This window comes from Bradyrhizobium sp. cf659 (genome assembly GCF_900113725.1).
GTDB lineage: Bacteria > Pseudomonadota > Alphaproteobacteria > Rhizobiales > Xanthobacteraceae > Bradyrhizobium.
Genome location: NZ_FOQJ01000012.1, coordinates 168,867 through 262,015 on the forward strand (window position 1 = coordinate 168,867; position 93,149 = coordinate 262,015).

Annotated in this window: 91 protein-coding genes and 1 tRNA gene (1 of these 92 only partly in view); 53 read left to right on the forward strand and 39 right to left on the reverse strand. The window is 64.8% G+C overall.

The window, feature by feature from the left end:
* The 3 genes from thrS to BM118_RS33885 all read left to right on the forward strand — a co-directional run.
* Positions 1-1,360 carry the 3' portion of a threonine--tRNA ligase gene (gene thrS, locus BM118_RS33875; RefSeq protein WP_177234934.1) on the forward strand. It extends 683 nt beyond the left edge of the window, so the window shows 1,360 of its 2,043 coding nt (coding positions 684-2,043); its start codon lies off the left edge, out of view; its stop codon occupies positions 1,358-1,360.
* A gap of 93 nt (positions 1,361-1,453) precedes the next feature.
* On the forward strand, positions 1,454-2,017 hold the full coding sequence (locus BM118_RS33880) for a nitroreductase family protein (protein WP_177234935.1): 564 nt from the start codon (positions 1,454-1,456) through the stop codon (positions 2,015-2,017).
* 63 nt (positions 2,018-2,080) lie between these two features.
* The gene (locus BM118_RS33885; protein ID WP_092191440.1) at positions 2,081-3,349 is read left to right on the forward strand and encodes a serine hydrolase domain-containing protein; all 1,269 of its coding nucleotides are present in this window, start codon (positions 2,081-2,083) and stop codon (positions 3,347-3,349) included.
* Here the strand turns inward: BM118_RS33885 and BM118_RS33890 are convergent.
* Complete coding sequence (locus tag BM118_RS33890) at positions 3,335-5,797, reverse strand: putative bifunctional diguanylate cyclase/phosphodiesterase (RefSeq protein WP_092191442.1); 2,463 nt, start codon at positions 5,795-5,797, stop codon at positions 3,335-3,337. The two genes, BM118_RS33885 and BM118_RS33890, sit on opposite strands and share 15 nt — an antisense overlap.
* A gap of 727 nt (positions 5,798-6,524) precedes the next feature.
* Between BM118_RS33890 and BM118_RS41900 the strand changes: the two genes are divergently transcribed.
* Complete coding sequence (locus BM118_RS41900; protein ID WP_177234936.1) at positions 6,525-6,866, forward strand: hypothetical protein; 342 nt, start codon at positions 6,525-6,527, stop codon at positions 6,864-6,866.
* 81 nt (positions 6,867-6,947) lie between these two features.
* On the opposite strand, the gene BM118_RS33900 is transcribed toward BM118_RS41900, so the two are convergent.
* Positions 6,948-7,796: a LysR family transcriptional regulator gene (locus tag BM118_RS33900; protein ID WP_092191444.1), complete on the reverse strand. Its 849-nt coding sequence runs from the start codon at positions 7,794-7,796 to the stop codon at positions 6,948-6,950.
* A 102-nt stretch (positions 7,797-7,898) separates the two neighbouring features.
* Between BM118_RS33900 and BM118_RS33905 the strand changes: the two genes are divergently transcribed.
* On the forward strand, positions 7,899-8,891 hold the full coding sequence (locus BM118_RS33905) for a zinc-dependent alcohol dehydrogenase family protein (protein WP_244550296.1): 993 nt from the start codon (positions 7,899-7,901) through the stop codon (positions 8,889-8,891).
* Between the two features lie 96 nt (positions 8,892-8,987).
* Here the strand turns inward: BM118_RS33905 and BM118_RS41905 are convergent, their stop codons facing one another.
* Positions 8,988-9,221: a hypothetical protein gene (locus BM118_RS41905; protein ID WP_244550297.1), complete on the reverse strand. Its 234-nt coding sequence runs from the start codon at positions 9,219-9,221 to the stop codon at positions 8,988-8,990.
* Between the two features lie 254 nt (positions 9,222-9,475).
* Entirely contained in the window at positions 9,476-10,459 is a 984-nt protein-coding gene (locus tag BM118_RS33915; RefSeq protein ID WP_092191448.1) for an aldo/keto reductase, read from the reverse strand.
* 101 nt (positions 10,460-10,560) lie between these two features.
* On the opposite strand from BM118_RS33915, the gene BM118_RS33920 reads away from it, so the two are divergent.
* Entirely contained in the window at positions 10,561-11,454 is an 894-nt protein-coding gene (locus tag BM118_RS33920) for a LysR family transcriptional regulator (protein WP_092191450.1), read from the forward strand.
* A 149-nt stretch (positions 11,455-11,603) separates the two neighbouring features.
* Here the strand turns inward: BM118_RS33920 and BM118_RS33930 are convergent, their stop codons facing one another.
* A complete protein-coding gene (locus tag BM118_RS33930; protein ID WP_092191454.1) occupies positions 11,604-12,677 on the reverse strand; it encodes a hypothetical protein in 1,074 nt (357 codons plus the stop codon).
* Between the two features lie 249 nt (positions 12,678-12,926).
* On the opposite strand from BM118_RS33930, the gene BM118_RS33935 reads away from it, so the two are divergent.
* Positions 12,927-13,946 carry a patatin-like phospholipase family protein gene (locus BM118_RS33935; protein ID WP_092191617.1) on the forward strand — a complete coding sequence of 340 codons (1,020 nt, stop codon included), beginning with the start codon at positions 12,927-12,929 and terminating at the stop codon, positions 13,944-13,946.
* 6 nt (positions 13,947-13,952) lie between these two features.
* On the opposite strand, the gene BM118_RS33940 is transcribed toward BM118_RS33935, so the two are convergent.
* Both BM118_RS33940 and BM118_RS33945 read right to left on the reverse strand, forming a co-directional pair.
* Positions 13,953-14,381, reverse strand: coding sequence for a CBS domain-containing protein (locus BM118_RS33940; RefSeq protein ID WP_092191456.1), 429 nt, complete (start codon positions 14,379-14,381; stop codon positions 13,953-13,955).
* Between the two features lie 191 nt (positions 14,382-14,572).
* Positions 14,573-15,394 carry a rhomboid family intramembrane serine protease gene (locus BM118_RS33945; protein WP_092191458.1) on the reverse strand — a complete coding sequence of 274 codons (822 nt, stop codon included), beginning with the start codon at positions 15,392-15,394 and terminating at the stop codon, positions 14,573-14,575.
* 308 nt (positions 15,395-15,702) lie between these two features.
* Between BM118_RS33945 and BM118_RS33950 the strand changes: the two genes are divergently transcribed.
* The 3 genes from BM118_RS33950 to BM118_RS33960 all read left to right on the forward strand — a co-directional run bounded on the left by BM118_RS33950 (position 15,703) and on the right by BM118_RS33960 (position 18,210).
* Positions 15,703-16,005: a GIY-YIG nuclease family protein gene (locus BM118_RS33950; RefSeq protein WP_092191460.1), complete on the forward strand. Its 303-nt coding sequence runs from the start codon at positions 15,703-15,705 to the stop codon at positions 16,003-16,005.
* Positions 16,006-16,630: 625 nt separating this feature from the next.
* Positions 16,631-17,185 carry a PAS domain-containing protein gene (locus BM118_RS33955; protein WP_177234937.1) on the forward strand — a complete coding sequence of 185 codons (555 nt, stop codon included), beginning with the start codon at positions 16,631-16,633 and terminating at the stop codon, positions 17,183-17,185.
* A 236-nt stretch (positions 17,186-17,421) separates the two neighbouring features.
* On the forward strand, positions 17,422-18,210 hold the full coding sequence (locus tag BM118_RS33960) for a Crp/Fnr family transcriptional regulator (RefSeq protein ID WP_441299772.1): 789 nt from the start codon (positions 17,422-17,424) through the stop codon (positions 18,208-18,210).
* 278 nt (positions 18,211-18,488) lie between these two features.
* On the opposite strand, the gene BM118_RS33970 is transcribed toward BM118_RS33960, so the two are convergent.
* Positions 18,489-18,986 (reverse strand): phasin, encoded by a 498-nt coding sequence (locus tag BM118_RS33970; RefSeq protein ID WP_244550298.1) that lies wholly within the window; start codon positions 18,984-18,986, stop codon positions 18,489-18,491.
* Between the two features lie 506 nt (positions 18,987-19,492).
* Between BM118_RS33970 and BM118_RS33975 the strand changes: the two genes are divergently transcribed.
* Positions 19,493-19,921 carry a cupin domain-containing protein gene (locus BM118_RS33975; RefSeq protein WP_092191621.1) on the forward strand — a complete coding sequence of 143 codons (429 nt, stop codon included), beginning with the start codon at positions 19,493-19,495 and terminating at the stop codon, positions 19,919-19,921.
* 43 nt (positions 19,922-19,964) lie between these two features.
* Here the strand turns inward: BM118_RS33975 and BM118_RS33980 are convergent, their stop codons facing one another.
* Positions 19,965-20,771 (reverse strand): transglutaminase-like domain-containing protein, encoded by an 807-nt coding sequence (locus tag BM118_RS33980; protein WP_092191468.1) that lies wholly within the window; start codon positions 20,769-20,771, stop codon positions 19,965-19,967.
* 174 nt (positions 20,772-20,945) lie between these two features.
* Here BM118_RS33980 and BM118_RS33985 point away from each other — a divergent pair, with 174 nt between their 5' ends.
* Positions 20,946-21,386: a GFA family protein gene (locus BM118_RS33985; RefSeq protein ID WP_244550299.1), complete on the forward strand. Its 441-nt coding sequence runs from the start codon at positions 20,946-20,948 to the stop codon at positions 21,384-21,386.
* 82 nt (positions 21,387-21,468) lie between these two features.
* Here the strand turns inward: BM118_RS33985 and BM118_RS33990 are convergent, their stop codons facing one another.
* A complete protein-coding gene (locus tag BM118_RS33990; protein WP_177234938.1) occupies positions 21,469-21,858 on the reverse strand; it encodes a COG4315 family predicted lipoprotein in 390 nt (129 codons plus the stop codon).
* Positions 21,859-22,004: 146 nt separating this feature from the next.
* Here BM118_RS33990 and BM118_RS33995 point away from each other — a divergent pair, with 146 nt between their 5' ends.
* Positions 22,005-22,511 carry a GNAT family N-acetyltransferase gene (locus BM118_RS33995; protein ID WP_092191472.1) on the forward strand — a complete coding sequence of 169 codons (507 nt, stop codon included), beginning with the start codon at positions 22,005-22,007 and terminating at the stop codon, positions 22,509-22,511.
* Between the two features lie 11 nt (positions 22,512-22,522).
* Here the strand turns inward: BM118_RS33995 and BM118_RS34000 are convergent, their stop codons facing one another.
* Positions 22,523-24,460 (reverse strand): DEAD/DEAH box helicase, encoded by a 1,938-nt coding sequence (locus BM118_RS34000; RefSeq protein ID WP_177234949.1) that lies wholly within the window; start codon positions 24,458-24,460, stop codon positions 22,523-22,525.
* Positions 24,461-24,787: 327 nt separating this feature from the next.
* Between BM118_RS34000 and BM118_RS34005 the strand changes: the two genes are divergently transcribed.
* Both BM118_RS34005 and BM118_RS34010 read left to right on the forward strand, forming a co-directional pair.
* Positions 24,788-25,318 carry a hypothetical protein gene (locus BM118_RS34005; RefSeq protein WP_092191476.1) on the forward strand — a complete coding sequence of 177 codons (531 nt, stop codon included), beginning with the start codon at positions 24,788-24,790 and terminating at the stop codon, positions 25,316-25,318.
* Between the two features lie 333 nt (positions 25,319-25,651).
* Positions 25,652-26,005 (forward strand): cupin domain-containing protein, encoded by a 354-nt coding sequence (locus BM118_RS34010; protein WP_092191478.1) that lies wholly within the window; start codon positions 25,652-25,654, stop codon positions 26,003-26,005.
* Position 26,006: 1 nt separating this feature from the next.
* Here the strand turns inward: BM118_RS34010 and BM118_RS34015 are convergent, their stop codons facing one another.
* From BM118_RS34015 to BM118_RS34025, 3 genes are all read right to left on the reverse strand, one after another.
* A complete protein-coding gene (locus BM118_RS34015) occupies positions 26,007-26,435 on the reverse strand; it encodes a VOC family protein (RefSeq protein WP_092191480.1) in 429 nt (142 codons plus the stop codon).
* A 113-nt stretch (positions 26,436-26,548) separates the two neighbouring features.
* The gene (locus BM118_RS34020) at positions 26,549-27,031 is read right to left on the reverse strand and encodes a DUF5680 domain-containing protein (protein WP_092191482.1); all 483 of its coding nucleotides are present in this window, start codon (positions 27,029-27,031) and stop codon (positions 26,549-26,551) included.
* Between the two features lie 3 nt (positions 27,032-27,034).
* Positions 27,035-28,186 (reverse strand): zinc-binding dehydrogenase, encoded by a 1,152-nt coding sequence (locus BM118_RS34025; protein ID WP_092191484.1) that lies wholly within the window; start codon positions 28,184-28,186, stop codon positions 27,035-27,037.
* Between the two features lie 103 nt (positions 28,187-28,289).
* On the opposite strand from BM118_RS34025, the gene BM118_RS34030 reads away from it, so the two are divergent.
* From BM118_RS34030 to BM118_RS34045, 4 genes are all read left to right on the forward strand, one after another.
* The gene (locus BM118_RS34030) at positions 28,290-28,769 is read left to right on the forward strand and encodes a GNAT family N-acetyltransferase (protein ID WP_092191623.1); all 480 of its coding nucleotides are present in this window, start codon (positions 28,290-28,292) and stop codon (positions 28,767-28,769) included.
* A gap of 363 nt (positions 28,770-29,132) precedes the next feature.
* Positions 29,133-30,374: an MFS transporter gene (locus BM118_RS34035; RefSeq protein WP_283806387.1), complete on the forward strand. Its 1,242-nt coding sequence runs from the start codon at positions 29,133-29,135 to the stop codon at positions 30,372-30,374.
* Between the two features lie 175 nt (positions 30,375-30,549).
* A complete protein-coding gene (locus tag BM118_RS34040; RefSeq protein ID WP_025575880.1) occupies positions 30,550-31,161 on the forward strand; it encodes a PilZ domain-containing protein in 612 nt (203 codons plus the stop codon).
* A 329-nt stretch (positions 31,162-31,490) separates the two neighbouring features.
* The gene (locus BM118_RS34045; RefSeq protein ID WP_177234940.1) at positions 31,491-32,114 is read left to right on the forward strand and encodes a transglutaminase-like cysteine peptidase; all 624 of its coding nucleotides are present in this window, start codon (positions 31,491-31,493) and stop codon (positions 32,112-32,114) included.
* A 120-nt stretch (positions 32,115-32,234) separates the two neighbouring features.
* Here BM118_RS34045 and BM118_RS34050 read toward each other — a convergent pair whose 3' ends face one another.
* From BM118_RS34050 to BM118_RS34060, 3 genes are all read right to left on the reverse strand, one after another.
* On the reverse strand, positions 32,235-34,001 hold the full coding sequence (locus BM118_RS34050) for a CYTH and CHAD domain-containing protein (protein WP_092191490.1): 1,767 nt from the start codon (positions 33,999-34,001) through the stop codon (positions 32,235-32,237).
* A 448-nt stretch (positions 34,002-34,449) separates the two neighbouring features.
* The gene (locus tag BM118_RS34055; protein WP_177234941.1) at positions 34,450-35,787 is read right to left on the reverse strand and encodes a metal-dependent hydrolase family protein; all 1,338 of its coding nucleotides are present in this window, start codon (positions 35,785-35,787) and stop codon (positions 34,450-34,452) included.
* A gap of 233 nt (positions 35,788-36,020) precedes the next feature.
* A complete protein-coding gene (locus tag BM118_RS34060) occupies positions 36,021-36,728 on the reverse strand; it encodes a GntR family transcriptional regulator (protein WP_092191494.1) in 708 nt (235 codons plus the stop codon).
* Between the two features lie 269 nt (positions 36,729-36,997).
* On the opposite strand from BM118_RS34060, the gene BM118_RS34065 reads away from it, so the two are divergent.
* The 6 genes from BM118_RS34065 to BM118_RS34090 all read left to right on the forward strand — a co-directional run bounded on the left by BM118_RS34065 (position 36,998) and on the right by BM118_RS34090 (position 42,586).
* Positions 36,998-37,984: an ABC transporter ATP-binding protein gene (locus tag BM118_RS34065; protein ID WP_092191496.1), complete on the forward strand. Its 987-nt coding sequence runs from the start codon at positions 36,998-37,000 to the stop codon at positions 37,982-37,984.
* Between the two features lie 42 nt (positions 37,985-38,026).
* Positions 38,027-39,316 (forward strand): ABC transporter substrate-binding protein, encoded by a 1,290-nt coding sequence (locus tag BM118_RS34070; RefSeq protein ID WP_092191498.1) that lies wholly within the window; start codon positions 38,027-38,029, stop codon positions 39,314-39,316.
* 4 nt (positions 39,317-39,320) lie between these two features.
* On the forward strand, positions 39,321-40,280 hold the full coding sequence (locus BM118_RS34075; RefSeq protein ID WP_092191500.1) for an ABC transporter permease: 960 nt from the start codon (positions 39,321-39,323) through the stop codon (positions 40,278-40,280).
* A gap of 3 nt (positions 40,281-40,283) precedes the next feature.
* Positions 40,284-41,162 carry an ABC transporter permease gene (locus tag BM118_RS34080; RefSeq protein WP_092191502.1) on the forward strand — a complete coding sequence of 293 codons (879 nt, stop codon included), beginning with the start codon at positions 40,284-40,286 and terminating at the stop codon, positions 41,160-41,162.
* A gap of 20 nt (positions 41,163-41,182) precedes the next feature.
* Complete coding sequence (locus BM118_RS34085; RefSeq protein ID WP_092191504.1) at positions 41,183-41,914, forward strand: aspartate/glutamate racemase family protein; 732 nt, start codon at positions 41,183-41,185, stop codon at positions 41,912-41,914.
* A 177-nt stretch (positions 41,915-42,091) separates the two neighbouring features.
* Positions 42,092-42,586 (forward strand): hypothetical protein, encoded by a 495-nt coding sequence (locus BM118_RS34090; protein ID WP_092191506.1) that lies wholly within the window; start codon positions 42,092-42,094, stop codon positions 42,584-42,586.
* A 188-nt stretch (positions 42,587-42,774) separates the two neighbouring features.
* Here BM118_RS34090 and BM118_RS34095 read toward each other — a convergent pair whose 3' ends face one another.
* Positions 42,775-43,128, reverse strand: coding sequence for a hypothetical protein (locus tag BM118_RS34095; protein WP_092191508.1), 354 nt, complete (start codon positions 43,126-43,128; stop codon positions 42,775-42,777).
* Between the two features lie 104 nt (positions 43,129-43,232).
* Positions 43,233-43,559, reverse strand: coding sequence for a hypothetical protein (locus BM118_RS34100; protein ID WP_092191510.1), 327 nt, complete (start codon positions 43,557-43,559; stop codon positions 43,233-43,235).
* A 95-nt stretch (positions 43,560-43,654) separates the two neighbouring features.
* Between BM118_RS34100 and BM118_RS34105 the strand changes: the two genes are divergently transcribed.
* Complete coding sequence (locus BM118_RS34105; protein WP_092191512.1) at positions 43,655-43,885, forward strand: hypothetical protein; 231 nt, start codon at positions 43,655-43,657, stop codon at positions 43,883-43,885.
* Positions 43,886-43,993: 108 nt separating this feature from the next.
* Here the strand turns inward: BM118_RS34105 and BM118_RS34110 are convergent, their stop codons facing one another.
* Both BM118_RS34110 and BM118_RS34115 read right to left on the reverse strand, forming a co-directional pair.
* The gene (locus tag BM118_RS34110; RefSeq protein ID WP_092191514.1) at positions 43,994-44,524 is read right to left on the reverse strand and encodes a gamma carbonic anhydrase family protein; all 531 of its coding nucleotides are present in this window, start codon (positions 44,522-44,524) and stop codon (positions 43,994-43,996) included.
* 91 nt (positions 44,525-44,615) lie between these two features.
* The gene (locus BM118_RS34115; RefSeq protein WP_092191516.1) at positions 44,616-44,945 is read right to left on the reverse strand and encodes a DUF6949 family protein; all 330 of its coding nucleotides are present in this window, start codon (positions 44,943-44,945) and stop codon (positions 44,616-44,618) included.
* A 222-nt stretch (positions 44,946-45,167) separates the two neighbouring features.
* Here BM118_RS34115 and BM118_RS34120 point away from each other — a divergent pair, with 222 nt between their 5' ends.
* Together BM118_RS34120 and BM118_RS34125 are read left to right on the forward strand one after the other, a co-directional pair.
* Positions 45,168-45,875 (forward strand): hypothetical protein, encoded by a 708-nt coding sequence (locus BM118_RS34120; RefSeq protein WP_092191518.1) that lies wholly within the window; start codon positions 45,168-45,170, stop codon positions 45,873-45,875.
* A gap of 319 nt (positions 45,876-46,194) precedes the next feature.
* Positions 46,195-48,024, forward strand: a complete 1,830-nt coding sequence (locus BM118_RS34125) for a caspase family protein (RefSeq protein ID WP_092191520.1) — start codon at positions 46,195-46,197, stop codon at positions 48,022-48,024.
* A gap of 135 nt (positions 48,025-48,159) precedes the next feature.
* Here BM118_RS34125 and BM118_RS34130 read toward each other — a convergent pair whose 3' ends face one another.
* Positions 48,160-49,059, reverse strand: a complete 900-nt coding sequence (locus BM118_RS34130) for a helix-turn-helix domain-containing protein (protein ID WP_244550300.1) — start codon at positions 49,057-49,059, stop codon at positions 48,160-48,162.
* Between the two features lie 195 nt (positions 49,060-49,254).
* Here BM118_RS34130 and BM118_RS34135 point away from each other — a divergent pair, with 195 nt between their 5' ends.
* Genes BM118_RS34135 through BM118_RS34145 form a run of 3 tightly spaced genes read left to right on the forward strand, consistent with a single transcriptional unit; the run spans position 49,255 to position 53,002 of the window.
* Positions 49,255-51,381, forward strand: coding sequence for a molybdopterin-containing oxidoreductase family protein (locus tag BM118_RS34135; protein ID WP_092191521.1), 2,127 nt, complete (start codon positions 49,255-49,257; stop codon positions 51,379-51,381).
* Positions 51,382-51,383: 2 nt separating this feature from the next.
* Positions 51,384-51,689: a ferredoxin family protein gene (locus BM118_RS34140; RefSeq protein ID WP_092191523.1), complete on the forward strand. Its 306-nt coding sequence runs from the start codon at positions 51,384-51,386 to the stop codon at positions 51,687-51,689.
* Positions 51,686-53,002: an FAD-dependent oxidoreductase gene (locus BM118_RS34145; protein ID WP_092191525.1), complete on the forward strand. Its 1,317-nt coding sequence runs from the start codon at positions 51,686-51,688 to the stop codon at positions 53,000-53,002. Before BM118_RS34140 ends, BM118_RS34145 begins: the two co-directional genes overlap by 4 nt.
* Before the next feature lie 19 nt (positions 53,003-53,021).
* Here BM118_RS34145 and BM118_RS34150 read toward each other — a convergent pair whose 3' ends face one another.
* Positions 53,022-53,240 (reverse strand): DUF3126 family protein, encoded by a 219-nt coding sequence (locus tag BM118_RS34150; RefSeq protein WP_007602550.1) that lies wholly within the window; start codon positions 53,238-53,240, stop codon positions 53,022-53,024.
* A gap of 125 nt (positions 53,241-53,365) precedes the next feature.
* Entirely contained in the window at positions 53,366-54,190 is an 825-nt protein-coding gene (gene cysE, locus BM118_RS34155) for a serine O-acetyltransferase (protein ID WP_092191527.1), read from the reverse strand.
* Positions 54,191-54,467: 277 nt separating this feature from the next.
* On the opposite strand from cysE, the gene BM118_RS34160 reads away from it, so the two are divergent.
* Positions 54,468-55,832: a hypothetical protein gene (locus BM118_RS34160; protein ID WP_177234942.1), complete on the forward strand. Its 1,365-nt coding sequence runs from the start codon at positions 54,468-54,470 to the stop codon at positions 55,830-55,832.
* Here BM118_RS34160 and BM118_RS34165 read toward each other — a convergent pair.
* Positions 55,818-56,573 carry an alpha/beta fold hydrolase gene (locus BM118_RS34165; RefSeq protein WP_177234943.1) on the reverse strand — a complete coding sequence of 252 codons (756 nt, stop codon included), beginning with the start codon at positions 56,571-56,573 and terminating at the stop codon, positions 55,818-55,820. The genes BM118_RS34160 and BM118_RS34165 overlap by 15 nt on opposite strands.
* Before the next feature lie 35 nt (positions 56,574-56,608).
* A complete protein-coding gene (locus tag BM118_RS34170) occupies positions 56,609-57,745 on the reverse strand; it encodes a hypothetical protein (RefSeq protein ID WP_092191531.1) in 1,137 nt (378 codons plus the stop codon).
* Between the two features lie 317 nt (positions 57,746-58,062).
* On the opposite strand from BM118_RS34170, the gene BM118_RS34175 reads away from it, so the two are divergent.
* A complete protein-coding gene (locus BM118_RS34175; RefSeq protein WP_007602543.1) occupies positions 58,063-58,308 on the forward strand; it encodes a zinc-finger domain-containing protein in 246 nt (81 codons plus the stop codon).
* A gap of 20 nt (positions 58,309-58,328) precedes the next feature.
* Positions 58,329-59,531, forward strand: a complete 1,203-nt coding sequence (locus BM118_RS34180) for an FAD-dependent monooxygenase (RefSeq protein ID WP_092191532.1) — start codon at positions 58,329-58,331, stop codon at positions 59,529-59,531.
* A gap of 10 nt (positions 59,532-59,541) precedes the next feature.
* Here BM118_RS34180 and BM118_RS34185 read toward each other — a convergent pair whose 3' ends face one another.
* A complete protein-coding gene (locus BM118_RS34185; RefSeq protein WP_092191534.1) occupies positions 59,542-59,985 on the reverse strand; it encodes a twin-arginine translocation pathway signal in 444 nt (147 codons plus the stop codon).
* A gap of 173 nt (positions 59,986-60,158) precedes the next feature.
* On the opposite strand from BM118_RS34185, the gene BM118_RS34190 reads away from it, so the two are divergent.
* Positions 60,159-60,247: transfer RNA gene (locus tag BM118_RS34190), tRNA-Leu, on the forward strand.
* 189 nt (positions 60,248-60,436) lie between these two features.
* On the opposite strand, the gene BM118_RS34195 is transcribed toward BM118_RS34190, so the two are convergent.
* From BM118_RS34195 to BM118_RS34210, 4 genes are all read right to left on the reverse strand, one after another.
* Positions 60,437-62,719: a KAP family P-loop NTPase fold protein gene (locus BM118_RS34195; protein WP_092191536.1), complete on the reverse strand. Its 2,283-nt coding sequence runs from the start codon at positions 62,717-62,719 to the stop codon at positions 60,437-60,439.
* Between the two features lie 121 nt (positions 62,720-62,840).
* Positions 62,841-63,413: a Fic/DOC family protein gene (locus BM118_RS34200; protein ID WP_092191538.1), complete on the reverse strand. Its 573-nt coding sequence runs from the start codon at positions 63,411-63,413 to the stop codon at positions 62,841-62,843.
* 7 nt (positions 63,414-63,420) lie between these two features.
* The gene (locus tag BM118_RS34205; protein WP_092191540.1) at positions 63,421-63,621 is read right to left on the reverse strand and encodes a hypothetical protein; all 201 of its coding nucleotides are present in this window, start codon (positions 63,619-63,621) and stop codon (positions 63,421-63,423) included.
* Between the two features lie 490 nt (positions 63,622-64,111).
* Complete coding sequence (locus BM118_RS34210; RefSeq protein ID WP_177234944.1) at positions 64,112-65,068, reverse strand: hypothetical protein; 957 nt, start codon at positions 65,066-65,068, stop codon at positions 64,112-64,114.
* Positions 65,069-65,345: 277 nt separating this feature from the next.
* On the opposite strand from BM118_RS34210, the gene BM118_RS34215 reads away from it, so the two are divergent.
* Positions 65,346-66,596, forward strand: coding sequence for a multidrug effflux MFS transporter (locus BM118_RS34215; protein ID WP_092191629.1), 1,251 nt, complete (start codon positions 65,346-65,348; stop codon positions 66,594-66,596).
* Between the two features lie 201 nt (positions 66,597-66,797).
* On the opposite strand, the gene BM118_RS34220 is transcribed toward BM118_RS34215, so the two are convergent.
* The gene (locus BM118_RS34220; protein WP_244550301.1) at positions 66,798-68,393 is read right to left on the reverse strand and encodes a glycosyltransferase family 39 protein; all 1,596 of its coding nucleotides are present in this window, start codon (positions 68,391-68,393) and stop codon (positions 66,798-66,800) included.
* 231 nt (positions 68,394-68,624) lie between these two features.
* Positions 68,625-70,232, reverse strand: coding sequence for an ABC transporter substrate-binding protein (locus BM118_RS34225; protein WP_092191546.1), 1,608 nt, complete (start codon positions 70,230-70,232; stop codon positions 68,625-68,627).
* Between the two features lie 270 nt (positions 70,233-70,502).
* Here BM118_RS34225 and BM118_RS34230 point away from each other — a divergent pair, with 270 nt between their 5' ends.
* The 8 genes from BM118_RS34230 to BM118_RS34265 all read left to right on the forward strand — a co-directional run bounded on the left by BM118_RS34230 (position 70,503) and on the right by BM118_RS34265 (position 80,930).
* The gene (locus BM118_RS34230; RefSeq protein WP_092191548.1) at positions 70,503-71,633 is read left to right on the forward strand and encodes a M20/M25/M40 family metallo-hydrolase; all 1,131 of its coding nucleotides are present in this window, start codon (positions 70,503-70,505) and stop codon (positions 71,631-71,633) included.
* 225 nt (positions 71,634-71,858) lie between these two features.
* Positions 71,859-72,800 (forward strand): ABC transporter permease, encoded by a 942-nt coding sequence (locus BM118_RS34235; RefSeq protein ID WP_177234945.1) that lies wholly within the window; start codon positions 71,859-71,861, stop codon positions 72,798-72,800.
* 18 nt (positions 72,801-72,818) lie between these two features.
* Entirely contained in the window at positions 72,819-73,706 is an 888-nt protein-coding gene (locus BM118_RS34240) for an ABC transporter permease (RefSeq protein ID WP_092191550.1), read from the forward strand.
* 129 nt (positions 73,707-73,835) lie between these two features.
* On the forward strand, positions 73,836-75,485 hold the full coding sequence (locus BM118_RS34245) for an ABC transporter ATP-binding protein (protein ID WP_092191633.1): 1,650 nt from the start codon (positions 73,836-73,838) through the stop codon (positions 75,483-75,485).
* Positions 75,486-75,783: 298 nt separating this feature from the next.
* The gene (locus BM118_RS34250; protein WP_092191552.1) at positions 75,784-77,289 is read left to right on the forward strand and encodes a M81 family metallopeptidase; all 1,506 of its coding nucleotides are present in this window, start codon (positions 75,784-75,786) and stop codon (positions 77,287-77,289) included.
* Between the two features lie 13 nt (positions 77,290-77,302).
* On the forward strand, positions 77,303-78,475 hold the full coding sequence (locus BM118_RS34255) for a M20 aminoacylase family protein (RefSeq protein ID WP_092191554.1): 1,173 nt from the start codon (positions 77,303-77,305) through the stop codon (positions 78,473-78,475).
* On the forward strand, positions 78,468-79,889 hold the full coding sequence (locus BM118_RS34260; RefSeq protein ID WP_092191556.1) for an amidase: 1,422 nt from the start codon (positions 78,468-78,470) through the stop codon (positions 79,887-79,889). Before BM118_RS34255 ends, BM118_RS34260 begins: the two co-directional genes overlap by 8 nt.
* Positions 79,890-80,039: 150 nt before the next feature.
* The gene (locus tag BM118_RS34265; protein ID WP_074122485.1) at positions 80,040-80,930 is read left to right on the forward strand and encodes a crotonase/enoyl-CoA hydratase family protein; all 891 of its coding nucleotides are present in this window, start codon (positions 80,040-80,042) and stop codon (positions 80,928-80,930) included.
* Positions 80,931-81,027: 97 nt separating this feature from the next.
* On the opposite strand, the gene BM118_RS34270 is transcribed toward BM118_RS34265, so the two are convergent.
* The 3 genes from BM118_RS34270 to BM118_RS34280 all read right to left on the reverse strand — a co-directional run bounded on the left by BM118_RS34270 (position 81,028) and on the right by BM118_RS34280 (position 83,446).
* The gene (locus tag BM118_RS34270) at positions 81,028-82,005 is read right to left on the reverse strand and encodes an NADPH:quinone oxidoreductase family protein (RefSeq protein ID WP_092191558.1); all 978 of its coding nucleotides are present in this window, start codon (positions 82,003-82,005) and stop codon (positions 81,028-81,030) included.
* Positions 82,005-82,613 carry a 2-hydroxychromene-2-carboxylate isomerase gene (locus tag BM118_RS34275; RefSeq protein ID WP_092191560.1) on the reverse strand — a complete coding sequence of 203 codons (609 nt, stop codon included), beginning with the start codon at positions 82,611-82,613 and terminating at the stop codon, positions 82,005-82,007. The genes BM118_RS34270 and BM118_RS34275 overlap by 1 nt, the downstream gene beginning before the upstream one ends.
* A gap of 131 nt (positions 82,614-82,744) precedes the next feature.
* Positions 82,745-83,446 carry a glutathione S-transferase N-terminal domain-containing protein gene (locus BM118_RS34280; RefSeq protein ID WP_092191635.1) on the reverse strand — a complete coding sequence of 234 codons (702 nt, stop codon included), beginning with the start codon at positions 83,444-83,446 and terminating at the stop codon, positions 82,745-82,747.
* 121 nt (positions 83,447-83,567) lie between these two features.
* Between BM118_RS34280 and BM118_RS34285 the strand changes: the two genes are divergently transcribed.
* Both BM118_RS34285 and BM118_RS34290 read left to right on the forward strand, forming a co-directional pair.
* A complete protein-coding gene (locus tag BM118_RS34285) occupies positions 83,568-84,590 on the forward strand; it encodes a methionine synthase (protein WP_092191562.1) in 1,023 nt (340 codons plus the stop codon).
* A gap of 5 nt (positions 84,591-84,595) precedes the next feature.
* Positions 84,596-84,823 carry a hypothetical protein gene (locus BM118_RS34290; RefSeq protein WP_092191564.1) on the forward strand — a complete coding sequence of 76 codons (228 nt, stop codon included), beginning with the start codon at positions 84,596-84,598 and terminating at the stop codon, positions 84,821-84,823.
* Here the strand turns inward: BM118_RS34290 and BM118_RS34295 are convergent.
* The 3 genes from BM118_RS34295 to BM118_RS34305 form a co-directional block, all read right to left on the reverse strand.
* Positions 84,820-85,437 (reverse strand): hypothetical protein, encoded by a 618-nt coding sequence (locus BM118_RS34295; protein WP_092191566.1) that lies wholly within the window; start codon positions 85,435-85,437, stop codon positions 84,820-84,822. The two genes, BM118_RS34290 and BM118_RS34295, sit on opposite strands and share 4 nt — an antisense overlap.
* Before the next feature lie 152 nt (positions 85,438-85,589).
* Entirely contained in the window at positions 85,590-86,117 is a 528-nt protein-coding gene (gene gpt / locus BM118_RS34300) for a xanthine phosphoribosyltransferase (protein WP_092191568.1), read from the reverse strand.
* Between the two features lie 38 nt (positions 86,118-86,155).
* Positions 86,156-86,893 carry a competence/damage-inducible protein A gene (locus BM118_RS34305; protein WP_092191570.1) on the reverse strand — a complete coding sequence of 246 codons (738 nt, stop codon included), beginning with the start codon at positions 86,891-86,893 and terminating at the stop codon, positions 86,156-86,158.
* 277 nt (positions 86,894-87,170) lie between these two features.
* Here BM118_RS34305 and BM118_RS34310 point away from each other — a divergent pair, with 277 nt between their 5' ends.
* From BM118_RS34310 to BM118_RS34340, 7 genes are all read left to right on the forward strand, one after another.
* The gene (locus tag BM118_RS34310) at positions 87,171-88,589 is read left to right on the forward strand and encodes a circularly permuted type 2 ATP-grasp protein (protein WP_092191572.1); all 1,419 of its coding nucleotides are present in this window, start codon (positions 87,171-87,173) and stop codon (positions 88,587-88,589) included.
* Between the two features lie 4 nt (positions 88,590-88,593).
* The gene (locus tag BM118_RS34315) at positions 88,594-89,538 is read left to right on the forward strand and encodes an alpha-E domain-containing protein (RefSeq protein WP_092191574.1); all 945 of its coding nucleotides are present in this window, start codon (positions 88,594-88,596) and stop codon (positions 89,536-89,538) included.
* A gap of 131 nt (positions 89,539-89,669) precedes the next feature.
* Positions 89,670-90,512: a transglutaminase family protein gene (locus BM118_RS34320; RefSeq protein ID WP_092191576.1), complete on the forward strand. Its 843-nt coding sequence runs from the start codon at positions 89,670-89,672 to the stop codon at positions 90,510-90,512.
* A gap of 90 nt (positions 90,513-90,602) precedes the next feature.
* Positions 90,603-91,010 carry a carboxymuconolactone decarboxylase family protein gene (locus tag BM118_RS34325; protein ID WP_092191578.1) on the forward strand — a complete coding sequence of 136 codons (408 nt, stop codon included), beginning with the start codon at positions 90,603-90,605 and terminating at the stop codon, positions 91,008-91,010.
* Positions 91,011-91,117: 107 nt separating this feature from the next.
* On the forward strand, positions 91,118-91,876 hold the full coding sequence (locus BM118_RS34330) for a proteasome-type protease (RefSeq protein ID WP_011088363.1): 759 nt from the start codon (positions 91,118-91,120) through the stop codon (positions 91,874-91,876).
* Between the two features lie 26 nt (positions 91,877-91,902).
* Complete coding sequence (locus BM118_RS34335) at positions 91,903-92,661, forward strand: SDR family oxidoreductase (protein WP_092191580.1); 759 nt, start codon at positions 91,903-91,905, stop codon at positions 92,659-92,661.
* A 260-nt stretch (positions 92,662-92,921) separates the two neighbouring features.
* A partial coding sequence (locus BM118_RS34340) for a DUF4372 domain-containing protein (protein WP_143099567.1) occupies positions 92,922-93,149 on the forward strand: 228 nt, incomplete at its 3' end.

Below are 93,149 nucleotides of genomic sequence, written 5' to 3' on the forward strand. Positions count from 1 at the left end.
CGCCTATTGGCGCGGCGATTCCAACAATCCGATGCTGACCCGCATCTACGGCACGGCCTTCGCCAAGCAGGACGATCTCGACGCCTACCTCAAGCAGATCGAGGAGGCCGAAAAGCGCGACCATCGCAAGCTCGGGCGCGAGCTCGACCTCTTCCACTTCCAGGAGGAAGGTCCGGGCGTCGTGTTCTGGCATCCGAAGGGCTGGACCATCTTCCAGCAGCTGATCGCCTATATGCGCCGCCGCCTGACCGGCGATTACAGCGAGGTCAACGCGCCGCAGATCCTCGACAAGGTCTTGTGGGAGACCTCGGGCCATTGGGGCTGGTACCGCGAAAACATGTTCGCGGCACAGTCGGCCGGCGACGAGGCCGAGGACAAGCGCTGGTTCGCGCTGAAGCCGATGAACTGCCCGGGCCATGTCCAGATCTTCAAGCACGGCCTGAAGAGCTACCGCGACCTGCCCTTGCGGCTTGCCGAGTTCGGCGTGGTGCATCGCTATGAGCCGTCCGGCGCCATGCATGGCCTGATGCGCGTGCGCGGCTTCACCCAGGACGACGCGCACATCTTCTGCACCGAGAACCAGCTCGCCGAGGAATGCCTGAAGATCAACGATCTCATCCTGTCGACCTACGCGGATTTCGGCTTCACCGGCGATCTCACCGTGAAACTGTCGACCCGGCCCGACAAGCGCGTCGGCACGGATGCGATGTGGGATCACGCCGAGCGCGTGATGGCGACGGTGCTGCGCGAGATCCAGTCGCAGAACAACCACATCAAGACCGAGATCAATCCGGGCGAAGGTGCCTTCTACGGCCCGAAGTTCGAATACGTGCTGCGCGATGCCATCGGCCGCGACTGGCAGTGCGGCACCACGCAGGTCGACTTCAACCTGCCGGAGCGGTTCGGTGCGTTCTACATCGACCACGACGGCGGCAAGAAGCCGCCGGTGATGGTGCATCGCGCGATCTGCGGCTCGATGGAGCGCTATATCGGCATCCTGATCGAGCACTATGCCGGCAACTTCCCGCTCTGGCTGTCGCCGGTGCAGGCCGTGGTGACGACCATCACCTCCGAAGGCGACGAGTACGCCAAGCAGGTCCTGGAGCAGGCCCGGCGCGCTGGGCTTCGGGTCGAGATCGACCTGCGCAACGAAAAGATCAACTACAAGGTCCGCGAGCACTCGCTGGCCAAGATCCCGGCACTGCTCGTGGTCGGCAAGAAGGAGGCCGAGACGCATTCGGTCTCCGTCCGCCGCCTCGGCAGCGACGGCCAGAAGGTGATGACGACGGCGGAGGCGATCGCCGCGCTGGTCGAGGAAGCCACCCCGCCGGACGTCGTCCGGGCACGGGGCGCGGCCTGATCCCTGAAATCGATCTAAATTCGCTTCCGGTTGCGGGCGTGCATGCTTATCTCCGCATGGCACGCCCGACGACCAGCTGAAGAGGATATCGCAGTGCCCGACGCCATCGAACTCCTGAAGACCCGCCGCTCGGTCAAGCCGCGCGAGATGACCGGGCCCGGCCCTTCGGCGGCCGAGCTCGAGACGATCCTCACCATCGGCGCGCGCGTGCCCGACCACGGCAAGCTCGCCCCCTGGCGCTTCATCATTTTCGAAGGCGATGCGCGCCAGCGCGCCGGCGAGGTGATCGCAAAGGTCTTTGCGCGGAAGAACCCCGGTGCACCGGCGGCCGATGTCGAGATCGAGCGGAAGCGGCTCACCGATGCCCCGCTCGTGATCGGCATCGTCAGCTTCACCAGGCCGCATCCGAAGGTGCCGGCCTTCGAGCAGGAATTGTCGGCGGGTGCCAGCGCCATGAACATCGTCACGGCCGCGACCGCACTCGGCTACGGCGCCTGCTGGCTGACCGGCTGGTTCGCCTTCGATCGCGACGTGCTCGACGGCCTCGGCCTCAAGCCGGACGAAAAGCTCGCCGGCTTCATCCATATCGGCAAGCCGACCAAGCCGAGCGAGGACCGTCCGCGACCGTTCCTTTCGGAAATCGTGACGCGTTTTTAATCGATGTCTTGTTGACGCCTTCGACGTCTTGCGGCTTTGTTCCCGGTGAGGGAGGAAGCCCGGATGAAGCGTCGCGAATTTCTGGTCGGGGCCGCGCTGCTCGCCGGCACCGCGGCGCGGGGCCGCGCCGCCGACATCCCTGCCCCGTCGGCGGATGGACTCGACCGCATCACGGCGTTTTTTGACAACGAGGTGGGAAGCGGCCGGTTGCCGGGCGCGGTCATCCTGGTCCAGCAGCACGGCAAGCCGGTCTACCTCAAGACGTTCGGCGTGCGCGATGTCCGGACCGGCCTCGCCATGACGCCGGACACGATCTTCGCCATCCACTCGATGACCAAGCCGATCACGTGCCTTGGCGCGATGATGCTGATCGACGAGGGCAAGCTTGCGCTCGCCGACCCCGTGTCGAAATACATCCCGCTCTTTGCCGACACCAAGGTGGGCCTCGAGATCACCAAGCCGGACGGCAAGCTGGAGCTCGACCTCGTGCCGCCGGTCCGCCCTGTCAACATCGAGGATCTGCTGCGGCACACTTCGGGCATCAGCTACGACTATATCGGCGGCAAATGGGTCGAGCAGGCCTACAAGGCGGCCAACATCTTCGAAGGCCAATTCAACAACAGGGAATTTGCCGACCGGATCGCGAAGCTGCCGCTGGCGCGGCAGCCGGGAACGCTGTGGCGCTACGGCCATTCCACCGACGTGCTCGGCGCCATCATCGAGATCATCTCGGGCCAGACGCTGTACGATTTCCTGAAGCAGCGCATCCTCGACCCGCTCGGAATGAGCAGCACCAAATTCACGCTGGCGACGGAGGACGAGCTTGCGCGGATGGCGCGGCCGCTGCCGAACGATTTCATCCTGCTCGCCGCCGAGCGTGACCGCCTCGATCATCCCGAATGGCAGTCCGGCGGCGGCGGCCTGCTCTCGACCGTCACCGACTATCAGCGCTTCTCGCAGATGCTGCTCAACGGCGGCGAGTTCGAGGGCAAGCGCTACCTCAGCCCCGCCGCGTTCAAGGCCATGACGACCGATCACATCGGGCCCGGCTCCGGCGTCGGTCGCGACTATTTCTATTTCCCGGGCGACGGCTTCGGTTATGGCTACGGCCTTGCGGTGCGTACCGATCCCGGCAATGCGAAGCCGCCGCCGCCGGGCTCGATCGGCGAGTTGAAATGGGACAGTGGCAGCGGCACCTATTTCGGCGTCGATCCCAAGCTCGACATGGTCTACCTGATGATGCAGCAGACCCAGAACGAGCGCAGCCGCATCACGCCTGCCTTCAGGGAACTGATCTACGGCACCTTTCCGCCGGAGCTACGCCGCCCGTGAGGCGCGCTGGCCGAAATCGGCCAGCAGCTTTGCGATCTCGGCGGCGGGCCGCGCCGCGCTGAACAGAAAGCCCTGCACCTCGTTGCAGCCCTCGGCGCGGAGCCAGTCGAGCTGGTCCTCGGTCTCGACGCCTTCCGCGGTCGTGGTGATGTTGAGGCTGCGGCCGAGGCCGGAGATCGCGCGCACGATCGCGACGCAATCGGGCCGCTGCGCCAGGTCCTTGACGAAGGAGCGGTCGATCTTGATCTTGTCGAAGGGGAAGCTGCGGAGATAGCTGAGGCTGGAATAGCCGGTGCCGAAATCGTCCATGGAGATGCCGACGCCGAGCTCGCGCAGCTGATGCAGGATCGCGAGATTGGCATCGGTCTCGGCCAGGAAGATCGACTCGGTGATCTCCAGTTCGAGTCGCTTCGGCGACAGGCCGGACTGGGCCAGCGCCGAGATCACGACCTGGACCAGGTTGCGGCTGCGGAATTGCGCCGGCGACAGATTGACCGCGACCTTGACGTCGACGGGCCATTTCACCGCCTCGGCACAAGCCTCGCGCAGCACCCATTCGCCGAGCTGGGTGATCAGGCCGATGTCCTCGGCGACCGGGATGAACTCCGCCGGCGAGATCATGCCCTTGTCGGGATGACGCCAGCGCAGCAGCGACTCGAAGCCGGAGATGCGATCGGAGGCGATCGACACCAGCGGCTGATAGTGCAGCTCGAACTCGCCATTGGCAAAGGCGCGGCGCAGATCGAGCTCCATGTCGCGGCGCTTCTGCGCCTGGAGATCCATCTCGCGCTCGAAGAAATGGTGCACGCCGCCGCCGTCGGATTTGGCGCGGTACAGTGCCATGTCGGCGTTGCGCATCAACTCCTCCGACGTCACGCCGTCGCCGGGCGAGAGCGCGATGCCGATGCTGGCGCCGATCACCATCTCCTGGCCGTCGATCTCGTATGGCGACTTCAGCATGTCGATCAGCAGGGTCGCGCAGGCGCTGGCCTCGTTCGGCGAGACGTCGGCCGCCAGAATCACGGCGAACTCGTCGCCGCCGAGCCGGGCCGCGAGATTGGCGCCGCGGACCGCGGTGGTCAGGCGCTCGGCGACCTCCTTCAACAGGCGGTCGCCCGCCGGATGCCCGAAGGAATCGTTGATGTTCTTGAACAGGTCGAGATCGATGTAGAGCACCCCGACCCGCTTTCCGCCGGCCTGGTCGAGCGCCTGCCTGAGGCGCTCCTGGAAATATTCGCGGTTCGGCAGGTCGGTGAGCCCGTCATGGTGCGCCATGTGGGCGATGCGTGCCTCGGCCTTGCGCCGTTCGGTGATGTCGACCACCGCGACCAGATAGCCGTCGCGGTCGTCGAAGGCGACGCGGCGGCCGAAGGTGAGCACCTCGATCTCGCTGCCGTCGGCACGCAGGTGCCGCCAGTTGCGCGAGGAGTGATAGGTGTCGCCGACGCGATCGAGCGCTTCGGCGTGGCTGTCCCACTCGTCCTCCGGCCAGATCTCGTGCAGCTTCATGCGCAGGAAGACGGCGCGGCTGTAGCCGTAATGCTGGACCGCGGCATCGTTGACGCCGAGGAACTGCTTGGTCTCGGCGTCGAACACCCACATCGGCATCGGGTTGTTGTCGAACAGCAGGCGGAACGAGGCGTCGCGCCGTTTCAACGCGGTGACGTCGGAGATCGTCAGCGAGAGCACGTCGGCGAAGGCGGTGGCGCTGAGCCGGAGATGCCGGCCATCGTGCTCGATCTCGAGCTGTTCGCCGCGGCCGCCGCAGACGGCCTTGAGCAGGAATTCCATGATGTCGGGCGCGGCCAGCAGCGTGCTGCCCTCGCCGATCCGGCGCCACAGCAGGCCGGCACTTGCGACCTTCAGCAGCGTGGCGGCGCTCTGGTTGTGATGCACGATCTGGAGATCGAACGGCTTGCCGCCGGCATCGCGCAGCGTCGCCAGCGAGATCACCGCGTCGTCGGTCGAGGCGAAAATCGCATCCAGCAGATTGTATTGCGCGCCGCGCTCGTTGACATAGGCGCCGACCAGCGTCGCGCCCCAGCGCGAGGCGGTCGGCAGCGCCAGCACATCGTAGGTCCTGACCATGCCATCGCGCACGCAATGCGCGCTCGCCTGGTGCGGCCGTCCGTTCGCAAGCGCGCTCGCCGCCGCTTCCGACAGCGCCGTGGCGCAATCGGGCGAGAGCTCGGCGACGGGGATGTCCCAGCGCTCCTCGCCCAGCCATTTCTGCACGTAGCGCCCGCTGCGCGACAGTTCGAGCGCGCCGTCGTTCTTGAGCAGCGCGATATGGTCGGCGAGCCGGCCGAGGCTGCCGAGCATCACGTCCTCGTAGCGCGGCAGCCGTTCGCCCGGCTTCAACGCGGCGCGCCATTTGCGCTGAAGCACCGGGATGTCGTCAAACATTTCGGCGGCCGGTTTTCCCGGCATCTTCTTCGCGGCACTCATCGCAGTCCCCAACGCACTTTCCGAGGGGCATCCAATGCAGGTGCACTTAATGGCGTGTAAAGAGCGCGCGGGCGCAGGTTCCATTCGGCGATTATGACAGTTTTAAGTCAGGCGTTGGTTAGTAGCCGTTAGAGACTATGACGGTTTTGTTTTTGCGGGCTGCGCGAAGTCATCGCGCTGTTGCCTGTCGTCCTGGCGAAAGCCAGGACCCAGAACCACCGAACTTGGTTGCTGCGAACGGTATTGCCACATCGCGCTTCGACAACGCTGACCGGGGTCATGGGTCCTGGCTTTCGCCAGGACGACGTTGGAGATAGCAGGCGCAAACTGCATCAACACCGTCATTGCGAGCGCAGCGAAGCAATCCAGAGTCCCTCCGCGGAAAGATTCTGGATTGCTTCGCTGCGCTCGCAATGACGGAGTATGTGGTGATAGCGTCGCTCAATTCGTATTCCCATCGCAGACACACCTTCGCATCCTCGCGGCTTGTCTCGCCCGAGCTTTGCTTCGTCGCTCCACCCTCAGATGAAAGAGGGCGCAGGGAAGGCCGGGAGCCGGTTGGCTCCCATTGGCCGCCATGCCAAACGCGGATTGCGCTACGATGCACAGCGGGAAACAGGGCAACCGGGGACATCCCGGCCTTCCCTGCGCGATGGTTGGAACGGCTTATATCGTGCTCTCCCCGGGGAGCGATGCACTATTGCCCCCGTCGCCCTGCGGATGGCTGATGCGCGCGGTCCGGTCGGACCACACCCATCACCGCAAGACTTGGCGCACAGACCCCGGGCGCCAGGACGACACGATTTGGCCGTACGCCGATCACACCGGTCGTGCGCGCGATGGTCTCGCTCACGGTTGCCCGCCCTGCGATGCGTTTCGCGCCGATGTGACCCACGTCCACCGCCGCCCGGCCCGCGTTCGTGACGATCGCGATACGCCCCTCTTCCTTGGGCCGGAGTGCGCGCACTATCCGCCAATTCCGAATTTCGGTAAAGTGGAATATTTTCGCCGCCGCGCGTTGACCGGCATCTTGCGTGTCTTGCCCGTCGGGCAACGCAAGGTGTTGTAGCCCGGATGAGCGAAGCGACATCCGGGACTCGCGGCACGAATGGTCCCGGGTGTCGCTTCGCTCACCCGGGCTACGAAACCGTCATGCCAACTTCTCAATCACGAGATCGAGCAGCGCGCGCAAGCGCGCCAGGCGCCTCAGGTCGCGGTGATAGCCAACAAAAGTGTCGCGGCCGGGCGGGACCATGCCGATGTCGAGCGCGACGAGGCGGCGGTCGCGGTCGCCGAGCGGACGCGGCAGCACGGCCAATCCGCCGCCGCCGGCGCAGAGTTCGGCCTGCGCCTGGCGGTTATTGCTGCGCGAGGCGATTTCCGCCCTCGGCAGCACGCGCTTCAGCCACACTGCATCGGGCATGTCGGCGAATTCGGCGTTCATGGTGACGACGCGGACGCCGCTGCCGTCGCCGGCGCGCGGCGGCTTGCTGCCTTTCTTGCCGTAGAGCGCGTAGGGAATGTGAAGCAGCTTTCGCGAGATCACCTCGGGCTCACTGAACGGCTTGATGCGGAAGACGAGATCGGCCTCGCGGCGCGGCAGGCTGTAGAGGCGCGCGTCGGTCAGGAGCTCGACAGTCACCTTGGGGTGACGCTTGCCGAAGGCCGCGATCACCGGCGAGAGTATCACCGTCCCGAACCAGTCCGACGACGACAGGCGCAGCAAGCCGTCGAGCTGCGTCTCCGCGCCGGTCGCATGCCGCTCCAGCGCCAGCGCCTCCTCCTCGATCCGCTCCGCATGACGCAGCACGGCGGTGCCCTCGTCGGTCAGGACAAAGCCGTCGGCAGTGCGCTGGAACAGCGTCTGGCCGAGCGCGGCCTCGAGCGCACGAAGCCGCCGGCCCATCGTCGGCTGGGTCTGGCCGATTTTTCGCGCGGCCGCCCCCAGCGTGCCTTCGCGCGCAATCGCCAGGAAGACGCGCAGATCGCTCCAGTCCATCGGAGGCCCTCATACAAAAATGCACGACGATCGTACATCCTCGTTTCTTCCCATGCAAAAAATCATGGGCATATTGGAGGCCGACAACGGAGCAAGACAATCATGACGAGACCATCGACGATGCGCGCGGCCATTCTGGAAGCCCACAACGCGCCGCTGCGGCTCTCAACCATCTCCACGCCCGCGATCGGCCCGCGCGAGGTGCTGGTCCGGGTGCGCACGAGCGGCGTCAATCCGCTCGACACCAAGATCCATGCAGGCTCCGCGGCGCATGCGCGCCATCCGCTGCCTGCCATTCTCGGCCTCGATCTCGCCGGCGTGATCGAACAGATCGGGCGCGACGTCTCGCGGTTCAAACCGGGCGATGAAGTGTATGGCATGACTGGCGGCGTCGGTGGCGTGCCGGGATCGCTCGCCGAATACGCAGCCGTAGATGCCGACCTGCTGGCACCCAAGCCTGCCAATCTCAGCATGCGCGAGGCGGCAGCGCTGCCGCTGATCTTCATCACGGCCTGGGAAGGCCTGATCGACCGCGCGTCCCTGAAGGCCGGCCAGAAGGTGTTGATCCATGGCGGCGCCGGCGGCGTCGGCCATGTCGCGATCCAGATCGCGCGCGCGTTCAGAGCAGATGTGTTCGCGACGGGCTCAGCGTCGCAGCGCGCCACGATCGAAGGCTTTGGCGCTGTCTTCATCGACCGCGACACCTCGGTCGAGGCTTACGTTGCGGAGCACACCGGCGGCCGCGGCTTCGACATCGTCTACGACACCGTCGGCGGCAAGGTGCTCGACGCCTCCTTCGCGGCCGTGCGCCGCTTCGGTCATGTCGTGAGCGCACTCGGCTGGGGCACGCATGCGCTGGCGCCACTGTCGTTCCGCGCCGCCACCTATTCCGGCGTGTTCACGCTGCTGCCGCTGCTGACGGGCGAAGGCCGCGCGCATCACGGAGAGATCATGAGCGAGGCGACGCGCCTGGTTGAAGACGGCAAGCTCGTGCCGCTGGTCGATGCCAGGCGCTTCACGCTCGAGAGCGTTGGCGAGGCCTATGCGCTGATCAGGGATCATGCGGCGAAGGGCAAGCTGGTGGTCGATGTCTGATCTTGTCGTCCGGATCAGCGAAGCGACATCCGGGATCTTGCCGACGCTGTCCCGGGCATCGCTTCGCTCACCCGGGCTACGGAACGACGGACGCGGCTAATCCTCGCTGGATGCCGCCGAGCGGTTGCGCAAGTAGGCCTGCGACAACAGGAAGAACAATGCGCGCTCGCCATGATACTTGGCGGACGGCCGGGTGCGCTCGAACCCGTCGGCAAATATCTTGCCGGACTGGTCGCACACCTGCCATCGCCAGCCAAACCGCTTACGCCTGGTGAGGATCACTTCGAACATGCCGACGGGCTTGGTCCCCTGCTCCTGCCGGTCTCGCAAGCGCGCACGCCTGCTCCGGCCTCCCCCGTTAGACGGATGCCCGACATATAACGCAGCGGGATGGAAAGAGAATAAAATTGATTATCGGAAACACGTATCTTGCACCGGCTGTGACGAAGTCGCGACGCCTGTGGAATAAGCCGATGTTTCCGGTGTTCTGCGGACGCATGATAGCGCTGACAGAGGTATTCAAATCCGAACACAGGACGAGAACGCCCGGTAAGCGAACGCTCACCGGGCGTTGATGCGAGATGTCAGCGGCCGACTCGCGCCTGGAGATGCGCAGGATAGCGATCGCCCTGCACCGCGACCTTGGCCAGCACCGCCGCAATGGCAGCAAGATCCGCCTCCGACAGCGTCACCGCGGCGGCGCCGACATTCTCCTCGAGCCGGTGCAGCTTGGTGGTGCCGGGGATCGGCACGATCCACGGCTTCTGCGCCAGCAACCAGGCCAGCGCGATCTGCGCCGGCGTCACTTTCTTCGCCGCGGCGATCTCGCCGAGCAGATCGACCAGGGTCTGGTTCGATTTTCGTGCGCTGGATGAGAAGCGCGGTACGATGTTGCGGAAGTCGCTCTTGTCGAACGTCGTGCTTTCGGTGATCGCACCGGTCAGGAAGCCCTTGCCGAGCGGGCTGAAGGGAACGAAGCCGATGCCGAGTTCTTCCAGCGTCGGCAGGATCTCCTGCTCCGGCTCGCGCCACCACAGCGAATATTCGCTTTGCAATGCGGTCACGGGCTGCACCGCATGGGCGCGGCGGATGGTTTGCGCGCCCGCCTCCGACAGGCCGAAATGCAGGACCTTGCCGTCGCGGATCAGGTCCTTCACCGCGCCCGCGGTGTCCTCGACCGGCACGTCGGGATCGACGCGGTGCTGATAGAACAGGTCGATGCGGTCGGTCTTCAGCCGCTTCAAGGCGGCCTCCGCCACCGCCTTGACGTTGGCTGGCCGGCTGTCGAGCCCGTCTTCGACCTTGCCGCCCTTGAAGCCGAACTTGGTGGCGATCACGACCTTGTCGCGGAATGGCGCCAGCGCTTCGCCCAAAAGCTCCTCATTGACGAAGGGGCCATAGGCCTCGGCGGTGTCGAAGAAGGTGACGCCGCGCGCGAAGGCGGTCCTGATCAGCGCGATCGCCTGCGAGGTCTCCGTCGCCGGGCCATAGCCATAGCTCAGTCCCATGCAGCCGAGGCCAAGCGCCGAGACCTCCAGACCACTCTTGCCCAGTTTGCGCATCTGCATCGCAGTTCTCCTTGAAATCTCGTCCGGCTGCGAATTTAGGTCGCGCGCGAGCCTGCGATTAGGTGATAAAACCGGCATGTACTCATGATCCGGATTCATGAATGGCGCGCAGCAACGTCAACGACCTCCTCGCCTTCCTCGCGGTCGCCCGCGAGCGCAGCTTCACCCGCGCGGCCGCCCAGCTCGGCGTGTCGCAATCCGCGCTCAGCCACACCGTGCGCGCGCTGGAGGAGCGGCTCGGCCTGCGGCTGCTCACCCGCACCACCCGCAGCGTCGCGCCGACGGAAGCCGGCGAGCGCCTGCTGCGCAATATCGGGCCACGCTTTGCGGAGATCGATGCGGAGCTGTCGGCGCTGACCGCGCTGCGCGAGACGCCGGCCGGCACCGTCCGCATCACCAGCGGCGAACATTCGGCGCAGACCATCCTGTGGCCGGCGCTCGCCAAGCTGCTGCCGCGCTACCCTGATATCAAGGTCGAGCTCGTCGTCGACTACGGCCTCACCGATATCGTCGCCGAGCGTTACGATGCCGGCGTGCGGCTCGGCGAGCAGGTCGCCAAGGACATGATCGCAGTGCGGATCGGGCCGGAGATGCGCATGGCGGTCGTGGGCTCACCTGCCTATTTCGCCGCACGGGGCAAGCCGAAGCGGCCGCAGGATCTCACCGAGCACAATTGCATCAACCTGCGCCTGCCGACCTATGGCGGACTCTATGCCTGGGAGTTCGAGAAGCGCGGCCGCACCATGAAGGTGCGGGTCGACGGCCAGCTCGTGTTCAACACCGGCCTGCTCAGGATGAATGCGGTGCTGGCGGGGCTTGGCCTTGCCTATATCCCGGACGATCTGGTGAAGCGGGAGATCGCTGACGGCCAACTGGTCCGCGTGCTCTCCGACTGGTGCGCACCGTTCGCGGGCTATCACCTCTATTACCCGAGCCGGCGGCAGCCGACCCCGGCGTTTGCCGTGCTGGTGGAGGCGCTGCGGTATCGGAAGTGACGTCCCCTCCTCGTCATTGCGAGCGCAGCGAAGCAATCCAGAATCGATCCGCGGAGGGACTCTGGATTGCTTCGCTGCGCTCGCAATGACGATGTGGAGAGATCTAACGCGATATCGGCAGGGCGACTCGCGGCCCCCCTCACCCGGGATCAGCGCGCGACGACTTCGACCTCGCCGTCGACGCCGTTGACGACGTTGAAGCCGCGCTCGTAGACCTTGCCCTCGTTCTTGGCGATGGCGCGGTATTCGCCCTCGGAGAGCACGACGCGCGGGAAGGCGCCGATCGACTCCTTGATGACGTCGCCGCCGGGGGTCAGCACCGACCAGGCGGTGTTGGCGAGCGCCTCGCCGCCCCTGTCGCTGACGAGCTTGAGCGTGATGACGGCGGCGCGATGGGTGATGGTGACGTCGGTGAGCTTGCCGGCCTGGACGCGGATGTCCGAGCGCACCACCGAGTTCGCATCGCCATAGTTGGAGATGATGTAGTAGGTGCCCTCCGGCAGCAGCACGACGTCGCCGGCCGCGACGTTCGGCACCAGCGAGGCGCGCTCGCCGGATTCGAACTGGCTGCCCTTGTAGATCGCGAACGAGATCTGGTTCTGCGGAATGCGGCTGGTGCCGACGCGGCCCTCGATGCGCAGGCCGCCCGCCGGCAGCACGAAGGATTCGCGGTCGGTCTCGGCCTTCAGGCTGACGGTGCGCACCGCGCTGACGAGCCCGAACGCGACGTGCACGACGTAGTTGCCGGGCGGCAGCACGATGTTGGGCGTGGCGTTGCGGTCCTCACGGATCAGCTTGAACGTGCCGTTCTCGTCGGGACGGTCGGCGAAGACACGCCAGACCAGGCCGCTGGTGATCGGGGCCGAGTCCTTGCCGTATTTCGCGGTCAGCGACAGCACACCCTGTCCCGGCACCGCCGCATTGAGCGGCGCGGCCGGCGGCACGGTCGTGACCGCCGGTGGCGGCATGCTGGGGGACAGCGGCTGCGTCAGGGTCGGCGGCAGGCTGGGGGGAGCCGCCCCCGGCCCGGAGGGCGGCGCCAGGCTGACGGCGCCGCCGGGATCGGGCACCGATGCGGGGGGCACCGGCGGCGGACGATCGGAGAAAAGCTGCGCCTGGGCAACACCTTGACCCAGGGTAAAAAGGCACACGGCAAGGATCAGTGCCGGCAGCAGCGATACGCTGCGCCGCCATCCGATGATGCCGTCACCCCCGAGAGTCATGCCACCTGCCTTTCACCGAAAACGCGGCAAATTCAAGCCTCTGATACCCCAGGAAATACGGTCCCGCCATGGGTTGATGGAACCCGGTTGACGCCTGCGTGATTAGACAGGAGGCAACCGCCCATCGCCATACTCCTGCCCAGCGCCCTCTCCAAAGCGGCATAAACCATGCTTCGCCCCCGATATGGCGGAGAGCGAGTGCGAAGCCTAGTCTAGTGGTGCGGGCTGGCCACGCGTAGGAGAGTTTTGGTGCTGGACAGATTGAAGGGCCGCGGCTCGAACGGCGAGAAGATCGGCCTCGGCAGCATCCGCCGGCCGGTCATTGGTGTCGCCCTTGGCGGCGGCGCCGCGCGCGGCTTCGCCCATATCGGCATCATCAGGACCCTGCTCGCCAACGGTATCGTGCCCGACGTCGTGGTCGGCACCTCGATTGGCGCCGTGGTCGGCGGCCTCTACGCGTCCGGCAAGCTCGATACGCTGGAGGAGTGGGGCCGCGGTCTGCAAGGCATGCGCAATATCCTTGGTTATCTCGACATCCGCCTCAACGGCTCCGGTTTGATCGGCGGCGAGAAGCTGGCGACCCGGCTCGAGGCAGCGTGCGGCCACACCTTGATCGAGGACCTTCCGATCAAGTTCGCCGCCGTCGCGACCGAGGTTCGCACCGGCCACGAGATCTGGCTGACACGCGGCCGCGTGGTCGACGCGATGCGCGCCTCCTACGCCCTGCCCGGCATCTTCTCACCCGTGCTGATCGGCGATCGCTGGCTGGTCGATGGCGCGCTGGTGAATCCGGTGCCGGTCTCGGCCGCGCGGGCGCTGGGCGCTGAAATCGTCATCGCCGCAAATCTTTCCAGCGACATCTTCACCTATTCGACGACGGTCTATTCGCACGGCGCGGCGCCTGAACCGGTCGCCCCTGCGGCCGGAGAGACGACGTCAAAACGGCGCTTCCCGAGATTCTTCTCGCCTGAGAAGACGGTGAAGCGCGAGTTCTTCGGCGGCGGGGACCGGCCCGGCCTCTCCTCGGTGATGGTCGATGCCTTCAACATCATGCAGGACCGCATCACCCGCGCCCGCCTCGCCGGCGATCCTCCGGACCTGCTGATCACGCCGCGGGTCGGCCAGTTCGGCTGGTTCGACTTCCACCGCGCCGACGACCTCATCGGATTCGGCACCCGCGCCGCCGAGCGCGCGCTGGACTCGATCCAGGAGGCGATCCACGTGCTGGCGCCGCCGCCCGAGGGCGCGGCGCCCAAGGCCAGCGAGTGACGCCGCTCAGGCCGTCTTGATGTAGTCGCGCAGGGCTTCCTGCTCGGCCTCGTATTCCTGGACGCGGCGCTTGACGATGTCGCCGATCGAGATCAGGCCGACCACCTTGCCGTTGTCGATCACGGGCAGATGGCGGAACTTGCCCGTCGTCATCGTCTCCATGAGCTCGGCGACGGTATCGGTCTCCTTGCAGGTCACGACCTTGCGGGTCATGACCTGGGAGACCGGCTCGTCCAGCGCGCCGGCGCCGCGCTCGCCGATCACGCGCACGATGTCGCGCTCGGACAGGATGCCTTCCAGCCGGCTCTCGTCCATCACCAGCACCGCGCCGATCTTCTTCTCACCGAGCAGTTTGGCCGCAGCAGCCAGCTTGGCGTCGGGCCCGACGCTCATGATCTGGTGGCCCTTGGTATTGAGAATGGAACGTACCGTCATTGTCGCCTCCCTGAATCCGAGCCGTCCGCCTTTCGGCAGTCCGGGCTTGTTCTTCGAGTCTTCAACTAACAGTTTAGGCGCCGGTTGCACGCTTCAGGCGCTTTGCGAAGCATCGCCGCTAGCGGCTTGTCGCTTCGGAACATTCTTCGCGCGAATGATGGATGAATTCGGGCCGCGCCGCAAGCGCCGCTTCAAATTCGGTCGGAAACGTCCCGTGATGACGCATCCGCAGCATCGTTTCGCACGCGCGGCACCGGATCGAACAGCGCGAACAGCAATAGGCCGGCGAAGAAGCCGCCGATATGCGCCTGCCAGGCGACGCTCGTGGTTTCGGCATCGATGCCAATCGCACCGACGCCGAAGATGATGTTGACGCCGAACCACACCGCGAGGAAGCCGACCACCCGCCCGTCGCGCAGCGCGCGCGACAGCGGCAGGGCCGGAACCTTGGCGGCGGTATCGGCGTCCGAACGGCTGAACGACAGGAAGCTGCCGCGGACGAAGGCAAAGCGGATCGCCGCCGCCATCGCGCCCGACACCGAGGCCGAAGCGCCGATCATCGGCGCCACCGCATGCTCATGGGTGACGAGATGGGCAAGCGCGCCGGCCGCCGCCGTCACCGCGAGAAAGAGGAAGAACCTGATCGTGCCAAAACGCCGCGCCAGCGCGCTGCCGAACGGCAGCAGCCAAAGCACGTTGAAGCCGAGATGGGTCAGATTGGCGTGCAGCAGCGAATAGGTGACGAAGCTCCAGACCTTGGCGCCGGCGCCGCCCGGGATCTGGAGATTGAGCAGCGAGGAATCGTAGCGCTTCGGGATGAAGCCGAAGACGTCGATGGTCCAGTTCTCCAGTTCCGGCGGCAGCAGCACCCGCAGATGGATCAGCGCCAGCAGGACGATATAGGCGGTCAGCGCGAACGGCAGCGTCAGGATCGGCTCGCGCGGAGCCGCCTCGACGACGGCCGGCACGTCCGGCTGAGGATCGTGCGGCGGAGAATCTTGCGGGGAATCCAAGGCAGCTCGCTTTCAGGCGCGATCGGAGCGATACGCTTGGAGATAGTCGCCTTTGCCGGCCTTGCGCAAGTGCGCAAAAGGAAATCGTGAAAGTGGGGCTCGCCCTGAACCGAGCGAGGCGCTGGGCTCTGCAGCGCATCGCCAAGGCGCTGCGCTGCGTCCGGGACACGGAGACCTTGCCGGTCCGGACGATCTCGTGTCCCGGACAAGGCACGGCACGAAGTGACGCGCCGCCGAGCCGGGACCCAGATTGGCAGCAGGCGCGAACCATGCAATTTTAGGTAGCCATCACCTTCTGCCTCACGCCCATGCAAACCGCCTTCTTCGTCTACATCCTCGCGAACAAGCGAAACGGCACGTTATATGTCGGCGTTACCAACGACCTTGCCCGCCGGATGGCCGCACATAAGGCCAAGCTCGTGCCCGGGTTAACGAAGCAATATGGGGTAACCCTGCTGGTTTACTTCGAAACTTACGCTTCCATCATAGAAGCAAGGGCACGTGAGCGCTCGCTGAAGCGATGGCGACGCGCCTGGAAGTTGAAGCTGATTGAAGACCTCAATCCGGACTGGCGCGACCTGACGGACGAGCTGAATTCGCTTGCGACCTGACTGGGTCCCGGCTCTGCACTGCATCGCTGGCGCTGCAGTGCGTCCGGGACAGGGAGACCTTGCGGGTCTGCACAGGTCTCGTGTCCCGGACAAGGTGCGGCACGAAGTGACGCACCGCCGAGCCGGGACCCAGCTCTTCTTCGGTCGCGTTCGCGACATGGGCCTTCGCGACATGGGCCCCGGCTCTGCAGCGCATCACTGAAGAAGTGCTGCGCTGCGTCCGGGGCACGAGCGAGAGTGTGCCTGAGAAAAGGAAAAGGCAGGGCCCTGGGAAAGCCCTGCCTGTCCGTGTCGGCCTTCCGGTTGCCAGAGGAATAAGGTGTATCCCCACCCCTCCCCGCGGCCCGTGACCAAACTGTTTGACGCCTGTGTACAGGCCCCGCCGAGAACCTGGAGAAAAGCGGCGAGGCTTGCGACCGCGGTCACCATAGCAGGGCCGCGGGACACGCAAAGCGCATAGTTAATTTAACGTTAACGACGCAAAGACACCGCCGGGAGCTGCGAAAACGCCCCCGCGGCATGGACGCTGCAAATCCCCTCCTGCACAACAACACAGGGATCGCGGGTGCACTGAAGCGGGACAGGTCTGTCCCACATGGTGTGGCCCCGGGGTAAGCGTTCAGTCATGAAACATCCGTCGAGCCGCGCATTCTTCGCGTATTGGGACAAGAAGCGCGGCACTGCGCGGGCCCCTGACCGGGCCGACATCGACCCGGCCGCCGTCCGCGGCCTGCTCAGCGACATCTTCGTGCTGTCCTGCGAACAAAACCTCGGCTTCCCGTTCCGCGTCGCCGGCACCCGCGTCTGCGCGCTTGCCGGGCTCGACCTCAAGGACCAGAGCTTTGCGGCGCTGTTCACTGAGGCGAGCCGCAGCGAGATCGGGGAGATCACGACTGTCGTCGCCGACGAGACGTTAGGTGCGATCGCCGGCGTCACCGCCGCGCGCGAGGACGGCAGCAAGGCGCATCTGGAGCTGTTGCTGCTGCCCTTCAACGCCCGGCCGCACACGCCTGTCAGCGTTACCGGCGTGCTGGCACCGTTCGACGACGAATGCGGTGCGCTTGGCCCGTTCACCCTCACCTCCTGGCGCTATCTGCACCAGCCGGAGAAGCTGCTGCCGCGCGCGATCCGCAAATTGCAGATCGCCCGCGGGCTGATGGTGTATGAGGGGTTGCGGTAGGAGCACTCCTCGTGTCGGGCGCGCAGTTTTTGCAAACGGCCGCCCCGGACTTCCTCGCGCGCGTCGGATGGACGTCAGACCGCGTCGGCGCGCGGGCGCCCGATCCGTCATTGGAACCTTGCCTGTTGAAGTGCGTTTTCCCACTTGCCGTGGCAAGGGTCGGCGCGGCAACGCGGCTCGGTCGTTGACGATGCGTTTGCTCGCCGCCGAGCCTCCGTCGAGGGGTGCTTCCCGTGATGGAGCACGCGAGAAGAGTTGGTAATCGCCTGTTAGCTGCGTTACCGCCGGCCGACTTCGCTTTGCTTGCACCGCATTTACGGAAAGTGCCGCTGCTGCACGACGCAGTCCTCGTTCGATCGGGCGACCGGATCGAGCACCTTTACTTCCCCTGCAGCGGCGCGATCGCCCTCATCATGGAATTGCCGAACGGACAGACGGCCGCAACCGCTGTGATCGGCAACGAGGGCGCCGTCGGAATCATGACGGCGCTCGGCCCCGTCCGATCTCCCCTGACGGCGGTTGTCCGCGTGGCCGGGACCGCACTGCAGATCTCACCGGCGCGATTTCAAGCGACGCTCGAACGCAGTCCCGCCATCGCAGGCGCGGTTCAGATCGTCACCAGGGCGATGATGACGCAATTCCTGCACGTCGCGGCCTGCAACGCGCTGCACTCCGTCGAAGCGCGCCTCGCCCGCTGGCTGCTTCACATTCACGACCGGACGGATGGCGGTGACATCCTGCCCCTGACCCAGGAGACGCTGTCGGAATTGCTCGGCGTCCGGCGCACCACGGTCACGCACGTCGTGAGTGCACTCCGAGCATCAAGGGCCATCAAATCCAATCGGCGCGGCCAGCTCGAAATCGACAGGCAACGGCTCGAGGCCGTCGCTTGCGAGTGCTACAAGGTGATGAGCCGCAGGATCGATCGGATCGTGTCGCAGGATGCGTCAAGGCTCCTTCACGCCGCACCGGCGCGGAATGGCTGCCCGCCCCCGGACTTCCCGTTCGCCAAGACCGACTCGTAGACCCAGGCCTCCTTGGCGAACCACTCGTGCGTCGCCGCGCATATCCGGCAATAGGTGCGCGAAAAAAAGACCGCACTGCAGCGAAACCTGTCGCTATCCATCTCGATGCCCGTCGGAATAGCGCTCCCCGTTTCCGGGCACTTGATCATCACCATACCCATCCTGATTTCCCTCCAGCTTGGCATCACCTCACGGCGAGGCTGGCCGCCATCGGCTGGACGGCGTCTCTTCTCGCGAAGACGCTCGTCCAGCCGATCCACGTGGCCGGTAGCTTCGATTCAAGCAGCCCTATGCAGAACCCGGTTGAAGCTGTTCTTGATCGGCTCGGCCGTCTCGGTCGCGACCTTCTGGGCCAGGTCCCAAAGCTCCCGATTCTGGGCGGAAGCCGCTTCAAAGGTCTTGCGACCGTGGGCGGTGGAGAGGTTCACGAGGTCCGCAAACGACCTCGCATCCGCAAGCTGGGAGAAGAATTCCAGCGCGGAGCTGGTATTGGCGTTGGATATTTCGATGACCTTGGTGCCGTACTCGGCGGAACGCCTGGCATTGGTCGCACAGGCGTCGCAGAGAGCCGTGGTGATCTCTTCGGACGTCACCTTCATCTGCTCGAAATTTGCCTTGGCCCGTGTCGCGGCCGGCGCGGCGAGATCGCCGAAGATCGCCTGGATGTTGAAAAACGGCATGTCGAACTTGAGCTTTGCATTTCCGTTCGCCGCCCCATTCAGCGGAGCGGCATTCGTCTCGGCTTTCATATCGGCTTTCATATCGGCATCACTCACGGGCTTTCATCCTTTCAAGCGAAACTAGATAATGGATTGAAGACTCCCCGACGCGTCCAGATGCGTACTGCACCGGGACACCACTGCCCCTACTTTCACGACGGTGGGATGCTGCTGCGGCCATGCCGCTCTCGCCCCCTGCCGGAGCCAACTATGGCCGACGACAGCCGACGCTTCGGTTCGCTTTCGGACTCTCGATTTGAATTAATTCAAGTATTGCGACGAAGCGGCGCAGCGAGAATTCTGCGTCTTTAAAGTTGCTGCAATTGCATGCGCCAACTTCAGATCAGCGCCGGCGAGCTATTCAGAGGCGTCGATCCCCGGAGCCGTTTGAGCCGGAATGTTCTGCCGCCTGCGCAACCGGCAAGTCGGCCTGCAACGGTCCTGTGCGACAAATTGGCCGGTCGCACGCAGGCTGATGGTGTATGAGGGACTGCGGCAGCTTTCGTTTCGATCTGGGCGAGCGCCGCGACCTCGATGCAGCCTCTCACCGGGATGACCAGGCCATGTCCGACAACATCAATTTCGGCACGCTTCAGCTCCGCTTCCTGCACAGCAAGGACGACACCGGCGGCAGCGTCGACATCTTCGAAATGACGCTGCAGCCGAATGCGCGGATGCCGATCCCGCACTATCACGACCGCTGGGACGAAACGATTTACGGGCTGTCCGGCGTCTCGACCTGGACGATCGACGGCCAGCAGACCGATCTCGGGCCCGGACAATCCGTTTTCATCAAGCGCGGCATCGTGCACGGCTTTGCCAACCGTTCGGCGGAGCCTGCGACATGCCTCTGCATCCTGAGCCCCGGGGTGCTGGGACCGCAATATTTCACCGAGATGGCGGCGCTCCTGTCGACCGGCGCGCCACCCGATCCCGCGAAGATGAAGGAGACGATGCTGCGCTATGGACTGGTGCCGGCGCCGGCTGCGTGAGCCAAGCTCGCCGCGTCGCTGCTGAGCGGGGGACGAGCGGCCATCACGCGATCTCGTCGGTCCAGACCTTGAAGCTGACCAGCTCGTTCGGGCCGAAGGTCTGCGTGATCGGAACGTCGCAGGCATCGCGCCCCTGAGCGATCAGGATGCGGCCCTGCCGCGGCACGTTGTTGCGCGGATCGAAAGTGTGCCAGCGTCCGCCGATGAAGGCCTCGAACCAGCCGGCGAAATCGCCCACCGCCCAAGGCTGCGGCGTACCGACGTCGCTCAGGTACCCAGTGCAGTAGCGCGCGGGAATATTCATGCAGCGGCAGAACGCAATGGCGAGGTGGGCATAGTCGCGGCAGACGCCCTTGCCTTCCTGGTACGCCTCCCACGCCGTCTTGGTGGCACGCGCATGCTCGTAGCCGAAAGCGATGTGACGGTGAACGAAATCGCAGATCGCCTGCACCCGCGCCCACCCCGGAGGTGTCTTGTCGAACAACTGCCACGCGATCTCCGAAAGCCGGTCGGTCTCGCAGTAACGGCTGCCGAGCAGATAGACTAGCGTGTCCGCAGGGAGCTCTTCGATTGCGTGCTGAGCGGCCGAGGCAACCACCGGATCCGGCAGGCCGCTGTCGCGAACCACGCCATCGGCAGCAAGGCGCATGCGACCGGCCGGCGCGACCATGCGGCTGCACCAATTGCCGAACATGTCCCGATAGGGCGTGATCTCGACCGCAGGCGTGGTGGTCAGGAAATCCGGCACGATGACATCGGAGGCACGCGTGAAATGCGTGCCCAACACCATGATCATCGGCGTTGGCTGCGGGAAATCGTAGAGCATTTCGAATCCGACACGGAACTTCATTCGAAACGCCCTTTCGGCTGGATGTCAGCCCGAAATGGCTACGAAACCATGGATTACAAGGCGCGCGGCCCGACTTACGCGTGCCCGGCGCCGTTTGTGCACTGTAAATCGTACGCATAAGGCGATCGTTTTCGCTGCTTCACCGCCGCCGTCTCCGCGACTAGACTGGCTTGCGTGAACGAACTGACCTGCGGGGAGAGCATGCTGACCGGAAGTTGCCTGTGCGGCGCTGTTGCGTATGAAGTGGATGCGGAGCCCGCGCCCTTCGTGCATTGCCATTGCCAGACTTGCCGCAAGGCGCACGGCTCGGCGTTTTCCAGCGTGATGCCGGTGCCGCGCGCGGCGTTCCGGTGGGTGCGCGGCGACGAGCTGCTCGCCGCGTTCGAGTCCTCGCCCGGCAAATTCCGCCGCTTCTGCACCCGCTGCGGCTCGCACATCATGGCGGAACGGATCGCGCAGCCGAACGTGCTGCTGCGCATGGGATGCCTCGATACGCCGGTCGCGGGCCCCGCGCGCTCTCACATCTGGCGCTCGGACGCGGCAAGCTGGTACGACCCCAAGGACGCGACGCCGGAACTGCCGGAAGCGGCCGCCAGCCCTCCCCCGGCGCGATAGAATCCCTCGCCCGAGACGCCGCCTGCGCGATCGGGCCGGACATCGCCTGCCACGGCGATACCCGGCCCGTGCTGTCAATCGCTCACGGCATCGCCAGATGCCAGGCGCCGTTCAGAAATCCGTCGCCGGTGATATCGCCGGGCTTGGTGTCCTTGGCGAAAGTATAGAGCGGCTTGCCCTTGTAGGCCCACTGCTTCGAGCCGTCGTCGCGCGTGATGATGGTGTAGCCGTCGCCGGCGGCATCGCTGGCCTCGGCCTTCAGCACCGGCCAGTTCGTCGCGCATGGGCCGTTGCAGGCCGACTTGCCGTCCGCGTCCTTGTCGAAGGTGTAGAGCGTCATGCCCTTGGCGTCGGTGAGCACGTTGCCCTTGTCGGTCTTGCCGGTCTTCGTCGGCGGCGCGGCGAACGCGGCGGGAATGATTGCGAGCGACACGGCGAGCGTGAGCGCAAGGCGGATCGGGGATGTCGTCATGGTCTCTCCTGTCATGCAATTGGCTTGCATGGGTAGGACGCCGCGCGAGCCGCCGTATTCCTTTGCGCGCGGCAAAGAAATTTTTCGCTGCACGCATCATCGTGCCGGAATAAACTGGAATGAGTGAGACGGAACGACGGACCGACATGAGCAAGCCGCATTGGCGTCCCGCGCGCATCTCCGACCTGCCCGCGATCGGCACGATCGCAGCGCGCATCCATCCTGATCTGCCTGAACGCCCCGAGGTGTTCGCGGAGAAGATGCGGCTCTATCCCGATGGCTGCCGCGTGCTCATTGCGGACGACGAGACCGCCGGCTACGGACTTGCGCATCCCTGGCGGCGGCACCGGATTCCACCGCTCGATGGATTCCTCGAACGACTGCCCGATGATGCGGACTGCCTCTATGTGCACGACGTCGCCGTGCTGCCGGATCATCGTGGCGGCGCAGCGCGTGCTTATGTCGCGAAGATGGAGGAACTTGCGCGCGCGTCGGGCATCGCAGCTCTCGCGCTGGTCTCGGTCTACGCCACACGGCCGCTGTGGGAACGTTTCGGCTTTCGGCCCGTCACGGCGGACGCGGAGCTGCGCGCAAAGCTCGCAGGCTACGGCGAAAGCGCGACCTACATGCTCCGCGACCTCGCCGCGACGTGACGCGCCTCGGCTCAGCCCCGATGCTTCTTCTTTGTCTTCTTTCCGGGCGCGCCCTTCACGGGCCACGCTGTGACCGCAGGCGGCGCTCCGGCGTGACCGGGCTTGTTCTTATGCTTCTTTTTCTTCCCGAAAGCAGGAGCATCGTCGAATTTCGGCCCGCGATCGCCGAAAGCCTTGCTGCGCGGCTTGAATCCCGCCTCGCGCGGGCGATCGTCGCGACGTTCACGATGATCGCTGTCGCCGCTCTCGCGCCGGGGCGGCTTTGACCGCTCTTCCGAAGGCGCTTGCCGCTGCGGCGCATCCGCCATCGGTTCAAGGCGGATATTGTCTTCCTTGTCCGGACGCTTGATCTTGGCAGCGAAGGAGTCCGCGACCCGCTCGGAGATCTCGAACTCGGTCGTCGTGTCCATGATCTTGATGGCGCCGATGTCGCCCTTGTCGATGCCGCCACGACGGCAGATCATCGGCAAGAGCCAGCGTGCTTCCGCGTTCTTTCTTCGTCCGATATTGGCCCGGAACCAGACGCTGCCCTCCGCCATGCCGTGCTTCGACGACGATTTCCCCGATTTGGGTCGAGCCCTTTCGGGGCGATCATCGCCGCCAGGCGCCCGGACATTGTCGCGACCGCGATCGTCGCGCGGCCGGCCAGTTCGCTCGCCGGGATCGATGATGTCTTCGGGCGACGGCAGCCGCGCGCGATAGAGCCGCGCCAGCGCGGCGGCAATATCTTCAGCCGAGCGCTCGGCCAACAACGCCTGCGCCAGCGCCAGATCGTCGGGCGTCGTCTCCTCGGTGAACAGCACGTCCTTCATGCGCTCGTGATCGAGCTTGCGGATCTCGTCCGCCTGCGGCGCCGTCCCCCAGACCGCATCGATGCCTGAGAGATTGAGCAGCAGCTCCGCACGCCGCCGCCGCGCGGGCGGCACCAGCAGGACGCTCGTCCCCTTTCGGCCCGCACGTCCGGTGCGGCCCGAACGATGCTGCATGACTTCGGCGTCGTTGGGCAGGTCGGCTTGAATGACGAGGTCGAGGCTCGGCAGGTCGATGCCGCGGGCGGCGACGTCGGTCGCCACGCAGACGCGGGCACGCCCGTCGCGCAGCGACTGGAGCGCCAGGGTGCGCTCGTTCTGCGTCAATTCGCCTGATAGCGCGACGACGGAGAAGCCGCGCTCCAGCAGCGCCGCCTGCAGATGCCTGACGGCATCGCGCGTGCTGCAGAACACCAGGGCGCTCGGCGCCTCGAAGAAGCGCAGCACGTTGACGACCGCGTGCTCGACATCGGCGGGCGCGATCCGGATGGCGCGATACTCGATATCGGCGTGACCGCCTTCGTCGCCCGCGACCTCGATCCGGAACGCCTGCTGCTGATACTGCTTGGCCAGCGCGACGATGCCGCGCGGAAACGTCGCCGAGAACAACAGGGTGCGGCGCGTTTCCGGCGTGGTCTCGAGGATGAACTCCATGTCCTCGCGAAAGCCGAGATTGAGCATCTCGTCGGCCTCGTCGAGGACGACGGCCTTCAATTCGGAGATGTCGAGGCGGCCGCGGCGCAAATGATCGCACAGCCGGCCCGGCGTGCCGACGACGATGTGCGCGCCGGCCGCAAGCTCGCGCTGCTCGCGCCGCGGATCCATGCCGCCGACACAGGAGACGACGCGCCCGTCTGCGTGCTCGTACAGCCAGGCCAGCTCGCGCTGAACCTGCAAGGCGAGCTCGCGGGTCGGCGCCACGATCAAGGCGAGCGGCGCGCCCGCCCGTTCGAACCGCTCGATGCCATCAAGCAGATCCTTGGCGAGGGCCAGTCCGTAAGCGAGGGTCTTGCCGGAGCCGGTCTGGGCCGAAACCAGGAGGTCGCGGCCCGCGGCCTCCTCGGTGAGCACGGCGAGCTGAACGGGGGTCGGACGGTCGTAGTTGCGCTCGGCCAAAGCTCGGGCGAGCGGCGGACTCATGGTCGGGAATGACACGGGATAAACCTTGGTTGGTCCAGGCGCGGAACGTCGAGCCGCGCGACCTGAAGCTGCATGCTCGGCAAATGGTCCGGCCGCACGCGTGGTGATTTGATTTGGACGCTCTTTACGCCAAGCGCGGGCAAATCACCATGCCTATGACGCATGGCTTTGGCGACATCGCGAATAAGCTTACCGACCGCTCGACCTACTAGATGCAGCGTTTCCGGGCCGTTTTGCTGCATATAGTGAGCTTTTGCCCCAAAGCAGCTGATTTTCGCAGCCGCCTCGCTTAAATTGTGCGCGATTGGACGTGCCGGGAATGCGCGCATGACCTCTTCCGTCAAACGCACCTGCGGCGATTGCACGCTCTGCTGCAAGGTGATGGCCATCGAGGCGCTGGCCAAGCCCGCGAATGCCTGGTGCCGGCATTGCAAGCCCGGCCGCGGCTGCGCGATCTACGCCGAGCGGCCGGCCGAATGTGAGAACTTCGCCTGCTTGTGGCTGGTCAACGATCTCCTCGACGAGCGCTGGAAGCCGAGCCGGTCGAAGCTGGTCCTGACCACGTCGGAGGATGGCATCGAAGTCCGATGCGACCCGGGCTCTCCCGACGCCTGGCGCAAGCAGCCCTACGCCGACGACATCCGCGCATGGACCGTCGAAGGCGAGACCAGTGACATGACGGTGGTCGTGATCGTCGGCCAGCGCGTGGTCCTCGTCACGCCGGATCGCGAATTCGATCTCGGTGTCGTGGGGCCGGATGATCGGATCGTGCGGGAGCTGGAGGGCACGAAGGTGGTGGGAGCGGCGGTGGTGAAGGAGAGCGAGATCGATACAGGGAGCATCGCCCCGCCAACCTAAAGCGGGATGAATTTTGGTTGAATCGACGTGGCTCAGGGCTCGATTCACCTCTCCCGTAGGGAGAGGTCGGAGCGCATCGAAGATGCGATCCGGGTGAGGGGATCTGGTCTCGCTGAGTGCCGCAGCCCCTCACCCGGATTGCTGCGCAATCCGACCTCTCCCCGTCGGGGAGAGGTGAATCACCGACAGCCCGCCGAACCTAATTTCATCATGCTTTAGTCGGCGCCCTTGGATCCCAAAGACAGGATCACGCGATCGACCGGATACAAGTCTTGTCGCGTCGGCTATTCGATCCCAAATCGTGCTTCACGGAAAAATAGTGCAGGAGGGCCCATGGCCGACGGGATATCGCTTGCCGACAAACTCGCGACCTTTCAGGACCATTGGTCGCCGCGCACGATCACGACCTTCAACGATTGCGACGTGATGGTGGTGAAGGTGAAGGGCGAATTCACCTGGCACAAGCACGACGACACCGACGATTTCTTTCTCGTCCTGAAAGGCAATCTGGACATCGAATTGCGGGATCGCACGGTGACGCTCGGTCCGGGCGAACTCTACGTCGTGCCCAAAGGCGTCGAACATCGCCCGGTGGCACGCGAGGAGGTTCATCTCCTGCTCATCGAGCCGACCGGCACGCCGAACACGGGCAACGAGGCAACCGCCGCGGCGCGCAAGCTGGCATAGATCAGATCTCCGCGTAGACCTCCAATAAATTGCCGTCGGGGTCGCGGAAGAACAGCGTCCGATGTCCAAAGGACTGGTTCGTCGGCGGCGACAGCAGCTCAACGCCCTGCCGAACCAGCTCGTCGGCGCACTGGTCGACCTCGGCCGCGGACACCCTGAAAGCCAGTTGCAGCGATGCAGCGCCGGGCGGGACCGGCGCATCCGCAGCGGTTCGGCCCGGCCTTGCCAAAGCGAGCGTATTGCCGCCCAAGCCGTACTCGATCCAGTTCGGCGAGAGCTCGCGCAGCAGCGGAAAGGCGAGGATGTCTTCGTAGAAGCGGCGCATCGCCACCATGTCGCGCACGAAGATGACGGTGTAGTCGATCGCGCGAATGGCATGGAAGGGGGAGCGGGTGCGCCGGTTTGGTTCGGGTGTCTGTTCGTTTGTCATCTCGTCTTCATTCCAGACTCCGCCTCGTGGCCCGCATGAGCGAAGCGATATGCGGGAAAGCCTCGTCAACAAAGGTCCCGGATGTCGCTGCGCTCATCCGGGCTACGGACCATTTATCGCAACAAGCCGCCACTGTAGCGCAGCTCGTACAACGGCGTGCCGTCATGCCGTGCGATCATCTCGACGCCGTGGAAGCAATCGAGCGCGCCTTCGGCCTCGTTGCGGTAGACCATGCCGGCCTGCTCGAACAGGCGCGGTCCGCGATAGGGCTGTTCGACGGATACGGCCAGCAGCGCCTGACGCAGGAATTTGTAGATCGCGAGGAAGCTGTCGCGATCCCCGATCTCCGCACGCACACCGCCGCTGTAGCTCATCGACCAGATGACGCGTTCGTCCCGCGACACGGTCTCCTGCCCGACGAAGAATCCCATCCCGAAATAGATATCGCGATATGCATAAGGCGGCGCGCGATGCTCGAGCTGTTTCGAGCCGGCGAGCAGCGGCGCGGCCACGGTCGCGTCGTCGTCGAGGCCCGCATAGGTCCGCCGCTTGGCTTCGACCAGAAACGTCGCGAGATCGCGGGGGATGGACGACATCGGCTATTCCACCAGCTCCGGCCACGGCACGATCGTCGACTTCACCGTCTTCATCGCCATCGCGTCCCTCACCGCCTGCGCGACGCCCTCTTCCGTGAACGGATAGATCGTCTGCATCTTCAGCCACGGATATTTGTCGCGCGTGCGGTAGAGCATGTCGACGCCGAGCGGCAGATCGTTGGCCGTGAATCCCCAGGAGCCGAGCACGTTGAGGTCCTTGGTGCAGATGCGGTGCCAGGACGTGTCGATCGAGCCGGCGTCGGTGAACTGGCCCATCTCGACATAGGTGCCGCCGTCGCGCAGCATCTCGATGCCTTCCGGGCCGGCGGTCGGATGTCCGGAGCAATCCATCACGAGATCGGCGCCGAAGCCACCGACGATCTCGCGCACGCGCGCGATGCGATCTTGAGGTGATTTCAGTTCCTCGATGTTCACCGTCGCCTCCGCACCGAACTCGCGCGCCAGCTTGAGCCGCGGCTCCTCCGGCGCGCCGACGCAGATCACGCGCCCTGCCCCCATCTCCTGCGCGGCCGCGACCGCCAGGATGCCGATCGGGCCGGAGCCCTGGATCACCACCGTGTCGCCCCAGGAAAAACCGCCGGCGCGGGTCGCGCGGTTGAAGGCGCGGATGCAGGACGTGAGCGGCTCCGACAGCGCGCCCAGCCGCAACGACATGTCGTCGGGCAGCTTGTAGATCTTGGTGCCCGGCAGCATGTCGAGATCGACATAGACATATTCGGCCCAGCCGCCCCACATGTGCGGCGCCTTGTCGAAGCCGAGATAGCGGCCGTAATAGACCGGCGTCAGGCACTTGTTGGCGGTCTGCGGATAATGGATGCAGTAATAGCAGCGGCCGCACGGCATCAGCGGCGGGATCATCACCTTCGAGCCGACGGCCAGCGGCTTGCTCATGAAGTCCTCGGAAAACTCCTCGCCGCATTCGACGATGATGCCGCCGAGCTCATGGCCCAGCGTGAACGGCCAGGGCAGCGGCTTCGGCCAGTGGCCTTTGAGGATGTGCAGGTCGGTGCCGCAAACCCCGCAGGCGCCGATCTTGATCAGCGCGGCCTTGCGGCCGACCTTCGGCCACGGCACGGTGCGGATGACAGGCTCCGAGCCCGGTCCTGCGTGCGTGCAGACGCGGATGTGCTCCATGGTGTGTCCTCGCTGCCCGTCTGTTATGATTGATTGGTGCGGGCGTGGGACGAAGCGTATGTGAGATGCGCGGTCGTGCCAAGCGCGATCGAGGATGACGCCGATGCTGCGTGACTATCAGCCAGTGGATGCGGAAGCGATCAGGCGCGTCGCTCTGGCGGCCTTCGCGCAATTCGAGCAGGACTTTTCCGACTGGCCGTTGTTTACCACCAATGTCGCGAAGATGCCGGAGCTTGCCAAGACCGGCGAGATCATCGTTGCCGAAGATAGCGGCCAGATCGTCGGCGCCGTGGCCTATGTCGGTCCGCAAGCCCCGAAGCCGGCGTTCTTCGATCCGGCCTGGCCGATCATCCGCATGCTGGTGGTCGATCCCGCCGCGCGCGGCAAAGGCATCGGCCGGCGATTGACCGAAGAATGCCTGCGCCGCGCCGAGCGCGACCAGTCGCCGGTCATCGCGCTGCACACGACGCCGATCATGACGGTCGCGCTGCCGATGTATTTGCGGATGGGATTTGCCAGGGTTCGCGAGGCGCCGGACATTCTTGGCGTGCCGTATGCGGTTTACGTGAAGTCGCTGGGGTAGGAGCAGGTTCGTAGCCCGCATGAAGCGAAGCGCAATGCGGGGCCGGCGTTCCCGGATTGCGCCGCGCTCCACCCGGGCTACGTCGCCTGCCTGCCACAAGCTCAGCCGTCATCCTGAGGTGCGAGCCTTGCGACGCATCCGCGTCGCAAGGAGAAGCCTCGAAGGATGGGCCACAGGCGCTTGCAGCCCATCCTTCGAGGCGCGCAAGAGCGCGCACCTCCAGCGACAACCGCTTTGCGGTTGCGCGGGGATGACGGCGGTGTTTGTGGCTACAGTGCACGGCAGATGCCCAAGCACACCCAAGTGTCTTGAGCGTCCCGCGTCGAACGTGTAAGGCCCGATCAATCCCACCCAGGTGATCGCTTGAACCCCCTTCCCCAAAATCCCGTGGTCGCGTCCGGCTCGTTCGCGGCGATGAAGTCGGTGCCCTACCGCCTCCAGTTCGTGGCCTACGTGCTGGCGATGATGGCCGACAATATCGAGCACGTGATCAGCTACTGGGTGGTGTTCCAGAAATTCCATTCGCCGGCGCTGGCAGGCTTTGCCGTGCTGTCGCACTGGCTGCCGTTTCTGTTGTTCTCCGTCGCCGTCGGCGGGCTCGCCGACCGGTTCGATCCGCGCCGCATCATCCAGTGCGGCATGCTGCTGTTCATCGTGGCCTCGAGCGGCTGGGGCTTCTTCTTCATCACCGACAGCATCCAGATGTGGCACGCGATGCTGCTGCTGGTGATCCACGGCTGCGCCGGCGTGTTGTGGCAGACGCCGAACCAGCTGCTGCTCTATGACCTCGTCGGCCCGGCCGATCTTCCGAGCGCGGTGCGGCTGAACGCGATGGCGCGCTATCTCGGCATCCTGGTCGGTCCCGCCGTCGGCGGCGTCATCATGCTGACGCTCGGCCCCTCGCACGGCATCATCTTCAACACGCTGTTCTACCTCCCCATGCTGCTCTGGCTGTTCTGGGCGCCGATGCGCGACAAGAGCATTGCGGTGCGGCGCTTCGCCGTGCGCGGCCTTGCCGACATCGCGCTGACCATCCGCGCCATCGGCACCCAGCCGGTACTGACCGCAATGACGTGGCTCGCCGGCCTCACCTCCTTCATGATCGGGAACGCCTATCACGCCCAGATGCCCGGCTTTGCCGGCGATCTCGGCCACGGCGACCCCGGCGTGTCCTACAGCGTGCTGCTCGCGGCCGACGCCGCCGGAGCGCTGCTCGCCGGCATCGCGCTGGAATCCTGGGGGCGGCTGAAGGGCACGCCGCGCACCGCGATCCTGCTGGCGATGCTGTGGAGCGCCGCGCTGCTCGGCTTCGCCGCGGTGCGGATCTATCCCGTCGCGATCGTACTGCTGTTCTTCGCGGGCTTCTTCGAACTGTCGTTCAACACCATGGCGCAGGCGCTGGTGCAGCTGAACGCGCCGTCCGACATCCGCGGCCGCGTCGTCGGTCTTTATAATATGGCCGGGCTCGGGATGCGGGCCTTCAGCGGCATCACCGTCGGGCTAGCAGGCGCGGCGATCGGCATTCACTGGTCGCTCGGGCTCTCGGCCGCGGTGCTGCTGGCGCTGCTGCTGTGGTTGTATCGGCGGGGAACAAGACAGGCCTGACCGGTCGCCCTCGACCCCGGACGCGCTGACGGTGGCCGGCCTGCCCGCCGCTGATGTGGCGTTCCAGCGTATTGTGTCCGTCCGTCATCGATGCGTCCCATCCTAACGCGGCATTAACCCTATGCACCTTAGGGTCGTGCCGGACTCCGCCCGGGCGGGGGGTCGGGTGTTGAAAATGGCGTTGGCGAACAAAAAACTTCTTCCGGCCGCCGAGGAACGTCGGCGTTTCCAGCGGGTCAAGGTGCACCTGCTCGGCCGTTACATGCTGCCGGACCGCCGGGAATTCCCCTGCCAGGTGATCAACATGTCGCCGGGCGGATTGGCCCTGCTCGCCCCCGGCATCGGCAATGTCGGCGACCGCGTGGTCGCCTATCTCGACCATATCGGCCGCGTCGAGGGCAAGATCACCCGGATCATCGACAATGGCTTTGCCATGACGATCGGGGCAACGCCCAGGAAGCGCGACAAGCTCGCCGCCCAGCTCACCTGGCTCGCCAACCGCGACATCCTCAACCTGCCGGAGGACCGCCGCCACGACCGTATCGTGCCGCGCAACCCGATCGCGGTGCTCACGCTCGAGGACGGCACCAAGATGACCTGCCGCATCATCGACCTGTCGCTGTCCGGCGCCGCCATCGCCGCCGAGAACCGCCCGCCGCTGAAATCGATCGTGCTGCTCGGCCGGGTCCAGGGCCGCGTGGTCCGAAACCTCGAAGACGGCTTCGCGCTGGAGTTCATGCACGAGCAGCCGGTCGAGACACTCGAAGAGAGCGTTACCGCGCGGTAAAGCGAAAGCGCGCCAAAACCACTGATTTTCCAGCCCTGAAGGCGGCCTCCGCGATGCGGACGCCGCTTTTTCGCGCGCGGCGACGGGACTGTGCGGGTTAACGCGGGACCTGTTTGCGCCTCGGAACAGCAGTTCCGCCAGCGTTCCCGCGTTAATCGATAAAATTTGAATCAATTACAGTCATCTCAAATTTTATTCGAATTCGATTCAAGTATAGATCGAATTCGCCGCGCGTTTTACTTGTATTCGTCTCGACTTGACTTGGCTGACTTAGCGGCAACTCAAAAGCTCCGTGCGAAATGTGGTCCCAACAAGAAACGGGGGCCGCAATGTTTGATTTCACGGGACAGGGGAAGAGGCTGGCGATCGCCGCCATGCTCTTCGGGATCAGCGCGACAGTGCAGGCCGGTGAGAACCGTCTGCTCTACGCGAGCCTCGGCGACACCACGCGCGCGCCGATCGGCTGGGTCGAGTTCTGTGCGGACAATGCCGCTCAGTGCCAGGGCGGGCCGACGCAGCCGCGCGACATCGTGATGTCGCAGGCCGCATGGCGCGACCTCGTCAAGGTCAATCGCTGGGTCAACGAGACCGTCAAGCCTTTGACCGACCAGGAGCACTGGGGCGTGGTCGAGAGGTGGTCGCTGCCGTCGGACGGCTATGGCGACTGTGAAGACTACGTGCTGTTGAAGCGCAAGATGCTGATGGATGCCGGCTGGCCTCGCGAGGCCCTGCTCATCACCGTCGTGCGCGACAAGAAGGGCGAAGGGCACGCGGTGCTGACGGTGAAGACCGACAAGGGCGAGTTCGTTCTCGACAATCAGAACGAGAACGTCGTTGCCTGGACGGAGACCGGCTACCGCTTCGTCAAGCGCCAGTCGCAGGGCGATCCCAATGTCTGGGTCTCGCTCGGCGACACCAAGCCGGCGGTCTCCACCGCCAGCGCCAGGGACTAGCAGTCAGGAACAAACGAGTTACGCGACCCGGTCACATCCCCACCCCTCCCCGTCCCAGACCGGTTCGCGCGCGGCCAGCCATCCCCCAATGGCTGGCCGCAACTTTTTGGGGATGCACGATCAGTCCTGCGAGGCCTGGCGAGACCACGGCACCCGCGCGGCGGTGAAATCCCGCCACGCGCCCTGCAACGACGGCTGCACGCCGATCGATGCACGCGCCTGCCAGCCGGCGATCGCCGCCGCGGCGATGGCGCCGTCGGGCTCCGCATCAAGTCCATCGAGCAATGAGGCCGTGACCGCCATGTCGTTGAAGGCGCCGAGCTCCTCCTGCAGACCGGCGAGCCGGCGCGAGAACCGTCGCACGGACTTGCGATCCGCAAACAGCGGCAGCAGGAACTCGCTGAGATAGCGCAGCCGCTTGGTCGCAAGCCGCACCCGGTGCAGCTCTTCGATCGTGAGCGACTTGAAGCGACGGCCACGCTTGAGCACCTTGGCATATTGCTCCGACAAAATGCGCTGCGCGAAATCGACGGCGGGCTCGGCGAGCTGACCGAGATCTTCGGCGGCAACGTCGTTGCGCCAGCCCCGCGTCTCGATCCAGTGACCGAGGCCGATCAGGAAAACCGCGCAGCGGCGATCGTCGAGCGCCTGATGCGCCTTGCGATAGGCCTCCGACTGGCACTTGGCCGCAGCCCGGCCCAAGGCATCGAAGCCGGTAACCGAAGCACAGGCTTTCGCGATCGTCGGCAAGGTCTCGAGCTGGAACACGTCCCAGTCACGCGCGGCAGACAGGTCCTGCGCCAGCCATCTTGCTTCCGACCGCAGCGCGTCGAGATTGCTGAGTGCGCCGACCGATCGCATCAGGTCCAGCGCCGATCGCAGCCGGCGCAGCGAGACGCGCAGCTGATGGACGCCTTCCGGATTGCGCCCGTCCTCGGCCGCCGGCAACGACTGAAGCAGGTGAAGGAAGCAGGAGCGCAGAATCGTCGCGAAGGCTTCGTCGAGCGTGACCGACGGATCGAGGCGAAGCTTGCGAGGCCTGCGTGCCGAGGGCGGCGCGCCCGCGGCAAGGTCGAAGCCGCGCGCCGACTTGGCACGGATGGACGGCTTCACCGCCCCCTGCTCCGCAAGCCGCAGCGCGACCTCGTAGATCGTGCTCGCGCTGCCGCTCTTGAGTTCCAGCTCGATCTCGCTCACGGGGATCGACCGGTCGCCGGCCGTCAGCACGCCCCGGTCGAAGGCGATCTCGACCGTCCCGGACGGCAGATCGACGATCCTCGCATGCCGATGAACGTCGGCGGTGAAGACGGCTTCGAGCGGCTGCGCTTCGAGGTGGGAGCGAAGCTTCTCCGGAATGAACGGCATCGCCAGAGCGACATCCGGCGCCAGCGACGGCACGCTCGCCTCCCATTCGCCACGGCGCAGCGGATCGTCCGCGGCGTCGGTCTTCACGGTCTGCACGAAGCGCGCGCCGCTCTGGCGTACGCGCAAGCTCAGGCCGCTGCGCCGGAGCGCACGCTCGGCCGTGTCGTAATAGACGGATTTGAGATGCTTGCGCGTGCCCTTGTTGCGCGCGTTGGCCGCAATGACCGGGGCGGCGTTGAAATGCGCCATGCGATCGGCATCGACGAGAAGCTTGAGCTCGATTTCTCCGGCGTGAAGCGCGCCGACGTTCGACTGAGCCGGCTCCGGCGCAGGCGTCGTGTCCTGCAACGGCGTCTGGTCAATCACGGCGCCCTCGATCGCAGGTTCCGCGCCGGTCTCGGCCGGTTCAGCGTGCCTGAGGAAGCCGGCGGTGTATTGCGTTCTCTTGTTATCCTTCGGGACAGGATTCCCATCCGGCGCGCCCGGAGTCTTGCGAGCCGGTGTTGCGTCTGACTTTAACATTTGGGGTGACATGACAGTTGGATGACAGTGCGTCAGCATATAGCCGGTGTGGCCCGCGAGGAATAGTAACGTCACCTCGTCGCGCACAATCGTCCACACGACGCGTCAGAGGCAACAACCCGGCAAGGTCTGTCACAATCCGGCGTGATGTCATGAATTAGATTGCTGCCGAGCGCGGCAAGTGATCGAATTGACAGCGAATCTCGTCGTTCTCGAAACCGAGATGAACGCGTCAGCGAGCTTGACTCATGCTAGCCGAGAAATTCTTCCTGGTCCTGGAGACACTTAGAAGTCACGCGTCCGATGACAGGCCCGAGATTGTGACAAGCCCTGCGCGGTCTCCCGCGGTGCAGGAGACCGCAAACGGTTCGCTGCGCAAAAAGCCGGTTCCCGATCATCGGGACTAGAAGCGCTTCTATGTCGCAGGTCCCGCCCGCACATGCGCGCATCAGTGCGCAAGACTGTTCTTGTAGATCTTGCCGCCCTTCATGATCACGACGAAATTCTTCGCGGGATCTTCGACGAGAGCGATGTTGTCGAGCGGATTGCCGTCGACGAGCAGGAGATCGGCCAGCGCGCCCTCCTCGACCACGCCGAGCTTGCCGGGATAGGGATTGCGCAGGCCCGACAGGCTCAGCAATTCGGCATTGGCCGACGTCGCCATGGCCAGCGCTTCGGCCGGCGTGTACCAGCGCGTGAGCGCGGCCAGCATCGAGCCCTGTCTGTCCGCCAATGCCTTCGAGAACAGGACGTCGGTGCCGAACGCGGTTTTGATGCCGTACTTTTTCGCCAGCGCATAGACGCGGTCGGTGCCGGTGACCACCTGCCGCATCTTGTCCTGCTCCGCAGGTCCGAGCGCGCTTGCGGCGGCGGCATCCAGGAACGGCTGCGTGCTCAACCAGATCCCCTTCTCCGCGATCAGCTTCGCGCTCGCCTCGTCCATGAGATGACCGTGCTCGATGCATCTCACGCCGGCTGCGATCGAGCGCTGGATCGCGACCGGTGTATAGGCGTGCGTGGCGACATAGGTGCCCCAATTGTCGGCGGCTTCGACCGCCGCGCGCAGCTCGGGCTCGGTGAAGGTGGAGACGTCGAGCGGGCTGAAGGGCGACGCCACGCCGCCGCCCGCCGTGAGCTTGACCTGCGAAGCGCCCTGCATCAGCTGCTCGCGCGCGCGGACGCGCACCTCGTCGGGACTGTCGGCGACCATGCTGCCGCCGACCTGCTCCATGCGGCTGAGCATGCCGCCGATGGTTCGCGGCAGATCGGAGAGCTGCCGGAAGTCGCCATGACCGCTGGTGATGGTGATGATGGCACCGGAGGGATAGATGCGCGGACCGGCGACGAGGTCCTCGTCGATCGCCCGCTTGAGGCCGAAACTGGGCCCGCCCATGTCACGCACCGTGGTGAAGCCGCGCATCAGCGTCGCGGTCGCCTCGCTCGCGGCCAGCAGATTGTTGTAACCGACGTCGCCGAGGGCCGCGGCCGGCGTCGGACGCACCAGCATCGCGTGCCAATGCGCATCGATCAGCCCCGGCATCAACACCCGCCCACCACCGGCGATGACCTCAGCGGTGATCGTGAGGTCCGCCGTCGAAATCTTCGCGATGACTCCGTTTCTGACGAGGACGTTGGATGGCGCCGAGAGCGCGCTGCCCTTGCCGTCGAATATCCGGACATTCCGGAAAAGGACCGCCGTCTCCTGAGCCGGTGCGGATGATAGGCTGCCGAGCACCATTGCAGTGCCGGCAAGCAAGGCAGCGACGGCGAAGACTTTGGCCGACATCCTCAAACCCGACATATCAGCCTTCCGCACAGATTCAGGCTACGCGAGGGGTGATGGCAGGCACGCAACGTCTGGCTTCAGTTGACGCCGACGTTCAGCTTCCGTCAACTTACAACCGTGGCGGCGATATACAGTTCTGCCATCTGCTTTGATGAGGGATCTGCTCGTCCGACGGCAATTGAATTAAAGCAGGTAAATCAAAGAGGTCGCGTGTGACGTCAGGCCGCGGGCACTCAGGCGCCCAGCACGTCGGCGAGCCGCAATTCGTCGGCGGCAGTATCTTTCAGGAACAGTTCGGCCTCGATCTCGCGAAGATGCGACAGCATCTGCGCGCGGGCGGCCTGCTTGTCGCGCTTGCGGATCGCGGCGACGATGCCGGCGTGATGATCAGTGCCGCAGGCCGGCGTGTCGTGGCGGCGATAGAGCAGGATGATCAGCGAGGAGCGCGCGATCAGCTCCTTGAGGAAGCCGAGATAGATGCTGTGTCCGCTCATCTCGGCGACGAGCTTGTGAAATTCGCCGGAGAGCCGGACCGAGGCGCGTGCGTCGCCGCGCAGCTCCGCCTCACGCTCCTCAGCAAGATGTTGGCCGAGGCGGTCGAGCCAGGCCGGCGAGACCGCGTCGATCGCGTGGTCGACGATCGTGGGCTCGATCAGGCGGCGCGCCTCGAACACTTCGCGGGCATCGCCGGGCGTCGGGTGCGCGACGAAGGCGCCGCGGTTCTTCTCGATGTTGACGATGCCCTCATGCGCGAGCTGCTGGAGCGCGGTGCGGACCAGTGTGCGGCTTGCGCCGTAGATCTCGCCGATCTCGTCCTCGCCGAGCTTCGTGCCTGGCAGCAGACGATGCTCGAGGATCGCGGCGGTCACGCCTTCCCTGATCCGGCTGACGCGATCGCTCGCGTCTGGCGCATCAGATTTCTGGCGGGTCTTGGCGGCCATCAGTTTGAGGGGGTTGGGTTGAGGGCTCGATCGGCGACGTTCGGCCCTCAATGTTAGTCGACCAGCTGTATCCAATCACAGGCGAAACTTTATACAATCCGAGCACATTTTGTGTGCATATTACTGTCCACCCGGCGAGCCGCGCCGCTGCGCCGGATTCGATCTAACGACCTGACTCCACTGCACAGTTTTGGAATCCGGCAGTCTCCGGGCGGTTGGCACGGACCTTGCGGAGAAAGCCGGAGCATCGCCCTCCCAGCGGACACGCCATGGCCACTCCTGCCGCTCTCGAACTGGTCGCCGTCACCAAGCGCTACGACACGACGCTGGCGGTCGACGACGTCAACCTCAAGATCCCGGCGGGCACCTATTGCTGCCTGCTCGGCCCCTCCGGCTGCGGCAAGACCTCGACCCTGCGCATGATCGCGGGCCACGAGGCGGTCAGCGAGGGCGACATCATTTTGGGCGCGCAGAACGTCACCGACCTCGAGCCGGCCAAGCGCGGCACCGCGATGATGTTTCAGTCCTACGCGCTGTTTCCGCATTTGACCGTGCTCGACAACGTGGCATTCGCCCTGAAAATGCGCGGGATCGACCGGACGACGCGGCACAAGCGTGCTGGCGAACTGCTCGAACTGGTGGCCATGACCCCCTATGCGGCCCGGCTGCCGGCGCAGCTCTCCGGCGGCCAGCAGCAGCGCGTCGCGCTCGCCCGCGCGCTGATCACCGAGCCGCAGATCCTGCTGCTCGACGAGCCGCTCTCCGCGCTCGATCCGTTCCTGCGGGTGAGGATGCGGGGCGAGCTGAAGCGGCTGCAGCGCGAGCTCGGCATCAGCTTCATCCAGGTCACCCACGGCCAGGAAGAGGCGATGGCGCTGGCCGACCACATCGTGGTGATGAACCACGGCAAGATCGAGCAGCAGGGCACCGCCCGCGACATCTTCCACCATCCCCGCACCGAATTCGTGGCGCGCTTCATCGGCGGCCACAACGTCCTCAGCGACGCCGGCAAACTCATCGCCGTGCGCGCCGATCAGCTCGGCATCGTGCCGTTCGCCGACGGTGCGTACGGCGCGCCAGCGCTGCTGACCCAGACCGAGTACCAGGGCTCCTACATCGCCGTCTCGCTCACGCTCGACGACGGCACCGCCCTGTTCTCCCACCTCCCCGAGGCCGCCTTCGACGTTCACCCGTTCCGACCGGGCGATCGCGTGCTGGCCACCTGGGACCCCGCCAAGGCGCAGCGCCTGCAATAGCGCCTTCATCCAGAAAATGCGCAACACAGAGGAGTGAGCGAAATGACCGAGACGACCAAGAAGACCGGCGTCAGCCGCCGTACCCTATTGAAGAGCACCGCGGGTCTCGCCGGCCTTGCCGCCGGCTCCGGCGCCATCACCGGCTTTCCCTATGTGAAGTCGGCCGATGCGAAGGTGCTGCGCTATCTCGGCACCGCCGTGAACGAAGGCGACGACATCTCCAAGCAGTGCCTCAAGGACACCGGCATCAAGATCGAATACATCACCGCGACCACCGACGACGTCACCAAGCGCGTGATGACCCAGCCGAACTCCTTCGACGTGCTGGACACCGAATATTTCTCGCTGAAGAAGCTGGTGCCGTCGGGCAACATCCTTGCCCTCGACGCCAGGAAGATCAAGGAATTCGACAACATCACGCCCGTCTTCACCAAGGGCGAGACGCCCGGCGGCAAGAAGATCGGCAACCAGGGCACCGCGCCCTGGAAGGTGCTCTATCTCGAAGGCAAGGACTCCAAGAAGTTTGCGACGTCGGCGACCGAGTTCGTCACGCTGATCCCGACCGTCTACAACGCCGACACGCTCGGCATCCGTCCCGACCTGATCAAGCGCCCGATCAGCACGTGGGCCGAACTGCTCAACCCCGAATTCAAGGGCAAGGCGTCGATCCTCAACATCCCCTCGATCGGCATCATGGATGCCGCGATGGTCGTGGAAGCCACCGGCAAGTACAAATATGCCGACAAGGGCAACATGACCAAGGAAGAGATCGATCTCACCATGAAGGTGATGACCGAGGCGAAGAAGGCCGGCCAGTTCCGCGCGTTCTGGAAGGACTTCAACGAGAGCGTCAACCTGATGGCCTCGGGCGAGACCGTGATCCAGTCGATGTGGTCGCCGGCGGTGACGAAAGTGCGCTCGATGGGCATCGCCTGCACTTTCCAGCCGCTCAAGGAAGGCTATCGCTCCTGGGCCTCGGGCTTCTGCGTCTCCAAGGGCGTGTCGGGTGCCAAGCTCGAATGGGCCTACGAGTTCGTCAACTGGTTCCTGTCCGGCTATGCCGGCGCCTATCTCAACCGTCAGGGCTACTACTCTGCCGTGCTCTCCACCGCGAAGGCGCATATGGAGCCCTACGAGTGGGCCTACTGGATGGAAGGCAAGCCGGCCGAGAAGGACATCAAGGCGCCCGACGGCTCGCTGCTGGAGAAGGCCGGCGCGGTGCGCGACGGCGGCTCCTACGAGGACCGCATGGGCGGCGTCGCCTGCTGGAACGCGGTGATGGACGAGAACGACTACATGGTCCGCAAGTGGAACGAGTTCATCGCGGCGTAATTTGATGGACACGTCAGAGGACCTCCTGCAACAGGCGTCCCCGGGATTGATCCCGGGGGCGGGCACGGCGCGCGCCGCGAAAGTGACGCGCCTGTCGCCGTCCCTCATCTCCTGGCTCCAGGCCGGGCCGATGATGCTGGTGTTTCTCGCCTTCTTCCTGATCCCGCTGGTGTTCGTCGTCATCGTCTCGTTCTGGGACTACAACGAATACCAGCTGCTGCCGGCGTTCTCCGGCCGCGGCTACACCGACACGTTCGAAGGCTGCATCGCGCAGCTCCCCGATCTCTGCACGATCGGCAAGACCTATCTGATGACCCTGAAGCTGTGCTTCCTGGTCTGGGCCCTCACGCTCTTCATCGGCTTCTGGGTCGCCTACTTCCTCGCCTTCCACGTCAAGTCCAAGACCTGGCAGATGGGATTGTCGCTGCTCTGCACGATCCCGTTCTGGACCTCCAACGTGATCCGCATGATCGCGTGGATTCCGCTGCTCGGCCGCAACGGCCTCGTCAATTCCGGCCTCGTCAAGACAGGGCTGATCAACCATCCGCTGGAATGGCTGCTGTTCTCCGAATTCTCCGTCGTGCTGGCGCTGGTGCACCTCTTCACCTTCTTCATGGTGGTGCCGATCTTCAATTCGATGGTGCGCATCGACAAGTCGCTGATCGAGGCCGCCTATGACGCCGGCGCCACCGGCTTCCAGACGCTCGTGAACGTCATCATTCCGCTCGCCAAGCCCGGCATCGTGATCGGCTCGATCTTCGTCATCACCATCGTGATGGGCGATTTCATCACCATCGGCGTGATGGGCGGCCAGCAGATTGCGGCGGCCGGCAAGATCATCGAGACGCGGGTGAACGCGCTACAGTTCCCCGCAGCAGCGGCCAACGCCGTGATCCTGCTCGCGATCACCTTCCTGATCATCACCATGATGTCGCGCATCGTCGACATCAAGAAGGAGCTCTGAGCGATGAAGGAAGGACGCCCGCGCTCTTTCTACGTGCTCGCGATCTTCTTCGCAGCCTATGTGCTGTTTCTCTACGGTCCGATGATCGCGATCTACGTGCTGTCGTTTCAGGGGCCGCAGGGCGGCCTCACCTTCCCGATGAATGGCGTGTCCACCTTCTGGATCGCAAAACTGTTCCAGGGCACCGGCATCGTCGATCTTGGCGCGGCCTTCCGCCGCTCGCTGCTGCTCGGCGTGATCGTCATGATTGTCACCGTCGTGCTGTCGGTCGCCGCCGGCATGGCCTTCCGCCGCAAGTTCAGGGCGCAGAGCATCCTGTTCTACTCCGCGATCGCGAGCCTCATCGTTCCCTCGATCATCACCTCGCTCGGCATCTCGCTTGAATTCCGCATCATCGACGATCTGATCAAGGCACACTGGAACGAGAATTTCGAGACCTCGATGGGCCTGCTCACCTCGGGCCTCGGCGCGCATCTGACCTGGACGCTGCCGTTCGGGCTTCTGATCATGTTCGCGATCTTCAACCGCTTCGATCCCAGGCTCGAGGAAGCCGCGCGCGATCTCGGTGCGACGCCGTGGCAGGCGTTCCGTCATGTCGTGCTGCCGATCATCCTGCCCTCCGTGATCGGCATCGGGCTGTTCGGCTTCACGCTGTCCTGGGACGAGCTCGCGCGCTCCAGCCAGGCGATCGGGGCGGTGAACACGTTGCCGCTCGATCTCCAGGGCCTCACCACCACCGTGACGAACCCCGACATCTACGCGCTCGGCACCGTGATCTCCGCCGTCTCGTTCACGGTGATCACGCTTGCGCTCGGCACCATCCACGTGCTGAACAAGCGGCAGGCGGCCAAGGGCTCGGACGCCGGCAAAGGACTTGTCTGAGAAGGGGCTTGTCTGATCCGATGCGACTTCACGTCGTCAATCCCAACACCACCGCATCGATGACGGCGAAGATCGCCGCTGCGGCGCGCAGCGTCGCCCTGCCCGGCGCCGAAATCGACGCGCGTCAGCCGACGATGGGCCCGGTCTCGATCGAGGGCTTTTACGACGAGGCCTTCGCCGTCCCCGGCATGCTCGGCTGCATCCGCGAGGCCGACCGCGACGGCGCGGACGCCCACATCATCGCCTGTTTCGACGACACCGGCCTCGACGCGGCACGCGCGGCGGCGAAAGCGCCGGTGATCGGCATTGGCGAAGCGGGCTTTCACATGGCGAGCCTGATCGCGGCGCGCTTTGCCGTGGTGACGACGCTCGGTGTGTCCATCGTGCCGATCGAGCATAATCTGACGAAGTACGGCCTCGCCGGGCGCTGCGCCCGCGTCCGCGCCGCCGAGGTCCCGGTGCTCGCGCTGGAAGAGCGCAACGCCGATGCGCTCGCAAAAATCTCCGCGGAGATCACGGCCGCGATCCGAAACGACCGCGCGGAGGCCATCGTGCTCGGCTGCGCCGGCATGGCCGATCTCGCCACCGAGCTCGCCGCCATGCACGGCCTGCCCGTGATCGACGGCGTCGCCGCCGCCGTGACACTGGCGGAATCGCTGGTGCGACTCGGTCTGAAGACGTCCCGGCTGGGCCCCTACGCTGCGCCACGATCGAAGACCTATTCCGGGCCGTTTTCGCCGTTTCAGCCCTGATCGCTGCTTCCGGCGGAGGCCTTTGGAGGCCTCAAGGCCAGAAGATTGCTGGTTTTTCGCCTTCAGCCTCTTTTTGGTCCCATTTGTTGCCGAACTGTTGCGTTTTCGGGACGTCCCGGCGGCCCCTGGGTTGCCGGTCTTCGCACTCACCAAGTTTCAATTTGGGTTTTGTCAGCGATGATCGATCTCGCAGAGGACACACCGTCCAACCCCCTGTTTCGCCTCGGCGCCCAGCCCATCGCGCTGACCGCCGCCGCCCTTCTCCTGCTGATCGCCGGCGTGACCTCGATTGCGATCTGGCGCGCCTATACCGGCGCTGCGCCGGAGGCCGACCGGGTGGTCGCGTCACGGCAGCTCCAGGCCCGCACGGCCCAGGCCTCCGAGCAACTGGTCGAGAAGACCAAGGGGCTTGAGGCGACCCAGCAGGAATCGATCGACCAGCTCCAAGTCGTGCAGGACCAGCTCCAGACCGTGAAGCGGCTGCTCGCGGCCCAGCAGGCCGATACCAAGCGCCTGTCGGAGCAGGTGGCGAGCCTGAACGAGTCCATCGACGGCCTGCGCCAGTCCTTTGCCAGTGCCCGGGCCACCGAGGCCGAGACGCCGTCGGTTACCCGCAGGAAACCGGCACGCCACCGCGTCCATGCCAGCGCGCGCAAGCGCTCGCGCGGCTGAGCCGGTCACCCACGCGGACATAATTTTCGCCACTTGTGAACTGGATCACATTCGCCCGTGTGATTCCGCGCGATGCTCGCCGTCACCGGATGGCGTGAGCCGATTTCAATGTCCGGGGCTGGCAAGGTCGTTGACGGTATACTGCGTCAACGGCCTTGTTTTTTAGCAGGCCGTCAGGTCTTCCCGCCTCACTCGCAGACGTCGACGCGCCGGAATCGCCATCCCGAAGGCGTCATCACGCGCTTGCGCACGACATAGCATCCGCCATAACCGTCGTCGTAGCCGGTACCATAATAGTAGGAGTCACCGTAATACGGGGAGCCGTAGCCGTAATAGCCACCGTAGTAGCCGGCGCCGGCAATGCCCGCGCCGATGGCGACGCCGGGCCAGAAGCCGCCGCCATGCCAGTGGCCGCCATGACCCCAGCCACCATGGCCCCAGCCGCCGCCATGTCCAAAACCGCCCCGCGCCTGGGCCGCCTGTGGCGCCGAGAGCCCGACCGCTGCGACGGCCAGCGCCGCCAAGATCATCTTGCGTAACATTTACTCGATCCTCTGCGTGGATACGCTCCACGCTTCAAAGCCAGACCAAGCTAATGCTATCGGGGCACTCCTGACAGCCACACTGTCTCACTTCCGCGCGAGCATCAGCAGCCGCGGCAGATGCTCCTCATCTTCTTGTCGAGCTGCCGGTTCTCGGTATTGACGGTGGCATCGGCGGCCGCGCCGGAGCCGGTGCCGGTGGTAACTCCGGAGCCGGTGCCGGGGCCGGACGATTGAGCCGTACCCAGACTGTTGGTGCCGGGCGGCGGCGCCGGCGAGTTGGCGACACCTCCGGTCGTCGATCCCGACGAAGCGCCGGTCGATCCCGCAGAGCCGCCGGTCGCTTGTGCGAACGATACGGCCGGCATGGCCGCGAGGCTGAGGATCACGATCAAGGTCTTCATCGAAGCGGTTGCAGGCGATGTGGCCATTGGAAATGCTCCTTTACCTGTCAACGGTCCGGACCAAGACCCGTTCCGGAACAAATGCCGTCACATCAGCTTGAAACGAGGAGGCAGCCACGATCATGCGCAAACTGATCGCGTTCGACGAGGACACGTTCGACAAGCTCAAGCAACTGGGACGCGACAGGATGGCGACGTTTCAAGAGCTTGCGGACGAAGCCTTTGCCGACCTGCTGAAGAAGCATGGCATCCCCATCGATCTCCGGGACGCATTGCGCAAAAGCGCCAGGCTCGGCGCCGAACGGGACAAGCCGGCCGCGCGTCCCAAAGCCGGAAAGGCCAAACCACGATGACCGATCGCGATCCTTTTGCAGAGGGCGAGCGCGCCGCGCTCCAGAATGCGCTCGCGCTGACGCTGCGAGGTGACGTCCTCCTGCACCGAGACCCATCCGGCACGCGCATCAGCCGATCCGCTTCAGGCCTTTCCTGAAGCGCGGGCCATTGGCGACGTAAAACTTCGCCGCACTCCCCATCCTCTGCACCTGGGCATCGTCGAGCGTGCGGATCACGCGCGCGGGCGAGCCGATGATCAGGGAGCGTTCGGGAAACTCCTTGCCCTCGGTGATGACGGAACCGGCGCCGACGATGCTGTTGCGGCCGATCTTCGCGCCGTTCATCACGATCGAGCCCATGCCGATCAGCGCGCCCTCTTCGATCGTGCAGCCGTGCAGGATGACGTTGTGGCCGACGGTGCAGTTCTTGCCGATGACAAGGGGGAAGCCGAGATCGGTGTGGCAGGTCGAGCCGTCCTGTACGTTGGCGCCCTCGCCGATCTCGATCCATTCATTGTCGCCGCGCAGCACCGCGCCGAACCAGACGCTCGCTCCCGGCTTCAGGCGCACGCGGCCGATCACGGTCGCCGTCTCAGCGATGAAATAGTTGCCGTCGGCGGGAAGATCGGGCGCCTGCCCGTCGAGCTCGTAGATCGCCATGGAGGTCTCCTGTCACGTCGACCACAGCCATAGCGAAACCGCGGTGTCGACGCAAAGGGCCGCTCGGCCGGCCACGCGCGACGTGCGAGCGTCAGACCAGAACGCCGGCCGCGCGCAACGTCATCAGGAAGAAGGTGCCGCTCATCATGCTCCAGAAGCCGGCGATGAGGGTCGCCATCATCACGAATTCGACGCGGCGGCTTTCCACCCGCATGCCGCGGAGCGTGTTGCGCATGATGATGAAGGGCGCGGCGAACACCAGGAACGGCACCGCCGCGAAGGTCTTCGGGGCCACGCCGTCCTGCAACAGGCCGAAGCCGGCCGGCCGCTGCGCGACCGCCTGGTATCCGTTCACGAGCGCGCCAGCGAGCGCGAAACCGATGCCAATCGAGAAGAAGGTATTGAGAGCTTCAGGTGTCATCGGAACTGTCCGCCCTTACGCAACGCCGGAGCCTTCCTGTGACAAATAGTGCCGGTTAACGCTACATTATCCTTAAGGGAAGGTTAACGCCGCCGGCCATCCGGCGCAGGGCCCTCCCCCTTCCCCGCAGCCGGGGAACGCTCCGCGAAATCGCCGCCGCATGGCATATTCGCCGCTGATTCGTCGGCCATCGGCCGACCTCCGGCTTACCTCGCGCAACTCATGACGGTGTTTTCGGCAGCTCCCCTTAGGTCCCCCCGGACGCGCACGTGGGCGCATATCGTCCCGATCGTGCTCGGCGGCGCCGCGGCGGTGTGCGCAGTTGCGCTCGTCGCCTATCTGTTGTGGCCGACCTGGGGCCCGAGCGGCGCCAACGCTCCGGACAAGCTGCCGGTGAGCGTCGGCGGCACGCTGTTCAACCTGCCGACGACGGCAATCCGCATGAAGATCCAGCGGCACTCCGGGCCGCAGGAGCGCATCGATCTCGACTTCCTGTATCCCTCGCTGGAGCCGCCCGGCACGCCGAAGCACGTCACCGCCGACACGGTGGATGCGGCGATGCAGCCGATCGACCGCATCTTCCTGTCGATCGCAGCCCATCACGATGCGCTCTCGCCCGAGCAGCGGACAGCCACGATCTATCCGCGCTATCTCGACCAGGCCGCGACGATGCCTGAGGACGGCCTGACGATGCGGATGTTCCGTGCCGACACCCCCTACGGCAGCGAGGACCTCTATTCTGCCGCAAGCCCCGCATTGACCGCGCGCTGCACGCGCGATGCGGCCACGCCCGGCATGTGCCTCTCCGAGCGCCGCGTCGGCGGCGCCGACCTCACCTTCCGCTTTCCGCGCAGCTGGCTGTCGCAGTGGCGCGATGCGGCGGAGGCGATGGAGAGATTGACGGCGCAGCTGCGGGGACCGAAAGGCTGAGCGCGCCCCGTTGCCACTGCAAGGTTCGCCGACAGAACGGGCCTGAGCCCTCCGGCAAAAACATCGAAAACAACCCCATGCACAGTAGCCAAGCGCCTGCTCGACTTCGCATTTTTCGAATCCGAACTTGACCCGTCGGGCAAAACAGGGGCATGATGCCGTCATGGGGAAGATCCGTTTGAATCGATGCGGTCACGCATCACTCACCCGGTGCCCAGTTGCTGGGATAAGCGCACGGATGTGTGACTGATATCACTGATCGCAGATGGCGTTTGGCCATTCTGCCAATAATCTGACGCTATTGCATTCGGGGGCTGGAATGCGGCTTCGGCTGTTTGTTTTACTCATTCTTGCGACCTGGCTTGGGACCGGCTCTGCGCTGGCCGAGAAGCGCGCCGCGCTCGTCATCGGCAACTCGGCCTACAAGAACGTGGCGAAGCTGGCGAACCCCGCGAACGATGCCGCGCTGGTCGGCGGCATGTTCAGAAAGGCCGGCTTCGATACGGTCGACGTCAAGCTCGACCTGAACGTGGTCGACATGCGCAAGGCGCTGCGCGATTTCGGCGGCAAGGCGCGCGAGGCCGACGTTGCGGTCATCTACTACGCCGGCCATGGCATCGAGCTTGACGGCACCAACTATCTGATCCCGACAGATGCTGCCTTGGAGACCGATACCGACGTTCTCGACGAGGCATTCCCGATCGACAGGGTGCTGTTTGCCATCGAGCCGGCCAAGCAGCTGCGCCTGGTCATCCTGGACGCCTGCCGCGACAATCCGTTCGCCAAGACGATGAAGCGCACGGTTGCCTCGCGCGCCATCGGCCGCGGCCTCGCCAAGGTCGAGCCGACCAGCCCGAACACCATGATCGCCTTCGCGGCCAAGGCGGGCTCCACCGCCTCGGACGGTGATACGAAGAACAGCCCGTTTGCCACAGCCCTTGTCGAACGTCTGCCGATGCCGGGCCTCGACCTTCGCAAGGCGTTCGGCTTCGTGCGCGACGATGTGCTCAAAAATACCGGCTACAAGCAGGAGCCGTATGTGTACGGCTCGCTCGGCGGCGACGACGTGCCGCTGGTTGCCGCGAAGCCGGTCGTGGCCGGGCCGCAGGCCAACCCCGACAGCGAAATCCGGCGCGACTACGAACTGGCGCTTCAGCTTGGCACGCGCGACGGATGGACAGCTTTTCTCAACCAATTTCCCAGCGGCTTCTATGCCGATCTCGCCAAAGGCCAGTTGAACAAGATCGCCGCCGAAGAAACCCGCGCCGCCGCAGCGGAAAAGGCCAGGCAGGCCGAGGACGAGAAGGCCCGGCTCGCATCCGACCGGGCCAAGAAGGCCGAGCAGGAGAAGGCGGCAGCGGCCGCCAAGGCCGCTGAGGACGCCAAGGCCGCGGCGGAGAAGGCCAAGCAGATCGAGGAGGCCAAGGCGGCCGCCGCCGAGCAGCGCCGGAAGGAAGCCGAGGCCGCAGCGGCCAAGGCACTGGCTGACAAGCAAGCCGCCGAGAAAGCGCTCGCCGAGAGGCTGGCAAATGACACCAAGCAGGTCGCCGAGCAGCGGACCACGGAGAAGCAGCAGGTTACCGACACCGCGCAGAAGGTTGCGGCTGTCGCACCGACCTCATCGCCGCCGAGCCTGTCTCCGCAAGAGACGGCGAAGCTGGTTCAGTCCGAACTGCGCCGCGTCGGCTGTCTGGCGGCCGCGGCCGATGGCGACTGGAATGCGTCATCGCAACGCTCGCTGACGCAGTTCAACAAATATGCCGGGACGAAGTTCGACGCCAAGCTTGCGAGCTTCGACGCGCTCGATGCCATCAAGGCCAAGCCGGGCCGGGTCTGCCCGCTGGTGTGCGATCACGGCTTCAAGGCCGATGGCGACGCTTGCGTGAAGATCGCCTGCCGCGCCGGCTATCGCGTCAATGACGACAATGAATGCGAGAAGGTCCAGGACAAGAAACCGGTTGCGACCCGCGAGGATGCCAAGAAGCGAGACACCGAGCGGAAGCAGGTCGAAGCTGCACCCGCGAAGCCGTCGGCATCCGGTCAAATCCTTTGTAACAATGCAGGCTGTCGGCCGGTAAAGTCCGGCTGTCGCATTGTTAACCCGAGGAATGGAAACCTCGGAGGAGGTCAATCGGAAGTGTGCGACTGAGCCATGATCGAGACACAAGCATTCCCTTGCGGGCCAGATACGCAGGCCGCGCCACCACGGACGATCGGACCGTGGATGCCAAAAGCACAAAGAGGATCGTCCAGCTATTCGATGTCGGTGGGATCGGCCGCTACGTCAGTCGCGGACCTTCCGCGCTCGGTAAAGGCTCGGCGTCGTCCCGACCGCCTTGCGGAAGGCGCGGTTGAAATTGGCCTGCGATGAAAATCCCGCAGCATAGGCGATGTCGACCAGCGGCCGGTCGCTGGTGGACAGGAGCCGCTTGGCCAGATCGAGACGCTGACGGCTGACATATTCATGCGGCGCTGCACCGGTCGCGGCCTTGAAGCTGCGCGAGAAATGCGCCGGGCTCATGCACGCCACCGATGCCAGATCCTTGACCGTAAAATCGCGCTCGACGGATGCATCGATAAACTCCGTCACACGCGAAAGGCGCCTGGCATCGAGCGGTTTCTGGCCGGCATAGGGCTGCTTCAGCCGGACTGACGTCGCCGCATAGCAGTGCACCAGATGAGCCGAAAAGGCCCGTCCCAGGCTTTCGACCAGAAGGCGGCCGGTGGAGGTTTCCTGTTCGAGTTCCCCGAGGATCCGAGCGGCGACGTGCTCGATGAAGATGTCCTGATCGATGCTCTCATAGCGGATGGACATTCCCGACGGATCGATGTCGAGATCCCGGAGCATGGTGTCGTCGAACGGCTGTCCGGGAAGAAAGATATGCAGACATTCCTGCATCTGGTTCTCGACGCGAATGAAATCCTCGCGGATGCCAGCCGGACAGAGCCACACGGTACCCTTTCTGCCGAAAGTGCGCTGGCGCATGCCCGCGCCTTCCCGATCGACGACCGAGTTGCCGCGCAGCAGCACCGCGATCTCGGTGTCGCGCGGCAATTGCGGCGGCAGATCGCCCGGCTCGTGGCTCCAGCGCTCGGCAAGGAGGTGCGACCACCGCCGGTCGTTGGAGGTCTGAAGCATTCTGCCGGTCACATATTTATCGACAGAATTACCGAGCATACCCATCGTGTCTCTCCGTCAGATAACGCGATGTGTGGGCAAGAGGTATTGCTGGATCAAGCAACTACCATGCCAGAAACGGCCCCTTGCGTCTACCGGCCGAAAGCAGTCCAGGACAACAACACCGCACGTTTTGAAAAGCCAGATCGCGCGCATCGCCGCATCCTTCTGATCGTCTTGAATCAGGAAACGGAGAGATCCATGGCCCGGACCACGGTCATCGGCGCGTGCCCCCACGATTGCCCGGATACCTGTTCCATCCTGACCACGGTCGAGGATGGCAAGGCGATTGCCGTCCGCGGCAATCCAGATCATCCGTTCACGCGCGGACGACTCTGCGTCAAGGTCAACAACTATGAGGAGCGCGTCTACAGCGACAAGCGCGTTCTCTATCCGCTGAAGCGGGTCGGCCCGAAGGGCTCCAGGCAGTTTCAACGGATTTCCTGGGATGAAGCCCTGGAGACCATCGCGTTGCACTGGAAATCAATCATCGCCGAGCACGGGGCGCAGGCGATCCTGCCCTACAGCTATCTGGGCACGCAGGGCATCATCAACGGGCTCAACGTCGGCGATCCCCTCTTCAACAAGCTCGGCGCGACCGTTCTGGAGCGCACGTTCTGCGACTCCGCCTCGTGCACAGCTTACATGATGACGATCGGGCACACACCAGGCGTCGATCCCGAAAGTTTCGTGCATTCGAAATACATCATCCTGTGGGCTTGCAACACGCTGAGCACGAACTCGCATCACTGGCCGTTCATCGAGCAGGCGAAGAAGGCCGGCGCCAAGCTCGTGGTGATCGATCCCGTCCGCACCCGCACCGCGCGCCTCGCCGACTGGCATATTCCGATCCGGCCCGGCACCGACGCCGCGCTCGCGCTGGCGATGATCCACGTCATCATCAAGGAGAATCTGGTCGATCGCGACTACGTCGACAAGCACACCGTCGGCTACGACGAGCTGGCAGAACGGGCGTCGAGCTACACCCCCGAATTCGCTTCGCAGGAAACCGGCATTCCCGTCGACGACATCATCAAGCTGGCGCGGGAATATGCCACGACCCCGCCGGCTGTCGTGCGGATCGGCGTGGCGGTCGAGCGGCATGCCGGCGGCGGCCAGACCGTCCGCGCGATCGCATGTCTTCCGGGATTGATCGGCGCCTGGAAGCATGTCGGCGGCGGCTTGCTCCAGCTGCCGATCTGGGCGTTCCCGGTCAGATGGGACGTGCTGATGCGTCCCGATCTCCAGCCGGAGAAGATGCGCGTGCTCAATTCCTGGCGTCTCGGAGCTGCGCTGACGGGCGAACTCGGCTTCGACCCGCCGATCAAGGCGCTGTTCGTCTACAATGCCAATCCCATGGCGATGGTGACCGAGCAGGGCAAGCTCGAAAAGGGGTTGGAACGCGAAGACCTCTTCACCGTCGTCAGCGAGCACTTCCTGACCGATACCGCCAGATATGCCGACATCGTTCTGCCCGCGACCACCCAGCTCGAGCAGAAGGACATCATGTTCTCCTGGGGACACCTCTACCTGTCCTACAACAACCAGGCGATCGAGCCGCTCGGCGAGGCCGTCTCCAACACCGAACTCTTCCGCCGCCTCGCGCGTGCGATGGGCGTCACGGATCCAGCCTTCTTCCGCAGCGACGACGAGATCATCGAGGCTTCGCTCGACTGGACCAGCCCGGTGCTCGAAGGCATCGCGCTCGACGACGTCAAGACCAAGGGCTATGTGCGCCTCAACATGCCGGCGCCCGCCGACTGGGCTCCGCATCGCGAGGGCAATTTTCCGACCGCCTCCGGCAAGTGCGAGTTCAAGTCGACGATCGCCGGCGGCGGCAACTTCGTGGTGCCGCTGTTCCGCCAGGGCTACAACGGCGACCAGGATGGTGCGCCGGTCGATCCCCTGCCCCACTACATCCCGCCGAACGAGAACGCGCGCACGGCGCCCGCGCTCGCAACGCGATATCCGCTCAGCCTGATCTCGCCGAAGAGCCACGCCTTCCTGAATTCCAACTACGGCAACCTGCCGGCCCAGACCGCGCAGGCCGGCGAGGAGCAGGCGGTGCTGCTCAACCCGGACGATGCGGCAAGGCGCGGGATCGTCGCGGGCGCGCCGATTCGCGTGTTCAACGATCGCGGCTCGTTCGAGGCGTTCGCCACCGTTTCGTCCGACATCATGCCGGGCGTCGTGGTGGCACCGTCCGGCTATTGGCAGCGGTCCAACCGCAGAGGCGCGACGGTTCACGTGTTGACGCCGCCTGCGTTCGCCGACCTCGGCCGTGCCCCGACATTCTCCGACATCCTCGTTCAGGTCAGCGGGGCCTGACGATGACATATGTGGTCACCGACAATTGCCGCGGTTGCCGATACACCGAATGCGTCACCGTCTGCCCGGTGGAGTGTTTTCACGTCGATGACGCCATGACCTATATCGATCCGGAAAACTGCATCGACTGCGGCGGCTGTGCACCGGCCTGTCCGGTCGGCGCGATCGAGCCGGACTATCGCCTCGCCGCGGACAAGAAGTTCTGGGTCGACGTCAATCGGAAACGCGCGACCGAGACTCCCGTCATCAGCGCACGCCTGGCGCCGCTGCCGGGCGCCGACCAACGCAGGCAGGCGCTGGGCCGATGACGGGTTCTGCTGCGGACGAATTCCGCGTCGCCGTCGTCGGCAGCGGACCGAGCGGCTTCTACACGACCGAGGCCCTGTTGCGTTCGGGCGCGGCCGTGACCGTCGACATGTTCGAACGGCTCCCGGTGCCGTACGGACTGGTGCGGTTCGGCGTTGCCCCCGACCATCCGAAGCTCAAGCAGGTCACGATGGCCTTCGACCGCATCGCCGCCATGCCCGGGTTCCGGTTCGTCGGCGGCATCACGGTCGGAGACGACGTCACGATCGACGAGTTGCGCGAGGCCTATGACGCCGTTGTACTCGCGACGGGCGCCGAACTGAGCCGGACGCTCGACATCTCCGGCGAGGCACTGCCGGGGAGTCACAGCGCCGGCGATTTCGTCGCATGGTACAACGGGCATCCGCAATTTGCAGATCTGCGGTTCGATCTCGACCATGAGACCGCAATCGTCATCGGGCATGGCAACGTCGCGCTCGACGTGGCACGCATCCTCGCCAAGACGGCGGACGAGCTGCGCCAGACCGATATCACGCGGCGCGCCCTCGATGTCCTGGCGGAGAGCCGGATTCGCGAAATCCACGTCATCGGCCGCAGCGGGCCGGCGCAGGCCAAGTTCACCGCAAAGGAATTGCGTGAATTTCTCGAACTCGGTGCATGCGACACATTCGTCGATATGCGCAACCTCACCTCCGATGAATTCGAGCCGCAACGTGCCGACGATCCGGAGTTGACCGAAAAACTGGCGTTGCTGCGCGCGTTCTCGCAGCAGACCACGACGAAGCCGCGGCGCTGCGTCTTCCGATTTGGTCTGTCACCGGCCGCAATCAGAGGTCGAAGCCGCCTGGAGATGATCTCGTTCAAGCATGGATCTGGCGCCGTCGAGGACATCGCATGCGGCCTCGCTTTCCGCAGCGTCGGCCGCAAGACCGCGCCCATGGCCGGTGTTCCCTACGACTTGCATCGCGGCGTGCATGCGAACATCGACGGGCGTGTCGCAGCCGATCGTTCGGTGATCGAGGGCCTCTATGTCTGCGGATGGAGCAAGCGCGGACCGAATGGCACGATCGGCACCAATCGCGGCTGCGGGGTTGCGACCGCAGAGGCCGTCCTGGCGGATATCGCGCACCGACGGCCACGCTCGGAGACGCCCGACGCGCTGCTCGCGCGCCTGACCGGCCGCGTCGCACGCATCGTGAGCTATCCGGATTGGGGCACGATCGATGCGGCCGAGAAACGCAGGGGGGCCGCGCTCGGTAAGCCCCGGGAGAAATTCGTCACGATCCCCGACATGCTCGCCGCGATGGATGCGTGACCCCGCGGCGCCGCAGCGGCTATTCCTGATCGACGAGATCGTCCTCAAGGATCGCCATCTGGAACTGGAACGAGCGATCATCGTCCTCGTCGTCGACGAACAGCACGCCGATGAACTCCTCGCCGATATAGACTTCGGCGGAATCGTCCTTCTTCGGCCGCGGCACGACGCGGATCTTGGGATTGCCGAATACGCGCTTCAAGTACGCGTCGAGCTTCCTTACTTCCTTGACGTCCACGGCAAGTCTCCAATCGAAATCTGAGTTGGCGGGGTTTTAGGACGAGACGCGACGAACCGCCAGCATGAATTGCCAAAGAATTTGGGGACGAGAAGGGCCGGAGAATCCGCCCCTTCCTCTCGAGCTCAAAGCCCCATCGCGTTGATCATCTGATCCATGGTGCGCGACGGCTCGGCGCAGCCGGCCTCGCCGACGATCTTGGCGGGCACGCCCGCGACCGTGACGTTGTGCGGGACCGGCTTCACCACGACCGAGCCTGCCGCGATGCGCGCGCAATGGCCGATCTCGATGTTGCCGAGGATCTTCGCGCCCGCGCCGATCAGCACGCCATGGCGGATCTTCGGATGACGGTCCTCGTTCTCCTTGCCGGTGCCGCCGAGCGTGACGCCGTGCAGGATCGAGACGTCGTCCTCGATGACAGCCGTCTCGCCGCAGACGAAACCGGTGGCATGGTCGAGGAAGATGCCGCGGCCGATGCGCGCGGCGGGATTGATGTCGGTCTGGAACACCGCCGAGGCGCGGCTCTGGAGATAATACGCGAAGTCCTTGCGGCCCTTCAGCCAGAGCCAGTGCGCAAGGCGATGGGTCTGGATCGCGTGGAAGCCCTTGAAGTAGAGCAACGGATCGATGAAGCGCGAGGTCGCGGGATCGCGATCGTAGACGGCGACGAGATCGGCGCGGAAGGCGTTGCCGAGATCGGGTTCGTCGCGCAGCGCCTCGTCATAGGTCTGGCGCACGAGATCGCCCGACAGCGCGGAATGATCGAGCCGGTCGGCGAGACGATGGATCACCGAATCCTCGAGGCGGCTGTGGTGCAGCACCGTCGAATAGATGAAGGTCGCAAGCTCCGGCTCGCGATGGACGATGTCCTCCGCTTCGCTCCGGATCCGGTCCCAGATCGGATCGAGGGATGCGAGCTTTCCTCCCGGATTGACCTGATGCACTGCCATGGGATCTGCTCTTTCGAATGGGCTCGTTTTGTTGGCTCTATAGCACAGTCTAGGCGACAAAGTCCTGACGGGCTTGCCTGAGAGTGAACAGCACCTTGCCCCGCGAACGCCTGCCAACGCGTTGAAACACAACGATATCTTCTGACGCCCCCAGGCGGCAAGGTCGGTTAAAAGTGGGTCAGGGTTTCGTCAAATTCAAGCCGGGTGGCGTCAAACTATTGGTGAATTCTCTCCCAACCCTTATTGCGGGCATGGTCCGGACGACGACGGAGCGGATTTGACCACCACCACCGATCATTTGCGCGCGCGCGCCGCGGGCTCGTTCTGGCTGCGGCTCGCCGCCCTGGCCCTGCCCCTCCTGATGATCGCGCCGGCGTTCTGGAACGGCTATCCGCTGTTGCAATGGGATACCGGCGGCTACCTGGCGCGCTGGTACGAGGGCTATCTCGTCCCCAGCCGCTCCACCGTGTTCGGCCTCTACCTCCACTACGGCGAAAGCTTCGGCTTCTGGGTCAACCTCGCGATCCAGTCGCTGGCGACGCTGTGGCTGCTGCAGCTCAGCTTGCGCGTCCTCGGCCTGATGCAGACGTTCCGCTTCGTCGCGATCAGCCTGCTCCTGGTCCTGTCGACCGCGCTGCCCTGGCTCGCCAGCATGCTGCTCACGGACATCTTCGCGGGATTGTCGGTGCTGTCGCTGTTCCTCCTGGTCGTCGGAGCGCAGCGCACGTCGCCGCTCGAAAAAATCGCGCTGTTCGTCTTCACCGCCTTTGCCGCCGCAACCCACAGCGCCACGCTCGGCGTGCTGCTCGGACTCTGCGTCGTCGGCTGGATGGCGCGGCCGTTCGCGGGCCGCAGGCTTCCGCTCGCAGGACTGGCGCAGGCGAGCATGACCATCGTCGCGGGCGGCCTGATGCTGGTCTCGGCGAACCATGCGCTGTCGGGCAAATGGGCCTGGACGCCCGGCGGCTTCGGCGTCGCCTTCGGCCGCATGATGCAGGACGGCATCGTCGCGCGCTATCTCAATGACCACTGCCCGCGCGAGAGCTTCAAGCTCTGTCCCTACCGCAACGAATTGCCGGCGACCGCCGACGAGTTCCTGTGGGGCAAGAGCATGTTCAACACGCTCGGCCGGTTCGAGGGCATGAACGACGAGATGAGCACCATCGTCGTGCAGTCGCTCGCCGACTATCCGGCCTGGCAAGCCGGCGCGGCACTGCGGGCGGTCGGCCAGCAATTGCTGCATGTGGCGACCGGCGAAGGCACCAGCGGCTGGATCCCGCACACCTACGGCATCATCGAGCGCTACATCCCCGCGCAGATCGCGCCGATGCGCGCGGCGCGGCAACAGCACTGGGACGTCAATTTCAACTACGTCAACTGGCTGCATGTTCCCGTCGCGCTGGCCTCGATGCTGGCACTGGTCGGGTTGCTCGCGCATGCGCTGGCGCGCCGCCGGCTCGACGATCTGACGTTGCTGGCGGCGACCGTGACGCTCGCGCTGCTCGGCAACGCCTTCATCTGCGCCGTCATCTCCGGTCCGCACGACCGCTACGGCGCGCGCATGGTGTGGGTTGCGACCTTCGTGGTGCTGACGGCGCTGGCGCGCTCGTTCGGCGACGAGGAAGGCTCAGCCGCGGCGTGAGAGAAAATCGAGCACGCCGGTCTTGTAGACCTTGTCGCCGACCGCGCGCATGTGGTCGCGGCCCGGGATGTCGAGCACTTCCGAGCCCGGAATGAGGGCGCCGAGCGCGCTGGCGGAGCCCGCGACGTCGTCGGTAGAGCCGACCGCGATCAGCACGGGCACGTCGATGCGTCCAGCTTCGTCCCTGGTCATGAGGTCGCGCGTGCCGCGCAGGCAGGCGGCGAGCGCCCGCCGATCGGAGCGGGTCTGATCGGCAAACGCGCGAAACGTGCGCCCGACGGGATCGGAGACGTCGTCGAGCGCGGGTGCTTCCAGCGCCTTCGCGACGTTCTCGCCGGGTCCGGTGCCCTCGATCAGGCCGCCGATGCCGATGCCGCCGAGGATCGCCGAGCGCAGCCGCTGCGGCTCGTTGAGCCCGAGCCACGCCGTCATCCGCCCGCCCATCGAATAGCCCATGATGTCGGCCTGCGGGATGGCGAGATGGTCCATCAGCGCGAGCACGTCGCCGGCCATGGTCGGGATCGAGTATTGCGCGGGCTCGTAGAGCTTTGCGCTTTCGCCATGGCCGCGATTGTCGAGCGCGATGACACGGCGGCCGTTCTTGCGCAGCTCCGAGACCCAGGTCGGATAGACCCAGTTCACGTTCTTGCTGGAGGCAAAGCCGTGCACCAGGATGATCGGATCGCCCTCGCCTTCGTCGAGATAGGCAATTTCAACGGCGCCGTTGTGAAAGCTCGGCATCAGATATTCCGCGGTCTTGAGGGGAAGGGTTGATTTTAGGCCGTACCGGCCGCACTTGCCAGAGCGGCTTCGGCGGCGACCTGCGCCCGGCGAAGCCGCCGCGCCCGTCTGCGATCGCACCAGGCTTGCGTCAGGCGCTCGGTGGTGGCCTTGATCGAAGACAACAGGCCGAACAGCGTCAGCGCCGAGCCGAGCAGCCAGAGCGCAAGATCGAACGCGCCGCCGACGAGCAGCAGCGCGCCGCGGCCCAGGAGCTTCATGATCGCGCGGGTCTTGCTGCCCTGCGCTTCCGCCAGCCGCGCCGCGCGCGCGACGTCCTTGGGGCCTTCGGCAATGCGCAAGCTGTCCATGGCGCCGCGCGTGCCGGTCTTCTCGGCAACGCGCGTGACGTCCTTGCCGAGCCGGACCAGCGCACCGGCCTTCTCGGCCCGGAACGCGGCCTTGATCGCGCTCACGGTCTGGCCCGGCCGCAGTACGGAGCCGGACGCCACCGCGTTCTGGAGCATCGGCGTGTCGACGACCTCGCGCGCGGACCGGCCGGCCCAGGCCGCGAGGCCCTCGCCGAGCCGCCCGACTTTCCGCGCATCCTTCACCAGCGTGAGGCCGGCGCGCACGGGCGCGGCGCCGCCGACGGACACATAGGTTGCCGCCGTCACCGCAAGGCCCGCGGCTGCAAGGCCCAGCACCAGGCGATCGGTGTCCTCGCCCATGGCGAGATGCTTGCCCTCGCGCACGACGTCCCTGACGTCGCCGATCACGAAGAGATCGCCGGCCACCGTTCCGGACAGGCTCGCGACATCGTCGGCGCTGCCGGTGACGAGCCCGGTGGCGAAGCGCTTGGCGAAATGCGACGTGGAGTTTTCGGCCTTGACCGCATCGCTTACGCGGCTCAGGAGGTCGTCGGGCAGCGCGATGTTGCGGTCACGCGCCAGCGCAACAAAACTGTCGGCGAGATCGGCATCATCAGCGGCGAGCGCAGCCTCGATATTGTCCTGAACCAGGCGGTCGTTCTGCCGCAGAACGGCGTCGAGCTTCAGCTCGGACAGCGCGGCCGGATCGTCCTGGGCGGCGAAAATCGCGCCGGCCTCGCGGGCCTGCGGCGCGACCTGCGCGAGCATGAAGCTGCAAGCCGCGATGCCGGTCAACGCTGTGCTGATTCGCAGCCACTTCATGCCAAGAGCCCGGACTTCCTAGATCGTTCGCCTAAATCGCTTGCGCCTGATGGTTGGTCTTTTGCCGCAATTGCACGCGTCCACAGACATAGTATGCCTAAATTGCGACACAACGTCCCCGACGAAAGAAGGGCTTCTCTCAGGCCGCAAGATTGTGTCGAATTTGCATGAGCAAATGAGCATGGGGCAGTTGCGAACCTTTCGGTTCCGCTGGGCTAGCAATCATCTGCACCCGCCAGTATGGTCCGCGGCGCCTCAAAGATGCCGCGTCAGTTGTGATTGTGTCTGCCGCCATTGCCACTCCAGGATGAGTTACGATGTCCGACCATGTCGTCCCGCACTTCCATAACGATGCCGGTGTTCCCGTCATCGAGATCGGCTCGCAAGAGTTCATGTGCGTGGGCGCCAACCCTCCGTTCGATCATCCGCACGTCTTCCTCGACCTCGGCAACGACAACGAGATCATCTGCCCCTACTGCTCGACGCTGTACCGCTTCGCGGCCGACCTGAAGGCCGGCGAAGCCCGTCCGCCGGAATGCGTCCTGAAGGACAAGGTGGCCTGACCGCTTCCACCGGTCAGGGGGTGGCGCTCTCCCGAACGATTGTCATCGCCGGTGCCGGAATCGGTGGCCTGACGGCCGCGCTTGCGCTGGCGTCGCGCGGCTTCCGTATCGTCGTGCTGGAAAAGGCCGAGCGCCTCGAGGAAGTCGGTGCGGGCCTGCAACTCTCCCCCAATGCGAGCCGCGTGCTGGTCGAGCTCGGCCTGACCGAACGGCTCAAGCCGCGCGCCGTCGTCCCGGAGGCGGTCTCGATCATGAGTGCGCGGGCCGGCGGCGAACTCCTGCGCATGCCGCTCGGCGAAGCGGCATCCGTGCGCGCCGGCGCCCCCTATTGGGTGGTGCACCGTGCCGACCTGCAATCCGCGCTGGCCGGCGCAGTCTCCGACCATCCCGACATCGACCTGAAGCTGGGTGCGACCTTCGAAGACGTCGCGCCTCACGCCAAGGGCCTGACCATCGTCCATCGCAGCGGCACGATCCACCGCAGCGATCTCGCCAGCGCGCTGATCGGCGCCGACGGCATCTGGTCGACGGTACGCCAGCATCTGTTTCCGGAGATCCAGCCGCGCTTCTCCGGACTGATCGCCTGGCGCGGTACGCTCGATGCCACGCAGCTGCCGAAGGACTACACCGCGCGCCGGGTCCAGCTCTGGATGGGCCCGAACGCCCATCTCGTCGCCTATCCGATCGCGGGCGGACGCCAGATCAACGTGGTCGCGGTACTGCCCGGCACCTGGAACAGGCCGGGCTGGAGCACGCCCGGCGATCCGCGCGAAGTGATGGAGGCTTTCGCCGCGCCGCGCTGGCCGTCGCAGGCGCGGATGATGCTCGCCGCCGTCGATAGCTGGCGCAAATGGGCGCTGTTCGGCGTGCCCGACGGCTGCCCCTGGAGCAAAGGCCCGGTCGCGCTGCTCGGCGATGCCGTGCATGCGATGCTGCCGTTCGCCGCGCAAGGCGCCGGCATGGCGATCGAGGATGCCGCCGTGCTGGCACGGCATCTGAGCCCCGAGACGGCCGAGAGCACGGACGGCATCGTCGCAGCGCTGAAGCAATATGGCCGTGCACGCCAGGCGCGCGTGCGGCGGGTGCAGCGGACGGCGCGGCAGCAGGGCCGCATCTATCATTTCAGCGGACCGCTCGCGATCGGGCGCGATCTTGCGATCCGGGCGCTCGGCCCGGAACGCATGCTGGCGCGGCAGGACTGGATCTACGGCTGGCGGGCCTAGCGCGTGGTCGTCAGTTGACGGCGCCGCCTGACTTCGGCCTGGACGGCCTGGCGGGGCTCGCCGGTGCGGGCGCGACCGTCGGGTGAGCGGGAGGTGCCGCCGCCTCCATGTCGCTCTCACGGCACCTGTTCCTCCGCCAGGTCTCTTCAATCAGCTTCTGCTGTCCCCGCGCGGCGACGTAGTCGTTGCGATAGGCGAGCTCTGCGACCACGACGCCGCCCGTTCCGGTCTCGGCCTTCGCCATCAGCCGCTCGAGGTCTTCGATGCGCTTGACGACGTTCTTGCGCTCGGGTGCGAGTTGCTTGCAATCCCAGAGGTCATAGCGGGCCGGATCGACGAAGGCCGGGCTGATGGTGTCGCTGACGCCCGCACAGCCGGCGAGCGCCGCGCAGAGCGCGACCAGCGGAAGCAGCGCGCGCACGGGGCGGCGGCGGGAGAGGAACGAGACAGGCATGCCGGATGAATAGTCCCCGTGGATTGAGAATGCCTAAAGCAGCAACAGATGTCCGGATTGAGGCTTTGCCTTGTGCGGCCGGCTCGCTTAAGGAAGAACCACCCACCCGGCCCGCGAAGCGCCGATTCCAGACGGCCGGAGGTGGACTTAAGTGTTTGATCTCGTTGGATCAAGCGGGCATGGCGGAATTGGTAGACGCAAGGGACTTAAAATCCCTCGGTGCGCAAGCGCTGTGCCGGTTCGACCCCGGCTGCCCGCACCACCCTTTTGGCGCTGCGCGATTGAAGCAGAGAGCCGCTGGCCAGTGCACCGGGAAGGATCGGGCCTGGGCATCTGACGATCCGGGGCCGCGTGCATATTTTCGGCGACGGATGCACCAGTCAATTGAGTGCACCGTAACTCCTTGGGAAGCAGTAATACTTGAGCCCCCGCAGTGTACGCCCACAAAAGCTTACTCGTCGCTTGCATCGTCGATTGCTATTTCAGCAACGGGTTGCTTTGCGCTGTCGTTTCTTTGCCACGCTTTTAACAGCGCTGAGGCCTTTCTGCGAGTCGCCTGGGGACGACCAGCCTTTGCCAACGCTTCCAAACGCGAGAATGCTTCTTCCTTATCGAGGAAATGGCCGACGACATCGTCGCGCAGCGGATGGGTTACGCCCGTGTCTGAGCTGTTTTGCCAACCGCGCATTGCCTGGAGAGCACTCAAAAAGCCCGCATCGTCACGAGTAGCCGCGGCAATGTATTGCCTCGCAATGGACGGGTTGCCGAGCTGAACCCAGCAATAGAGTGCGTCCAAGGGGCTCGGCAGGGTGAATATCCTCTTCACACCGAACGTTTCGTATCGTCGGGTGATGAGTACAACGGCTTCATCAAGCGCTTCGCGGCTGAGCCATTGGTTTTCGGGGTAGGATCTGTTGCCCTTCGGCAGACCGTGAGCGAAGCCTAGGTCGCGGACCACATGGGACAGCCAATTGATGGCTTTCCCTTTGGTTACGATGTCGGAGAAATCCGACGGTTTGTTCTTCTCAACCAAATGAACTGCTTTGCGCCAGAGTTCACTCCTCCCAAACTCCTGGATGCCCACGGCCTCGACCGCCAATTCGTCCATAGTCAGCGCAAATGCCCAAGCCATGCCATCGGCTTCGGATGTCGAAAACGAGCCCGCGGGCAGATCCAAGAGTCGATCCAGCAGTAGGTCAACGAAGTGGCCTCTTCGTTCATGTTCCCGCCTTAGTAGCTCTAAAAGGAACGCCTTGGCTCTTCCTACGGTGGTCGCGCATGCCTTACGAAATAAGACAATATCGCCGTCCCTTAGCGCGTATGATGGTGCTTCAAAGGCAAAATACTGCCGCCAGTGGCTCGGGCTTCCCAATCTTTGCTTGGCTTCAAAATTTCCGAGCTCGTCACGCGTAAAGTCAAAGACCTTTCTCTTACTCTCATCATCAAATGCGAACGAACCCACACCGGGGAGGAAGCTATTGATACCGGAGATATATGCGCGGCTTGCCCATCCATGCTTCTCCATCAGCTTTGATAGAGACTGAGCCATTTCGCCAGGCTGGGTGTCTCCGGCACGGCCCCCATCTCGATAAGCACCGACGTTCTGAAGATACTCGCGTGTCCAGGTATACAGCTCGTACGATTTGAGCTTCAGCAATTGCAGCCAGAGAAAATCGCAGAAGTCGGACTCGGGCGGCAGCAGAGGCCAGTTCAAGGCAATGGCATCGAATAACCGGGCGACGTCCCGCGGTGTTACAAGAAAGGTACCGCCCCAAACATCAAAGAACAGATGCTGGCGGTACTCAGCATCGCGATCTCCCTGAATCCTCTCAAACTCCTTAGGAAGAGCCTGCTGGAGCTTCCTCTTGAGGGCCCTTCGGAGAGCGAAAGGCTCCTGCGGCGGAATGTGGATGACTTCCTGAAGTATCTTTTCGGTATAGCGACGGCCGTCCTCAACCTGCAACGTATGGCGGACCTGTTCCGAAAGCACATTGGAGTCGTAGCAGATCAGGTACGTGATGCAGGGAAAGTCGGCCACCTTTTGCACCATGCGCAAGATCTCTACAGCCTCTTCTGGAGGCAGACGATCTACGTCGTCAATGACCACGGTGAACCTGATTTCCGAATGCGTTCGCCGCAGATCTCTCAGCCCTTCAACGATTTCCGACTTCAGTTTTTCGAGCGGAAGCTCATTTCCGAAGAACGGTATAAGCTTATCAAGTCCTTTGAGCCCAATTGCCGCCAGTGCGGTGGCGCCGCTCGGATCTAGCGATGTGGCGCCACCAACGGGTCCCGCTAACGCTCCGATATATTTCCCGTACCTCCGAATGGACTTGGACAATTTTCTTCGGGCACGGCGCAGCTGCCAGGATGTGAAAGACGACCCGAATTCGGTTGATTCTTCGATCCTATCGATCTCGGCCGCCATCAAGCTGAAGAACGCGGCAATAAGCACGCTCTTGTCGCCGATGAGCCATGGCTCGAAGCGGAGAACGTGTTGCCCAGGGATCTTCTCCAACCGCTCAGCTATGAAATTGACGAATGTGGATTTTCCACTCCCCCAGGAGCCTTCAATGCCGAGCGCGTACCCATCGCCGCGAACCATAGTCGCGAGCGTATTAGACAATCGGGCAATGATTTCTTTGAGCCCAAACTCGTCGTCATCAATCGAGAGAAGAGCTTTGTCGCCAGTTAGGGGTGGCCGCAATGCTGGCCTGTCGCTTAGGAAATCCATCAACAATCTCAGAGGCTGGACTGATCAACTTAAACGATTATCAGAGGCTACGGCTTTGCCTGACGGGAGTCACGCCTGGCGACCTGCTAGCCGCCGGTATTGCTGCGGCGCGGTCTTGATTTCAGTGATTGAGCCCGAGGATCAGCTCAGCCAACGGCTTCTCTTCCCCGCCAAAACTCTCGATCATCGCCTGCATCACCTCGTCTGGATCGAGACGCTCGATCGCTAAGGAATGACCTGCGGTCTCTGCGAGCAGAGTCAGGAACGTAAGCTGGGTGCGTCCGTTTCCTTCGCGAAACGGATGGATCGCATTCAGTTCGGCAAGGAAATGGGCGGCTTTGGTAGCGAACTCGTCATGCGTTAGACCCTTAAACTGCTTCTGACCGGCCAACGCGCTGAACAGCTTCGACATCTCTCGGTCGATCCTCTCAGGGTAGCAAAACATGCTTCCGCCTTTTGAGATGCGAACCGTACGGATCTTGCCGGCCCAGTCGTAGACGTCTTGAAAGAGGTGGCGATGAATGGCCCGGTAATGCGGATACGTGAGCTTGCCAGTCGGGAGCGGCTCTTCGGCTCGCTGAGCGACGATTTCGGCTTCGAAAGCGTCGAGGTCTTTCTGGGTCTTCAGCTTCAGCTTGTTTTTGAGAACCGTTGTGCCCGGATAGCAATACGGGTCTTCAACGGCATCGTACATGTTCGGGCTAGCCCTTCTTGTGGGCTTTGATGATTTCGCGGCGACGTTCTGCTGGCGACAATCCGAGTCGATCGAATTGCTCGACCCGCTTCCGCATGGCCGATGAAGGCTTGATGCCTTCTACGGCGCTGATCTTGGCAAAGCGCTCGCGGCCAATTACGACCTTGGCGATCCGTTTCTTGGCGGGCGACTTCTTACGGTTAGGCATAGCGGAATCATACCACAGACCTCGATCGCCGCCACGTCGGAAGAGAAGGGGTTGAAATGGAGTGTGGCCAATTGGCCTGGGCGAATCTCAAAGATCTGTTTAGAAAAGCCTGCCTAGATGGACGTAGCTTCGGCATGGCGTCCCTGCGGACGGCGGTAATCCAGCCTCGTCCCAGATGGGCGCCCGGTCAAGTTGGTCTGCCAGCCATTTCAGCTAGTGCTTTTCGCGCTCCCGGCCAAAGCCCGGAAAACGGCCAGTATAGCACCAAAATTAGCACGACTTTTTTAGCACACCGATTTTCGCTAGGAATGGCAAGTACTTCAGTCTGACGCAAGGGACTTAAAATCCCTCGGTGCGCAAGCGGCGTGCCGGTTCGACCCCGGCTGCCCGCACCACGAGAGCTGAGGGCGCGAGCACGGCGGATGGCGGCGTCTGCAATCTTATCGCTTTCGTCCCGGTTCGCCGACGCCATTGCGATTCCCGGCGTGGCTCAGATGGCGACCGTCCGCTCGATCCTGAGCTCCCTGAAGACCTTCGTGACCGGCAGGTGAAACGGCAAATCCGTGTTGGTGTGGTGCCAGCAGAACGGGCACGACTTCTCGATCGAGATTCCCGGCGTCGAGTTGAGCGCGCCGAAGCCATCGATCGTGCCCATCACGTCGATGATCTTCTTGTATCGGGGCGGCATCGCGACCGCCGCAGACACCGTGACGATCCAGAACCTGTCGCCGGGAATGGTCTGTTCGATCGCCGGCTGCTCCTTCAGCTCGTACAGCGCTTCCGAGATCACGAGGTTGCCCTTGGAGTGTCCGGTCACCAGCGAAAAGCTGAAACGATCATCGCTCAGCAAAGCCATGACCGTCCTTGTATCCAGGCTGACGCGGCCGAGCTCGAGCGGTGATGTCGGCGGACTGAGGGTCTCCGGCCGGTTCAGCGCCCGGCTGACGTCGTCCAGCTCCTCGAACTGATGGCGCAGGCGGTTGAGCGTGCCGAACCAGAACCAGCCGCCGAGCGCCTCGGTCAGGAGATCGGCAAGCCCGTAGCCCGACACCACGGCAGCAGCCGACACGCCAAACGCGTCAGCGACATTCCGTGCGAAGGCCGCCGCCCCCAGCGCCGAACTACCGACGCCGGCCACCGCCAGGATACGGACATCTGCGCCGCCAGCATTGGCGAAGTCTTCCACGGTGTTGCAGAGCTTGAGCGATCCGGCGCCGGATGGCGGGACGATCAGGATTGCGCCCTCGCGTGCCAGCCAGGGCGCCGTTTCGCGGGCCTCCTCCTGGGTCACCTTGCCGATGTCGTAGAAGACACCGTCGAGAACCGCGTTCCTGCGACGAAACGACTCCAGGGCGGCCTCGCGCAACGGCGTCCGGGACTCGAAGATCTCCTCGAAGCTGTTGCGGCCGAGTTGGGCCGTCGCGAGCGAGCGTTGCGTAGAGAGCATCACGGTTCTCCGCAGCCATTCCGGCGACGACGACCGTAGCAAGAATCCTGCCACCTTGGGTGGTATCGCCGCGCCGCTTCGACAGGCTGTTGCCGGGACGCCTTCCAGGCGGCGTGGCCGGTGCAACGGCGCTCGCGCCCTGGCTGACCTGTCCCGGAGTGACGGCTGCTTCACCAAGTCTTGTCCGCTCCAGCTCCGCCTGACAGCCATCCCAAAACAAGGGTTGTGCATCGCAGCATGGACGATAGATAAAGCCACTCAATCAGAGGTGAGCTTTTTGTCCGACGTCAATGCCGACAGTTGGGTGTCCTCGGGACACCGGCCGATGGGTTTTCCCGAATTCGTCATCGTGATCGCGTCCATCATGGCGCTGAATCCGCTTGCGATGGACATGATGCTGCCGGCGCAGCCCAATATCGGGGCCGCCTTCAAGATTCCGAACGCCAACCATCTCCAGCTCGTGCTGTCGACCTTCCTGATCGGCTTCGGCGTCGGCCAGTTCGTCATGGGTCCGTTGTCGGACCGCTTCGGCCGTCGCCCGGTGCTGCTGGGTGGCATGGCGGTCTATGCGGTTGCGAGCGTGCTGGCGGTTGCCGCGCCCTCGTTCGAGACGCTCCTGCTGGCGCGCGCGCTGCAAGGGCTCGGCACCTCGGCAACGCGCGTGATCGCGACCTCGATCGTGCGCGACTGCTATGTCGGCCGCCGCATGGCGAGCGTGATGTCGCTTGCCATGATGGTGTTCATCGCGGTGCCGGTGATCGCGCCGTCGTTCGGACAGGCGGTGCTGCTCGTCACACAATGGCGCGGCATCTTCGTCGTGCTGATGCTCTATGGACTGCTCGCGCTCGCATGGTCCGTGCTGCGGCTGCCCGAAACCCTCCCTGCGTCAGAACGCAGGTCGCTGGCGCCTGCCGACGTGCTCTCGGCCTTCCGGCAGACCGTGACCAATCGCCAGACCATCGGCTATGCGACGGCCGCCGGCAGCGTCATCGGCGCACTGTTCGCCTATGTCTTCTCGGCCCAACAGATCTTCACCGGCATCTATCACCTCGGCCACTACTTCCCGCTCGCCTTCGCTGCGATCGCGGCCGGCACCGCCATTGCCGGTTTCCTCAATGCGAGGCTGGTCGGGCGGCTCGGCATGCGCGTGATCTCGCACGGCGCCCTGACGCTCTATGCCGTGGTCGCCAGCGTCATGCTGGTCACCGAAATCCTGAACGTGCTGCCGCTTGCTCTGTTCATGGCACTGTCGGCGCTCATGATGTTCTCGTTCGGCATGATGGTCGCCAACTTCACCGCGCTCGCCATGGAGCCGCAGGGCCACATCGCCGGCACCGCCTCCTCGCTCTACGGCTCGATCACGACGCTGATCGGCATCGTGGTCGGCATGGCGATCGGGCAGAGCTTTGACGGCACGCTGCTGCCGTTCTCGGTCGGCTTCTTCCTGTCGACGCTGGCGGCGCTCGCGATCGTGCTGGTGGTGGAGAAGGGCCGGCTGTTCAAGCCGCATCATCGCCCCATCGGTTAAGGAACTTGCGGGCGGCCCCGATGTTGTAGTGCAGCAATTCGAAAGGCCGCTGCCATGGAACCGGAACACCGCGAAGAGCCCACCTCAGATCGGCCTGATACGGGACGTTCCGAGCCAAACGCCGAGCAGGCTGCGTTCAACGCGCCTTTCGCAAGCGAAGGCCTCGAGCGGGTGCGCGACAGCCATTGCTGAGCGCGCAGCCTAGTCCGCCGGACGCCGGCTGGCGCTGAAATCGTCTGCGGCGCTCTCGGGCGCGGCGCGGCTTCCGCGCGGCGGCACCATCAGCACGACAACCTCCCGCGTGACGCCGGGCCGGCCCCACAGCGTGGCCTGCACGGTGAACTCGCGCCTGACGAACTGTCCGGCGCCGGCGGACACCCACTCCATCCACCGGTCGCAATGGTCCTGGCCGCGGAAACAGAGCGCGGCCCAGCCGCGGTCCAGCGTCATCTTGTGCGGCAAGCCCCAAGTGTATTGATACGCGAACGGCCGTGCATAACGCGGATGGTCGGGGCTATAGAACGCCGTCGCAAAAGCCAGCGCATCATCGCCACTCACGGCGCTCAGCGGCTCGCCGGTCAGTTCGCGCCACTGGCGCGTCAATTCGCTGGCCGCCTGCGCATAGAAGTTCCGGCCCTCTTCATAGCCGTGATTGTTGCGATAGACGGCATGGATCGGGGCGGCGACCAGGACGGCGGCGAGCGCGACGCCGGCGACGATCACCGTGACGTTGACGGTGTGGAACCGCTCGATCGGATAGCGCGCGCCACAGACCACGAGAACGACGAACAGGAACAGCCCCTGCAACGCCCACAGCGACGGCAGATCGGTCCCCATCACAAGCGACGTCAGGACCGGCAGCACGATCGTGCCGATCGCAACATAAAAGAGAAGTCGCAGGCCCGGACTCATTGCCGCGAAGTCGGCCGGAAACTGCTTCAGCCGCGTGCCGGCGATGAGCATCCAGAGCACGGCCGATGCGCTCATGGCCGCAGCCAGCCCCAGCAGGAAATTCCTGGCCTCACCGAGCGAACTCGCGACGCTGCCGTTGGCGTGAGCCAGCGCATAGGTGAAGGTCGACGCGCCCGTCGTCGCAAGCCAGTAGAGGTGCGGCGACAGCGCCGCAAACCCGACGGCGACCGAGATCCAGGGCGAAGCGGAGGTGAAATAGGCGCGCCGCGCCGGATGCGCCAGCGCGGCAAAGGCGAAGCTCGCGACGAGAAAGATCGAATAATACTTGCCGACCATCGCGAGCGCCGTGGTGCATCCCACCGCGACCGCCCACAGCGGGCCGCGCGTCTCGAATGCGCGCAGGAAGCACCAGGTCGCCAGCGGCCAGGTCGCGAGCAGCACCGCATTGGCGTTGAAGCGCTGGGCGTGGAATTGATAGGCCGGCGTCAGCATCAACAGCAGCAGCACCAGGATGCGCTTGTGCCCGGTCACGAACTGCCGCGAGATCAGATCGACGAAGACCAGCGCAAGCCCGGCATTGGCCATCGCCATCAGTTGCAGCGACCAGTCGCTGAGCGGAAAAACGAAGGTCCATGCCGCCGTAACCCACCCCATCAACGGCGGATGCTTGTGATAGCCGAAGGCGAAATTCCGTCCCAGCGTCCAGGCCTCGAGCGTATCAGGGTGCAGGCCGCCGCCGGCATAGGCGATGGCCAGATAGAGCGTCCAGATCGCAACGAAGCAGGCGATGAGAAGCGGCACGGCCCAGCCCGCCTCGACGCCGTCGAGCCAGCGCAGGAAAGGCCAGCGCCATCGCGCCGGCGCGCGATCGGACCGTTCGGCCATCGCCTGGAATGCAAAATCGAACGGCACAGGAATCAAATGGGACAGGGGAAAGTGATGCGCGAGGACGACACATCTATTTCAGGTTGGAAACAAATAGCAATGATTGGAAATTGGAAGCGCTCAAAGCTCCACGGTCTTCCCAAGGTGACGCCAAGCTGAAACGACAACGGCGCCGCTGATGACAGCGGCGCCGCGTGATGATCCGGACGAAAGGCGGAAGGACGCGCCCGCCTACTCCGACTTGTCGACATTCCAGAACAGGGGCGTTGCGGGGCCGTCGAGCACGCCGGTCAGCGATTTACGCCAGCCGCTCGGCAGCAGATACTGCCCGAGCGGAATGTAGATCACCTGCTCATAGGCTTCCTTCTGGATGTCGGCGGCGATCTTCTTCTGCTCGTCGACCGATGGCGCGCGGACGAAAGCATCCTTGAGCTGCTCGATCTTGGCGTCTTCCGCCCAGCCGAACCAGCCCTTCTTGCCCTGGCCGCCGATCGAGAGATTGGCGATCGGGTTGGAGACGTCGGCCGCAACCCAGTTGGTGAAGAACATGTTCCAGCCGCCTTCCTTCGGCGGCTTCTGGCTGGCGCGGCGGCTCACCACCGTCTGCCAATCGGTCGCCTGCAGGTCGACCTTGAAGCCGGCCTCGCGCAGCAACTGGGCGGCCACGATCGGCTGCGCCTTGAGCGTCGTGACGTCGCCGGGTGCCATGACGACGATCGGGGTGCCGTCATAGCCGGACTCGGCGAGCGCCTTCTTGGCTTCCGCCATGCCATTGCCCTTCACCAGGGTCTCGGCACCGACGTCGGTCGCGAGCGGCGTGTCGCACACGAAGAAGGCGCCGCAGATCTTCTGATATTTGGCGTTGCCGACGAGCGCATCGAGAACGTCCTTCTGGTTCATCGCCAGAAGGGCAGCACGGCGCACTTTCACGTTGTCGAACGGCGGATGAAGGAAGTTCATCCGGCCGAGCGTCTGAAAGCCGAACTTGTTCGAGACCTCGAGCGTGATCTCCTTGTTCGCTTCCAGGACCGGCAGCATGTCGTACGGCAGGTTTTCCATGAAGTCGATATCGCCCGACTGCAGCGCGTTCACCGCGGTCTGCGAGTCCGGCATCGTGATCCACTCGACGCGGTCAACCTTCACCACCTTGCCGCCGGAGGTCCAGTTCGCCGGCTCCTTGCGCGGCACGTAATCGGTGTTCTTGACGTAGACGGCCTTCACGCCGGGCTGGAATTCCGACTGCACGAACTTGAAGGGGCCCGAGCCGATCTGCTCGGGGATCTGCTTGTCCGGCGGCGTCTCGGCGAGACGCTTCGGCATCATGAAGGCGACGCGCGAGGACGGCTTGCCGATGGAGTCGAGCACGAGGCCGTAGGGCTCCTTCAGCTTCAACGTGATGGTCTTGGCGTCGGTCGCCTCGATGCTCGCGGTGAAGTCCAGGAGCTTCTGGCCCATGCCGTCGACCGCGGCCCAACGCTTCAGCGAGGCAACGCAGTCCTCCGCGGTCACCGGCGCGCCGTCATGCCACTTCAGGCCGTCGCGCAGCGTGAAGGTGTAGGTGAGCTTGTCGTCGGAGATCTTCCAGTCCGCCATCTGCGGCTGGATCTTGAAGTTCGAATCGGTGGCCACCAGGGTGTCGTAGACCATGTAGCCGTGGTCACGCGTGATATAGGCCGTGGTGAAGATCGGATCTATGATGCGCAGGTCGGAATGCATCACCGCAGTGAGGGTCTTGCCGGCTGCAAGCACTGGCGAGGCCAGCGCGGTCGAGAGCGCGACGACCGACAGCGCAAGTTTGGAGGCGAACGCGCGAGGCCCCCGGCGCATGAAGTGGAACATAAAAAGTTTCTCCTGACGTGAAACTGTTCAAAGGCAGGTTATTGGTTGAGCATTCGGATCGTTCTTTGGGCGAACTAACCTCATGCAATGCCTTTATCTTTTCGAGACTTGCAGACAGTGCCGAGCGCGTCAATCCGGTTTCGCTGCAGCCCCCGGCGGCGCGCGCACGGGCTCCCCAAAGATCGGTTTGGCTCTACAACGCTCTCCGCTTGTCCTGCCCCGCGCCGATGCAATGCGCGTTCCATCTTTCGAAGCTTGAGAGACATTACGATGAATCCAGCCAATCTCCCCTTCGATTCCGAGGCGATGCTTGAAGGCTTGCGCGGTTGGGTGGAATGCGAAAGCCCGACCTGGGATGCGAGCGCCGTGAACCGCATGCTCGATATCGCAGCGCGGGATATGGCAATCATGGGTGCGACGATCGAACGCATCGCCGGCCGCCAGGGCTTTGGCGGCGTGATCCGCGCGCGCTTTCCTCATCCGAAGCAGGGCGAGCCCGGCATCCTGATCGCCGGGCACATGGACACCGTCCACCCGGTCGGCACCATCGAGAAGCTGAAATGGCGCCGCGAGGGCAGCAAGTGCTACGGCCCCGGCATCTACGACATGAAGGGCGGCAACTATCTCTCGCTGGAAGCGATCCGGCAGCTGGCGCGCGCCGCCTTCACCACGCCGCTGCCGATCACCGTGCTGTTCACGCCGGACGAGGAGGTCGGCACGCCCTCGACACGCGACATCATCGAGGCAGAGGCTGCGCGCAACAAATACGTGCTGGTGCCCGAGCCCGGCCGCGCCGACAACGGCGTCACCACCGGACGCTACGCCATCGCACGCTTCAATCTCGAGGCAACCGGCCGGCCGAGCCATGCCGGCGCGACGCTGTCGGCGGGCCGCTCGGCGATCCGCGAGATGGCGCGGCAGATCCTCGCCATCGACGCGATGACGACGGAGGACTGCACCTTCTCGGTCGGCGTCGTGCATGGCGGACAATGGGTCAATTGCGTTGCCACGACCGCCACAGGCGAAGCGCTTTCGATGGCCAAGCGCCAGGCCGATCTCGATCGCGGCGTCGAGAGGATGCTGGCTCTGTCAGGCACAACCAATGATGTTGCGTTCAAGGTGACGCGTGGCGTCACCCGGCCCGTGTGGGAACCCGGCGCCGGCACCATGGCGCTGTACGAGAAGGCGCGCGACATCGCCAGGTCGCTCGGCGCCGAGTTGCCGCATGCGAGTTCTGGCGGCGGCTCGGACGGCAACTTTACCGGCGCGATGGGCATCCCGACGCTCGACGGCCTGGGCGTGCGTGGCGGCAATGGCCACACGCTCGAAGAGTATATCGAAGTCGAGAGCCTGGTCGAACGCGGCCGCCTGATGGCAGGGCTGCTGGCGACGCTGGAATGACCGGATTGGTCGGGTGCGCTGGGGCGCTTTTGCGCCGTACCCACCATCTTTCGTCCGTGGCGGGCGCGCGCTCCGCTTGGTCCCCTGCGAAGAGGGCCCCAAAACAACTAGCCGCACTGCAAAACCTGTGGCCCTAATGGCACGGGAATTGCTGAAATGTTAGGCTGATGGCAGAACAGGCAACGACCGCTGCCGCCGATTTGACTCTAATCTGACGGATCCAACTTGCTCGGATATCTCCTACGCCGAATCTTTGCCGCCGTGCCCGTGATGGGCGTCGTCGCGCTGTTCGTCTTCCTCCTGCTCCGCCTCACCCCCGGCGATCCCGCCGCGATTCTCGCCGGCGACAACGCCACGCCGGAACGGCTGGAGCGCATCCGTGCCTCGCTCGGCCTCAACGAGCCCCTGATCGTGCAGTTCATCACCTGGGTGAACAAGCTGCTGCACGGCGATCTCGGGACCTCGCTGATCTCCAACCTGCCCGTGATGAAGATGATCGGCCAGCGCGTCGAGCCGTCGATCTCGATCGCGCTGTCGACCATCATCCTCGCCGTCATCGTCGCGGTCCCCTTGGGCGTGATCGCGGCGTGGAAGCACGGCACCTGGATCGACCGATTCGTGATGGGTCTCTCGGTGCTCGGCTTCTCGGTCCCGGTGTTCGTGGTCGGCTATCTCCTGATCGAGGTTTTCGCCATTGACCTGCGCTGGGTGCCGGTGCAGGGCTTCCGCAGCATCTCGAACGGCTTCGGTCCGTTCTTCGAGCGCATGATCCTGCCGACCTGCGCCCTCTCCTTCATCTACATCGCGCTGATTGCGCGCATGACGCGCGCGGCGATGCTCGACGTGCTCGGCGAGGACTACGTCCGCACAGCGCGCGCCAAGGGCATCAACGAGGTCGCCGTGATGCTGCGCCATGCGCTGCGCAACGCCGCCGTGCCCGTCATCACCGTGATCGGCACCGGCTTTGCGCTTCTGATCTCGGGCGTCGTCGTCACCGAGAGCGTGTTCAACATCCCCGGCATCGGCCGCCTCACCGTGGACGCGGTGCTGGCGCGCGACTATCCGGTGATCCAGGCGATGATCCTGCTGACCTCGCTGATCTATGTCGTCGTCAATCTTCTCATTGACGTCGCCTACACCCTGCTCGATCCGCGGATCCGGTACTGAGGCAAGGATAAGGACAAAATGTCGGTCGATACCCTTCCCCAGTCGTCCATTCCGATCACGTCGCCGCTGCGGCCGCGCTTCGGATTCCTCACCTCGACGCCGATCATCGCCACGGCGACGGTCTTGCTCGCGCTGATCGTGCTGATCTCGATTCTGGCGCCGCTGATCGCGCCGCATGATCCGATCCAGCTCGCGCCGTCGCAACGATTGAAGCCGACCTCGGCGCAATTCCTGCTCGGCACCGATGCCTACGGACGCGACCTGTTGTCGCGCGTGATCTATGGCGGCCGCATCTCGCTGCTGATCGGCGTCGGCTCGGCGATCCTGTCGATCGTGATCGGGCTGGCGATCGGCCTCGTCTCCGGCTTCTTCAAGCTGGTCGACGCCGTCCTGATGCGGGTCATGGACGGCCTGATGGCGATGCCGAGCATCCTGCTCGCGATCGCCGTGGTGTCGCTGTCCGGCGCCAGCCTCTGGACCGTGCTGATCGCGATCACGATCCCCGAAGTTCCGCGCGTCGCACGCCTGGTGCGCTCGGTCGTGCTGTCGGCGCGTGAAGAGCCCTACGTCGAGGCGGCGATCTCGGTCGGCTCATCCCTGCCGAAGATCATGTGGCGGCATTTGATGCCGAACACGATCGCGCCTCTGATCGTGCAGGGCAGTTACGTCTGCGCCTCCGCGATCCTCACCGAGGCCATCCTCTCCTTCCTCGGTGCCGGCATCTCGCCGGAGACGCCGACCTGGGGCAACATCATGGCCGAGGGCCGCCAGTACTTCCAGATCAAGCCGTCGCTGATCTTCTGGCCGGGCCTCCTGCTGTCAATCGCCATCCTCAGCATCAATCTGATCGGCGACGCCGCCCGCGACGCCCTCGATCCCCGCATGAAGCAGCGGGAGGGGAAGTGATGCGAGTACCGCGGTCATTCCGGGGCGCGCCTTTTGGCGCGAGCCCGGAATCCATTTCACCGCTTGCACTGACGCCCGATGGATTCCGGGTTCGCGCTGCGCGCGCCCCGGAATGACGAAAGATCCTGCATGACCAACCCTGTCCTCGACATCAACAATCTCGTCGTTTCCATCGGCAAGAAGCCGAAGGGCGCGAACATCATCGACGGCATCTCGATCCAGGTGCACGAGCGCGAGACGCTGTGTCTCGTCGGCGAAAGCGGCTCGGGCAAGTCGGTGACCTCGCTGACCACGATGGGCCTGCTGCCGAAGGGCACGCTGGTGCCCACCGCCGGCAGCGTCAAGCTGGTCGGCGAAGAGCTGCTCACCGCAACCGACCGCCGGCTGCGCCAGCTCCGCGCGACGCAGATGGCGATGATCTTCCAGGAGCCGATGACCGCGCTCAATCCGGTGGTGCCGGTCGGCCGCCAGATCGACGAGGTCCTGCGCGCCCACACCGATCTCGATGCCAAGGCGCGGAAGAAGCGTATCCTCGACATGATGGAGCAGGTGCGCCTGCCCCAGGTCGAGCGCATTTTCGCCTCCTACCCGCACCGCCTCTCCGGCGGCCAGCGCCAGCGCATCATGATCGCGATGGCGCTGGTGCTCGAACCGAAGCTGCTGATCGCCGACGAGCCGACCACCGCGCTCGACGTCACCACGCAGAAGCAGATCCTGACCCTGATCCGCGACCTCCAGCGCGACCACGGCACGGCCGTGCTGTTCATCACCCACGACATGGGCGTGGTGGCGGAAATCGCCGACCGTGTCGCCGTGATGCGGCAGGGCCGCCTCGTCGAGACCGGTGCGCTCGAGACCGTGCTGCGCAGCCCGACCATGGAATACACCCGCAACCTGCTCTCTGCGGTGCCGAGCCTGGTGCCGCGCGCGGCGCGACCGGAGACCAAGGAACCGGTGGTGCTGGAAGCCAACGACCTCAGCAAGGTCTACAAGGAGCGCGCCTTCTTCGGCAAAGGCCGCGAGGTCGTCGCCGCCGACAAGGTCACGCTGACGCTGCGCAAGGGCCGCACGCTCGGCATCGTCGGCGAGAGCGGCTCGGGCAAGTCCACGGTGGCACGCTGCATCGTCCGCCTGATCGACCCGACCTCCGGCGGCGTGCGCCTGTCCGGCCGCGAGATCTCCGACATCTCGCGTCGCCTGCTCCAGCCGCACCGGCAGAAGATCCAGATCGTGTTCCAGGATCCCTATCGCTCGCTCAACCCGCGCGTCACCGTCGGCGAGAGCATCGCGGAAGGCCCGATCAATTACGGCGTCTCGCATGCCGATGCGATGAAGCGCGCCCGCGAGCTGCTCGAGCTGGTCGGCCTGCCGGCCGATGCGGTGTCACGCTATCCGCACCAGTTCTCCGGAGGCCAGCGCCAGCGCATCGCGATCGCGCGTGCGCTCGCGCTCGATCCGGACGTGCTGGTCGCGGACGAAGCTGTCTCCGCGCTCGACGTCTCGGTGCAGGCGCAGGTGCTGGAACTGCTCGACGAGATCCAGAAGCGGCTCGGCATCGCGATCCTGTTCATCACCCACGATCTGCGTGTCGCAGCTCAAATTTGCGACGAGGTCGTGGTGATGCAGCACGGCCGCGTGGTCGAGCAGGGCCCCGCCGCCGAAGTGCTGACGCATCCGAAGGAGGCCTACACCAGGGCCCTGCTGGAGGCAGCCCCCGGCCGCGGCTGGGATTTTGCGAACTTCCGGCCGGTGTCGGAAGGCGTGGTGGCGACGGCGTAGCAACATCTTCGGTGTCGTCCCGGCGAAAGCCGGGACCCATACCGCGGAATCCATCGATCGCGTGCCGCGCTAATCCCGAACGACCAACCTTCGCCAAACTGCTCCCTGTGGTTATGGGTCCCGGCTTTCGCCGGGACGACACCGAGAATGCTGTTGGCGGATCGGTCACAGCATTCACTGCATCCGCAGCATTCCCAAAACGTCTTGACCCTATGCACGACGCGAGTGCGTCCCGCCTTGCTCTCTCCGCATGAGCAAGGCTAACGTCGCGCACTTTCAATCGCCTGGACTTGAGTTGATGACACGTATCGCCGTCGGCGGCTTCCTGCACGAGACCAATACCTTCGCTCCGACGAAGGCGACGTTTGCGGACTTCCAGCATGGCGGCGGCTGGCCGGCGATGACGCAAGGTGCCGACGTGCTGAAGGTGATGCGCCGCATCAATGTCGGCCTCGCCGGCTTCGTCGACAGCGCCGAAGCCAACGGCTGGGAACTCGTTCCGACGATCGCCTGCGGCGCGAGCCCGTCGGCGCATGTCACCCGGGACGCCTTCGAGCGCATCGTGAAGGTGATGGTCGACGGCATTGCGGCGGCGGGCCCCGTCGATGCGGTCTATCTCGACCTGCATGGCGCGATGGTGACGGAGCATTTCGACGACGGCGAAGGCGAGATCCTGGCGCGGGTGCGCCGCGTCATCGGCGAGAATGTTCCGCTGGTCACCAGCCTCGACCTGCATGCCAACGTCACGCCGGACATGATGGAACATGCCGACGCGCTGATCGCCTACCGCACCTATCCGCATGTCGACATGGCCGAGACCGGCCGCGCCTCGGCGCGACATCTCGCGCTGCTGCTGAAGACCAAGCAGCGCTTCGCCAAGGCGTTCCGGCAACTGCCGTTCCTGATCCCGATCAGCTGGCAGTGCACCAACGACCAGCCGACCAAGGGCATCTACGAGAAGCTCGCCGCGATCGAGAGCGACGCGGTCCCGACGCTGTCCTTCGCGCCCGGCTTCCCTGCCGCCGACTTCCGCGATTGCGGGCCGAGCGTGTTCGCCTATGGCAAGACGCAAGCCGACGCCGATCGCGCTGCGGATGCGATCGTCAAGCTGATCGAAGGCCACGAGGACGATTTCGACGGCAAGATCTGGTCGCCCGACGACGGCGTGCGCCATGCGATGGAACTGGCGAAGGGCGCCAGCAGGCCGATCATCATCGCCGACACCCAGGACAATCCCGGCGCCGGCGGCGATTCCGATACCACCGGCATGCTGCGCGCGCTGGTGCGCAACAAGGCGAGCGCCGCGACCGGTGCGATCTACGATCCGGAATCGGCGAAGGCCGCGCATGCGGCCGGCGTCGGCGCCACGGTGACGCTGTCGCTCGGCGGCAAGTCCGGCATTCCAGGCGACGAGCCTTATCGCGAGACCTTCGTCGTCGAAAAATTGTCCGACGGCCGCTTCATCGCGCCCGGCCCCTATTACGGCGGCCGCGAGATGGAGATGGGTCCTTCCGCGGCCCTGCGCATCGGCGAGGTTCGTGTCGTCGTCTCCTCGCACAAGGCGCAGCTCGCCGATCAGGCGATGTACCGCTATGTCGGCATCGAGCCGACCGAACAGAAGATCCTGGTCAACAAGAGCTCGGTGCACTTCCGCGCCGATTTCGAGCCGATCGCGGAACAGCTGATGATCTGCGCCGCCCCGGGCGCCATGCCGGCCGACACGGCCTCCCTGCCCTGGACGAAGCTGCGCCCGGGCATTCGCATCAAGCCGAACGGCCCCGTTTTCAATCCTCCTTCACGCTAACCGGACAGGACACATGCCCACGATCGATCGCATCGACGGCTATGCCGACGAACTCACCGCTATCAGGCGCGACCTCCACGCCCATCCCGAGATCGGCTTCGAGGAAGTGCGCACCTCCGGCATCGTCGCCGACAAGCTGAAGGGCTGGGGCATCGAGGTGCATCGCGGTCTCGGCGGCACCGGCGTGATCGGCGTCATCAAGGGCAAGGGCACAAGCGGCAAGCGCATCGGCCTGCGCGCCGACATGGACGCGCTGCCGATGGAAGAGAACACCAATCTGAAATGGAGCTCGAAAATCCCCGGCCGCTTCCACGGCTGCGGCCATGACGGCCACACCACCATGCTGCTCGGCACCGCGCGCTACCTCGCCGAGACCAGGAACTTCGACGGCACCGTGCACCTGATCTTCCAGCCGGCCGAAGAAGGCCTCGGCGGCGCCCGCGCGATGATCAAGGACGGCCTGTTCGAGAAGTTTCCCTGCGACGAACTCTACGGCCTGCACAACGCGCCCGACCTCAACCACGGCGAGATCGCGATCCTGCCCGGCCCGGCGATGGCCAGCGCCGACTTCTTCGACCTCCGCATCACCGGCTACGGCGCGCATGGCGCGATGCCCGAGCGCTCCAAGGATGCGGTGATCATCGCGACCACGCTGGCGCAGGCGATCCAGACCATCGTCAGCCGCAACGTCGAGCCGCTGCAGGCCGCCGTCATCTCGATCACGCAGATTCACGCCGGTTCCGCCTACAACGTCATCCCCGGCGAAGCGCATCTCTGCGGCACCATCCGTACCTTCTCGAATGAAGTCCGCGCCCTGATCGCCGAACGCATCCGCACCATCTGCGCCGGCATCGCGTCCGCCTATCAGTGCGTGATCGAAGCCGACATCCGCGACACTTTCGGGGTGCTGATCAACCAGGTCGAGCAGTCCAAGGTGGTCGAGGAGGTCGCGCGCACGATCGTCAATCCCGCCAACGTGATCACCCGCGCCCAGCCGAAGATGGGCAGCGAGGATTTCGCCGACATGCTGCAGACCATTCCCGGCGCCTATTTCTGGGTCGGCCATGACGGCTCGGTGCCGGTGCACAATCCCGGTTTTGTGCTCGACGACAAGATCCTGCCGATCGGCGCCAGCATGTTCGCCCGCATCATCGAGACGCGCATGCCGGTAGGTGCTCATGCATAAAAAGAACGTCGAGGAGGCGGTCACCTCGCTGCACGATCTGTCCGCGGTCGATCTGATCGCGGGCTATCGCGCCAAGCAGTTCTCGCCGAGCGAGGTGCTGGAGGACGTGCTCACGCACGTCGCTGCGTGGGAGCCGCACCTCAAGGCGCTCTATGCGTTCGATCCCGACGGCGCGCGGGAGGCCGCAAAGGCCTCGACCGCGCGCTGGACCGGCGGCGAGCCGTCCGGCCCGCTCGACGGCGTGCCTGTCACGGTGAAAGACAACATCGCGACCAAGGGCGTGCCCGTGCCGCTGGGGGCAGCCAGCGTCAAGCTCGTGCCCGCCGAGAAGGATGCGCCGCCTGCCGCGCGGCTGCGCGAGGCCGGCGCGATCATCTTCGCCAAGACCACCATGCCCGATTACGGCATGCTGTCCTCGGGGCTCTCCAGCTTCCACGCGCTCGCGCGCAACCCCTGGGACCTCTCCAAGAATCCCGGCGGCTCCAGCGCCGGTGCAGGCGCCGCCGCCGCGGCCGGCTATGGCCCCCTGCATCTCGGCACCGACATCGGCGGCTCGGTGCGCCTTCCCGCGGGCTGGTGCGGCCTCGTCGGATTGAAGCCGAGCTTCGGCCGCGTGCCGATCGACCCCACCTATGTCGGCCGCGTCGCCGGCCCCATGACCCGTACGGTCGACGATTGCGCGCTGATGATGAGCGCGATCGCAAAGCCCGACCGGCGCGACGGCATGAGCCTGCCTGCCGAACCCCTCAACTGGAAAGGGCCGGAGAAGTCACCGCGCAAATTGCGGATCGGATTGATGCTCGATCCCGGCGTCGGCCTGCCGCTGGAAAAACCGGTGCGCGAGGTCGCGGTAAAGGCGGCGAAGGCATTTGAATCTGCCGGCGCGGTCTTCACCGAGGTCGATGGCATCCTCACGCGCGAGATGCTCGACGGTCTCGACAATTTCTGGCGCGCACGGATGTGGGATGATCTGTCCAGGCTGACGCCGGCCGAGCAGGCAAAGGTGCTGCCCTACATCTTCAAATGGGGCGAGTCCGGCGCAAAACTGTCGGGCGTCGACGTGATCCGTGGTTTCAACCAGACCATGGCGATCCGCGCCGCGGCTTCAAAACTGTTCTGCGACCTCGACTACGTGATCTCGCCGACCGCACCGAACGTGAACTATCCGGCGGAATGGGCCTCGCCCACCAACGATCCGATGAAGCCGTTCGAGCACATCGCCTATACCGTGCCGTGGAATATGTCGGAGAACCCTGCCGTCTCCATCAATGGCGGCTTCGACGCCAAGGGCTTTCCCATCGGCGTGCAGATCGTCGGCCGCCGCTTCGACGACATCGGCGTGCTCGGCATGGCCAAGGCCTTCGAGAGCTTGCGCGGCCTGCAGCGGCCCTGGCCGAGCCCGCCGGCGAAATAGTCTACACACTCCGTCATGGCCGGGCTTGTCCCGGCCATCCACGTCTATACGCTTGCGCTGAAGCAAGTACGTGGATGCCCGGGACAAGCCCGGGCATGACGACAGGCTGCGTTGCAACACCAAGAACAAAGAAAAGGAAGGAAACCACCAATGGCGTATGAGACGATCAAATACGAGGTCGCCGAGCAGATCCTCACCATCACGCTGAACCGGCCCGACAAGCTCAACGCCTTCAACGCGCAGATGCAGGCAGAGCTGATCGACGCCTTCGACGCCGCCGACAAGGACGACAACGTCCGCGCCATCATCGTCACCGGCGCGGGCCGCGGCTTTTGCGCGGGCGCCGACCTCTCGTCCGGCGCCGATACGTTCGATCGCGACGCGCGGCGCGGGCCCGTGAAGCGCCTCGCCGACGGCAAGGTCGATTACAGCGATCCGCAGGTGCGCGACGGCGGCGGCCAGGTAACGCTGCGTATTTTCAAATGCCTCAAGCCCGTGATCGCCGCAGTGAACGGCCCTGCCGTCGGCATCGGCGTCACCATGCAGCTCGCGATGGACATCCGCATCGCCTCCGACGCTGCTCGTTTCGGCTTCGTGTTCTCCCAGCGTGGCATCGTGCCCGAGGCCGCCTCGAGCTGGTTCCTGCCGCGCATCGTCGGCATCTCGCAGGCGCTGGAATGGTGCTATTCGGGGCGCGTCTTCCCGGCGCAGGAGGCGCTTGCGGGGCGTCTGGTCAGCAAGGTCGTGCCGCCCGATGATCTGCTGCCGACCGCCCGCGCGCTCGCCAAGGAATTTGCAGCGAAGACCGCGCCGGTCTCGGTGGCGCTGATCCGCCAGATGATGTGGCGCATGATGGGCGCCGACGATCCGATGGAAGCCCACAAGGTCGACAGCCGCGGCATCTATGCCCGCGGCCGCTCGGACGACGTCAAGGAGGGTGTGGTGTCGTTCCTGGAGAAGCGCCCGGCGCAGTTCAAGAACAAGGTGTCCAGCGACATGCCGGACTATTTCCCGTGGTGGACGGAGCGGGAGTACAAGTGACGCGGAGCGTCATCCCGGGGCGATGCAAAGCATCGAACCCGGGATCTCGAGATTCCGGGTTCGCCCTTCGGGCGCCCCGGAATGACGGTGATGGAGGTCACTCCATCACCAGCGCCACGCGCCCGATCGCCTTGCGGTCGATCAGCAACCGCATCGCCTTCGCGTAATCCTCAAGCGGCAGGCGGTGCGAGACATTGGGGCGCAGCTTGCCCTCCTCCGCCCATCTCAGGAGCGCCTTCAGGCGCACCTCGCCGAGCGCAGGATTCTTCCGCACGGCCTCTCCGGCGCGCACGCCGAGCACGCTCGCGCCCTTGATCAGCAGGAGATTGGTCTTCGCCGAACCGATCCCGCCGGTGAAGCCGATCACCAGCAGCCGCGCGCCCCAGGCGATGCAGCGCATCGAATTCTCGAACACCTCGCCGCCAACGGGATCGAACACCACGTCGGCGCCGCGTCCGTCGGTGATGCGCTTGACGGCATCGCGAAACGGCTCGCGGTCGTAGCGCACGAGATGGTCGGCGCCGCGCGCCTTTGCAATGGCGAGCTTCTCGTCGCTGGAAGCGGTCGCAATCACAGTCGCACCCAGCAGCTTGCCGATCTCGACGGCGGCAAGGCCGACGCCGCCGCCCGCGCCATGTACCAGCAGCACCTCGCCCGGCTCGACCTTGCCGCGATCGATCAGCGCGTGATAGGCGGTGCCGTGGCCGGCGAGATAGGTCGCAGCTTCGGCATAGTCGAACGTCGACGGCATCGGCGTGAGCTGCGACGGCGCGACGACCGCTTCATCGGTGAAAGCGCCGTGCCGCATCTTCACGATCACCTTGTCGCCGACGGCAACGCCCCTCGCCTCCGCGCCCAATTCGGTGACGTCGCCGGCGGCCTCCATGCCGGGCGTGAACGGCAACTCCGGCTTGAGCTGATATTCCCCGGCCGCCATCAGCACGTCGGGAAAGTTCAGCCCGGCGGCGCGGATCGCGACACGCACCTCGCCCGGCTTCAGGGCACGCGAGGGAAACTCCTCCAGCCGCAGCGTCTCGGGCGCGCCGAGTTCGCGGCAGACGACAGCGCGCACCATCAGGCCGCGCTCGCCTTGCGGCGCAGCAGCGCTTCGCGGATCAGCGGCAGGCGGTCATTGCCGAAATACATGTCGGTCTTGCCGACGAAGATCGTCGGCGAGCCGAAGCCGCCGCGCGCGACGACCTCCTCGGTGTTGGCCTTGAGCTGGTCCTTGATTCCCTGCTCCGCGATTCCGGCAAAGAACTTCTGCTCGTCGATGCCAACCGTCTTGCAGATCTCGGCGAGCACCGCGTCCTGCGAGATGTCCTTGTCGCCGCCCCAATAGGTCTCGAACACGGCGGTCGCGAACGGCACCATATCCTGACCCAGCCAGATGCAGCCGCGCATCGCCTTGACGCTGTTCACCGGGAACACCGTCGGCGGCATCTTGATCGCGAGGCCCGCGGAGCGTGCCCAGTCCTCGAGATCCTTCTTCATGTAGCGCGCCTTCAGCGGCACCGGCTTCTCGCGCTGCACATAGACGCTGGGGTTGACCGTGTTGAAGATGCCGCCGACCAGGATCGGCCGCCAGACGATCTCCGCGCCGAGCTCCCTGGCCAGCGGCTGGATGTTGTGAAAGGCGAGATAGGTCCAGGGGCTGGAACAGTCGAAGAAGAATTCGATCATGGCGTTTCCTTGTGCATGTTTGTTTCGCTCTCTCCCCCGTCATTGCGAGCGCAGCGAAGCAATCCAGACTGTCACCGCGGAAAGATTCTGGATTGCTTCGCTACGCTCGCAATGACTGGCGTGGCAGCGGTCTACGTCTTTCCCAGCAATTCCTTCGCACGCTGGCCGAACATGATCTTGCGTGATTCCTCGTCGAACGGCTCTTTGACGAACTTGCCGATCGCAAGCCCCGCCTGCACCTGCGGCCTGGCGCGGACCTCCGCGTACCAGCGCTTCACGTTCGGATAGTCCTCTAACGTAAAGCCTTGCGCCTTGTGGGTCATGGTCCAGGGGAAGCAGGCGATGTCGGCGATGGAATAGTCGCCGGCGACATAGGCGCCGGTCTTGCCGAGCTGCCGGTCGAGCACGCCATAGAGGCGCGCCGCCTCGTCGCGGTAGCGCTCGATCGCGTAAGGGATCCTCTCCGCCGCATAGAGCGCGAAATGACCGTGCTGGCCGAGCATCGGTCCCAGCCCCGCCATCTGCCACATCACCCACTGGATGGTGGTGGAGCGGCCGCGCAAATCTCCGGCCAGGAAGCGGCCGGTCTTCTCCGCCAGATAGATCAGGATCGCGCCGGTCTCGAAGGCCGAGAAAGGTGCACCGCCATCGGCGGGGTCGTGATCGACGATGGCGGGAATGCGGTTGTTCGGGCTGATCGCGAGAAACTCGGGGCTGAACTGCTCGCCGGCGCGGATGTTGACGGGCTTCACGCGATAGGGGAGCCCGAGCTCCTCCAGCATGATCGAGATTTTCCAGCCGTTCGGCGTCGGCGCATAATAGAGATCGATCACGACCTTTCCCTTGGCCTTCCCTGTCATCGCCTCTGGAATAGAGAGCGACTTTTGTTGTTCTGTACCTTGACGTTAGGACATGGCAGGAAGGGGCGCAACACAACCTGCCGGGAGGGCCGCCATGCTGTTTCCAACCACGATCGCCGGCTCCTTGCCGAAGCCCGAATGGCTCGCCGAGCCCAACATGCTCTGGGCGCCCTGGAAGTCGCAGGGCGACGAGCTCTTGCGCGCCAAGCGCGACGCGACGCTGATCTGGCTGAAGATCCAGGAGGACGCCGGCATCGACATCGTCACCGAGGGCGAGCAGGCCCGCCAGCATTTCGTGCACGGCTTCCTGGAGAAGCTCGACGGCATCGATTTCGCCCACAAGGTCGAGATGGGCATCCGCAAGGACCGCTACAAGGCGATGGTGCCGCAGGTGGTCGCGCCGCTCCGGCTCAAGGGCCGCGTCCATGACTTTGAGGCGCGCGTGGCGCGCACGCACACCAGGAAGAAGCTGAAATTCACCCTGCCCGGCCCGATGACCATCATCGACACGATTGCCGATCGCTACTATGGCGACCGCGTCAAGATGGCCTTTGCGTTCGCCGAGCTGCTCAACGAGGAAGCCAAGGCGCTCCAGGCCGACGGCGTCGATCTCGTGCAGTTCGACGAGCCTGCCTTCAACGTCTACATGGACGAGGTCAACGACTGGGGCATCAAGGCGCTGGAGCGCGCTGCGCAGGGCCTGACCTGCGCCACTGCCGTGCACATCTGTTACGGCTACGGCATCAAGGCCAATACCGACTGGAAGGAGACGCTCGGCGCACAGTGGCGGCAATATGAGCAGATCTTCCCCGCGATCGACGCGAGCCCGATCCAGCAGGTCGCGATCGAGTGCCGCAATTCCAAGGTGCCGCTCGACCTGCTCGCGCTGCTCAAGACCAAGATCGTGCAGGCCGGCGTGATCGACGTCGCCAGCGACACGGTGGAGACCGCCGAGGACGTCGTGCAGGTGATCGACGCGGTGTCGAAATTCGTGCCCAAGAGCAACATCATCGCCACCACCAATTGCGGCATGGCGCCGATGCGGCGCGACATTGCCGAAGCCAAGCTGATGGCGCTCGGCGCCGGCGCCGCGTTGGCGCGCGAGAAGCTGGGGTAGTTGCGGTGATCCGTTCAGCGATCGTCATCGCTGCACTGGTCGCGACCACGGCATTGGCACGCGCGGAGGACCGCTCCGTGCTCGTCAACTGCAAGGCCATGGTCGAGCGGGCGTCGAAGGAGGCGAACACCGCCAGCGAAGCCCAGCTGACCCGCTGCCGCCAGGTGATCCGCGAATGGGCGCTGCGCGATGCGCGGACGACGGTGGACCAAGAGGGTAAGCCGCTGCGCTAGCTGCGCGCGGTCGGATGCAGCACAGGCTGGTAGCCGGCGATGATCGCGCGCAGCGAGGAAGGCGGCGTCAGCAGCTTTGCGTCGGCGAGCTCGCGGTTAACAGGCGCATAGCCTGCCGGCGACCACAACAGCGCCCGGCCCTGCGCCACCAGAAAACTCTCCTCGCCCTGCCGCACCATCGCGCCGTCGGGCAATTCAGCCAGCGGCATCGGCAGCGCATGCAGCTGCTTCTTGCCGCGATCAAGACGCTCGCGATGCAGCACGGCGTCGATCGCCTTCGCGCTGACGTCGTTTGCAACATTCCCCGCTTCCCACGCGCTGCGAAAGCGCCTGGCATCGTCGCGGCGACAAAAGAAACACGGCCGATGGCCCGCGGCAAAGGCGGTGGCTTCGTCCAAAAAGAACAGCTCGGTCCAGCTCCGGCGCGCCATCACCGGCCGCCGCCAGCCGCGGAATTCGCAGAGGCACGTAATCCAGGCCGGCGTCGACCAGCGCTTGTTCAGCAGCGTCTTCGTCGCGGGATCGTGGATGATGCCACGATTGCCGGTGAACATGCCGCGGTGCGGAGTGACGATGATCTCACCGGTGGGCGTGACGCGGTTTTGCAGGGGCATGACGCTTCTTCTCCTTCTCCCCGCTTGCGGGGAGAAGGTCGGGATGAGGGGGAGCCTCCGCAAGGTCGGTGAGAATTAGACTCGCGGAGAGTCCCCCTCACCCGCGCCTTCGGCGCGACCTCTCCCCGCAAGCGGGGCGAGGTGAAGAAAGATCACGCCGCCCCGTCGCGGAGCGGCGGGTGGTAGGACAGCGCGGTGTCCCAGGGGAAGAAGATCCAGGTGTCCTGCGACACCTCCGTGATGAAGGTGTCGACCAGCGGACGCCCCTTCGGCTTGGCGTAGACGGTGGCGAAATGCGCATCGGGCAGCATCTCGCGCACCAGCCTGCCGGTCTTGCCGGTGTCGACGAGGTCATCGACGATCAACAGCCCCTTGCCGGTGCCGCCGCCGAGCTTCATGGCCGCTTCCGAGATGCCCTTGAGGACCTGGAGGTCGCCCTGCTTGGTGTGGTCGTAGCTGGCGATGCAGACCGTATCGATCACGCGCACGCCGAGTTCGCGCGCGACGATCGCGGCCGGCACCAGGCCGCCGCGGGTGATCGCGATCACCGCGTGGAACGGACCGACCTCGTTGAGCCGCCAGGTCAGCGCCCGGCAATCCCGGTGGAACTGGTCCCACGAGACCGGAAAGGCCTTGCCTGCCCGCTCCTGCTCGCTCAGTTCCGGTGCTTCACCGCCCATCGTCTTCTCCTGCCAATCGTCGTCCGGCAGCCTTTCTGCTACCGGGTGATGTTCAATCCTGCCAGCATTTCCTTCACCGCGGCCATGGCTGCTGCAAGCTTGTCCGCATCCCGCGAGCGCACCACCAGATTGGTGTTCGGCTTCTGCTCCTCGTCCATGAAGGGATAGCTGCCGATGATGGTGTCGGGATGAGCGGCGGCGATCGCCCGCAAGGGGCTGCCGATGTCGCCTTCCCGCGCATTGGCGCGGACCGATTCGGAGAGCATGCGCACGCCCGATTTCAGCTTGGGCGAGACGATGTCCATCATCGCCTGCATGATCGAGGGGACGCCCGCCATGACGATGACATTGCCGATCTTGAAGCCGGGCGCGAGGATGGTCGCGCTCTGGATCAGCTCAGCGCCGTCGGGAATGCGGGCCATGCGCAGGCGGGCCTCGTTGAGGTCCTGCTCGCTCCAGCGTTCGCGGAAACGGGTAACCACCTCGGGGTGGTGGTCGATGCCGACGCCGAACGCCTTGGCGACGCTGTCGGCGGTGATGTCGTCATGGGTCGGCCCGATCCCGCCGGTGGTGAAGACATAGGTGTAGCGATGCCGCAGTGCATCCAACGCGGCGATGATGTCGGCCTCGTCGTCGGAGACGACCCGGACTTCCTTCAGGTCGATGCCGATATTGGTCAGGTATTCGGCGATGAAGCCGATGTTCTTGTCCTTGGTCCGGCCGGACAGGATTTCGTCCCCAATGACCAGAATGCCCGCCGTGACGATCTCGCTCATGCCTTAAGTCCCTCACCTGTAGCGCCGACTTTGCCGAGGTAACGCGTTGAAGTCACGCGGTTTTGCTGCCGAAATAAGCAGTCCTCAGCCATTTTTTCAGGCAAGCCGCCCGCTATCCCCGGTAAATGCTGCCAGGCCATGCTTATCGCGCTGGCCCGGCCCTTGCTACCACCTGAAAGTCATGCACTCTTGCCGCATGGCCAGGACGTTGCAGTCTTCATCAAGGCTTGGCGACCTGTCCAATGGCGCAACGCCTAGCGGAGACAAGTCGGGATCTATGGCAGTCGCGTTTGATGAAATGAATATTCCCGGTGGGGACCTTCGCCCCGCCTATCAGGAGCTGGCGCGCTGGCTCAAGGAGACGCCTCCCGAGGCGCTCGAATATCGCCGCCAGGAAGCCGAGCTCCTGTTCCGCCGGATCGGCATCACCTTCGCCGTCTACGGCGATTCCGAGTCGACCGAGCGCCTGATCCCCTTCGACGTGATCCCGCGGATCATGTCGGGCAAGGAATGGGCGCTGCTGGAGAGGGGCCTGAAACAGCGCGTGCGCGCGCTCAACATGTTCCTGCGCGACATCTATCACGGCCGCGATATCCTGCGCGCCGAGGTCGTGCCCGACGATCTGATCTTCCAGAACCCGGTGTTCCGTCCCGAGATGAACGGCCAGCAGGTGCCGCACGACGTCTACGTGCACATCGCCGGCATCGACATCGTCCGGGTCGACGCCGAGGACTTCATCGTGCTGGAGGACAATGCGCGCACGCCCTCGGGCGTGTCCTACATGCTGGAAAACCGCGAAATCATGATGCGGCTGTTTCCGGACCTGTTCGCCCGCCACCGGGTGGCGCCGGTCGAGCGCTATCCGGACGAGCTGCTCGCGGCCCTGCGCTCGGTGGCGCCACAGAGCGCCTCGGGCGAGCCGACGGTCGCCCTGCTCACGCCCGGCGTCTACAACTCGGCCTATTACGAGCACTCCTTCCTCGCCGACAAGCTCGGCATCGAGCTGGTCGAGGGCCGCGATCTCATCGTCAAGAACAACGAAGTGTTCATGCGGACGACCGAGGGCGTAAAACGGGTCGACGTGATCTATCGCCGCGTCGACGACGATTTCCTCGATCCCCTCACCTTCCGCCCCGACTCCGTGCTCGGCGTGCCCGGGCTGATGTCGGCCTATGCGGCCGGCAACATCACGCTCGCCAACGCGGTCGGCACCGGGATTGCCGACGACAAGGCGATCTACTCCTACATGCCTGACATCGTGAAGTTCTATCTCGGCGAGGAGCCGATCCTGAAGAACGTGCCGACCTGGCGCTGCCGCGAGCCGAAGGACCTCGCCTATGTGCTGGACAATCTCGGCGAGCTCGTCGTCAAGGAAGTGCACGGCTCCGGCGGCTACGGCATGCTGATCGGCCCTGCCGCGACGAAGGCGACCATCGAGGCCTTCCGCGAGAAGCTCAAGCGCGAGCCGGAAGGCTTTATCGCGCAGCCGACACTGGCGCTCTCGACCTGTCCGACCTGCACGGCCACCGGCCTTGCTCCGCGCCACGTCGACTTGCGGCCGTTCGTGCTGACCGGCAGCAAGAGCACCACGATCGTGCCGGGCGGGCTCACGCGCGTCGCGCTGAAGGAAGGCTCCCTGGTGGTGAATTCGAGCCAGGGCGGCGGCACCAAAGACACCTGGATTTTGGACGAGTAGTCAGATGCTGTCGCGTACCGCCGAAAACCTCTACTGGCTCGCCCGCTACGTCGAACGGGCCGAATATCTCGCGCGCACCATCGATGCGACGCTGCGCGTCACCGCGCTTCCCGCCGCCTATATCGGCAAGACCAACGAATGGGACTCGGCGCTGCTGACCGCCGGCGTCGCCGCAAGCTTCTATCAGGCCTACGAGGAAGCCAACGAGCACAACGTCGTCGAATACCTCTCGTTCTCGCCGAACAACCCGTCCTCGATCAGGAACTGCATCGAGGCGGCGCGGCTGAACTCGCGCTCGGTGCGCACCGCGCTCACCAGCGAGATGTGGGACACCATCAACTCGGCCTGGATCGAATTGCAGGAGGTCTGGAACAAGGGCACCTCGACGCGCGAGGATCTCGCCAAGTTCCTGCGCTTCGTGCAGGAGACCTCGCTGCGCTTCGACGGCTCGGCCTACCGGACCATGCTGCGCAACGACGCCTACTGGTTCTCGCGGATGGGCGTGCATCTGGAACGTGCCGATAACACCGCGCGCATTCTCGACGTGAAGTACCACGTGCTGTTGCCCGAGGAAGAGCATGTCGGCGGCCCGCTCGACTTCTACCAGTGGACTTCGATCCTGCGCTCGGTCTCGGCGCTGACCGCCTATCACTGGGTCTATCGCGAGACGCTGAAGCCCTGGCTGATCGCTGATCTCCTGATCCTCAACGACACGCTGCCCCGCTCGCTGGCCAGCTGCTACGGCAACCTCGTGCGCAATCTCGACCAGATCGGCGTCGCCTACGGCCGCCAGGGTCCCGCCCAGCGCCACGCCCGCGGCATCCGCAACCGGCTCGAACACAGCAATATGAACGACATCTTCCAGCATGGCGTGCATGAATTCATTCAGGAATTCATCGCGGATAATTCCAGGCTGGGCGAAATCATCACGAAGCAGTATTTGATCTGATACACGCCGTCATTCCGGGATGGTCCGAAGGACCAGACCCGGAATCTCGAGATTCTCAGGTGCGCAATTGCGCACCATAGTTCGGTGCTGCGCACCGCCCCGGAATGACGACGCCAGAACAACGGTCCATCATGCGCCTGCGAATCCAGCACACCACGACCTATCGCTACGAGCCGCCGGCCACCAGCGTGATCCAGATCCTGCGCATGACGCCGTGCAGCCATGACGGGCAGTATGTGGCGGAATGGCAGATCGACGTCTCGACCGACACCAAGCTCGACACCCATGAGGACGCCTTCGGCAACGTCACCCATGTGCTGTCCTGCGGCCCTGTCGGCGACATCAAGATCACGGCCGAGGGACTGATCGAAACCCACGACACCGGCGGCGTGCTGCGCGGCGCCGACGAGCGCTTTCCGGCCGGCATGTTCCTGCGCACGACGGAACTGACCGAAGTCAATCCGGCGATGGCGGCGGTGGCGCGCCAGCTGCGCAGCGAGGCCGAGCGCGACACGCTCGGCTTCCTGCATACGCTGATGAGTGAGATCAGCGACCACATGACGTTCGACGAGGATCCGACCAACAGCGGCACGTCGGCGGCGGAAGCCTTCACGCTCAAGCGCGGCGTCTGCCAGGACTACGCGCATATCTTCATCGCCTGCGCCCGCACCGGCGGCGTGCCGGCCCGCTTCGTCTCCGGCCATTTCCTGCGCTCGGACGGCACGGCGCATCAGGATGCCGGCCATGCCTGGGCGGAGGCGTATGTCCCCGATCTCGGCTGGGTTGGCTTCGATCCCGCCAACAGCATCTGCGCCACCGACGCCCATGTCCGCGTCGCGATCGGGCTCGACTATCTCGGCGCAGCCCCCGTGCGCGGCACCCGCTATGGCGGCGGCGCGGAGACGCTGTCGGTGGCGGTCAAGGTCGAGCAGGCCGGCCGCGGCGGGCAATCACAGTCACAGCGGCAGAGCTAGGCATAGCCGCATCTCGCCACGAAGTGCTGCCGGCCGACCGCATGAGCCATGCTACAATCGCAAGGTCACACCCGACCCGCGAGGTACCCCATGGCGACCGTAAAGCTGCTTTCGGACGATGAGCTCTCCAGCGAGGCACGGGCCGTTTTCGATGACATCCGCAAGGTGCGGCAGTCGGATTTCGTCAACAATTTCTGGCGCGCGCTGGCGCATGATCCGAAGACGCTGCGGCGGACCTGGGAGAGCATCAAGGAGGTGATGGCGCCGGGGGCGCTCGATCCCAAGGTCAAGGAAATGCTCTATGTCGCGGTTTCGGTGGCGCATGGCTGCAGCTACTGCATCCATTCGCACACCGCCGGCGCACGGGCCAAGGGCATGACCGAGGCCGAATATGGCGAACTGCTCGCAATCGTCGGCATGGCCGCGGAGACGAACCGGCTGGTCACGGCGCTCGGCGTTCCCGTCGACGAGGCGTTTCTCGTCGATGCCGCGGACTGAGGTCAGCAGTCGTTCCGCGGAATGACGCCCTCCCCGCGGGAATCGGGGGTTTCATGCCTCCCCGAAATTGGCTAGTAATTCCGCGCAAACGCGTTCGGGGACTGGAAATGACCTATTGTTGCGGAATCCTGGTTCGGGACGGTCTGGTGATGATCGCCGACACCCGCACCAATGCCGGTCTCGATAACGTTTCGACCTTCCGCAAGCTGCACATCTTCTCCAAGCCCGGCGACCGCATCATGGCGATCGCCAGCGCCGGCAACCTCGCCATCAGCCAGTCGGTGCTGTCGACACTGACCGAAGGCCTCGAGGATCCCAACACGGGCGAGATCGAGACGCTGATGAACGCGCCGACCATGTTCCAGGCCGCCCAGCGCATCGGCCGGGCGATCCGGGCGGTGCATGCGACCGAAGGCCCGGCGCTGAAGTCCGAGGACGTCTCGTTCGACGTCTCCTTCCTGTTCGGCGGCCAGATCAAGGGCGCGCGCATGCGCCTGTTCATGGTCTACACCGCCGGCAATTTCATCGAGTGCACCACCGACACGCCCTACTTGCAGATCGGCGAGCACAAATATGGCAAGCCGGTGCTCGACCGCGCCATGCATTACGACGTCGAGCTGTACGAGGCGCTGAAGACCGGCTTGATCTCGATGGACTCGACCATGCGCTCCAACCTCGGCGTCGGTCTGCCGATCGACGTGCTGGTGGTGCGCGCCGACGCCTGCGATGCCGATCTCAACCACCGCATCGAGGCGGGAGAGCCCTATTTCCACGATCTGCGCTCGCGCTGGTCGGCAGCCTTGCGCGCCGCGCATCAGAACATTCCGCGCCCGCCCTACAAGAACGAAAAAGAACCCAAAACCTGACAACTTGAGAGAAAAGGCAGGAAACGATGAGTGAAGCGAAAAAGATCGCAGTGGTGACGGGCGCCGGCACCGGAGTCGGACGCGCGGCCTCGCTGGCGCTGATGAACACCGGCTTCACCGTGGTGCTGACCGGGCGCCGGCTCGACATGCTCGAGGAGACGGCGAAGCTCGGCCCCGCCGGCAAGAGCCTCTGCGTCACCGCCGACATGACCAAGCCGGACTCGATCGCCGCGCTGTTTGACAAGGTGAAGGCGACCTTTGGCCGCCTCGACGTGCTCTTCAACAATGCCGGCATGGGCGCGCCGGCCGTGAACTTCGAGGATCTCAGCCTCGAGCAGTGGCAGGCGGTGGTGAACACCAACCTCACCGGCCCGTTCCTGTGCACCCAGCACGCCTTCCGCATCATGAAGGACCAGACCCCGCGCGGCGGCCGCATCATCAACAACGGCTCGATCTCGGCGCATGCGCCGCGGCCGTTCTCGGCGGCCTACACCTCGACCAAGCACGCCATCACCGGCCTCACCAAGGCGAGCAATCTCGACGGCCGCATGTACGACATCGCGGTCGGCCAGGTCGACATCGGCAATGCGGCAACCCCCATGACCGATCGCATGGTCAACGGCCCCGGCGTGCTCCAGCCCGACGGCACCACCAAGCACGAGCCGCGCATGGACGCCAAGGCGGTCGGCGATGCCGTCGCCTACATGGCCGGCCTGCCGCTGGACGCCAACGTGCTGACCATGACGGTCATGGCGACCAAGATGCCGTTCGTCGGACGGGGCTGAACTAAAAAACGCGAAAACAACCCCATGCACAGTAGGCGGCGTGGGGCGCCTAATGCGGCTCGGCCGCCGGGGTGACGCGAAGCAAGTCCCCGCAGGGCCTCTACAATCGTCATTGCGAGCGCAGCGGCTCTCTCTTCCCCCTCTCCCCGTTCTTACGCAGGGCTGTCCGGGGAATGATTCACTGTGTCGCGGAGCATGCCCGGTTTAACCGGCGTGAAGCAGGTACTTTCTGGTTGTCGAGACTCAGAAGGTGACCGGGCATGCGGTTTAGCGATAGCATTTTTGGAAGGCTCCTTGAACCGATCAATCGGCGGCAATTTCAGGCTGCTGTGGATCGTGTGGACGGGGATGCCTACGACAAGTCGTTCAAGAGCTGGGATCATTTGGTCGCGCTGATCTATGCGCAACTGAGCGGTCACGCCAGTTTGCGTGCCGTGGTGACGGGCTTCAACGCCAACCCTCAGCACCACTATCATCTGGGAACGGGC

Excerpts from the sequence above, each read along its gene's own strand:
- BM118_RS34170 (WP_092191531.1), bottom strand. The coding sequence starts at position 57,745 with ATGAAGTGGCTGCGAATCAGCACAGCGTTGACCGGCATCGCGGCTTGC.
- BM118_RS34240 (WP_092191550.1), top strand. The coding sequence starts at position 72,819 with ATGTCGGTCGATACCCTTCCCCAGTCGTCCATTCCGATCACGTCGCCG.
- BM118_RS34000 (WP_177234949.1), bottom strand. The coding sequence starts at position 24,460 with ATGAGTCCGCCGCTCGCCCGAGCTTTGGCCGAGCGCAACTACGACCGT.
- BM118_RS34335 (WP_092191580.1), top strand. The coding sequence starts at position 91,903 with ATGAGTGAAGCGAAAAAGATCGCAGTGGTGACGGGCGCCGGCACCGGA.
- BM118_RS34100 (WP_092191510.1), bottom strand. The coding sequence starts at position 43,559 with ATGGCCACATCGCCTGCAACCGCTTCGATGAAGACCTTGATCGTGATC.
- BM118_RS34080 (WP_092191502.1), top strand. The coding sequence starts at position 40,284 with ATGAAGGAAGGACGCCCGCGCTCTTTCTACGTGCTCGCGATCTTCTTC.
- BM118_RS41900 (WP_177234936.1), top strand. The coding sequence starts at position 6,525 with ATGCGCGCGGTCCGGTCGGACCACACCCATCACCGCAAGACTTGGCGC.
- BM118_RS33995 (WP_092191472.1), top strand. The coding sequence starts at position 22,005 with ATGAGCAAGCCGCATTGGCGTCCCGCGCGCATCTCCGACCTGCCCGCG.
- BM118_RS34310 (WP_092191572.1), top strand. The coding sequence starts at position 87,171 with ATGGCAGTCGCGTTTGATGAAATGAATATTCCCGGTGGGGACCTTCGC.
- BM118_RS34265 (WP_074122485.1), top strand. The coding sequence starts at position 80,040 with ATGGCGTATGAGACGATCAAATACGAGGTCGCCGAGCAGATCCTCACC.
- BM118_RS34200 (WP_092191538.1), bottom strand. The coding sequence starts at position 63,413 with ATGTACGATGCCGTTGAAGACCCGTATTGCTATCCGGGCACAACGGTT.
- BM118_RS34060 (WP_092191494.1), bottom strand. The coding sequence starts at position 36,728 with ATGGCCGCCAAGACCCGCCAGAAATCTGATGCGCCAGACGCGAGCGAT.
- BM118_RS34295 (WP_092191566.1), bottom strand. The coding sequence starts at position 85,437 with ATGCCCCTGCAAAACCGCGTCACGCCCACCGGTGAGATCATCGTCACT.
- BM118_RS34025 (WP_092191484.1), bottom strand. The coding sequence starts at position 28,186 with ATGGAGCACATCCGCGTCTGCACGCACGCAGGACCGGGCTCGGAGCCT.
- BM118_RS34165 (WP_177234943.1), bottom strand. The coding sequence starts at position 56,573 with ATGCCGAGCTTTCACAACGGCGCCGTTGAAATTGCCTATCTCGACGAA.
- BM118_RS34325 (WP_092191578.1), top strand. The coding sequence starts at position 90,603 with ATGGCGACCGTAAAGCTGCTTTCGGACGATGAGCTCTCCAGCGAGGCA.
- BM118_RS34260 (WP_092191556.1), top strand. The coding sequence starts at position 78,468 with ATGCATAAAAAGAACGTCGAGGAGGCGGTCACCTCGCTGCACGATCTG.
- BM118_RS33940 (WP_092191456.1), bottom strand. The coding sequence starts at position 14,381 with ATGACGGTACGTTCCATTCTCAATACCAAGGGCCACCAGATCATGAGC.
- BM118_RS34095 (WP_092191508.1), bottom strand. The coding sequence starts at position 43,128 with ATGTTACGCAAGATGATCTTGGCGGCGCTGGCCGTCGCAGCGGTCGGG.
- BM118_RS34005 (WP_092191476.1), top strand. The coding sequence starts at position 24,788 with ATGACCTCTTCCGTCAAACGCACCTGCGGCGATTGCACGCTCTGCTGC.
- BM118_RS33890 (WP_092191442.1), bottom strand. The coding sequence starts at position 5,797 with ATGAGTGCCGCGAAGAAGATGCCGGGAAAACCGGCCGCCGAAATGTTT.
- BM118_RS33955 (WP_177234937.1), top strand. The coding sequence starts at position 16,631 with ATGAAACATCCGTCGAGCCGCGCATTCTTCGCGTATTGGGACAAGAAG.
- BM118_RS34175 (WP_007602543.1), top strand. The coding sequence starts at position 58,063 with ATGTCCGACCATGTCGTCCCGCACTTCCATAACGATGCCGGTGTTCCC.
- BM118_RS34230 (WP_092191548.1), top strand. The coding sequence starts at position 70,503 with ATGAATCCAGCCAATCTCCCCTTCGATTCCGAGGCGATGCTTGAAGGC.
- BM118_RS34245 (WP_092191633.1), top strand. The coding sequence starts at position 73,836 with ATGACCAACCCTGTCCTCGACATCAACAATCTCGTCGTTTCCATCGGC.
- BM118_RS34065 (WP_092191496.1), top strand. The coding sequence starts at position 36,998 with ATGGCCACTCCTGCCGCTCTCGAACTGGTCGCCGTCACCAAGCGCTAC.
- BM118_RS34105 (WP_092191512.1), top strand. The coding sequence starts at position 43,655 with ATGCGCAAACTGATCGCGTTCGACGAGGACACGTTCGACAAGCTCAAG.
- BM118_RS34020 (WP_092191482.1), bottom strand. The coding sequence starts at position 27,031 with ATGTCGTCCATCCCCCGCGATCTCGCGACGTTTCTGGTCGAAGCCAAG.
- BM118_RS34145 (WP_092191525.1), top strand. The coding sequence starts at position 51,686 with ATGACGGGTTCTGCTGCGGACGAATTCCGCGTCGCCGTCGTCGGCAGC.
- BM118_RS34120 (WP_092191518.1), top strand. The coding sequence starts at position 45,168 with ATGACGGTGTTTTCGGCAGCTCCCCTTAGGTCCCCCCGGACGCGCACG.
- BM118_RS34255 (WP_092191554.1), top strand. The coding sequence starts at position 77,303 with ATGCCCACGATCGATCGCATCGACGGCTATGCCGACGAACTCACCGCT.
- BM118_RS34270 (WP_092191558.1), bottom strand. The coding sequence starts at position 82,005 with ATGGTGCGCGCTGTCGTCTGCCGCGAACTCGGCGCGCCCGAGACGCTG.
- BM118_RS33885 (WP_092191440.1), top strand. The coding sequence starts at position 2,081 with ATGAAGCGTCGCGAATTTCTGGTCGGGGCCGCGCTGCTCGCCGGCACC.
- BM118_RS34285 (WP_092191562.1), top strand. The coding sequence starts at position 83,568 with ATGCTGTTTCCAACCACGATCGCCGGCTCCTTGCCGAAGCCCGAATGG.
- BM118_RS34250 (WP_092191552.1), top strand. The coding sequence starts at position 75,784 with ATGACACGTATCGCCGTCGGCGGCTTCCTGCACGAGACCAATACCTTC.
- BM118_RS34275 (WP_092191560.1), bottom strand. The coding sequence starts at position 82,613 with ATGATCGAATTCTTCTTCGACTGTTCCAGCCCCTGGACCTATCTCGCC.
- BM118_RS34330 (WP_011088363.1), top strand. The coding sequence starts at position 91,118 with ATGACCTATTGTTGCGGAATCCTGGTTCGGGACGGTCTGGTGATGATC.
- BM118_RS34315 (WP_092191574.1), top strand. The coding sequence starts at position 88,594 with ATGCTGTCGCGTACCGCCGAAAACCTCTACTGGCTCGCCCGCTACGTC.
- BM118_RS34055 (WP_177234941.1), bottom strand. The coding sequence starts at position 35,787 with ATGTCGGCCAAAGTCTTCGCCGTCGCTGCCTTGCTTGCCGGCACTGCA.
- BM118_RS33905 (WP_244550296.1), top strand. The coding sequence starts at position 7,899 with ATGACGAGACCATCGACGATGCGCGCGGCCATTCTGGAAGCCCACAAC.
- BM118_RS34045 (WP_177234940.1), top strand. The coding sequence starts at position 31,491 with ATGTTTGATTTCACGGGACAGGGGAAGAGGCTGGCGATCGCCGCCATG.
- BM118_RS33915 (WP_092191448.1), bottom strand. The coding sequence starts at position 10,459 with ATGCAGATGCGCAAACTGGGCAAGAGTGGTCTGGAGGTCTCGGCGCTT.
- BM118_RS33900 (WP_092191444.1), bottom strand. The coding sequence starts at position 7,796 with ATGGACTGGAGCGATCTGCGCGTCTTCCTGGCGATTGCGCGCGAAGGC.
- gpt (WP_092191568.1), bottom strand. The coding sequence starts at position 86,117 with ATGGGCGGTGAAGCACCGGAACTGAGCGAGCAGGAGCGGGCAGGCAAG.
- BM118_RS33990 (WP_177234938.1), bottom strand. The coding sequence starts at position 21,858 with ATGACGACATCCCCGATCCGCCTTGCGCTCACGCTCGCCGTGTCGCTC.
- BM118_RS34195 (WP_092191536.1), bottom strand. The coding sequence starts at position 62,719 with ATGGATTTCCTAAGCGACAGGCCAGCATTGCGGCCACCCCTAACTGGC.
- BM118_RS34050 (WP_092191490.1), bottom strand. The coding sequence starts at position 34,001 with ATGTTAAAGTCAGACGCAACACCGGCTCGCAAGACTCCGGGCGCGCCG.
- cysE (WP_092191527.1), bottom strand. The coding sequence starts at position 54,190 with ATGGCAGTGCATCAGGTCAATCCGGGAGGAAAGCTCGCATCCCTCGAT.
- BM118_RS34075 (WP_092191500.1), top strand. The coding sequence starts at position 39,321 with ATGGACACGTCAGAGGACCTCCTGCAACAGGCGTCCCCGGGATTGATC.
- BM118_RS34040 (WP_025575880.1), top strand. The coding sequence starts at position 30,550 with ATGGCGTTGGCGAACAAAAAACTTCTTCCGGCCGCCGAGGAACGTCGG.
- BM118_RS34090 (WP_092191506.1), top strand. The coding sequence starts at position 42,092 with ATGATCGATCTCGCAGAGGACACACCGTCCAACCCCCTGTTTCGCCTC.
- BM118_RS34140 (WP_092191523.1), top strand. The coding sequence starts at position 51,384 with ATGACATATGTGGTCACCGACAATTGCCGCGGTTGCCGATACACCGAA.
- BM118_RS34320 (WP_092191576.1), top strand. The coding sequence starts at position 89,670 with ATGCGCCTGCGAATCCAGCACACCACGACCTATCGCTACGAGCCGCCG.
- BM118_RS33920 (WP_092191450.1), top strand. The coding sequence starts at position 10,561 with ATGGCGCGCAGCAACGTCAACGACCTCCTCGCCTTCCTCGCGGTCGCC.
- BM118_RS34010 (WP_092191478.1), top strand. The coding sequence starts at position 25,652 with ATGGCCGACGGGATATCGCTTGCCGACAAACTCGCGACCTTTCAGGAC.
- BM118_RS34220 (WP_244550301.1), bottom strand. The coding sequence starts at position 68,393 with ATGGCCGAACGGTCCGATCGCGCGCCGGCGCGATGGCGCTGGCCTTTC.
- BM118_RS33960 (WP_441299772.1), top strand. The coding sequence starts at position 17,422 with ATGGAGCACGCGAGAAGAGTTGGTAATCGCCTGTTAGCTGCGTTACCG.
- BM118_RS34030 (WP_092191623.1), top strand. The coding sequence starts at position 28,290 with ATGCTGCGTGACTATCAGCCAGTGGATGCGGAAGCGATCAGGCGCGTC.
- BM118_RS34205 (WP_092191540.1), bottom strand. The coding sequence starts at position 63,621 with ATGCCTAACCGTAAGAAGTCGCCCGCCAAGAAACGGATCGCCAAGGTC.
- BM118_RS33950 (WP_092191460.1), top strand. The coding sequence starts at position 15,703 with ATGCAAACCGCCTTCTTCGTCTACATCCTCGCGAACAAGCGAAACGGC.
- BM118_RS34305 (WP_092191570.1), bottom strand. The coding sequence starts at position 86,893 with ATGAGCGAGATCGTCACGGCGGGCATTCTGGTCATTGGGGACGAAATC.
- BM118_RS34135 (WP_092191521.1), top strand. The coding sequence starts at position 49,255 with ATGGCCCGGACCACGGTCATCGGCGCGTGCCCCCACGATTGCCCGGAT.
- BM118_RS34110 (WP_092191514.1), bottom strand. The coding sequence starts at position 44,524 with ATGGCGATCTACGAGCTCGACGGGCAGGCGCCCGATCTTCCCGCCGAC.
- BM118_RS34115 (WP_092191516.1), bottom strand. The coding sequence starts at position 44,945 with ATGACACCTGAAGCTCTCAATACCTTCTTCTCGATTGGCATCGGTTTC.
- BM118_RS34085 (WP_092191504.1), top strand. The coding sequence starts at position 41,183 with ATGCGACTTCACGTCGTCAATCCCAACACCACCGCATCGATGACGGCG.
- BM118_RS34015 (WP_092191480.1), bottom strand. The coding sequence starts at position 26,435 with ATGACAAACGAACAGACACCCGAACCAAACCGGCGCACCCGCTCCCCC.
- BM118_RS34070 (WP_092191498.1), top strand. The coding sequence starts at position 38,027 with ATGACCGAGACGACCAAGAAGACCGGCGTCAGCCGCCGTACCCTATTG.
- BM118_RS34185 (WP_092191534.1), bottom strand. The coding sequence starts at position 59,985 with ATGCCTGTCTCGTTCCTCTCCCGCCGCCGCCCCGTGCGCGCGCTGCTT.
- BM118_RS34125 (WP_092191520.1), top strand. The coding sequence starts at position 46,195 with ATGCGGCTTCGGCTGTTTGTTTTACTCATTCTTGCGACCTGGCTTGGG.
- BM118_RS33975 (WP_092191621.1), top strand. The coding sequence starts at position 19,493 with ATGTCCGACAACATCAATTTCGGCACGCTTCAGCTCCGCTTCCTGCAC.
- BM118_RS33930 (WP_092191454.1), bottom strand. The coding sequence starts at position 12,677 with ATGACTCTCGGGGGTGACGGCATCATCGGATGGCGGCGCAGCGTATCG.
- BM118_RS34210 (WP_177234944.1), bottom strand. The coding sequence starts at position 65,068 with ATGCTCTCTACGCAACGCTCGCTCGCGACGGCCCAACTCGGCCGCAAC.
- BM118_RS34130 (WP_244550300.1), bottom strand. The coding sequence starts at position 49,059 with ATGGGTATGCTCGGTAATTCTGTCGATAAATATGTGACCGGCAGAATG.
- BM118_RS34225 (WP_092191546.1), bottom strand. The coding sequence starts at position 70,232 with ATGTTCCACTTCATGCGCCGGGGGCCTCGCGCGTTCGCCTCCAAACTT.
- BM118_RS33980 (WP_092191468.1), bottom strand. The coding sequence starts at position 20,771 with ATGAAGTTCCGTGTCGGATTCGAAATGCTCTACGATTTCCCGCAGCCA.